Origin of the sequence: Desulfosporosinus sp. SYSU MS00001 (genome assembly GCF_049943955.1) — a bacterium.
Taxonomy (GTDB): domain Bacteria; phylum Bacillota; class Desulfitobacteriia; order Desulfitobacteriales; family Desulfitobacteriaceae; genus Desulfosporosinus.
In genome coordinates this window covers 57,672-173,014 of sequence record NZ_JBNFTW010000008.1, presented here as the reverse complement: position 1 = coordinate 173,014, position 115,343 = coordinate 57,672, and the positions used below count along the sequence as shown (strand labels likewise).

96 protein-coding genes, 1 pseudogene and 3 riboswitches (1 of these 100 only partly in view) are annotated in these 115,343 nt (G+C 42.7%); of the genes and pseudogenes, 64 read left to right on the top strand and 33 right to left on the bottom strand.

Features of this window, described 5'->3' with window-relative positions:
• Positions 1-371: 371 nt before the first annotated feature.
• Entirely contained in the window at positions 372-1,871 is a 1,500-nt protein-coding gene (locus ACPUYX_RS15245) for an Lsa family ABC-F type ribosomal protection protein (protein WP_426380485.1), read from the bottom strand.
• Between the two features lie 512 nt (positions 1,872-2,383).
• Here ACPUYX_RS15245 and ACPUYX_RS15240 point away from each other — a divergent pair.
• Positions 2,384-2,689 (top strand): hypothetical protein, encoded by a 306-nt coding sequence (locus tag ACPUYX_RS15240; protein ID WP_426380484.1) that lies wholly within the window; start codon positions 2,384-2,386, stop codon positions 2,687-2,689.
• Between the two features lie 862 nt (positions 2,690-3,551).
• On the opposite strand, the gene citF is transcribed toward ACPUYX_RS15240, so the two are convergent.
• From citF to ACPUYX_RS15220, 4 genes are all read right to left on the bottom strand, one after another.
• The gene (gene citF, locus ACPUYX_RS15235) at positions 3,552-5,093 is read right to left on the bottom strand and encodes a citrate lyase subunit alpha (protein ID WP_426380483.1); all 1,542 of its coding nucleotides are present in this window, start codon (positions 5,091-5,093) and stop codon (positions 3,552-3,554) included.
• 24 nt (positions 5,094-5,117) lie between these two features.
• Positions 5,118-5,822, bottom strand: coding sequence for an HpcH/HpaI aldolase/citrate lyase family protein (locus tag ACPUYX_RS15230; RefSeq protein WP_426380482.1), 705 nt, complete (start codon positions 5,820-5,822; stop codon positions 5,118-5,120).
• 43 nt (positions 5,823-5,865) lie between these two features.
• Positions 5,866-6,138: a citrate lyase acyl carrier protein gene (citD, locus tag ACPUYX_RS15225; RefSeq protein WP_426380481.1), complete on the bottom strand. Its 273-nt coding sequence runs from the start codon at positions 6,136-6,138 to the stop codon at positions 5,866-5,868.
• 293 nt (positions 6,139-6,431) lie between these two features.
• Positions 6,432-6,815: a nitrite reductase gene (locus ACPUYX_RS15220; protein WP_426380480.1), complete on the bottom strand. Its 384-nt coding sequence runs from the start codon at positions 6,813-6,815 to the stop codon at positions 6,432-6,434.
• Between the two features lie 254 nt (positions 6,816-7,069).
• Between ACPUYX_RS15220 and ACPUYX_RS15215 the strand changes: the two genes are divergently transcribed.
• Both ACPUYX_RS15215 and ACPUYX_RS15210 read left to right on the top strand, forming a co-directional pair.
• Positions 7,070-7,393 carry a response regulator gene (locus ACPUYX_RS15215; RefSeq protein ID WP_426380479.1) on the top strand — a complete coding sequence of 108 codons (324 nt, stop codon included), beginning with the start codon at positions 7,070-7,072 and terminating at the stop codon, positions 7,391-7,393.
• 43 nt (positions 7,394-7,436) lie between these two features.
• Entirely contained in the window at positions 7,437-7,739 is a 303-nt protein-coding gene (locus ACPUYX_RS15210) for an aspartyl-phosphate phosphatase Spo0E family protein (protein WP_426380478.1), read from the top strand.
• 5 nt (positions 7,740-7,744) lie between these two features.
• On the opposite strand, the gene ACPUYX_RS15205 is transcribed toward ACPUYX_RS15210, so the two are convergent.
• Positions 7,745-9,601, bottom strand: coding sequence for an ABC transporter ATP-binding protein (locus ACPUYX_RS15205; RefSeq protein ID WP_426380477.1), 1,857 nt, complete (start codon positions 9,599-9,601; stop codon positions 7,745-7,747).
• 249 nt (positions 9,602-9,850) lie between these two features.
• Between ACPUYX_RS15205 and ACPUYX_RS15200 the strand changes: the two genes are divergently transcribed.
• Entirely contained in the window at positions 9,851-10,522 is a 672-nt protein-coding gene (locus ACPUYX_RS15200; RefSeq protein WP_426380476.1) for a GNAT family N-acetyltransferase, read from the top strand.
• A 337-nt stretch (positions 10,523-10,859) separates the two neighbouring features.
• Positions 10,860-12,917 carry an LTA synthase family protein gene (locus tag ACPUYX_RS15195; protein WP_426380475.1) on the top strand — a complete coding sequence of 686 codons (2,058 nt, stop codon included), beginning with the start codon at positions 10,860-10,862 and terminating at the stop codon, positions 12,915-12,917.
• Positions 12,918-13,217: 300 nt separating this feature from the next.
• Here the strand turns inward: ACPUYX_RS15195 and ACPUYX_RS15190 are convergent, their stop codons facing one another.
• The gene (locus ACPUYX_RS15190; protein WP_426380474.1) at positions 13,218-13,823 is read right to left on the bottom strand and encodes an isoprenylcysteine carboxylmethyltransferase family protein; all 606 of its coding nucleotides are present in this window, start codon (positions 13,821-13,823) and stop codon (positions 13,218-13,220) included.
• A gap of 489 nt (positions 13,824-14,312) precedes the next feature.
• Between ACPUYX_RS15190 and ACPUYX_RS15185 the strand changes: the two genes are divergently transcribed.
• Positions 14,313-16,019, top strand: a complete 1,707-nt coding sequence (locus ACPUYX_RS15185; protein ID WP_426380473.1) for a methyl-accepting chemotaxis protein — start codon at positions 14,313-14,315, stop codon at positions 16,017-16,019.
• 19 nt (positions 16,020-16,038) lie between these two features.
• Here ACPUYX_RS15185 and ytaF read toward each other — a convergent pair whose 3' ends face one another.
• From ytaF to ACPUYX_RS15150, 7 genes are all read right to left on the bottom strand, one after another.
• The gene (gene ytaF, locus ACPUYX_RS15180; protein ID WP_426380472.1) at positions 16,039-16,671 is read right to left on the bottom strand and encodes a sporulation membrane protein YtaF; all 633 of its coding nucleotides are present in this window, start codon (positions 16,669-16,671) and stop codon (positions 16,039-16,041) included.
• Positions 16,672-16,861: 190 nt separating this feature from the next.
• A complete protein-coding gene (locus ACPUYX_RS15175; RefSeq protein WP_426380471.1) occupies positions 16,862-17,761 on the bottom strand; it encodes a formate/nitrite transporter family protein in 900 nt (299 codons plus the stop codon).
• 202 nt (positions 17,762-17,963) lie between these two features.
• The gene (locus ACPUYX_RS15170; protein ID WP_426380470.1) at positions 17,964-19,133 is read right to left on the bottom strand and encodes a cache domain-containing protein; all 1,170 of its coding nucleotides are present in this window, start codon (positions 19,131-19,133) and stop codon (positions 17,964-17,966) included.
• A 198-nt stretch (positions 19,134-19,331) separates the two neighbouring features.
• Positions 19,332-20,288, bottom strand: coding sequence for a substrate-binding domain-containing protein (locus ACPUYX_RS15165; protein ID WP_426380469.1), 957 nt, complete (start codon positions 20,286-20,288; stop codon positions 19,332-19,334).
• A 172-nt stretch (positions 20,289-20,460) separates the two neighbouring features.
• Complete coding sequence (locus ACPUYX_RS15160; protein WP_426380468.1) at positions 20,461-21,339, bottom strand: hypothetical protein; 879 nt, start codon at positions 21,337-21,339, stop codon at positions 20,461-20,463.
• Between the two features lie 91 nt (positions 21,340-21,430).
• On the bottom strand, positions 21,431-22,672 hold the full coding sequence (locus ACPUYX_RS15155; RefSeq protein ID WP_426380467.1) for a sensor histidine kinase: 1,242 nt from the start codon (positions 22,670-22,672) through the stop codon (positions 21,431-21,433).
• Positions 22,662-23,339: a response regulator transcription factor gene (locus tag ACPUYX_RS15150; protein WP_426380466.1), complete on the bottom strand. Its 678-nt coding sequence runs from the start codon at positions 23,337-23,339 to the stop codon at positions 22,662-22,664. The genes ACPUYX_RS15155 and ACPUYX_RS15150 overlap by 11 nt, the downstream gene beginning before the upstream one ends.
• Positions 23,340-23,486: 147 nt before the next feature.
• Here ACPUYX_RS15150 and ACPUYX_RS15145 point away from each other — a divergent pair, with 147 nt between their 5' ends.
• On the top strand, positions 23,487-24,035 hold the full coding sequence (locus ACPUYX_RS15145; protein ID WP_426380465.1) for a cache domain-containing protein: 549 nt from the start codon (positions 23,487-23,489) through the stop codon (positions 24,033-24,035).
• A 78-nt stretch (positions 24,036-24,113) separates the two neighbouring features.
• Here the strand turns inward: ACPUYX_RS15145 and ACPUYX_RS15140 are convergent, their stop codons facing one another.
• Positions 24,114-24,710, bottom strand: coding sequence for an alpha/beta fold hydrolase (locus tag ACPUYX_RS15140; RefSeq protein ID WP_426380464.1), 597 nt, complete (start codon positions 24,708-24,710; stop codon positions 24,114-24,116).
• A gap of 1,029 nt (positions 24,711-25,739) precedes the next feature.
• On the opposite strand from ACPUYX_RS15140, the gene ACPUYX_RS15135 reads away from it, so the two are divergent.
• The 7 genes from ACPUYX_RS15135 (at position 25,740) to ACPUYX_RS15105 (ending at position 36,376) form a co-directional block, all read left to right on the top strand.
• The gene (locus ACPUYX_RS15135; RefSeq protein WP_426380463.1) at positions 25,740-26,519 is read left to right on the top strand and encodes an enoyl-CoA hydratase/isomerase family protein; all 780 of its coding nucleotides are present in this window, start codon (positions 25,740-25,742) and stop codon (positions 26,517-26,519) included.
• A gap of 292 nt (positions 26,520-26,811) precedes the next feature.
• Positions 26,812-27,678 carry a 3-hydroxyacyl-CoA dehydrogenase family protein gene (locus ACPUYX_RS15130; protein WP_426380461.1) on the top strand — a complete coding sequence of 289 codons (867 nt, stop codon included), beginning with the start codon at positions 26,812-26,814 and terminating at the stop codon, positions 27,676-27,678.
• Between the two features lie 196 nt (positions 27,679-27,874).
• Positions 27,875-29,275, top strand: coding sequence for a sigma-54 interaction domain-containing protein (locus ACPUYX_RS15125; protein WP_426380460.1), 1,401 nt, complete (start codon positions 27,875-27,877; stop codon positions 29,273-29,275).
• A gap of 278 nt (positions 29,276-29,553) precedes the next feature.
• On the top strand, positions 29,554-31,368 hold the full coding sequence (locus ACPUYX_RS15120) for an acyl-CoA dehydrogenase (protein WP_426380459.1): 1,815 nt from the start codon (positions 29,554-29,556) through the stop codon (positions 31,366-31,368).
• 32 nt (positions 31,369-31,400) lie between these two features.
• Positions 31,401-33,782, top strand: a complete 2,382-nt coding sequence (locus ACPUYX_RS15115; RefSeq protein ID WP_426380458.1) for a 3-hydroxyacyl-CoA dehydrogenase/enoyl-CoA hydratase family protein — start codon at positions 31,401-31,403, stop codon at positions 33,780-33,782.
• An 11-nt stretch (positions 33,783-33,793) separates the two neighbouring features.
• Positions 33,794-34,951, top strand: coding sequence for a thiolase family protein (locus tag ACPUYX_RS15110; RefSeq protein ID WP_426380457.1), 1,158 nt, complete (start codon positions 33,794-33,796; stop codon positions 34,949-34,951).
• A gap of 81 nt (positions 34,952-35,032) precedes the next feature.
• Positions 35,033-36,376: an acetyl-CoA hydrolase/transferase family protein gene (locus ACPUYX_RS15105; protein ID WP_426380456.1), complete on the top strand. Its 1,344-nt coding sequence runs from the start codon at positions 35,033-35,035 to the stop codon at positions 36,374-36,376.
• A gap of 361 nt (positions 36,377-36,737) precedes the next feature.
• Here the strand turns inward: ACPUYX_RS15105 and ACPUYX_RS15100 are convergent, their stop codons facing one another.
• A complete protein-coding gene (locus ACPUYX_RS15100) occupies positions 36,738-37,079 on the bottom strand; it encodes a YggT family protein (RefSeq protein WP_426380455.1) in 342 nt (113 codons plus the stop codon).
• Positions 37,080-37,182: 103 nt separating this feature from the next.
• On the opposite strand from ACPUYX_RS15100, the gene cooS reads away from it, so the two are divergent.
• Complete coding sequence (gene cooS, locus ACPUYX_RS15095; protein WP_426380454.1) at positions 37,183-39,096, top strand: anaerobic carbon-monoxide dehydrogenase catalytic subunit; 1,914 nt, start codon at positions 37,183-37,185, stop codon at positions 39,094-39,096.
• Between the two features lie 185 nt (positions 39,097-39,281).
• Here the strand turns inward: cooS and ACPUYX_RS15090 are convergent, their stop codons facing one another.
• The 5 genes from ACPUYX_RS15090 to ACPUYX_RS15070 form a co-directional block, all read right to left on the bottom strand.
• A complete protein-coding gene (locus ACPUYX_RS15090; protein WP_426380453.1) occupies positions 39,282-40,760 on the bottom strand; it encodes an amino acid permease in 1,479 nt (492 codons plus the stop codon).
• Positions 40,761-40,940: 180 nt separating this feature from the next.
• A complete protein-coding gene (gene metA / locus ACPUYX_RS15085; RefSeq protein ID WP_426380452.1) occupies positions 40,941-41,864 on the bottom strand; it encodes a homoserine O-acetyltransferase MetA in 924 nt (307 codons plus the stop codon).
• A 60-nt stretch (positions 41,865-41,924) separates the two neighbouring features.
• Entirely contained in the window at positions 41,925-43,214 is a 1,290-nt protein-coding gene (locus ACPUYX_RS15080) for a homocysteine synthase (protein WP_426380451.1), read from the bottom strand.
• Positions 43,215-43,394: 180 nt separating this feature from the next.
• A riboswitch (SAM riboswitch) is annotated at positions 43,395-43,501 on the bottom strand.
• A 76-nt stretch (positions 43,502-43,577) separates the two neighbouring features.
• Positions 43,578-47,810, bottom strand: a complete 4,233-nt coding sequence (locus tag ACPUYX_RS15075; protein WP_426380450.1) for an acyl-CoA dehydratase activase-related protein — start codon at positions 47,808-47,810, stop codon at positions 43,578-43,580.
• A 47-nt stretch (positions 47,811-47,857) separates the two neighbouring features.
• Positions 47,858-48,226, bottom strand: coding sequence for an ArsR/SmtB family transcription factor (locus tag ACPUYX_RS15070; protein WP_242976044.1), 369 nt, complete (start codon positions 48,224-48,226; stop codon positions 47,858-47,860).
• A 425-nt stretch (positions 48,227-48,651) separates the two neighbouring features.
• Here ACPUYX_RS15070 and ACPUYX_RS15065 point away from each other — a divergent pair, with 425 nt between their 5' ends.
• Positions 48,652-52,059 (top strand): EAL domain-containing protein, encoded by a 3,408-nt coding sequence (locus ACPUYX_RS15065; RefSeq protein WP_426380449.1) that lies wholly within the window; start codon positions 48,652-48,654, stop codon positions 52,057-52,059.
• Between the two features lie 68 nt (positions 52,060-52,127).
• Here ACPUYX_RS15065 and ACPUYX_RS15060 read toward each other — a convergent pair whose 3' ends face one another.
• Positions 52,128-52,652, bottom strand: a complete 525-nt coding sequence (locus ACPUYX_RS15060) for a ferritin (RefSeq protein WP_426380448.1) — start codon at positions 52,650-52,652, stop codon at positions 52,128-52,130.
• 171 nt (positions 52,653-52,823) lie between these two features.
• On the opposite strand from ACPUYX_RS15060, the gene ACPUYX_RS15055 reads away from it, so the two are divergent.
• Positions 52,824-53,252 carry a universal stress protein gene (locus tag ACPUYX_RS15055; RefSeq protein ID WP_426380447.1) on the top strand — a complete coding sequence of 143 codons (429 nt, stop codon included), beginning with the start codon at positions 52,824-52,826 and terminating at the stop codon, positions 53,250-53,252.
• 78 nt (positions 53,253-53,330) lie between these two features.
• On the opposite strand, the gene ACPUYX_RS15050 is transcribed toward ACPUYX_RS15055, so the two are convergent.
• Positions 53,331-53,846, bottom strand: coding sequence for a hypothetical protein (locus ACPUYX_RS15050; protein ID WP_426380446.1), 516 nt, complete (start codon positions 53,844-53,846; stop codon positions 53,331-53,333).
• Between the two features lie 196 nt (positions 53,847-54,042).
• Positions 54,043-54,423 (bottom strand): RidA family protein, encoded by a 381-nt coding sequence (locus ACPUYX_RS15045; protein WP_426380445.1) that lies wholly within the window; start codon positions 54,421-54,423, stop codon positions 54,043-54,045.
• Between the two features lie 189 nt (positions 54,424-54,612).
• Between ACPUYX_RS15045 and amrA the strand changes: the two genes are divergently transcribed.
• Together amrA and amrS are read left to right on the top strand one after the other, a co-directional pair.
• Complete coding sequence (gene amrA / locus ACPUYX_RS15040) at positions 54,613-55,875, top strand: AmmeMemoRadiSam system protein A (protein ID WP_426380444.1); 1,263 nt, start codon at positions 54,613-54,615, stop codon at positions 55,873-55,875.
• On the top strand, positions 55,868-56,821 hold the full coding sequence (gene amrS / locus ACPUYX_RS15035; protein WP_426380443.1) for an AmmeMemoRadiSam system radical SAM enzyme: 954 nt from the start codon (positions 55,868-55,870) through the stop codon (positions 56,819-56,821). Before amrA ends, amrS begins: the two co-directional genes overlap by 8 nt.
• A gap of 8 nt (positions 56,822-56,829) precedes the next feature.
• Here amrS and ACPUYX_RS15030 read toward each other — a convergent pair whose 3' ends face one another.
• The gene (locus ACPUYX_RS15030; RefSeq protein WP_426380442.1) at positions 56,830-58,104 is read right to left on the bottom strand and encodes a sodium:proton antiporter; all 1,275 of its coding nucleotides are present in this window, start codon (positions 58,102-58,104) and stop codon (positions 56,830-56,832) included.
• 274 nt (positions 58,105-58,378) lie between these two features.
• A riboswitch (cyclic di-GMP riboswitch) is annotated at positions 58,379-58,485 on the bottom strand.
• Positions 58,486-58,650: 165 nt separating this feature from the next.
• Here ACPUYX_RS15030 and ACPUYX_RS15025 point away from each other — a divergent pair.
• The 5 genes from ACPUYX_RS15025 (at position 58,651) to ACPUYX_RS15005 (ending at position 64,245) form a co-directional block, all read left to right on the top strand.
• Positions 58,651-59,454 (top strand): manganese catalase family protein, encoded by an 804-nt coding sequence (locus tag ACPUYX_RS15025; RefSeq protein ID WP_426380440.1) that lies wholly within the window; start codon positions 58,651-58,653, stop codon positions 59,452-59,454.
• Between the two features lie 193 nt (positions 59,455-59,647).
• On the top strand, positions 59,648-60,106 hold the full coding sequence (locus tag ACPUYX_RS15020) for a MarR family transcriptional regulator (RefSeq protein WP_426380439.1): 459 nt from the start codon (positions 59,648-59,650) through the stop codon (positions 60,104-60,106).
• Between the two features lie 28 nt (positions 60,107-60,134).
• Positions 60,135-61,862 (top strand): ABC transporter ATP-binding protein, encoded by a 1,728-nt coding sequence (locus tag ACPUYX_RS15015; protein ID WP_426380438.1) that lies wholly within the window; start codon positions 60,135-60,137, stop codon positions 61,860-61,862.
• On the top strand, positions 61,859-63,727 hold the full coding sequence (locus tag ACPUYX_RS15010; protein ID WP_426380437.1) for an ABC transporter ATP-binding protein: 1,869 nt from the start codon (positions 61,859-61,861) through the stop codon (positions 63,725-63,727). Before ACPUYX_RS15015 ends, ACPUYX_RS15010 begins: the two co-directional genes overlap by 4 nt.
• A 98-nt stretch (positions 63,728-63,825) precedes the next feature.
• Entirely contained in the window at positions 63,826-64,245 is a 420-nt protein-coding gene (locus ACPUYX_RS15005) for a hypothetical protein (protein ID WP_426380516.1), read from the top strand.
• Between the two features lie 138 nt (positions 64,246-64,383).
• On the opposite strand, the pseudogene ACPUYX_RS15000 reads toward ACPUYX_RS15005, so the two are convergent.
• A pseudogene (locus ACPUYX_RS15000) lies at positions 64,384-64,737 on the bottom strand (TrmO family methyltransferase domain-containing protein); the annotation flags it as partial.
• Positions 64,738-65,090: 353 nt separating this feature from the next.
• On the opposite strand from ACPUYX_RS15000, the gene ACPUYX_RS14995 reads away from it, so the two are divergent.
• From ACPUYX_RS14995 to ACPUYX_RS14980, 4 genes are all read left to right on the top strand, one after another.
• Positions 65,091-65,306, top strand: coding sequence for a tautomerase family protein (locus tag ACPUYX_RS14995; RefSeq protein ID WP_088227996.1), 216 nt, complete (start codon positions 65,091-65,093; stop codon positions 65,304-65,306).
• Between the two features lie 153 nt (positions 65,307-65,459).
• The gene (locus ACPUYX_RS14990; protein ID WP_426380436.1) at positions 65,460-66,644 is read left to right on the top strand and encodes a DVU0298 family protein; all 1,185 of its coding nucleotides are present in this window, start codon (positions 65,460-65,462) and stop codon (positions 66,642-66,644) included.
• A gap of 21 nt (positions 66,645-66,665) precedes the next feature.
• Positions 66,666-67,061 (top strand): VOC family protein, encoded by a 396-nt coding sequence (locus ACPUYX_RS14985; protein WP_426380435.1) that lies wholly within the window; start codon positions 66,666-66,668, stop codon positions 67,059-67,061.
• The gene (locus tag ACPUYX_RS14980) at positions 67,061-67,987 is read left to right on the top strand and encodes a TIGR01212 family radical SAM protein (RefSeq protein ID WP_426380434.1); all 927 of its coding nucleotides are present in this window, start codon (positions 67,061-67,063) and stop codon (positions 67,985-67,987) included. The genes ACPUYX_RS14985 and ACPUYX_RS14980 overlap by 1 nt, the downstream gene beginning before the upstream one ends.
• 96 nt (positions 67,988-68,083) lie before the next feature.
• Here ACPUYX_RS14980 and ACPUYX_RS14975 read toward each other — a convergent pair whose 3' ends face one another.
• Positions 68,084-68,269: a hypothetical protein gene (locus tag ACPUYX_RS14975; RefSeq protein ID WP_426380433.1), complete on the bottom strand. Its 186-nt coding sequence runs from the start codon at positions 68,267-68,269 to the stop codon at positions 68,084-68,086.
• Positions 68,270-68,349: 80 nt separating this feature from the next.
• Positions 68,350-69,600 carry a glutamate 2,3-aminomutase gene (gene eam, locus ACPUYX_RS14970; protein ID WP_426380432.1) on the bottom strand — a complete coding sequence of 417 codons (1,251 nt, stop codon included), beginning with the start codon at positions 69,598-69,600 and terminating at the stop codon, positions 68,350-68,352.
• Positions 69,601-69,758: 158 nt separating this feature from the next.
• On the opposite strand from eam, the gene ACPUYX_RS14965 reads away from it, so the two are divergent.
• The 15 genes from ACPUYX_RS14965 (at position 69,759) to ACPUYX_RS14895 (ending at position 87,649) form a co-directional block, all read left to right on the top strand.
• The gene (locus ACPUYX_RS14965) at positions 69,759-70,361 is read left to right on the top strand and encodes a TrkA C-terminal domain-containing protein (protein WP_426380431.1); all 603 of its coding nucleotides are present in this window, start codon (positions 69,759-69,761) and stop codon (positions 70,359-70,361) included.
• Between the two features lie 14 nt (positions 70,362-70,375).
• Positions 70,376-70,732, top strand: coding sequence for a holo-ACP synthase (locus ACPUYX_RS14960; RefSeq protein WP_426380430.1), 357 nt, complete (start codon positions 70,376-70,378; stop codon positions 70,730-70,732).
• Positions 70,733-70,768: 36 nt separating this feature from the next.
• The gene (locus ACPUYX_RS14955; RefSeq protein ID WP_426380515.1) at positions 70,769-72,340 is read left to right on the top strand and encodes an NAD(P)H-hydrate dehydratase; all 1,572 of its coding nucleotides are present in this window, start codon (positions 70,769-70,771) and stop codon (positions 72,338-72,340) included.
• A gap of 21 nt (positions 72,341-72,361) precedes the next feature.
• Positions 72,362-73,483: an alanine racemase gene (alr, locus tag ACPUYX_RS14950; protein WP_426380514.1), complete on the top strand. Its 1,122-nt coding sequence runs from the start codon at positions 72,362-72,364 to the stop codon at positions 73,481-73,483.
• Between the two features lie 52 nt (positions 73,484-73,535).
• Positions 73,536-75,119, top strand: coding sequence for a ClC family H(+)/Cl(-) exchange transporter (locus tag ACPUYX_RS14945; protein WP_426380429.1), 1,584 nt, complete (start codon positions 73,536-73,538; stop codon positions 75,117-75,119).
• A gap of 372 nt (positions 75,120-75,491) precedes the next feature.
• Positions 75,492-80,054: a glutamate synthase large subunit gene (gene gltB, locus ACPUYX_RS14940; RefSeq protein ID WP_426380428.1), complete on the top strand. Its 4,563-nt coding sequence runs from the start codon at positions 75,492-75,494 to the stop codon at positions 80,052-80,054.
• A 29-nt stretch (positions 80,055-80,083) separates the two neighbouring features.
• The gene (locus ACPUYX_RS14935) at positions 80,084-81,565 is read left to right on the top strand and encodes a glutamate synthase subunit beta (protein WP_426380427.1); all 1,482 of its coding nucleotides are present in this window, start codon (positions 80,084-80,086) and stop codon (positions 81,563-81,565) included.
• Positions 81,566-82,002: 437 nt separating this feature from the next.
• The gene (locus tag ACPUYX_RS14930) at positions 82,003-82,260 is read left to right on the top strand and encodes a hypothetical protein (RefSeq protein WP_426380426.1); all 258 of its coding nucleotides are present in this window, start codon (positions 82,003-82,005) and stop codon (positions 82,258-82,260) included.
• 467 nt (positions 82,261-82,727) lie between these two features.
• Positions 82,728-84,134, top strand: coding sequence for a MurT ligase domain-containing protein (locus ACPUYX_RS14925; protein ID WP_426380425.1), 1,407 nt, complete (start codon positions 82,728-82,730; stop codon positions 84,132-84,134).
• Positions 84,131-84,913 carry a type 1 glutamine amidotransferase gene (locus tag ACPUYX_RS14920; protein ID WP_426380424.1) on the top strand — a complete coding sequence of 261 codons (783 nt, stop codon included), beginning with the start codon at positions 84,131-84,133 and terminating at the stop codon, positions 84,911-84,913. Before ACPUYX_RS14925 ends, ACPUYX_RS14920 begins: the two co-directional genes overlap by 4 nt.
• A 248-nt stretch (positions 84,914-85,161) precedes the next feature.
• Complete coding sequence (locus ACPUYX_RS14915) at positions 85,162-85,440, top strand: CopG family ribbon-helix-helix protein (protein WP_047810879.1); 279 nt, start codon at positions 85,162-85,164, stop codon at positions 85,438-85,440.
• On the top strand, positions 85,437-85,787 hold the full coding sequence (locus ACPUYX_RS14910; RefSeq protein ID WP_014825820.1) for a type II toxin-antitoxin system PemK/MazF family toxin: 351 nt from the start codon (positions 85,437-85,439) through the stop codon (positions 85,785-85,787). Before ACPUYX_RS14915 ends, ACPUYX_RS14910 begins: the two co-directional genes overlap by 4 nt.
• Positions 85,788-85,868: 81 nt before the next feature.
• The gene (locus tag ACPUYX_RS14905; RefSeq protein ID WP_426380423.1) at positions 85,869-86,585 is read left to right on the top strand and encodes a gamma-glutamyl-gamma-aminobutyrate hydrolase family protein; all 717 of its coding nucleotides are present in this window, start codon (positions 85,869-85,871) and stop codon (positions 86,583-86,585) included.
• A gap of 475 nt (positions 86,586-87,060) precedes the next feature.
• Positions 87,061-87,288 (top strand): SHOCT domain-containing protein, encoded by a 228-nt coding sequence (locus tag ACPUYX_RS14900; protein WP_426380422.1) that lies wholly within the window; start codon positions 87,061-87,063, stop codon positions 87,286-87,288.
• Positions 87,289-87,349: 61 nt separating this feature from the next.
• Entirely contained in the window at positions 87,350-87,649 is a 300-nt protein-coding gene (locus ACPUYX_RS14895; protein ID WP_426380421.1) for an SHOCT domain-containing protein, read from the top strand.
• 196 nt (positions 87,650-87,845) lie between these two features.
• On the opposite strand, the gene ACPUYX_RS14890 is transcribed toward ACPUYX_RS14895, so the two are convergent.
• Together ACPUYX_RS14890 and ACPUYX_RS14885 are read right to left on the bottom strand one after the other, a co-directional pair.
• Positions 87,846-88,574, bottom strand: coding sequence for a precorrin-6A/cobalt-precorrin-6A reductase (locus ACPUYX_RS14890; protein WP_426380420.1), 729 nt, complete (start codon positions 88,572-88,574; stop codon positions 87,846-87,848).
• A 42-nt stretch (positions 88,575-88,616) separates the two neighbouring features.
• Positions 88,617-89,639, bottom strand: coding sequence for a HoxN/HupN/NixA family nickel/cobalt transporter (locus tag ACPUYX_RS14885; RefSeq protein ID WP_426380419.1), 1,023 nt, complete (start codon positions 89,637-89,639; stop codon positions 88,617-88,619).
• 117 nt (positions 89,640-89,756) lie between these two features.
• A riboswitch (cobalamin riboswitch) is annotated at positions 89,757-89,947 on the bottom strand.
• A 99-nt stretch (positions 89,948-90,046) separates the two neighbouring features.
• Between ACPUYX_RS14885 and ACPUYX_RS14880 the strand changes: the two genes are divergently transcribed.
• The 4 genes from ACPUYX_RS14880 to ilvD all read left to right on the top strand — a co-directional run bounded on the left by ACPUYX_RS14880 (position 90,047) and on the right by ilvD (position 94,329).
• Positions 90,047-91,198: a metallophosphoesterase gene (locus ACPUYX_RS14880; protein ID WP_426380418.1), complete on the top strand. Its 1,152-nt coding sequence runs from the start codon at positions 90,047-90,049 to the stop codon at positions 91,196-91,198.
• A gap of 47 nt (positions 91,199-91,245) precedes the next feature.
• Positions 91,246-91,605 (top strand): YkgJ family cysteine cluster protein, encoded by a 360-nt coding sequence (locus ACPUYX_RS14875; protein WP_426380417.1) that lies wholly within the window; start codon positions 91,246-91,248, stop codon positions 91,603-91,605.
• A gap of 67 nt (positions 91,606-91,672) precedes the next feature.
• Positions 91,673-92,359, top strand: coding sequence for a FadR/GntR family transcriptional regulator (locus ACPUYX_RS14870; RefSeq protein WP_426380416.1), 687 nt, complete (start codon positions 91,673-91,675; stop codon positions 92,357-92,359).
• Between the two features lie 308 nt (positions 92,360-92,667).
• Complete coding sequence (gene ilvD, locus ACPUYX_RS14865; protein WP_426380415.1) at positions 92,668-94,329, top strand: dihydroxy-acid dehydratase; 1,662 nt, start codon at positions 92,668-92,670, stop codon at positions 94,327-94,329.
• A gap of 118 nt (positions 94,330-94,447) precedes the next feature.
• Here ilvD and ACPUYX_RS14860 read toward each other — a convergent pair whose 3' ends face one another.
• From ACPUYX_RS14860 to ACPUYX_RS14850, 3 genes are read right to left on the bottom strand one after another with little or no spacing between them, the layout of a single operon-like run.
• Positions 94,448-95,203: an ABC transporter ATP-binding protein gene (locus ACPUYX_RS14860; protein WP_426380414.1), complete on the bottom strand. Its 756-nt coding sequence runs from the start codon at positions 95,201-95,203 to the stop codon at positions 94,448-94,450.
• Positions 95,188-95,982, bottom strand: a complete 795-nt coding sequence (locus ACPUYX_RS14855; protein ID WP_426380413.1) for an ABC transporter permease — start codon at positions 95,980-95,982, stop codon at positions 95,188-95,190. The genes ACPUYX_RS14860 and ACPUYX_RS14855 overlap by 16 nt, the downstream gene beginning before the upstream one ends.
• A 40-nt stretch (positions 95,983-96,022) precedes the next feature.
• Positions 96,023-97,048: an ABC transporter substrate-binding protein gene (locus ACPUYX_RS14850; protein ID WP_426380412.1), complete on the bottom strand. Its 1,026-nt coding sequence runs from the start codon at positions 97,046-97,048 to the stop codon at positions 96,023-96,025.
• Between the two features lie 472 nt (positions 97,049-97,520).
• On the opposite strand from ACPUYX_RS14850, the gene ACPUYX_RS14845 reads away from it, so the two are divergent.
• The 17 genes from ACPUYX_RS14845 to fdhF form a co-directional block, all read left to right on the top strand.
• On the top strand, positions 97,521-98,141 hold the full coding sequence (locus ACPUYX_RS14845) for a TetR family transcriptional regulator (RefSeq protein ID WP_426380411.1): 621 nt from the start codon (positions 97,521-97,523) through the stop codon (positions 98,139-98,141).
• Between the two features lie 239 nt (positions 98,142-98,380).
• Positions 98,381-99,397: an HlyD family secretion protein gene (locus ACPUYX_RS14840; RefSeq protein WP_426380410.1), complete on the top strand. Its 1,017-nt coding sequence runs from the start codon at positions 98,381-98,383 to the stop codon at positions 99,395-99,397.
• 13 nt (positions 99,398-99,410) lie between these two features.
• Positions 99,411-100,184 carry an ABC transporter ATP-binding protein gene (locus ACPUYX_RS14835; protein ID WP_426380409.1) on the top strand — a complete coding sequence of 258 codons (774 nt, stop codon included), beginning with the start codon at positions 99,411-99,413 and terminating at the stop codon, positions 100,182-100,184.
• Entirely contained in the window at positions 100,184-101,323 is a 1,140-nt protein-coding gene (locus ACPUYX_RS14830) for an ABC transporter permease (protein ID WP_426380408.1), read from the top strand. The genes ACPUYX_RS14835 and ACPUYX_RS14830 overlap by 1 nt, the downstream gene beginning before the upstream one ends.
• 227 nt (positions 101,324-101,550) lie before the next feature.
• Complete coding sequence (locus ACPUYX_RS14825) at positions 101,551-102,246, top strand: peptidylprolyl isomerase (protein ID WP_426380407.1); 696 nt, start codon at positions 101,551-101,553, stop codon at positions 102,244-102,246.
• A 201-nt stretch (positions 102,247-102,447) separates the two neighbouring features.
• Complete coding sequence (locus ACPUYX_RS14820) at positions 102,448-103,623, top strand: aminotransferase class I/II-fold pyridoxal phosphate-dependent enzyme (protein WP_426380406.1); 1,176 nt, start codon at positions 102,448-102,450, stop codon at positions 103,621-103,623.
• A gap of 125 nt (positions 103,624-103,748) precedes the next feature.
• Positions 103,749-105,923 carry a Tex family protein gene (locus ACPUYX_RS14815; protein WP_426380405.1) on the top strand — a complete coding sequence of 725 codons (2,175 nt, stop codon included), beginning with the start codon at positions 103,749-103,751 and terminating at the stop codon, positions 105,921-105,923.
• 81 nt (positions 105,924-106,004) lie between these two features.
• The gene (locus ACPUYX_RS14810) at positions 106,005-106,946 is read left to right on the top strand and encodes a DMT family transporter (protein ID WP_426380404.1); all 942 of its coding nucleotides are present in this window, start codon (positions 106,005-106,007) and stop codon (positions 106,944-106,946) included.
• The gene (locus ACPUYX_RS14805; RefSeq protein ID WP_426380403.1) at positions 106,894-108,078 is read left to right on the top strand and encodes an amidohydrolase; all 1,185 of its coding nucleotides are present in this window, start codon (positions 106,894-106,896) and stop codon (positions 108,076-108,078) included. Before ACPUYX_RS14810 ends, ACPUYX_RS14805 begins: the two co-directional genes overlap by 53 nt.
• On the top strand, positions 108,068-108,568 hold the full coding sequence (gene tsaE / locus ACPUYX_RS14800) for a tRNA (adenosine(37)-N6)-threonylcarbamoyltransferase complex ATPase subunit type 1 TsaE (RefSeq protein WP_426380402.1): 501 nt from the start codon (positions 108,068-108,070) through the stop codon (positions 108,566-108,568). The genes ACPUYX_RS14805 and tsaE overlap by 11 nt, the downstream gene beginning before the upstream one ends.
• Entirely contained in the window at positions 108,568-109,293 is a 726-nt protein-coding gene (gene tsaB / locus ACPUYX_RS14795; protein WP_426380401.1) for a tRNA (adenosine(37)-N6)-threonylcarbamoyltransferase complex dimerization subunit type 1 TsaB, read from the top strand. The genes tsaE and tsaB overlap by 1 nt, the downstream gene beginning before the upstream one ends.
• Positions 109,286-109,750: a ribosomal protein S18-alanine N-acetyltransferase gene (gene rimI, locus ACPUYX_RS14790; protein ID WP_426380400.1), complete on the top strand. Its 465-nt coding sequence runs from the start codon at positions 109,286-109,288 to the stop codon at positions 109,748-109,750. The genes tsaB and rimI overlap by 8 nt, the downstream gene beginning before the upstream one ends.
• Entirely contained in the window at positions 109,747-110,781 is a 1,035-nt protein-coding gene (gene tsaD / locus ACPUYX_RS14785; RefSeq protein ID WP_426380399.1) for a tRNA (adenosine(37)-N6)-threonylcarbamoyltransferase complex transferase subunit TsaD, read from the top strand. The genes rimI and tsaD overlap by 4 nt, the downstream gene beginning before the upstream one ends.
• Before the next feature lie 628 nt (positions 110,782-111,409).
• Positions 111,410-112,006, top strand: coding sequence for a 5-formyltetrahydrofolate cyclo-ligase (locus ACPUYX_RS14780; RefSeq protein WP_426380398.1), 597 nt, complete (start codon positions 111,410-111,412; stop codon positions 112,004-112,006).
• A gap of 11 nt (positions 112,007-112,017) precedes the next feature.
• On the top strand, positions 112,018-112,500 hold the full coding sequence (gene nuoE, locus ACPUYX_RS14775; protein WP_426380397.1) for an NADH-quinone oxidoreductase subunit NuoE: 483 nt from the start codon (positions 112,018-112,020) through the stop codon (positions 112,498-112,500).
• An 11-nt stretch (positions 112,501-112,511) separates the two neighbouring features.
• Positions 112,512-114,302: an NADH-quinone oxidoreductase subunit NuoF gene (nuoF, locus tag ACPUYX_RS14770; RefSeq protein ID WP_426380396.1), complete on the top strand. Its 1,791-nt coding sequence runs from the start codon at positions 112,512-112,514 to the stop codon at positions 114,300-114,302.
• Positions 114,303-114,359: 57 nt separating this feature from the next.
• Positions 114,360-115,343 carry the start of a formate dehydrogenase subunit alpha gene (gene fdhF / locus ACPUYX_RS14765; protein ID WP_426380395.1) on the top strand. It continues 1,695 nt past the right edge of the window, so the window shows 984 of its 2,679 coding nt (coding positions 1-984); it begins with the start codon at positions 114,360-114,362; its stop codon lies off the right edge, out of view.

The window sequence follows — 115,343 nt, the reverse complement described above, 5'->3', positions numbered from 1 at the left end:
GCTTTCTTTATCTAATCGTAAGACTCACACTTCTACAAGTGGTTCCCATACCTTGCTTCGGTGGGGGTTAGAGTCAACCCTTCAACGCGATAGCATTTGTTATGGGCTAGGCGCTTTCGGCGAAAGTGTCCGCGGGACACCTTCGTCACACAAGCCCCGATGATCAGCTTTAGCTGAACGAGTTCACTGTTTACAGTTCCAAGGATAGTCCGGTTGAAGGTCTTATAGGTCCTGATCCTGCGCTATGGAGTGGAGTATAGGAAGCAGAATAAATGGCGGGATTCCGCTTGATAAGCGTCTTAGGCTGTAAGCTGTGCCAGCGGCGGCAGCTCTGGCATAGGTAGCCTGAAATAGATTTTGAGTAACAAATCTTAGAGGGATTTACAAGTATCCGAACATTTTACAAACTTTGTCGCAAGGTTCTCGCTGAATGACCTATCATGTTCAACAAATAAAATAGTCGGTTGGTATTCAAGCAATAACTCTTCGATTTGTATACGGGATATTACATCAATATAGTTGAGTGGTTCATCCCAAATATAGAGATGAGCTTTTTCGCATAAACTGTGGGCAATCAGAACCTTTTTTTTCTGGCCGCCGCTAAATGTTTCGATATTCTTTTCAAATTGAACTCTGGCGAAACCAAGCTTTCTTAAAATTGTTTTAAAAAGACTCTCATCAATTCCGTTGTCTTGAGCATAGTCTTTTAAATTACCTTGAAGATGTGAGGTGTTTTGCGAAACATAGGATATTACAAGTTGGCTTCCTTTTCGGAAATTACCCGTATAGTTTATAGACTCACCGCAAATTAGCTTTAAAAGGCTTGATTTTCCTGAGCCGTTTTTACCAATAAGGGCAATCCGATCCCCCTGCTCAATGGTAAAGCTTATAGCTTCGCAAACCGCCTTTTCATCGTAATAAATGGAAACATTTTCGAGTTCAGCGAATCGTTCATTAGGATAAGCCAGGGGTGAAATCTTCAGGCTATCGGAGTTTTCAAGATTTTTGAGAAGCATAGACTTTTCATCAATGGCCGATTGTTGTCTTTTTTCCATTGACTTAGAGCGTTTCATCATTTTGGCTGCCTTGTGGCCAATGTACCCTTTATCGGGCTTGCTTCCTGAATTTCTGGTTCCTTTTTTAGTTTTTTCCACTTCATCGGACCAGTTGTTCGTTCGTTTGGCAGAATCGGTCAAGCGATCAATGTCTTTTTTTAGCTTCTCGTTTTCGGCAAGCTCAAAGCGATCTTGCCTTTGTTTATTTTCCCACCAAGAGGAAAAATTACCTTTTTGGATTTCTAAATTAGTCTTATTAATTGATAAGATATGGTCGATGCAGTTATCTAGAAAAGCCCTATCATGTGAGACAAGAATAAACCCCCGTTTGGTCTTGAGATAGTCGCTAACCAATTTTCTGGCTGTCATATCAAGATGATTAGTGGGTTCATCAATTAATAGAAAACTATTTTCCTTAAGAAACAACGTTGCGAGCAGCACTTTTGTTTGTTCTCCGTTTGACAATGTATCAAAAGGACGATACAAAACTTTCTCAGAAACGTCGAGCAGGGAGAGTTCGCGTATTAACTCCCAATGAATATAATCTGGGAAAATCTCGTTAATAACATCGAGGGTTTTATTTTCCTTAGCCTCAACGTTGAACGGAAAATATTCAAAGCTGACATTGGCAGAAATATGACCGCTGTATTTATAGTTGCCAAGCAATAAATGGAGAAAGGTTGTCTTCCCTCTGCCGTTTCTGCCCGTAAAGCCCAGTTTCCAATCTGTGTCAATCTGAAAGCTGACATTCTCAAAGACATTATCATAACTGCCATCGTAGGCAAAGGTCAGATTTGTAACATTTATTAGCGACATAAGTTTATCCTCCTGTGAAAAATTAAGAGCTGCAAGAAAGTTAATTCTTGCAGCTCGCAAATACACAACAAAACCAAACCAATATAGGTGTGGCAGGGATGTATTATTTGAGTGAATAGATAGTAACTTTCTTGCATATGCACAACAAAACAAGCGGTATTAGGATAACCATACTTATTTGATCATGCTTAATATTTAGCAAGAAAAATTACGCATCTTTTCAACTCCAATCTTCTGTTATTGCTTTAATACTACTATTTATTTCTTGTAAAAGCAATAAGGCTTTATTAAATTCAGTCTGCTAGAATATACCATTTGATTTATATCGATAGCTGGATATACAAATAGCGACAATATAAGACACGAGAGTAGAGAAATTCATTCATTTTAGGTACCTATTGTGGCTAAAATTTTAACCGATACCTGCTAGACTATTTTTAGATCTAAATTTAAATGATAGTTCTGAGAGGTGTTTAGATGTTATGTTACGATATCTAGAGAACTACAATAGCATGGAGCTTGAAAAGAGACTTATTGATCAATATAGCAATGAATATATCTATACATATAAAAACCCTTTAGAGAAAATACAATTACGCTTTAATTACAAGGAATCGGTTTTTAAAATTATCCATTTTATTGTTTATCCCAGAGGCAGAGGGTTAGGAAGTTCATTTATCTGTTTTTTTCTTGAAGGTTTTCCGCCTAAAATTGATATAATTTTAAAGCCCAAAAATTTGCGGGCCAAAAAGTTTTGGTTAGATTGCGGTTTTAGTCTTATCAATGAAGACGTTATGATTTATAGAAGTCATTCCTAAGTAACATTAGGGAAAAAGAAGGAGAGTAGGAAAAAATAATTTTCTTACCTATAATATTGCTTTCAGTTGTGTTTAATCCTTTTATTAGCATCGCATGAATAATGGATTAACCGAATAGATAAATTCTCTGGGAGATCAGTAAAATGATGAGGCGTGATTAGATAGCAAAATACATTCGCTATTAAAAATTCTAATCAGCGAAATAGTGATTACCTATAGACTTATAAGCTTGAGAATGTTATTATTAGCACAAGAAAAAATAAGGAGGAAGTGAATCGTAAACTCAAGGCTAAGAAAAAATAAGACAAGAGTTTATTAGTGCCTAACGATTTGTGATTGTAATCACTATCCCAAGGACGTTCTAATAGATTAACTACTAATCAAACAGCGTATGATAGTCATTCTGTGAACAAGTTTTTAGATCAAACAAAACTGTTTAAGGGGAGGCGTTATTATGTTAGCATGGATTTCAATGATTATGCTGTGTATATTTCTTGGCTCATGTGCGGTTGTAACCGTTACCTCGTGTTATCAGATTTTTAAACTGGTTCGAAGATTGCCGGGAAAAAGAGATTATGCAATTAAACCACAACATTTAAAAACTAGTCATGGATGACAAAACATGGGTCTAATCGGGCTGTCACTTGAAGAAGGTGATGGCCATTTTGTTTTAAAATAAGATATTTATCCTGGATTTGTGCTTACATGCATTGGTGGAGGCAATTGGTTTAGGGGTGAAGTTAAGAACCCCATGTCGCTAAAACATGGGGTTCTCAGTAATCGGGTACGTTTATCTAAAACTGGAATGATTTTCAGTAGATCTAAAATACAAACGTTTGCCCAAGATAAATCTGATTTTGATTTAGAGTGGTTTTCGAACGACGTCAATGACCGTTCCATCCCGATATTCAACAACAGCCACGACTTGATCGGTAAATTCAATGGGTTCTGGCTTGCCGGTTAAACGTTCGGCGATATTTTTCAATTCTTCAATCGGGACGATTGGCAGGTCAGTATCTTTAAGTTTGTCAATAAGATCTTGCCGGGCAGGGTTAACTGCTATCCCTCGTTCTGTCACAAGAACATCAATTGTCTCTCCAGGAGTGGTGACCGTTGTAACCTGGTCTTTTACAACCGGAAGACGGCCTTTTGTTAGGTTAGTGACGACGATAGCCAGTTTTGAGCCGGCGGCAGTATCATTATGTCCGCCGGAAGCCCCAATAATGATTCCGTCAGAACCGGTGACAACATTAACATTAAAGTCGGTATCAATTTCGGTGGCACCTAAAATCATGACATCAAGATTATTTACGACGGCACCTCTATTATGGGGATTTCCGTAAAGTGAACCGCTCATTTTTTGGTGCTTAGGATTGTCACGCATTGAAGCAATAGCTTTTAAATCAAAGCACTGAACATCAAAAAGGGAGCGGAATAACCCATCGTTAAGCATATCAACCATATAACCAGTGATACCTCCGGCCGCAAAGCTGCCAACGACATTCTTTTCTTTCATAAACCTTCGAACTTCAGCCGCAACAGCTAAGGAAGTCCCGCCTGCTCCTGTTTGGAAAGACATGCCTTCTTTAATATATCCTGTTGCTTCAATAACCTGGGCCGCAAGTTTAGCAATACGCAAACCCACAGGATCTTTGGTTACAGTCAGAGTTCCGGAAACAATTCCATTCGGATCGCCGATTGAATCAACTTTAACAACATAATCAACGTAATCTTGGCTGATTTCAATAGGGCAAGCCGGATAGGGAACAAGATTATCCGTAACGGCAACAACGTGATCAGCATATTGGGCATCCGAAACGGCATATGCCAATGTTCCGCAAGCCGCTTTTCCATGAACTCCGTTCATGTTGCCGTAAAAGTCTGCTGTTGGAGCAGCGATAAAAGCAACGTCAATATGCAAGTCGCCGCTCTCGATAGCCCGAGGGCGTCCGCCATGACTCATGAGAACTGCAGGTTTTTTTAATAATCCTTTAGAGATAGCTGTGGCAACGGGACCTGGTGCAATATAGTTTACCGAAATTCCGGTAATAACTCCGCTCTTAATATAATCAACAAGTGGTTCGTGGATCTTGAAAATACCGGTTGCGGCAACGGTAATATCTTTAACTCCGCGCTTGGCTATAGCTTCCATAACCAGATTAATGACATAGTCTCCATTGCGGAGATGATGATGGAAGGAAACAGTCATACCATCACGAATGCCGACTTTATCGAGCACTTCATCAATAGTCTCTACGAGTTTGTTATCACCTGGTTTAACAGAACGCAGTTTTACTGATGTTTTAGTGCGTTCTCCGTAATTAGCCAGAGCTCCGCCAAAGGGTTTCACTTGGCCGTAGCCCTCAATACTTTCTGGAATTTCACGTCCGACACTATTTTTCATGCGATACCCCTCGTTTCCATTTGATTAAACAAAGATTTTATGAATTGTATCAATTTGCCGGCCATCAATGGCAGCTTTACCGGTAAAGCCGAGATTGCGGGCTTTAAAACAATCCTTCTCCAAGCCCTCATAATCGTTGCTGTCAGTAAAGGAAGTATCAAAACTATTCATGCCGGCAACTCGGCAAGCCATGGCAAACTTACTCCGGGCATAGAGAATCTCGTCGCCTTCTTTACTGCGAATGATTCCAAGTTCTTGAGCAAGACCTTCGGCATTGAAAAAGGCACCTTTGATGCGGGGGGAAGTGTTGAGAAGCGAAGACATTTGTTCTAAAGCCTTAACGGTTTCAACCACTGGGATCAACCCGATACTTCCTTCTTTAAGTCCCGCCTTCTTTTCGGATTCCTTTAAAAGGATTTCAATGTCTTGGAGCTGTTCAACGCTTCCTTGTGGAATAGCAAAAGCAATGGGTTGAACCGGGGTAATGACCTCAATGTCTTTAGCTCCGAAACCTGATTGGAGGGAATTAATTCTTACGACAACCTGGGTATTTTCATAATCCATAAAACCAATGGCTTCTTTAACGAGTAAGCGGGCGCTGTCCTTATCTTCAAGCGGCACACCATCAGCCAGATCAAGGACAAGTAAATCCGGGTTGAATACCGGAGCGTTTTGAAGCCCCTTAGGGCTATTTCCTGGAATAATAAGCATACTCCTGTTTTGGCTCATTCTTGATACTCCTTTTCATATTATCTTAGTCATCTATAAAAGGCTAAAGAGAAGCCCTTTGAAGCGCTGCTTGAACCCTAGCCCTGAATGTATAATCCAATGCGCCTTTGTCCTGAGCTTTAATAAGTACATCTTCGGCGCCGCTTTGTTGTGCAGTCTCAAGAATTACTTTCTCGATTTGCTTGCCAAATTGTTTCTGAATAACACGTTTTGTTTCGAGCTCAACTTTAATCCCACCTTCGGGATTGGGTTCAACGGTAACAAGTACATCGCTGGATTCCAAAACTCCAGCCTGCGCGGTCTTATTAATTTTCATCGCTTAATCCTCCTCGTACATAATCTTGAGTAATTAATCATGACAAAATACTTCTAATTTAACAATAACCATCAACTCCTAACATACCCAAATGTAATAACATTATCAAGCGGAAAGAAGAGTTTGGCATTTGCAGCTATTAAGAAGAGACATGTTATCTAATGTTATAAGTTTTATTATATGAAACTGAGTTTCATATAATAAAGACAAATACCTCATTAATTAGAAAAATTTTTTAATTATATGCCAATTATTAATTGAAAAATCAAGTATAAGAATAGGTTTTATGCATTCTAGTTAGATTCCTTCTGCAATTCGTTAAGGCGCTGACTAAAATATGCTTTGATTTGTTCGACATATTCGGGTTTTAAAGCGAATTTGCTAAAGTAACAAGTAAAATCCCTATCTAAACCGTATGTTCCTGACTCAGACCATTCAGCCTCGAGGGTACAGATCGATTTAATCTGATCGTATAAATAAGAAGAATTAGAAAATTCCTCAAACAACCTTTGTAACTCTGCATCGATTTGCGGATGTGGAAAAAACAAATTAAAAGGTTTTTTAAAGTTGCCATATTTATAAGAACCTTCTTCTTCCCAAACAAAGGGCTTATCACAAGATTCTAAGATGGCTTGGCAAGTTTCGATCATCTTGTTTTTATCATCGTTTAAAGACATAATATGAACTCCCCTAAAAAGTATATCTTATTAAATATTATACAACGAGATAATCTAAAAATGAACTTTACGGTTTATTGTGAAAATTTAAAATATAATATTAATCTTAAAATTATAAATGCTATCAGCATGAGGTAAGTGCTTTTGGCATTAAAATCAATGACCTTGTGTACTATCGTCTAGTTTATAAATTGTTACAATAGACAATAAGGAATTAAATGTTGTTCACAAGAAGAACATGAGGTGTTAAGTAATTGAAGAGAGCATTAATTGTTGACGACTCAGCATTAAAGAGACGTTCTATTAAAAACCTCTTAGAAACCAGCGGCTTTGAAGTTGTAGGTGAAGCTGATAATGGGTTGACAGCTATACAGCTTTATAATGAACTTAAGCCTGATATGGTTACCATGGATATTACCATGCCCAAATTAGATGGGCTTAAGGCTATTAAAATGATTAAAGAAATAGATAACGGTGCCAGAATTATCATTATTACTTCTGTGGGGAATGAACACCAGGTCAAAGATGCCATTTCACTAGGTGCTGTTGGGTTTATTATGGAAAACTTTCCTGAATAATAGATAGGGGAAAAACATTAGAAATTTTGGGGGAGGACTAATTATGACAGAAAGAATTGAACTCCTTAGGTCCAAACTCCATTCAGCTTGGGGAAAATGTTCTTCAGATGAGGTATTAACTATTAGTCAAGAACTTGATGTGGAAATTGTAAAGTATATGAGTCGACAGTTGAATCCTCGAAAGGGATTGCTAAAGGGTAAGTTTAAGGTTGATGACAGCGATCATGAATTATCCGATCGTATGGCTCCACTTCAAGTGGGAGTAGTTTCCATACCTTGCTTAGGTGGGGATAGAGTCCATCCGAGTTCACTTGAGGCAAGGGATTTGACTTTTTCAAGCTGTTGAAAAGTTTAGGGAAGGGAAAATTGGGTCTCATAGAGTTTTTTGTACAAAGGGTTTTTTTCGACAAGTTCCTGATGGGTTCCTGAAGCGATTATCTCACCTCTATCTAAAACAATTATTTTGTCAGCTGCAAGAATCGTCGAGAGACGGTGGGCAATGACGATTGCGGTTCTTCCTTTTAAGAGAAAGGCCAAAGCGTCCTGTATTTTCCGTTCAACAACTGTGTCTAAGGCGCTCGTTGCTTCATCTAAAAGAACGATACGAGGGCTTTGAAGCAATACTCTTGCAATAGCTAAACGCTGTCGTTCTCCCCCGGAGAGACGATATCCTCGTTCTCCGACGACAGTATGATAACCTTGAGGTAAATCCACAATGGTATCATGAATTTGAGCCGCTTGGCAAGCTGTTTCCATATCCTCTTGGCTGGCCTTTTCGTTGGCGAGAAGGAGGTTATTGTAGACCGTATCGTGGAAAAAGAAAGGGTCTTGGGGTACTAACCCCATCTGAGCTCTTAAAGATTCCAGGGATAGGCTTTGACATTCTATGCCATCCAGAAACAGACAACCTGATAGTGGATCGCTAAACCGAGGTATCAAATTTAAGAGTGTGGTTTTTCCTGCTCCGCTTGGACCAACGAGGGCAACGGTTTGCCCGGGCTCTACCGTTAAATTGATGTTACAGAGAGCCAGTTTTGCCTCCCCGTCCTTAGTTTCGTGCTGATAAGAGAAGAAAACATCGTTTAGTTCAAGACGTCCCTTGACGCTGTTAGGCGGAATAGTTCTTGGACCGTCTTGAATTTCTGGTTTAATATCCAAAATCGAATAAATTCTCCGGAATAAAGCAATCGATGAGAGAACATTAACGTGGATTTGGGCTAACTGACTCAACGGTCCATACAATTTAGATAATAACGTTGTGAAGGCGACAATGACTCCAAGATTCATTTCGTGATGTATTACCAACCATCCTCCATAACCCCATAACACGGCAGGACCTATTGAAGAAAACATACCTAACCACATGAACAGCCAGCGGCCAATGAGTCCCTGGCGTATTTGCAAATCTCGCAATTTTCCATTGGCGAGACAAAATTTCGCTTCTTCTCTAGGTTCACGGTTAAATATCCTGATCAGAAGTGCTCCGCTTACTCCGAGGGCTTCACTGAGTTGTACTGTCAATGCGGATAACCACTGCTGAATTTCTGCTTGAATTTTCTGCCTTACTCTGCCGACCTTTTGCGTTGGAATTACGAAGCCAGGTACAACAATTATAGCCAATACAGACATCCGCCAATCCATTTTAAACATTAACAACAAGGTTACTGCGATGGTAAGGAGATTACTGATAAATCCTACTAGGGTTGAAGTAATGACATTTTGAATTGCTGTAACATCATTGATGATCCGAGACACAAGATCTCCGGACTGACGGGATGCAAAGAAATTTACCGTTTGCCGCTGAAGGTTGCGAAATAAATCTAATCGATAATCTGCCATAACGTTTTGGGCAATTTGATTGCTAAGCCAGTTTTGCCAAACTCCAAGTAAACCTGTGACAACTGCCGCCGCAATAAGCGCTACGGTTAAAATAATAACGGTAGGCAGTTGCCCTTTTTGAATACCATCATCTATGATTTTTTGAGTTAACCAAGCAGGCAGAACACTACCTATAGAGGTAATAAAGATGATGATTGTCACGAGGATGGCTTTAGGCCAATAAGGAATAAATGCTTTTAGAACTCGTTTGATGATAGACCAATCGAGATGTTCGTTTTGCGCCAGTTCTCTTAACTGCCAACGTTTTCCTCCTGAGCCCGTACCACCTGAACCAGCGCCAAACCCCAGACCGCGAAAATCTACACTCATAGGAAACAACACCTCTCTTAACGTTTAGTAATTTATTATTTACAAATTGAGGCAATATTGGAAGTTTGTTTGAGAATCTTAAAGGGATCTTCATATAACCCCCATAGTGACTTGACAATATCTTAAAACTTATCAATTATGCTTAAATTATATCCTTTGATTTTTCCAATCTTGGGTAAGTTTATCTATATTTGAGAAGAATCATAAAACGAATCATCAGAAATTCTCAAAAGAGAGGTATTTGCTTACGTGCCAAATAATAGCCTTAATTATCACAATTGTAAATGTAATATAGACGTTATGCATCTGCAAAGTCAGGATATACCTTTGGTCGCTCGATTATATAAACGTTCCTTTCAAAATCACTTTCTGGGGCATATGGGACATAAATTTTTAACGCTTTTTATTTCGGAATTCGTTAATTCCGATGCGAATTCTGGATATGTAGCAAAGTATAGGAATGAGGTGATCGGCTTCGTTTTAGCTACGACCTCCGATAACCCTTTTCGTGAATTTTATCGAGACAATTTTATGACACTAGTTTACCTTACTATTTCCAGATTCTTTAAGGATTCTTTTATTCGAAGTCATATCACAAAGAGACTTGGACACGTACATGTGGCGCTGAAGGCGCTGTTTTCCTTTTCAGTGAGGGTTCGTGATTCCAGAGAGAAACAGGAAATTTGCTTATCTCGACAACCAAGGTTATTGGCCCTGGCAGTCGATAGAAGCTATCGAGGATTAGGCGTTGCCAATGAATTAACCGCCGAGTTTTGTAGAGAGATGAAAGAACTGGGGTTTAAAAAAGTAGGATTATCGGCATTGCCTTGGAATCAAAGAGCTATAAGTTTTTACATAAAAGATGGGTGGGAAAAGGAAGAAGCCTCTGAGACGTCAATTTCCTTTTCTCGCTTGCTTTAGATTAATTAAGACATGATAATTGGCTATTATGTTTGAAACTCATGAGATTTAAGCCATATACATAGCTTGCTTAACGGGTTTGTTTGTTTAATACTTAGATAATGAAACATATTTGCATACTTATTTTAAATACAAAGGCACACTATGTAGTGAGCCTTTGAGGTTTTTTTAAGGCCTGATATATTCAATAATATTGGCATATTGTTTTCCTTTTTGGCAGATAATTAAATACTGGCAGCGTATATTTCACAAATTCTTCAAATATTTGTCACTTATTTTTGAGATATATTTGCTATAATGTTTGATGTTTACTTTTATTAACGGAGGAACGATTTTTGTGTTTAGCCAGGTTTTAAAAATAATAACCAAAAACAAGGTCTTGTTCATTCTTACTGTTCCTTTATTCGTCTTGATAGCCTTAGAGAGTTTTTCCAATGGAAGCATAATGAAGGCCATAACTTGGATTAAGAGTTATCCTTCTGAATTTTTCTTAAGTTATTTACTGATGTTTGGTATTATTAACATATTCTATATTTTACCTAAACGAGCATATTTGGTAACAGCGACGATATTTCTGGCTTTATTTTCTGCTTTGGGCTTTATCAGTCAACAAAAATTAAAAATCAAAGGAGACCCTCTGCTCCCTTCAGATTTTCTTTTGGCCAAAGAAGCGATGGGTATTTCTGATCATTTTCGTAATGTTTTTGTTGTTCTTGGAGTCTTACTTATTGTTACAGTTGCTTTGATACGGTTCATACTTAAACATACTGCTAAAGAAAGAAAACAACGCTATCGGTCTATCGTATTTCTTTGTTCTTTTTTCGTCGTATTCATTTTCTATTCATTCTTTAACTCCATCCAAAATGTTTTTGCCTTACAATTAATTACGTATAGCCAGTCTCTTAATTATGAACAAAACGGAACTATGCTTGGCTTTCTTATGGATACAGAATACTTAAAGGTCACTAAACCCGATAACTATCAAGAGAACGTAATCAATACTATTATTCAAAATAATACATCCTCTTATCCCGTGAATGCTAATTTTAAACCTAATATTATTTTTGTTATGAGTGAAGCTTTTTGGGATCCGACTTTAATGAAAAACGTTTCTTTTAGTCAGGATCCTATTCCCTTTTTCCACTCACTGCAAAAATCTCAAACAAGCGGGACGATGCTTTCTGCTGTTTACGGAGGTGGTACGGCTAATACCGAGTTTGAAGCCATGACAGGCTTTTCAACGCAGTTTTTGCCTAATGGTTCTATCGCCTATGATCAATACGTTAATCGCCCTATTGAGGCTTTACCTACAATCCTCAACCGGCAGGGTTACGCCACTTCTGCCATCCATACTTATGATGATTGGTTCTATAGCAGGGATAAAGTTTATCAACTTGAGGGCTTTAATAAATTTATTACTAAGGAATTTTTAAACAACCCCGAGTACAAAGGTCCCTACATTCGTGATACGGTACTTACGCAACAAATTCTGAATGAGGTAAAAGAAACGGATAAACCTGACTTTATCTATGCGGTTTCCATGGAAGATCACGGCCCTTATGATACTACTGAGGACCCCGGAAATACCATAAAAGCCAGTGGTACTAATCTAGGCCCGCAGTCTCAAGCGATTCTGGATAACTATGCCAATAAAATTTCCGATGTTGATCAGTCTTTGAAACAGCTTATTGATGGCTTAAAACAAATAAATCAACCGACAATGGTCATATTTTATGGTGACCATCTGCCAATGCTTGGTGATAATTATAGTGTATACAAAGAGGCAGGCTTTATCAAAGACGGCAATTCTTATCAAGATTATTTAAACCTTCACAGCGTTCCTTTTGTAACTTGGAATAACTTTTCGACAACCGTAAATCACAACCTTAAATTGTCATCAAATTTCATGGGAGCCTATGCTCTTCAGCTTGCTCAAAAGTCTGGCAGCCCTATGACAGATCTGCTCTCTAATTTGATGCAAAAAGGAGCTGATGTGATTATTAATAAAGATTATTGGAATGCGGCCAATTTATCCGAAGATACCTTTAAGGATTATGAATTGCTGCAATATGATTTATTATTTGGCAAAGAGTATGGCTATGACCTTAAACCGGATCATAAGCCGCCGCTGAACACCGGCTATATTCAGGGTGATGCTCAACCGGTGATTACAAACGTTATAACATCTGAAAGCTCATTGATGATTGAAGGAAATAACTTTGTGGAAAATGATCAAGTATATTTAAACGGCAAAGCAGTCAAAACCACCTATTTCGGCCCTGATTCCTTAACGATTGACCTGCCCAAAAGCATGGCAAAGACAACGTTTCAGGTTAAACTATCTGATAGCAGGAATAAGGTTATCTCCAAATCTAATGTTTTAAAAATTGACTAATATGACTGCTGCTTCATAACTTACTCGAAAAGAAAGCGGCAGAGAAAAAGATGTGCCAGAGGCTGTTGCATAACCGAATATTTATACGTTTTTGTAAATAAAACCATGCATATAAGTGGATGATTTAAACCACTATTTATGCATGGTTTTATCCGGTTTTAAGACCTTCACATCTATAAGTGGGGGTGGGCCCTTCATTAACTTCAGGTGGGGTAGAGTCCCCATCTGAAGCCCCGATGTTCAGCTTTAGCTGAACGAGTTCACTTTATGAGGGAAGCTTAAGCACTTTGCAACGGCACCTTAATTAAATTTTGGCAGAAGGCGTCCAGTTTTTAACATATACTCCCGATAGTCTGCGCCAAATTTTTCAATGAGCATAGCTTCCTCTTTGTCTAAGCGCAAGAGGAGCAGAAGAAGGGCTGCCATATGAGGCACCAAGATCAAAGTGCTTGCTGAGAAGAGTGAAATGCTGATCATAAAGGCGATGAGAATCGTATACATAGGATGCCTTATTATGCTATAGGGACCTCTCGTAATAAGTTTGTGACCCTCTTTTAGATCGAGATCCGGCGAATATTGGCGCCCCAAAGCACGATGCGACCAATAAAGCAAAGGAAGTGTGGCTAAGGATAAGGCTAGCCCTGTAAGCCTTAACCAAAGAGGGAAGGACAAGGTAAATACTTGCAGCCAGGAGGGGCTTATGACATAAATTACGATACTTAGCAGCATGACTAAAGAAAGAATTGAACGCAAGGACATGCTTATCTTACCCTCACGTTGGATGGCAAGATTTAGGTCTTTTAAATGATCTTTCGGTTCTTCAGTATTTTGAAACTTGATTCCAAAATGCGAGCGGACAAGAAAAAAGGCTAAATAAACAATTAAGAAAATAAATCTCCAGAACATATTTGGCAAGAGACCTCCTTTGATAGGCAAAACTGGTTTAGCTGTATTGTTTTTGTAAAAGATTACTCTGAATATTTTATGAACTAAGAAGTGATTGAGTTACTTTTGGGTAAGGGCTCCCGAAAAGAAATAAAGAGAATTTTCAGGATCTTGAGACTTAAAATTATTTCTCCTGTCCTCGATTTTATTAATTACGACGATATTTCTTTTTAAGTGAATACCATTTTTTTTTATAATTTATATAGATAACATTTGAAATGATTACTTAAATTAGGAGATCAACGTCTTTAGTTTGTGAAAAATTGAATAAACAGGTAACTTGGGCCGTCTTTTTTAAAAATTCTTATGTATTAAATGAATTGCTTCAAAATAGAAAGAACGAATAGTTCGCTTTCCTGACTTACCTAATACGTGGAAAAATATGTAGTATAATGACAATAAAATTCGATATTTGAAAGAGAGATGAAAAAGGTGGGTTTTATCAACAATTTGTCTTGGAAGATCAAGCTGACAAGCGGTTTTTTAATACTTGCTTGTCTAGTAGGGCTAGTTGGTTTTATTGGGGTGAAAAACTTAACAACGATTAATTCCAATGGAAGCAAGATCTATTCTCATGAACTTAAAGCTATGGAGAAACTTGACACCTTGCGAGCTAAATTTTTAGAAAATCGTTCGTTAGCCATACTTTTTTATTACACTGCCAACGATAAAACTAAGCAACAGACGATTAAACAATCTATCACCGAAAATTCCGCAGTCAATACACAGACTGAACAAGACTATGAGAAAATGTATAGCGCTAATCTCTCAAATGCCGAAACTCAATATTTTAATGATTTCAAACAGAATCAGGTCGATTATCGGGATAAACGAACTAAAATGATGCAACTGGTTGAGGAAGGGAAACTTCAGGATGCCAGTATATTAATGGATCAATTTTTTCAAGCCAATGATAAAAGTGTAGGAATTTTAGATAAGTTAATTGTTTCTCATGAACATGATGCTGATCAGAGGCAGGCAGCCAATCAAGTCAATTATGAACGGACTCTTGTTATTATGTTTATTCTTATTGGGATCAGCATTGTCTTTGCTCTAACCTTGGGGCTGTTTTTATCGAGAAATCTCACCAAAAGGCTAGGTAATATTGTTCGGTTTGCTGAGGCTCTGGGAAATGATGACTTAACACAGCAGCTTACTATTTACGGGCATGATGAAATAGGTCAACTAGGTCTCTCTATCAATAAGGCGACGAGAAGTATGGAAGAACTGGTTACGTCTATCAGCGACAGCTGTCAGACCATGAATGCACAGTCGCAGGAATTATCAGCGACGACTGAGGAATTGTATGCAACTATGCAGACGATCCAGCATTCTACCCAACAAATTGCTCAGGGCTCTGAGGAACTGAGCGCTAGTACGGAGGAAGTTGGAGCTTCGTCAGTGGAGATCGAAGAGTTCAGCAAACAGCTTGCCCAAAAAGCCGACGAAGGGCAGCATAATGCCTTAGAGATCAGCGATCGTGCAAGTGATGTCAAGAATAAAGGGGTTAAGGCGGTAGAAGAAGCAGATTCTTTGTACAGCGATAAGGCAGTAAATGTCAAAAAGGCGTTGGAAGAAGCAAAAGTTGTAGAAGAAATTAAAGTAATGGCTGAAACCATCGGCAGTATCTCCGAACAAACCAACTTGTTATCACTTAATGCCAGCATTGAAGCAGCACGAGCAGGGGATGCGGGCAGAGGGTTCTCAGTGGTTGCCGATGAAGTCCGTAAGTTAGCGGAACAATCACAGTCGGCTGTCGGAAATATATATAATGTAATTAGTGTTGTACAAAGAGCTTTCGATAATCTCATTACAAATACTCAGGAATTGCTCGGGTTTATCGAAAATAGAGTTAAACCAGATTACGAAGCTTATGCCCAGACAGGAATACTGTATGAAGAAGATGCTCGTTTTATTAGTCAAATGTCCCAAGAAATAGCGTCAAGGACTCAGTCTATTAGTTCAGTCACAGCTCAAATCAGTCAGGCTATCCAAAACGTTACGGCAACAGCTGAAGAGTCGGCTACAAGCTCTGAAGAGATTTCCAAGAGTATCCTTCAGACAACTTTGGCGATTGAACAAATCAGCCAATCGGCACAGGCTCAGGTCGTTCTGTCTGGTACGTTAAGTGAATTGATCGGAAGGTTTAAGGTATAATGTACATGTATTTAAAGTGCTAATTTAATAGTTCATAGATCCCGATCAGTATCAGCATTGCTCCCGCAAGGAATTGGGAGTAACCTTCGAGACGGTCTGAGGCCGTTTTCCATCCGGCCCAATAGCCAGAACTAATTGTCAGCAAACTGAACAGGCAGACTGAAATCGCTAACGGCAGAGGAGAAAGCCCAGTTAAGCCGGCCCCAATTCCGGTTGCTATACAATTAAAGGAGAGCGTTAATCCAAGGGCTAGGGCTTCCCTGGATGAGATAAAGCCATTAGCATCAATGTCTGCCATGGAAGGGTTTCTTGTAATTTTGACAATGGTGCTGAGTGGTTTAATGGAAATAGAATAAGTCTTCATGACAGGCACAGCAGCCGGTAAGGCCTGTTCTACGGTTGGCTTATGGATTGTAACCCAAATTCCGATTAGGATGATTAAGATAGCCCCCAGCATATTTGCGACAGCAATAAAGTGACTCAAAAAGTGGCCGGTGAAGACAGCAATAAAAGTTATGACTCCTGATAATAGGGCAATAAAAAAGTTGGAGAGGAATGGAATTCGGATTTTTTGAACTCCGTAGCTTATACCTACTCCAAAATTATCAAGGTTTGCCGCGAGACCTACAAATAAGGCAGATAATATGTGCATCGGACTTTCCCCCTTCTCCTGAATCCATGGATAGAATATTCAAGGGGAAAAGCTGTGGTGTTAAATAGCTTTGAATCATAAGAGGAAATGATTTGCAATAGGGTTGTCCCAAGTATTAATAAGCCGAGATTTCTGAAAAATCTCGGCTTATTCGATATAGTTTGATCATATTATGATAGTTTGGTAATAACTATTTCCCTGGGTTCATTTCTAATTCATGACTTGTTAGGGACGACAGGGAAGCTTTTTCAGTTGCGGTTTTTCTGTAGACAAGCCAATAAATCCCGGCTACAAATACACAGCCTCCGACAATGTTGCCCAGAGTCACCGGAACTAAGTTATTAATAACGAAGGTTCCCCAGTTTAATCCCGCGAGGGCCTGTGGGCTTAGATGAGAGGCCGCCGCCCAGCTGGGGTTTGACTTTGCTAAGATCCCGGCAGGGATGTAGTACATATTAGCCACACTATGCTCAAAGCCGGAAGTCACAAACAGCCATATTGGAAAGAAGATGGCAAATATTTTTCCCAGCATATCTTTAGCTCCATAAGCCATCCAGACTGCTAAACAAACCAGCCAGTTGCACATTAGTCCCAGATAAAAGGCAGACGAAAAGGAGAGGCCGACTTTATAAGAAGCTATTTTGATCGTAATTCCTCCCAGGAGACCGGCGCTGCTGCTAAATAATCCGGATTGAACCATAAGGTAAGCAATAAATATGGAACCAATGAAATTGCCGAAATAGACAAAAAACCAGTTTTTAAGCATTTCAGTAATTTTAATTTTGCCGTCAAAAACACCAGCTGAGATTAGAGTATTACCGGTGAATAGTTCTCCTCCGGCTAGGATAACGAGCATAAGTCCAGTTCCGAAGAGAGCGCCGGCTAAAGCTTTGCCGAGGCCATAGGTCTCTGGTTTGGCAAATAGATTAAACGCTGCCATGTTTGAGCCTTCTGCAGCAAAGGCTATAAATACTCCTGCTAAAATGCCTAAGAGGATCTGCTTCGGTATAGGCAGTGCAACTTTTTTCATTCCTGTCTGGATTGTGGATTCGGTGATTTCCGCCGGTGTTAAAAATCCCTTTGTCTCCATAATTAGCCACTCCTTTACTTAATCTCCAATTAACTTCTCAGCTACTCAGGGGGAGTAGAGCGCTGATCCGTTATTTTTAGTTTAGAGGTAATTATCTGAATTGTCTTGTTTGTGAAAATTTAAAAAGTATTTTTTGTAATATTGAAAGTAAGGAAAATATTCTATTTTAATTATGTAAATAAAGAAAAGCCCATATCGGGCTTTATAGTGAGATAAATAGTTTAACTGGACGACCGACTCGGCCATATTTCTGTTCGGATTTTACGACACCTTGTTGTTCTAGATATTCAAGATAACGTCGGACGGTAACTCTTGTCAACTTGACCTTTTCAGCCACTTCTTCGGCAGAAAGAGGCCGGTGAGTAGTTTGAATGAATTGTACGATATGCTCAAGGGTCGCCTGATTTAATCCTTTGGGTAACTCTTCTTCGCTGGGAGAATCAGACGCCGGAGGGGAGTTTGCCGTTGAGGACGGATCTGAGGTTTCAGTGAAGATTGAAGTGGGATCATAGAATTCATCATCTGTTTCCAAGGAAATTTCGGGGGGATTACTCTTAGACACAAAATTATTTTCGAAGGTATCTGTCGTCCGATTCAATTCGTCCGTTAATGATTGGATTTTTTCAACCATTTGATTAAAGGCGTCTTCTAATTCTTCGATTTCCTTTGCTCCAGAGACTTTGATTTTTTCGGTTAAATGTCCTGTTGCCACATCCCTAGTTCCCAGTGTAATATCGTGCAAAGGATTAATAACAAACTTTTGCAGGAAGAACCAGGCTATAAGAGATACCAAGAATGTTAATGCCAATCCTAAGACCGCGAGAGTGATCAGTGATCCGGTAATGGTTTTTTGATCGTAGGCGTGGGAAATTCCTACGTAGAACATTCCTATAATACTACCGTTTTCAGCTCGCAGGGGCATGTATCCGGTTTCGTACCATTGGCCTATGACGTTGGCCTTGCCGATAAATGTTTGGCCATCCTGCAACACGGTTTGGGCTACGCTGGACGAGACTTTGGTTCCGATGGCTCGCTCGTCGTTCGAACCACGAACTGTCGTTGCTACTCTTGTGTCACCCAAAAAAATTGTAACAGTATCTCCAGTGAGGGAAGATAAATGATCAACTAATTGATTATTTAGGTTAATTTTAACAGGCCCTTTATAAAGCTCGCCATTTTGAACAGCCCAAGTACCGGGGTAGGATTTATCAATTATTTCCTCACAAGTTGCTAAATCTGTTTGGGCCTTTATAAAAGCAGCCGCTTCAGCCTTATCTTTCATATACCAGCCGAGTACAACGATAAAGCATGCTGCCAATAAAACGAGGGAACCCAGCAGCAAGATTAGAATTTGTTGTTTTAGCGAACGCAAATAATCACCTCTTTGCTGATAACTAATAATTAAGAATAAATTCGCGATTAATATTGAAATACCTTTTTAGCCGGATCAAGAATTGAACATGATCATGATCATGTTCATTCAGGTATTTGGACAGAAAAAGTATGACTTAAAAAATTGAACTATCGTGATGCCACGATAGTTTCTAGGAGAGCCTGGGACAAGGCATGTTTAAACTTCAGCAATAATTTGGCCCATCAGAGACAAATCATATCCTCCAATCCCTGAAACTTCGTTTTGAAACGCCGGCGATTTTAGGATGCTCATTAATGCTTGAAAATGAGCACGTTCCAGATCTTCCTGGCGGATTACAAGATCATAGCGTTCTTTCTTTAAGGGGATAAAATCGAGCCCATTAACCTGCATGGCAACCTTCTCAATTCCTAAACCAACATCTGCTTCAGATCGGGCGATTTTACTGGCAATGGCCAGGTGAGTCATTTCCTCATCACCATACCCAAGAATATCTTGACGGCGAATTTTCAGAAGTCTTAATTGCTCATCCAATAATACTCTTGCTCCTGATCCTACTTCACGATTGACAAAACGAACTCCGGGTTTTGTAAGGTCACTCCAGGTTAGGATATTTTTCGGATTCCCTTTGGCAACATAAAAGCCCTCAACCCGAAAAAGTAAGTTAATTATGTAAGTCGGATGGCCTGGCAGAATCCTGCGCACATAAGGAAGATTATAATCATCGCTGTCACTGTCCCATAAATGGACGGCTACAGCATTGGCTAACCCGCGGTAAAGGGACATTAAGCCATCAATACTTCCCACATAACGGCGAAGAAAGCGCACGTGGGGGAATTGTTTTTCTAAATAACGGGTTAAAATATCTAAGACGATATCTTGACCACAGATAACCAAGGCTTCTGCTGAGGATTCCTGTTGATTCGCTTCGGTAAGCTGCGCAGGGGAATTAGAGGGCAATGTATTCGCGGAAGGGCTGGACATCCCTTTCAGTTTTTGTTTATAACTTTCAATGTCTGCACCTTCTACTCGAACTTTACGTCCAATATGGTAAGCCTTTAGCTCACCTCGTTTTATGATTTCATAAACGGTAAATTTAGAAATCTTAAGGATTTTCGCAACTTCCTCCGGAGTGTAAGAAACATCATTTGGCATTATAAACTGCACCTATCTCTCCTTAAAATGTTCACTGTTAAGTATTAACTAAAATTTAATTAAGCATAAAGTACTATCCATATAGTAAATTTATTATAGCATATCGTAAATTCAAAAAAATCACCCTATCAAGTGTATAGGATGATAAAAGTATAGGTTTAGGGGAGTTGTACTATATTTCAATCTTAATGAGGGCTTTTAATAATTTTACAGTTAGAGAAAAAAACGAATGATGACGGTGCAGCTCTTTATGATGATGATCATGATTTTGAGGGTTGGAAGTTTGCTGGGTAATATTATTGACTGGGAATGTTAGTTCCAGTTGCAGCAAAATGATCATCTTTTCTTGTACGGTTTTAAAAAGGCCTTCTTCAAAAGGCCCGCCAGGCATTGGTACGCGATCAAGGGTATTATCCATTTCATGGATCTGACTGAAAATGAGGTCATGACTGGGCGCTTTATTAAGGAATTCCCGGCTAATCAGATTGTATTCTGAAAGATCGCCCGATTTTAATGCATACTCATATTCTGCTTGTCTGCTGAAAAGGGTAGGTGCAATGGCGCGGATACCGTTAAGGTCGACGACGCAGGAATAGGGCAAGTCTATGACAAAATCCTTGATTGAGCCTTCGACTGTTGTTGCAGTTTGGCGAATAGGTTCGGAATATTGAACATCTTTACGGACAAACCCGCCTAGGAATAGTTTTGGAGTATCCTGAGGAATACCACATACTGGCGGTGGAGAATTGAAAAAGCGGCATTGGGTTAACTTTAAATGCTTTTTGATGGTCTTAATTTCTAGTGCTTTTGTTGGTAATGTGAAAATTGATTCTGTTGGAATAGATACTGTGATTAAAACCGACTGTGGTCCTGTCTTTTTCATTTCTAAGGGAAGGCATATTGGCATGGTTGCAGTACTGGGGATAAAAGGGTTGGGGGAAATCGGAGGGACGGTTGGCGGGCAGATGGGAGTTTTAGGCATTTCCTGGACCCAAGCAGGTATAAATGGAGTAGTTTGAACCCATTGATGAGGACAATGATAATCGATCAAATTTTCTCTCCTCCCCTCACGAAACCAATTTACGAAAATAGAACATGTCTTAATCTAGATTACGTTGGGGATTTAGTTTTGGTGCCAAGCTTTAAGTTTCAAGTTTTAAAGATTGGTGGGGAAGATTGATTACAAAAGTGGTTCCTTTCCCGGGGGCGCTTGTTACCTTAATTCGGCCATGGTGGCATTTTATGATCCAGTCGGCAATGGCCAGGCCTAATCCGGTACCTTCTCTTTGCTGAGAGCGGGCAGGATCCACGCGATAAAAACGTTCAAAAATTTGAGTCAAATGTTCCTGCGCAATTCCTTCTCCAGTATCGGATACAGTAATTTCTGCATGGGTACCCCAATTTTGCAGACTAAGAGTAATCTGTCCTCCGGGGCCAGTGTATTTAAGGGCATTATCCAAAAGGATAACAATCAGTTGCTTAATTCTGTTTTCATCGCCATAATAGTCTGCGGCAGTATTCAGTGAAGCTTCTAAATAAATGTTATTCGTTTCAGCCAGTGGTTTAAAGGATTGGAACACTTCATTCAGGGCCGTACTGAGGGAGAATAATTCCAGGTTTAAGGTTTGCTGCTGGGAATCCGCTCGTGCAAGGAAGAGCAGATCGTCAACGAGTTTAGACATGCGCCGTATTTCAATCAAGCTGTAGTCTAACCATTTTGCCTGACTGGCCACGGTTTCCTCAGGATTTCCTTTGACAATATCCAAGTTAACTTGAACGACGCTTAGAGGGGTTCTCAGCTCGTGTGAGGCATCTGCAACAAATTCCTGCTGACGCTGCCAGGAACTTTTTATGGGAGCCATCGCCCGATCAGCCATAAATCGGCTGCCGTAGTACGCCAGCCCCAGGCAAACGATTCCGCCTCCAGAAAGAGTCAGCAGCAGTTCTTGAAGAATATCTTTATCTCGTTCAAGATCAACAAAGGTAATCACATAGCCTGGACCTTGTTTGAGGGGCATTTTCAAATAGGTGTATGTTTCATCATTGACTTCTGCTTCGCCTCGGGAATTGGGCTTGTGAAACGCCTTATCGACTAAGGGGGTTAATTGTTCGAGCGTCATGGGGATGTCAGAAGAACTTTCAGTGATTTTTCCGGAATCATCGGTTTTAATATAAAAATATTTAGCGAGGTGCTTATCATGCTCCCGCGGATTGACGATGGTTCCTGAACCTGCTTCGCCGGCAATAATCTGCATTAATTGTTGGGATTGGTTAATAACTTGAACCCGCATGACAAAAAACGTGCCAATGGTAAAGATCAGCAAGAGAAAAGCCATGACACCAACATTAATGAGTGTTAATTTTAGCCTCAATTCACGAAACATCGGACCCCTCCTTTAAACAGTAGCCGATTCCTCGTACTGTATCGATTCTTAAGTTCGGTGAATTTAACTTTTTGCGCAGGTAATGGACGTAAATTTCCACGTTATTGGCTTCAACATCCGAATCAAGACCCCACACACGGTCGAGTATCTGCTCTTTTGTAATAACTTGTCCGGGGTTACGCATAAAAAGCTCTAAAAGCAAGGATTCTTTCAACGTTAGCTTGATCGTTTGGTTATCTTTCATTAATTCACAATGAAGTGGGCGAAAGGAAAAACCGCCCAAAACCAGTGTTTCACCCTGAATTTGGCCTGGTCTTCTCCCTAAGGCTCTGATTCGCGCCAAAAGTTCGTCTGTTGAAAAAGGCTTGATAAGGTAATCATCAGCACCTGCGTCCAGTCCCTCAATTCTGGCTTGAATAGAATCTTTAGCTGTCAATAGCAGGACAGGAGTATTGATACCTTGGTGACGCAGATGTTTTAAGACGGCAACCCCTTCTTTGCGGGGCAGCATTCGGTCAAGGATAATTAAATCGTAAACTCCCGTTTCAGCCATAGTTTGCCCAGTTTCCCCGTCATAGGCGGTGTCTACTCCATACTTATTCTTTTTAAGAATGTAGGTCAAGGCTTCTGAGAGCCTTGGTTCGTCTTCAACTAATAGTAATCGCAATATTTTTCACCACCATGTTTTAGTTTAAAGGAATTACCTTTAAATTTCCTTAGTTTTTCTGGGTTAGCCCGCATATTATACAACTCGTTTTGGATAAAGTATAGGATAGGTTCTGGATTTAACGTCGTATAATTTAAGGAGGAAACTATGCAACTAAAGAAATGGCTGATCACCGCTGCGATTGTGTCTGTAATGCTCTCTCTAACGGGCTGTGGCAAGAATCAGAAACTCTCAACCTCAACCCCTCTGCCGACAAGTGCACAACCTACGGAAGTCCATCCGGCGGAAGCCTCTGATACAGCCGGCGATATCGGAAGTCAACAAGCTGTAGAATCTAAAATCAATGGTTGGTTGACTAAAAACTACCCTGGCGATTGGAAGGTTGTCGGAACTACTTTAAGTAAGGGAAATTACATTGAAAACGGTCACTATAAAATAGTGGACGGTATAGAAACTCTATTTCCAGGAACCATGGGCGTCTCAATTTTTGTTGGGGAAGAGAGAATTTCCTCCAGCGTTAAAAAAGGTACGGAACGGGTCTTGAAAGGTTTTCCAACACCTGAAAAAGTTGGGGAAGTTCTTAAAAGCGGTAAGGCAACAAGTTCCTTAAGCAGTGATTATCTCAAAGTCTATATTCCTTTCCAAACCGGAGGTAAAACGTTAGCCGTGTTGACGGTATCTGTCCCACATCAATAGGAGTTTTGTATAAATTGTATACAATTTTAAAACCTCTCTGCTCTTTTTGCAGCGGAGAGGTTTTAATGGTTATGGATCTTAACGCAGGAAGGTTAAAAGTTTTTGGGAGAATGTTGCCATATCATCGAAATAACAAGTATGGCCGAGATGATCAAAGGTTAATAATTGACTGTTAGTTATCTTGTCTTTTAGAAGTAAGGCGAAGTCATATGGCGCAATTTGATCTTCTTTTCCCCAAACAATGAGGGTCTTGGCTGCTATTTCATTTAATTGGTTTTCATATTGGTCCACGTTAATACTGTCAACTAAAGTTAATGATAAAAGCAGGTCTGGGTACTTAATAGCAACTTTTAAAGCAATTTCACCGCTGAAGGAGGGCCCAATCAGGTGAAAGGCCGGCAGGGTAAGCTGCTTTGAAAACGCAAAAAGAAAATCCTCAAAGCTCATTTCCGCCGGAAGCCCTTCTGACATTCCATAACCCGGAAGATCCAAGGCGAGGACCTTACAATTTTCTTTTTCGAGCCGAGCAAGAAGACCAGATTCTTTCCAGTCCTTGGCGGAAAAACGCTTGCCATGGAGCAAGATAACCCAACTGCCGGGATTTTCAGCACCGCAAATTAGATAATGAAGCATGCTGCCTTGGAAATTGACAAACTTGTCGACAGGAATAGTCATGAGAATAACCTCTTTTCTAATTATAATGACCAAATTTGGGATTAAAAACATTTCTCCAATTTAACAAATTCTCCTTTAAGAAAATAAAAAGAGTCTTATAGTAATACTCTTAATATTTATTTTTTAGATACTAATCATACTTCAAACCGCCGGTCAGGCGGGTATTTTTTTGCCTTAGATTAAGCTAAAGGTTTAAGTCCTCGCAAAAATGCAATGAGAATCATAGAATACAGTATAAATTCAGCTCCTTATAAGTCAGGATTTCTTTATTAGGTAATAAAAATAAAACCTGAAAAGAGGGATCCCAATGATCTGGGAATTGACTTTTATGTTAATAGCTGCTGCCATTGTATTATTTATTGATTATATGACAAGAAACGATTAATAGATTCAAGCGTACCTTTTGACTCAAAATTATAAGACAGACTAAGTTCAGGCTATTAGCCTAACCTTATCGCGCGCGAGTTTAAAAATTACGTTTGTTTGGAATGCTTAGTTAGAACACATGTCTATTTGGAATGGAAGTGTTTTAGTATCAATTATATACAAGTTCTAAACCTCTCTATGCTCACATGCCGGTCTAGAGAGGTTTTTGATTTATATAGTCATGCTTAGATTTGAGCAGTATATCATGATGTGATAATAGCCATTTCAACTAAATAGGTCAGGCAGGAATAGTTTACTTTTGAAACTTAAATTGAGTATTTAAGCCGCATTTCGTTTTATTTTCATACATATTGTAAGAGATTACTTAACCTAATGTCTCAAAACCAAAAATCAATGACTCGCCGCTAAGTACTCCTATTGGTAAAGGCGGCTCGGCAGTAATGTCACTGGACATTATTGTATCTGAAGCCCCGAGGTACATCTTTAGCTGAACGAGTTCCCTAGGTCAAAAAAGGTTCTTTTAACGTTTAATTGTAAACTGGCATGGTTTTTGTAATGGAAATGACTGAACAGATTTTTTGCTGGTAAAGAGGGGAGGACAACTGACCGACTTAATCTAAAACAATTTAGGAGGTAGTGGAATTGACGTTCGAAACAATACTTGTGGAAATCGAAGAAGGAATTGCAACCATCATCTTAAATCGTCCGGACGTGCTGAATGCTTTAAACAGTCAGGTTTTTAATGAGTTGGCCGAGGCAGCTGAAAATTTGTCTATTGATGATTCAGTTCGAGCAGTCATCATTACCGGCGGTGATAAAGTATTTGCAGCAGGGGCCGATATTAAGGAGATGGCCTTATTAGGCGCTGTTGGTGTTGCAACAGGTCTCAGGCCATCGAAGATAGCCTTTGAGCGGCTTGAGAACATGCCTAAGCCAGTCATCGCAGCCATTAATGGTTACGCCCTTGGCGGTGGATGTGAATTGACCTTGGCAGCTGATGTTCGTATTGCCGGCGATAATGCTCAATTTGGTCTGCCGGAGATTAAATTGGGGATTTTACCTGGCGGCGGAGGGACTCAGCGTCTCCCGCGCTTAATCGGAGCCGGTAAGGCGAAGGAATTAATCTTCAGCGGAGATCTAATTAATGCTGAGGAGGCTTTAAGGGTTGGCCTTGTGAATAAAGTGGTTCCTCCAGATCAAGTATTGGCATGGGCCCGAAAAATGGCTGAAAAATTTGTTTCCAGAGGAGCCGTGGCCTTAAGTCTGGCGAAAACATGCATTAATGAAGGACAGCGTATGGACCTGGAGATAGGCTTAGAGTATGAACATAAATGTTTTAGTTTATTGTTTGCTACTGAAGACCAAAAAGAAGGAATGAAAGCCTTTGTGGAAAAACGAAAACCAAATTTCCATGGGAAATAATTTACCTATTCTAAGAATCAATCCCGACCCACACTTCTATAAGCGGGGGTGGGTCCTGCGTTAACTTCAGGTGGGGTAGAGTCCCTATCTGAAGCCCCGATGTTCAGCTTTAGCTGAACGAGTTCACCCAAGCGTAAGACTCCCATTTCTACAAGTGGGAGAGGTTCCTATACCTTGCTTCGAGGGTTCACATCATTTTAGACGATGATTCATTCGTATCAAATTGTAACTGACGCATTTCATAATGAAAGTTATGGCAGCTGTTCATATTATTGATAGGGAGATGATCCGATTGAAGTTAGAAGACATTAAAACAATCTGTGTCGTCGGAGCCGGCAACATGGGGCATCAGATTGCCTTGTGCTGCGCTTTAGCCGGTTATAACGTTGCCTGCACGGATATAAGTCAAGATATGTTGGACAAAGCGGAGGCCTTCGCCAAATCTTATTTGCCAGAACGAGTGAGTAAAGGGAAATTAACGCAGGAGCAGGCAGATTGTGCTTTAGCGAAGCTGAAATTTACTGTGAGTTTAGAAGAAGCTGCCGGAAAGGCTGACTTTGTTATTGAGGCAGCTGTGGAAAAAATGGATATCAAGCGAAAACTCTTTGCTGATTTGGATCGAATTGCTCCGCCGCAGGCGATACTTGCCACTAATAGTTCCTATATTGTCAGTTCGAAGATTGCCGATGCCACGGAGCGGCCCGGTAAAGTATGCAACATGCATTTCTTCAACCCTGCCTTAGTTATGAAACTGGTGGAAGTTGTTCAAGGACCTCATACCTCTGCCGAAACTGCGCAAATCACTATGGACTTAAGTGCTAAACTGGGCAAGATCGGTGTTTGGCTTAAGAAAGAAATTTATGGGTTTCTGGTTAATCGGATATTATCGGCTTTAGCTCAAGAGGCGATATTCATTGCCGACATGGGAATTGCCACACCCCAAGAGATTGACCTTGCAGTGATGAATGCCTTGGGTCATCCCCTGGGACCTTTCCGTTTAATGGATCTAACCGGAATTGATTTGAGCTATTATATCAGTATGGAGCGTTTTCAAGCAACCGGTGACCCGGCCGATCGTCCTTCACCCATTATTGTAGAAAAGTATATTAAGAACGAATGGGGACGCAAAACGGGTAAAGGGTTTTACGAGTATTCCTGAAGAAGTAAGCGCTGGCCCTCTTGCATTCAGCTAGGTCTTAAAGAACTAATGATAATGGTATAGGGAGCTTATCCAAAAGCTCCCTTTTCGTGTGCAAGGCCCAAAATGTTTTGACTATTTGAAATTATCACTTTACTATGTTCCTTTTCATTCTATATAATAGTGCTAAAAGATGGATAACAAGTGGGGGATAAACATGAGTACGGGAATCCACGCTGTTAAAAGCAGTAATTTTCCGCAATGGAATCGAGAACTTTTATTCCGAATTATGGATAACATTCATGATGTAGTACTTGTTATTGACACGGATACGACCATAGTCTACGCTAACGAAGCTTACGCAAGGATACTAGGGGTACCTGTAGAAAAAGTGTTAGGACGCAGGTTGGATCAGATCGAACCTAAGGCTGAAGCGATAACGTTAATGCGCAGCGGAAAGTCCTGTCATATGGGGAGGGACTATTTGGACTCGCTCGGAATTGATGTTATAGGAAGTTCCTTCCTTTTAAACGATGGCCATAGAATCATGGGCTGTGTTTCAATCTTTAAAAACATTTCTGAAGTTATAGAATTGAGCCGTGAGTTGGAGCAGACAAGAGGCGTAGCCGATTATTTAAAAGAGCAGTTACAACAATGGGAGCAACTTCCTCTTTCCTTTAAAGAATATGTAGGACAAAACAGCACGTTAAAAGAAACCTTAGTCTTAGCGGCCAAGGTTGCCAAAACAGATAGTACCGTACTAATTCGAGGAGAAAGTGGTGTCGGTAAAGAGGTTTTAGCCAAGGCAGTACATAACAGCAGCCGAAGAAAAGATAAGCCGTTAATTAAAGTAAACTGTGCTGCGATACCGGACAATTTAATTGAGAGTGAACTTTTTGGATATGAAGACGGCGCTTTTACAGGCGCTAAAAAGGGAGGAAAGCTCGGTAAGTTCGAGCTGGCTCACGGCGGTACCATATTTTTGGACGAAATCGGTGATATGAGTATTACCATGCAGGCAAAATTATTGCGTGTCCTGCAAGAAAAAGAGATCGAGCGAGTGGGCGGCACTAAAACGATTAAAGTTGATATCCGGGTGATTGCAGCGACAAATCGGGACTTGGAAAGCATGATTCAAGAAGGTACTTTCCGGCGGGATTTGTATTACCGTTTAAATATTGTTCCTCTTAACCTTGTTCCGCTAAGAGAACGAAAAGATGACATCCTAGCTTTAGCTAAAACCTTTCTGAATCGTTTTGCTCGTGAATTAGGTCATGAACTATCGCTTTCTTCTCAAGTGCTGAGATTTTTTCAAGAATATGACTGGCCGGGCAATATTCGAGAAATACAAAATGTACTCGAACACGCAAGTATTGTTTGCAGTGGTACAACTATAGAAATGTATCATTTGCCGAAACAAATTCTCCACCTTAATGATGACCAGTTAAGCGCCAGGAATAAGTCTCAAACAGTAAAGGAAATTGTGGCGGCCTTGGAAAAAGAACTAATTCTTTCGGCCTTAGCAGACAATAATAATAATCGAACAAAAGCAATGAAAGAATTAGGATTTTCTCGGCGAGTATTTTACGATAAATTACATCGTTATGGGATTAACTGAGCGGGATGACTATTAAACAATGTATTGTACGTTTTACGCACTATAGTTTTGGAAAGGAACTATTTTTTGTTTCAAATTCATACAGGTTTTGTTGAGTCTTCTAAGATTATACGCTCTTTAGAAGGCCTTTTTATTTGGCATGGTTATTGCTTATAAGACTATTAAGAATATTTAATTTTCTTGGAAAAGGAAGTGTAAAGCCAAGCCTTGATCAAAAAAGATGATCAATATCAGAAGTCATTGTATAGTACTACTATTTTATGGAAAGGGTGAGTTTTTTGGCGAGTAATTTTATTTACAGCAATAAGGATCATAAATTTATTATCAAAGAGTGGCTGGACGGAAAAAAGATTCTAGGCTTAAAGCGCTATCGGGATTATCTCTCCATTGAGGATGTCGATGGAATCCTCGATCAATCCCTGAAAGTGTGTAAAGACGTGGTAGCTCCCACAAATGATGATGGCGATACGATTGGGGCAAGATTTAACGATGGAAAAGTGACTGTTCCGCCATCGTTTCACAAGGCCTTCAGATTCCTCCATGACAACGGATGGGGCGCCAGCAACAATGATGTGGATGGTGAGGGAGCCCTTCCGGAAATCCTTAATCAATCTGTTCGTGAATATATTATCGGGGCTAATCCGTCCATGTCCCCCTATATTGGCTTAAGCGGCGGTATTGCGGCTGTGATCAAGGCCTTCGGGTCTAAGGAACAAATCGCCCTTTATACCCCAAAAATGTTTGAAGGTGTCTGGGAAGGTACAATGTGCTTAACTGAACCCGGAGGGGGTTCTGATGTGGGGGATATGACCTCTAAAGCTTATCCCACTGACGAACCTCTAGTTTATAAAATTAAGGGCACTAAATGTTTTATTACCGGAGGAGACCATGATCTAACGGAAAACATAATTCATCTGGTACTGGCCCGTGTTGATGGAGCTGCTCCCGGTACCAAAGGCTTGTCCCTATTTATCGTTCCTAAAATTTGGGTCAAGGAAGACGGGAGTTTAGGTGACCCCAATGACGTCGCTACTGTGGGGATCGAACATAAAATGGGCCTTAAAGGTTCGGCAACAGCAGTACTCAGTTTTGGCGAAGAGGGCCATTGCCGAGGCATTCTGTTGGGTATTGTTCCTGATGAAAAAGGGGTTGGCCAAGGTATGGCGCAAATGTTCATGATGATCAATGGATCTCGGATGGATACCGGGCATAGTGCTCTGGCTGTGGCGACAGTAGCCTATAACAATGCCGTTAATTATGCCAGAGAGCGCATTCAGGGGCGTCCCATTACCAATCCCAAAGGCGATCGTGTACCCATTATTCAACACGAAGATATTCGGCGTATGTTATTAACTCAGAAGGCGACCTTGGAAGCTATGCGGGCCATGATCTTTAAGGGCTATTATTATCTGGATTTAATTCAACATGGGGATGATCCTGAGGATATCCGTAAAGCTAAACGTTCGATTGAAGTTATTACGCCTTTGGTTAAGGCATACTGCTCAGATCAAGGGTGGCTGATGATTACCGAAGCTATTCAAGTCTTAGGCGGCTATGGCTATACCGAAGAATACCCTATTGCGCGTCAAGCCAGGGATGTAAAGATTTATTCGATTTGGGAAGGTACTAATTTTATCCAATCCATGGATCTTGTAGGCCGTAAGTGGAGACTGGACAATGGCAGTATTTTTAAAGAGTGGATGATGGAATTGGCGGCATTTGTACAGACCAACCAAAATCATAATACTTTTGCCCACGAATTTGCAGTTTTAGGAAAAGCGTTAATGGCTTATCAAGATCTTGTGGGTACCATGCTGGGTTATTTTAAGGAAGATATCAGGCTGGTTCCACTCTATAGCACGAGAATTTTGCGCATTACGGCTGAACTATATGGAGGATGTTTGTTAATGCAGCAAGCATTAGTAGCTCAAGAAAAGCTTGCTCAAGGAACTGGTGATCAGGCCTTCTATAAGGGGAAAATTCAGTCGGCGAAGTTTTACGTTCTTAATATTGTGCCAGACGTGGCGGCGACAGTACGAATTATTAAGGAAGCTGATACTTCGGCTATGGATATCCCAGAAGCAGCCTTTTAAGGTTAGCTAACAGAAACGAGAGGAGGATATAAATGCAGATTTATAAAGTTGCAGTAATCGGGTCAGGCGTGATGGGAAGCACTATCGCCGCCCATTTAGCCAATGCCGGGATACCAAGTCTGTTGTTGGATATTGTCCCGTCAACGCTTTCGGCCAAGGAAGAAGCGGCCGGATTAACCCTTGAGGACAAAAAGGTCAGAAATAGTATTGCAGAACAAAATAAAGCTAAGCTGCTGAAGATGAATCCTGCCCCGCTCCTGATTCCGGAGTTTGCAGAACGAATTGAGGCAGGTAACATAAGCGATGATTTAGGACGCTTAAGTGAGGTTGATTGGGTTATCGAGGTTGTCGTTGAACGGCTCGATGTTAAGAAGGATCTCTTTAAAAAGATAGCTGCTGTTGTTCGTCCGGGGACGATCGTCACATCAAATACCTCAGGAATTTCACTTAAAGCTATGGTGGAAGGACTTCCGGAAAGCTTTACACGATATTTCTGCGGCACCCATTTCTTTAACCCACCGCGGTATATGAAACTTTTAGAGATTATTCCCGGGCCCAATACCGAACCCCCTGTGATTGCTTATCTGAAAGAGTTTGGCGAGCGTGTTTTGGGTAAAGGTGTGGTTATGTGTAAAGACACACCTAATTTCATAGCTAATCGCATTGGAGCCATCGGCTCACCTGTATTGCTGAAAGAGATGCTTCGTTTAGGACTAACTGTTGAAGAAGTGGATGCTTTAACAGGCCCCGCTATGGGAAGACCAAAGAGCGCTTCCTTCCGTTTGATCGATCTCGTCGGTCTGGATGTCTTTATTCATTCCAACAATAATGTTGCCAATGGTGTTCCCGAGGAGAAGAATGACTTCGTTTTACCCGAGTTTATCTTTACGATGCAGAAAAACGGCTGGTTAGGCGATAAAACGAAGCAAGGCTTTTATAAAAAATCCAGAGGCCCTCAAGGTAAAGAAGTTTTAGATATCAAAACCATGACCTATGGCCCGCCCAAAAAAGTGTCGTTTCCTTGTCTGGATAAAGCAAAAGCGGCAAGAAACCTGTCCGAGAAGCTGCGAACATTAGTCAGCGGGGATGATGTCGGTTCCGAGTTTGCTTGGAATGTTTTAAAACCAACGCTTCTCTATGCCGCTAATTTAGTTAAAGACATTGCCGAGGATATCACCGGTATCGACGAAGGCATGCGCTGGGGCTATAACTGGGAAATGGGTCCATTTGAACTTTGGGATGCTCTCGGTGTTAAAGTTACGGCGGACCGTATTGTTGCTGAAGGCGGCAAATTGCCTGTAATTGTGGAAGAATTGCTCTCGAAGGGATATGAGAGCTTCTATGGCAAAACGGAAGCCGGAGAGACCACCTATTATGACAACGGCGTCTATCGTCAAAAAGCGGTCAGCAGTTATTCCTTTTTCCTGAAGGACGCTTACAAGACAGGCAAAGTTATTATGGGCAATGCCGGTGCAAGCTTAATAGATTTGAACGATGGGGTTGCTTGTTTGGAATTTCATTCCCCGAACAATTCGATCACTACAGATGTTGTAGAGATGATCTATAAGTCACTAGAAGAGGTTGAGAAAAATTACGCAGGGATGGTTATTGGCAACCAGGGTAAGAATTTCTGCGTGGGCGCTAATCTCGTGGATATTCTTCGCGAAGCAGAGAAAGGCAACTGGTCGGATCTGGACCAGGGCATTCGTCAATTACAGAATGCGACAATGGCGTTGAAATTTGCGAAAAAGCCTGTCGTAGCAGCTCCCTTCGGTATGACGCTTGGCGGCGGAGCGGAGATATGTCTGCACTCTCATGCTATCCAGGCTTCTTCTGAAACCTATATAGGGCTTGTCGAAGTTGGAGTCGGTTTGATTCCTGCCGGAGGCGGAACCAAAGAAATGGCTGTTCGGGCGATGGAAGGAGTTTTGCCGGGAGTTCAGGTTATTCCGGACTATTTCTTTGGCAAACGTTTTGAAGTGATAGCCATGGCTCAGGTCTCTACCAGTGCCGAAAAGGCTCGTCAACTCGGTTTTTTGCGTGACCACGATCGTTACAGCATGAACCCGGAACATATCCTTATGGATGCTAAAGCACGGGTCATTGACCTAGCACTCAACTTCAGATCTAATTTGCCGACGAAGGTGAGAATTGCGGGGTCCGGTGTACGCGGCACTCTGGAACTGGCAATGTATGGAATGCTTGAAGGGCGTTATATCTCCGAATATGACCGGCATCTAGGCAACAAATTGGCTTATGCTATCACTGGAGGAGATCGCCCGGCAGGTATGCTCGTTGATGAGCAATATCTTTTAGATCTGGAACGTGAAGCCTTTTTAAGTTTGCTTGGGGAAGCGAAGACTTTAGAACGCATCCGCCATATGCTCACTAAAGGCAAGCCATTACGGAATTAGGGGGGAAAATAATGCAAGAAGCGTACATCATACAAGCGAAACGCACTGCGGTTGGAAAATCGGCCAGGGGTGCCTTAGCACAGGTTCGACCGGATGATTTAGGAGCTTATGTAATACAAGATGTTCTTCAGACTGTTCCTGGCCTTAATAGGGAGGATATCGATGATCTTGTCCTGGGCTGCTCTTTCCCAGAAGGTGAGCAGGGGATGAATATGGCCAGAATTATGATCCGGCGTGCAGGTCTTCCCATTGAGGTTCCGGGCGTGACCATCAATCGTTTTTGTTCATCAGGGTTACAGGCGATTTCCATGGCGGCAGACAGGATTCGTTTGGGTGAAGCGGATGTGATGCTTGCAGGCGGAGCAGAGAGTATGTCTTTGGTTCCCATGGGCGGAAGTAAACCGGCTCCAAATCCTTATATGCTTGCTAATGCCCCGGAAGTATATCTCTCAATGGGGATGACTGCAGAAAATGTAGCCCAAAAGTATGAAGTCACCCGGGACCAGCAGGATGCTTTCGCGGCACAAAGCCATCAAAAAGCTTGGGCTGCTCAAAGCAGCGGACGTTTTGATGATGAGATTGTTCCGATTCCTCTGCCGACTTGGGGAAAACCAGGTGAGAAATGGTTTGCGAAAGATGAGGGTATTCGTCCGGAAACCACTATAGAAACTTTGGCTAAGCTGCGGCCCGCTTTTAAGAACGGGGGGTCAGTCACAGCGGGGAACTCTTCCCAGACGAGTGACGGCGCAGCAATGACTCTGTTGATGTCCGAACAGAAAGTGAAAGCTCTTGGTTTAAAACCTTTAGCCGTTTGGCGCGGGTTTGCGGTTGCCGGGGTAGAACCTGAACTGATGGGAATCGGTCCGATCAAGGCTATCCCTAAGGTACTCAAGCAAGTCGGCTTAAAACTGGAGGATATCGATCTCTTTGAGTTAAATGAGGCCTTTGCTTCTCAATCGCTGGCGGTCATTAAAACGCTGGACATTGATCCGGGAAAAGTAAATCCTAATGGCGGTGCCATAGCTTTAGGGCATCCTCTGGGCTGCACCGGGGCAAAGTTAACTGCGACCTTACTTCATGAGATGATTAAACGGAAGAAAAAGTATGGAATGGTCACAATGTGCATCGGCGGCGGTATGGGCGCGGCAGGGATCTACGAATTACTGTAAAGCAAATTCCTCTTTTACAGCGCCTGCCTCCTAGTTCTGGCGGGCGCTGCCAGTGAAATTCAATGAATGAGGAGGAAGAAGATGTCCGCAGCAGTTAAAGAATATCAAAGTAAGCTCGTTTCCCCAGAAAAAGCGGTAAGTGTTGTTAAGAGCGGTGATTGGATCGGTTACTCCTATGCAGCTAATACACTGCCTGTTCTTGATCGGGCTTTAGCTGCACGCGCCCCTGAACTTCATGATATTCAGCTATTAGGCGGAGTTACGATGCGTCCCCATGCATTTGTGAAAGCTGATCCCAAAGGGGAGCATTTTAATTGGAATTGTACACATTTTAGCGCTATCGACCGGAAGTATTATGACATGGGGAGAGCCTATTATATTCCGCTCAAGTATTCTGAAGTTCCGCGCTATGTTCTTGAGAATGTGCGCATGGACATCGCCATGATTCAAGTCAGCCCTATGGATAAACACGGATTTTTTAACTTAGGACCGACAATTTCCCATTACTGGGCAAATGCGCGCAAAGCCAAAATTATTATTTTGGAAGTTAACGAAGACATGCCAATCGCTCATGGAGGGTATGGCCATTATCTTCATATTTCCGATGTGGATTTTATTGTTGAAGGCGGTCATACCGGCATGCCTCAGGTTCCCTCCGATGATCCCGGTGAAATTGACCATCAAATAGCAAAATACGTTCTGGAGAATATTAGAGATGGTGATTGTCTGCAGCTGGGAATCGGTACCATGCCTAATGCCTTAGGGCAGCTGATTGCTAAGTCTGATTTGAAGGATTTAGGAGTCCATACAGAAATGTTGGTTGATAGTTTTGTGGATTTGGTAGAAGCCGGCCGAATTTCCGGACGGAAAAAACAAGTTGATCCCGGTCGGATCGTTTATACCTTTGCAGCCGGAACGCAAAAACTTTACGATTTTATTGACGATAATCCCCAGGCCGCAGGTTATCCGGTGGACTATGTCAATGAGCGGGATATTGCCAGCCGCAACGATAATTTGGTTTCGATTAATAATGCTTTGGAAATTGATCTTTCTGGTCAAGTATGTTCGGAAACTATCGGTCCGCGCATGATCAGCGGAGCCGGCGGCCAATTAGACTTTGTTGATGCGGCTTATCATTCGAAAGGCGGAAGAAGTTTTATATGCATGGCCTCAACTTACACCGATGGCAAAGGGAAAATGCATTCTCGGATTAATTCTCTTTTAACCACAGGAGCTGTGGTAACAGATACACGTCCTGTGGTTCAATATATTGTCACAGAGTATGGCATTGTTAACCTCAAAGGGCAAACGACCTGGCAACGGGCTGAACGTTTGATCAGCCTTGCTCATCCAGATTTCCGTGAAGATTTAATCCGTGAAGCGCAAGCATTAAATATCTGGAGAAGAAGCAATAAAAAGATTTAAGACAGGAATATCAGCAGAATAGGAATAGAAGTCTTGATTACTCACTTTTAATTGAATTATCAGTACTAGTTGTAAGATTTATAAATAAAACCATGCATATAAGTGGATGATTATACCACTTTTTATGTATGGTTTTATCTAGTTTTTAAGACCCCTACTTCTATAAGTGGGGGTGGGTCCTTCGTTGACTTCAGGTGGGGTAGAGTCCTCCTTCGCCGCTAAGTATCCTATTGAGAAAGGCGGCTCGGCAATAATGTCCACTGGACATTATTGTATCTGAAGCCCCGATGTTCAGCTTTAGCTGAACGAGTTCACTCACGTTATGAGGGGCGCTTACGCATTTTGCGATCTCGACAGGGTCTTAATGGTTTTCGACGTTATGAGAATTACGGCTTATATCAATAAGTTTGAGGACTCCCCAAGCCAGAACTGCATAGACAATCATAGCAATAATAGTTGACGATTCCAGCACCGACTGAGTTTCCAGACCCTTTGTGACAGCCGAAGGAAAAATTCCGGAAAAAGGTGCTAAGAACACTTGAGTTACTGCATAGATGAGAGAAACAAAAGGGCTAAGGGGATTAGCACCGAGAAGTTTAAAGATAAGGCGAAAGGTGAATAAGACTTCGAGAACCCCTAAAACATAATAGACGATTTGCTTGGCTTTAAGATGTTCCGGTCCGGTTTTTTGGGCAGCGTCCATTTTTATGCCTCCTTATGTTACTACAAGTTTATCTTCTAGCATGTACATATTTAGGTATTTTGATGAGCAAACTTTGTATAACAATTAAAAAGGAGGATAGATAATGACTGAGACAATCTTAGAGAGATCTGAAGGACGGGTAAGTTATCACGATTCCGTTGAGGAGATGCTGCCCCGAATTCGAGAAGACGGGATGTCCAACGTTTTTGACCGTTGGGCTAAACAGGAGAAAATCCGCTGTAATTTCTGCCTGCAGGGGCTTAGCTGTCAGCAGTGTTCCAATGGACCTTGCCGGATCAGTGAAAAGAGCGGTCAGGACAAAGGCGTATGCGGAATCGGTCCGGATGCCATGGCTATGAGAAAATTACTGCTGCAAAATATCATGGGTGCAGGGACCTACAGTCACCATGCTTATGAGGCCTTTCGCACTCTTCGGGCCACCGGGGAAGGTAAAACCCCTTTTAAAATAACTGACGCCAATAAGCTAAAGTGGATGTGTCAGACTCTTGGCATTAATGTCAATCAAGACGTTAATCAGCTGGCTATTCAATTGGCTGACCTGCTTAACCATCAGATGAATATTGGCACGGAAGAACCAAACCTTATGGTTGAAGCCTTTGCACCGAAGAAAAGGAAACAGGTTTGGAGAGATCTACATATCTATCCGGCGGGAACCGTTCATGAGGAACAGAACTGCGTGGCGAGTTGTCTAACGAATGTTGACGGAGATTATGCGTCACTGGCGCTAAAAGCTTTGAGACTTGGGTTATCTACTATCTATAATTCCCAGATTGGGCTGGAAATGGTTCAAGATATTCTCTTTGGCACGCCCCAGCCTCATGAGGTCAATGTTGATCTGGGAATAATGGACCCTGAGTATGTCAATATCGTTTTTAATGGTCATCAGCCCTGGGCGGGAGCAGCAACCATCCAAAAGGCCAAGCTGCCGGAGATTCAAGCCAAGGCCAAAGCGGCCGGAGCAAAAGGCCTGAGAGTTGTGGGTTCTATCGAAACAGGCCAGGAGTTGCTCCAAAGGTTCCCGGTTGATGACGTTTTTGTAGGCTTAATGGGGAATTGGCTGGCAATAGAGCCTCTTCTGGCGACGGGTACTGTTGATGTCATGGCTATGGAAGAAAACTGCTCTCCACCGGCTATTGACATGTATGCGGAAAAATATCAGGTTACCCTTGTCAGTGTCAGCACGATTATCGGGGTACCGGGGCTTGAGCATAAAATTCCGTATCATCCCAATGAAGTCGAGAGTATGGCAGACCAATTGATTAATTTGGGGATTGAAAACTTTAAAAAACGTCATGGGAAGATTATCGCCAAGGTTCCCAAGATCACCCAAAAGGCTATCGCAGGATTTTCGACGGAAGCCGTTTTGGGAGCTTTAGGCAATAAGCTTGATCCGCTTGTCGATGTGATAGCTGCCGGGAAGATCAAAGGGGTTGTTGCTTTAGCCAACTGTTCAACGCTGCGCAATGGTCCCCAGGATTGGAATACGGTGAACCTAACTAAAGAATTGATAAAACGGGATATTTTGGTTGTTGCAGGTGGCTGCGGCAATCATGCCCTGGAAGTAGCGGGGCTTTGCAATCTTGATGCAGTGAAGATGGCCGGTAAAGGGTTAGGAGAAGTATGCGGTTCCTTAAAGATACCGCCTGTTTTAAGCTTCGGAACCTGTACCGATACAGGCAGAATTTCCATGTTGGTAACGGCCTTGGCGGATCATCTTGACGTAGATGTGCCGCAATTACCAATTGCTGTAACCGCCCCTGAGTGGATGGAACAAAAGGCTACCATTGACGGGGTTTTTGCCGTAGCTTATGGCACATATACTCACCTGTCCCCGACTCCTTTTGTGACTGGGGCCCCTCAACTAGTGAAGCTCTTGACTCAAGATGTGGAAGGGTTAACGGGAGGAAAGATCGCTCTTGGTGATGATCCTGTGGAAGTTGCCAATAACATTGAAGCCCATATTATAAGCAAGCGAAAAGGGTTAGGCTTGAGTTAGTTCCCCAACAATTAAAATGATATTCAAAGTGCTTGCGGAATGAAGGGGTCGAAAACTTAACCATAAAAGCCCAAAATGTTTGTAAATAGTTAAGGCGTTCTCACGTCACTATCATAGTGTATAGTGAAGTGAAAACGCCTTTCTTTCATGTAAGGCAAGCAAAAGTGGGAATGCAATGAAGACCATTAGGATCTATTCTTAGGTCTTAATCCTTCGGATATTCGTTTTTCTGTTTCCTGAGCCAAATGTTTTAGGGTATGTAGACTATTCTCTGAAGTTGGGGTATGGTGCTCTGCCATATTTTTTGGCCCTTCAGATTTTGCTCCGAGCTTGTGGCGGACTAAAAAATAAACGCCTGCTGTAACAGCGATCAGGCCAAGCCCTAAAAAGAAGGAAGCCCTTTGGTCAGGAATTGCAAAAGCTGAGAAGAAAACACCTACAAAAATTGCTGTTACAATAAAATTGCTTGTTGGGTAACCGAGGACATGGGTTTTATGGCCATGCCGTTTTTCGAGCAGTTTTGGACGTAAGCGCCAATGGGCAAGACTAATGGTTAAGACATTAACGAGTGAGAGCAGGCCGCTGGCCCCAGTTACCAGCAAGTAGATTTTGTTAGGAATAATATAGGAGAGGAAGGCTATGGCAACAAGAAAGGTGTTTGTGAACAGCAGAGCACGTCTTGGAACTGCCTTTGGTGTGACCTTGTTAAAAAAATTCGGCGCTTCTTTTTGCTGGGCCAGAGCATTTAACATCCGCGATGTTCCATACATGCTGGCACTCATTGCCGATAAAGTGGCGGTTAAAATGACGAAGTTCATAAGAGATTGGACGATAGGAATTTTGTAAGGCAGCAAAGCGCTGACATAGGGGCTCGTACTGGCATTATAGGTTGTCCAGGGGTGGAGCAAAAGCAGGAACAGGACAGAAATAACATAGAAGGAAGTTACTATCCCTGAGGTAGAGAGAACTACCTTGGGGACCGTTTTTTCAGGGTCGGAAGATTCTGAGATAGCTAACCCCACCACTGAAGTTCCCGAATAGGCATAAAATACAAGTAAAAGAGAACCTGCGAAGCCAGACAAACCTTGGGCAAAAAAGGGAGTGTTGCTGATGTTATGCCAACCCGGAGCAGTACCGAAAAGAGGGAAAAAGGCAAGGCCAATCCCCAAGAGAATAAAGCCGATAAGGGCAATGACTTTAATGATGGCCAGGCCTGATTCTAATTTACCAAACCCGCGCGGATCAGCAAGATTGACCACCGTCAGAACAACTGAATAAATGAGCATGAAGGCCCAAAGGGGAATTCCGGGTAACCAAAGAGCACTAAAGATGGCCGCGGCAGTAGCCTCACTAGACATGACCAAGATTCCGGAGATCCAGTAGAGCCAGCCGATAACAAACCCAACTCCTGGTCCAAAGGCCTTGGCAGCATAAGTTTGAAATGAACCTTTTTCCGGGTCAAGCAAAGAAAGCTCGGCTAAAAAGGATAAGTTAAAATACATTAAAATTCCCATGAGGGCATAAGCAAGGATAATGGATGGACCGGAGAGTTTGATCGTCAAGCCGACTCCCAGAAACATTCCTGCGCCGATAATACTCCCGATAGCTAACATGGTTAAGGAAAATGCCGACATTTTGGAAGATTTGTTCTGTACCGAAGTCAAATTTGTTGCTTCCTTTCCTATATATTGTTCGTGATTTGACCTTTTCAGTATATGCATGCGGATTTGTTCCTATCCAGAGGCAGTTTCAGCAGTGTTAGACCATCGCATTTTATGAAAAAGCACACCCCAACTGCTGGATATCCAATAGTTGGGGTGTGCTTTAAGATCGGCTGTTCCTTCTTAACGACCACCAAGATCATAGGGCGTTTCTTGGTAGACGTAATAATTCAACCAGTTCTGGAATAGTAAATTTGTATGTGAGCGCCATTTGTGAACAGGGAGTTTTGTGGGATCATCGTCAGGAAAGTAGTTCTTGGGAAGTGCTATCGGCAGACCTTTGACAAAATCACGGTCATATTCTTCTTTAAGGGTTAAGGTATCATACTCAGAATGACCGGTGACAAAGACTTGACGTCTATCTTTGGAAACAACAATATAAACGCCTGCTGCGCTGGACTTAGATAAAATCTCCAGTTCGGAATGTTCAGCAAGGTCACTGCATTTGGTTTCTGTATGACGGGAGTGAGGAACATAGAATTCGTCATCAAATCCCCGCAGGAGCTGCATACCGTTCAAGCTGTTCCTCTTGACATCGTGTTTAAAGATACCGAACATTTTCTCCGGCAAAGGGTATTTCGGGATACCATAATGGTGATACAATCCGGCCTGCGCTCCCCAGCAGATATGAAACGTGGAAGTGACGTGAGTCGTTGTCCAATCCATAATTTCCTGCAGGTCCTTCCAGTAGGTAACGTCTTCGAACTCCAAGTGTTCTACCGGTGCCCCTGTTATAATCATGCCGTCATAGTTATGGCTTTTTATATCAGTGAAACTTTTATAAAAAGAATCCAGGTGTTCTTGAGAGGTGTTTTTAGAATGATGGCTCTCAATTCGCAGGAGGATAATTTCAACTTGCAAGGGAGAATTCCCGAGCAGTCTTAAGAGTTGAGTTTCTGTGGTTTCTTTGCGGGGCATAAGATTGAGGATCACAATTTTTAAGGGGCGAATATCTTGGTGAAAAGCACGCTCGTTCCCCATAACGAAAATATTTTCTCGATTAAGTATTTCCATAGCCGGTAAATGTTCCGGTATTTTAATGGGCATCGACTAAACCTCCGTTTCAACAGTGAAGACAATGATTTTGCAGTGTAATGCTTGTTCGAATTAATTCTGACTGGCCTTAAGAGCCTGGTCCAAATCAGAGAGGAGGTCATCAATCGTTTCCAGACCAATGGAGAGGCGGATCATATCCGGGGAGATTCCAGCGGCGCGTTGGGATGCCTCATCAAGTTGTTGATGAGTCGTACTTGCAGGGTGGATGACAAGGGATTTAGCATCTCCGACGTTAGCTAAATGGGAGAATAGCTGCAGATGATTGATGAAGGTTTCACCTTCCTGAAGTCCGCCTTTAACTCCGAAGGTGAAGATCGAACCCGCACCTTTGGGTAAATACTTTTGAGCAAGAGTATAATAAGGGCTGTTTGTCAGGCTGGGATAATTCACCCAAGAGACAAATTGATGGTTGTGCAAAAATTCCGCCACTCTTTGGGCGTTTTCAATATGTCTTTCCATACGAAGGGGAAGAGTTTCTAAGCCTTGCAAAAACAAGAAGGAGTTGAAAGGGGATAAGGCCGCTCCGGTGTCACGCAAGAGAGACACCCGGGCCTTGGTAATATAGGCGGCTTTGCCGCAGGCTTCCGTATAAACAATTCCATGGTAGCTGGGGTCAGGTTCGCTTAATCCAGGAAATTTACCGTTACTCCAGTTAAAGTTGCCGGAATCAACTAGGATTCCACCGATGGAAGTCCCGTGCCCGCCGATAAACTTAGTAGCCGAATGAACAACAATATCTGCACCGTGTTCAATAGGCCGGCATAAATAAGGAGAGGCAAAGGTATTGTCGACAATGAGAGGAAGATTCTTTTCATGAGCGATACGGGCTAATTCAGACAAATCGGCAACATTAATTTGGGGATTGCCAATCGTTTCAGTATATAAAGCCCTGGTTCGGTCTGTAATTTTAGAGCGGAATTCTTCCGGATTATCACCGTTGACGAAATGAGTTTTAATCCCTAATTTAGCCAAAGTATAGGCAAACAAAGTGTAAGTTCCGCCGTAAAGCGAGCCTGAAGCGACAATCTCATCTCCGGCTTGAGCAATGGTTAGGATAGCATACATAATGGCTGCTTGCCCGGAGGCTGTGGCCAGGGCACCAACGCCTCCTTCGAGGAGGGCAAGGCGCTGCTCGAAAACATCCTGAGTGGGATTCATGATTCGGGAATAGATGTTGCCGGGTTCTTTAAGGGAAAAGAGGTTGGCAGCGTGTTCTGTGTCATTGAAAACAAAGGAGGAGGTTTGGTAGATTGGAACGGCACGCGAATTGGTAGCAGAGTCGGGGTTTTGTCCTCCATGTAAAGAAAGTGTTTCAAATCCAAATTGGTGTTTTTCAGTCATTGTAATTTCTCTCCTTTTCTTAGCAGACAGTTACTTTTAGTGAACTGACTGTCAGTAAAATGTAATTGTTAAGATTTTGTTTACCGCGGGTTTAAATCCGGTTATTAGGAGAGGTTAGGTCAGCTGATAATAAAAAAACGATCGCTTCAGAGAAGCAATCGTTAGGTATTTAACACGCTGCTCTCATCTCTCAGAACCTAAGGTTCTGCTGGAATTGGCACCTCATAGCTTAGACTATCGGTTGCCGGGCATCATAGGGCCAGTCCCTCCGCCACTCTTGATAAGAGAATCAATATTAACTTGGTTTCAAGATAATATAGCTAATATAAAACAAACTATGGTCCCTGTCAAGTCAAAAATAATTTAAATATTTTCCATGGCCACGGACAGCATGAGCTTAATCCGATTAAGTTGATTGACCTCGCTGGCTCCGGGATCGTAGTCGATGGGTGCAATGTTGGCCGCCGGATAAGAGCGGCGGAGTTCACGAACCATACCTTTGCCTGTAATATGGTTTGGTAAGCAGGCAAAGGGCTGCAAACACACGATATTATTGACTCCGCTGCGAATCAGTTCAACCATTTCTCCGGTTAGAAACCAGCCTTCTCCCGATTGATTGGCAAGGGAAAGATGGTTTGAAGCATACTTGGCAATTTCTTCGATAGGTTTGGGAGCCGTAAATCGTTTACTGGCATTGAGGGCTTTTTTCATTTCTCGTCGATAGGCTTCAATCCGACCGATAGAGAAGTTGCCGGATACCATTCCCCAAAAGCTACCAGACAGCTGTTTATATTTAATACGATTATCAAAAGCTCCGTATAGAAGAAAGTCCGCAAGGTCAGGTACAACTGCCTCAGCGCCTTCAGACTCAAGCAGTTCGACAATGTTGTTATTAGCGGTGGGGTGAAATTTGACAAGAATTTCACCAACGACGCCAACTTTAGGTTTGACCCAATCTTCATGAATAGGGAGAGCGTCAAAGTCCTTGACAATTTGCCGAATGTTCTTCTCGTATTCTTTGGTATTACCTGTCTTTAATGATTCTTGACAACGCTTCACCCATGAATCGTATAAGCGATTGGCTGAGCTTGGTTCTTGTTCGTAAGGGCGCACTCGATAAAGAACTCGCATCAGGAGATCTCCATAGATCAATCCCTGCATTACTCTTTTAAAAATCGGAAGTGTAATTTTAAAGCCTGGGTTTTGCTCTAAGCTTGATGAATTTCCCGTATTTAAAGCAACAACGGGTACATGTCCCATATGGGCGTCTGCCAAGGCCTTGCGGATAAAGGCAATATAGTTGGTCGCCCGGCATCCTCCGCCGGTTTGGGAAATTATTACCGAGGTGTTGTCTAAATCATACTTGCCGGAATTTAAGGCCTTCATGATTTGTCCAACGACAATAATAGCCGGATAGCAAGCGTCATTATGCACGTATTTTAAGCCTTCATCAATGGCGGCTTTATCTACAGAAGGTAAAATTTCTATAGTATAGCCTGCCACTTCAAAGCCGGTTTGAAAAAACTGAAAGTGAATGGGAGACATTTGGGGGACTAAGAGAGTATGAGCTTTTTTCATTTCCTTAGTAAAAATAACGCGCGGATGTCTTATGATTAACTTTTCTGGGGTTACCTGACGTTTGTCACGTTCCTTGATAGCAGCGATTAAAGAACGCACACGAATTCGGGCAGCCCCTAAATTATTAATTTCGTCAATTTTGATGACGGTATAAATCTTGCCGTAAGCTTCGAGAATTTCTTTAACTTGGTCCGTAGTGACTGCATCTAAACCGCAGCCGAAAGAGTTTAACTGGATCAGCTCCAGAGAGCTCTGTTGGGCAACATAGCTAGCCGCGGCGTAAAGCCTTGTATGGTATACCCACTGGTCGACAATCCGCAAAGGTCGTTCAACCTGATTAAGATGACTGATGCAGTCCTCGGATAAGACCGCAAACCCGTAGGATTGAATCATCTCCGGAATTCCGTGATTAATTTCAGGATCAAGATGATAGGGCCTTCCCCCTAAAACGATCCCCTTTATTTGATGGTCTTTAATATATTGAAGGGCTTCTTCTCCCTTTTGGCGGGAGTCCTTTTTATAACTCTCTAATTCCGCATAGGCTTTTCCCATCGCTTTAAGGATTTCCTGGCTTGGAATTCCTTCCGGCGCTAACTCTTCAATTAAACGCTTACCCATTCTGCGTGGATTATCAATAGGCAAAAACGGATGATAAAACGTTATCGCTGAGCTTCTTAGGATGTCCATGTTGGCATTAATGGTTTCCGGATAAGAAGTAACGATAGGACAATTATAATGATTATTTGATGAAGGGTCTTCTTGACGGTTGTAGGGTATACAAGGATAAAAAATTTTAGTTATCCCTTTTTTCACTAAATCGGCAAGATGACCATGGGCAAGTTTTGCCGGATAACAGGCCGATTCGGAAGGTATTGTATCCATACCTTGTTCGTAGAGCGGTTTCGAAGATCGACCGGAAAGAATAACTCGATACTTTAATTCAGTAAAAAAGGTAAACCAGAAGGGGTAATCTTCATAAATATTTAAGACTCTGGGAATGCCAATGGTGCCTCGAACAGCCTTCTCAGGCACTAAGGGGACATAGTTAAATACTCGCTTGTATTTATAAGTGAAGAGGTTCGGAATTTCGGATTTTGTAATAGTTTTGCCTTCACCACGTTCACAGCGATTCCCGGAGAAAAATTCATTGCCGTTGGAAAAACGTCGAATTGTAACTAAGCAGTTATTTCCACACAGGCCGCATCGTTTCATGGAGGTCTCTGAAGAGAGTTCTTGAAGTTCGTCGAGGGGCAGGAGAGTTGTCTGATAGCTGGTCTCGAAGCGATCTTTGGCAATCAGCGCAGCGCCGAAAGCACCCATTATCCCGGCAATATCAGGCCGTACGACCTCACGATTTACGAGTTGTTCAAGGGCTCTCAGGACCGTATCATTATAGAATGTTCCCCCTTGGACAACGATCTTTTGTCCAAGTTCATCAGCGTTTCGCAAGCGGATGACCTTGAAAAGGGCATTTTTTATTACAGAAATCGAGATACCGGCCGAAATATCGCTAACCTCGGCGCCTTCCTTCTGAACTTGCTTAACCTTGGAGTTCATGAAGACAGTACACCGTGTGCCAAGGTCGACCGGATGCTTGGATTCTTGGCCGATCTGAGCAAATTCTTGGACACTCATATTCAGAGATTGGGCAAAGGTCTCCACAAACGAGCCGCATCCCGATGAACAAGCTTCATTTAAAGTGATGGATTCAATAACTCCATTACGGATAACCAGGCTTTTCATATCTTGTCCACCGATATCCAAAACGAAATCAACGCCGGGAAGGAAAAAATTCGCAGCTGCATAATGGGCTACTGTTTCAATTTCTCCGATGTCGACTTTTAGAGCTGCTTTAATGAGATGTTCCCCATAGCCGGTAACAGCCGAATTAAGAATTTTAATATTCGGATTCAGTTTTTGATAAAGGTTTTTTAAAGCATTAGCGGTTGATTCGAGAGGGTTTCCTTGATTACTGTCATAGAAGGAATAAAGCAAGCCTCCCTGTTCATCAATCAAAGCTAGTTTAGTAGTTGTTGAGCCGGCATCGATACCCAGGTAAGCATTTCCTTGATAAGTCTCTAAATCTACTCGTTTGACTTTATTCTCTGCGTGTCTTTTCTTGAAAGCCTCATACTCTTCAGCATCTTTGAAGAGGGGATTTAACTCCGCATTTTCGTCATTGTTTATTTTATAGATCATCGGCGCTCGTTCATATAAACACTCTTGAGTAAAAGGCTGTTGATTTCGTGATGAAAGGGCAGCACCGATGGCCACGAAGTATTGAGAGTCATCGGGAAAAATAATACTTTGGTCATCTAAATGCAATGTTTCAATAAAACGCTTTCTAAGTTCCGAAAGGAAAAATAAAGGACCGCCTAAAAAAGCCACGTTACCCGTAATCGGACGTCCTTGAGCCAAACCGCTAATGGTTTGATTAACAACAGCTTGGAAAACAGAAACGGCAATATCCTCTTTAGCAGCCCCCTCATTAAGCAAGGGTTGAATATCAGTTTTAGCAAATACTCCACAGCGTGAAGCAATAGGATAAATAGTTTTGTAGTTTTTAGCTAACTCATTTAAACCCAGAGCATCTGTTTGCAGCAATGAGGCCATCTGATCGATAAAAGCTCCGGTTCCTCCGGCACAGGTTCCGTTCATTCGTTGTTCAAGAGAATCACCAAAATAAGTGACCTTAGCATCTTCACCACCTAGTTCTATGGCAGCATCAGTCTTGGGAATAACCAGTTTTATGGCGTTGGAGCATGCCATGACTTCCTGGATAAAGGGAACATCTAATGTTTGAGAAATGTTATATCCTCCCGAACCGGTAACCATTAAGGTTAGGGCATGTCCTTGGAGAATTGCTTTGGCATCCTCAAGCATCATAACAACGGTATTGCGAATATTGGAAAAATGCCTTAAATAGTTTTTGTAGACTATCGTTCGATTGTTATCAAGCACGACAAGTTTTACTGTTGTAGAACCTACGTCTAATCCGATATTTAAAACTCTACTCATTTTCATCCTCCACTTGACGTATTATGCCAAATTATTTCCAAAGGTGGTTATCTTGGGAGGTGGTTACAATGGTTGAGCGCTTCTTCTAAGATGATTTTAACGTGCTCATCATGGATACAATAGCGCACGAGTTTGCCCTCTTTATGAGATCGAGCAAGTCCCAAGTTTTTAAGCAAGCGTAAATGGTGAGAGGCTCCTGAGACCGTTAAATCTGTAATCTGGGCAAGATCGCAAACGCAAAGATTTGGCTCTTGGAGTAAGGCATAAATAATTTTTACCCGCGTTTCATCGGCAAGGGCCTTAAAAATAGGTGTTACGCCTTCCATTTGCGCAAGCGAGTGAGACAATTCCTTTGACCGGTGAGGGGGAATGTGACAATCCAGACTGCAGAAGTTTTGGTGGGTTATACGGTTCAATAGGTATTCCCCCTTATTTAGTTTACTTCATAAACATTATAATGATTGCTTGAATGTTTGTAAATATTTTTTGTTGATTGATATTGTAAAGCAAACAATTTTTAGAAGTATATGGATATCTCCTTATTAGCTTTATTATGCAGATTTCAAGATTATAGGACTCCCTCATACTACTTTTTATGTAAGCTAGGGCAGTCTTGATACAGACTGTTCACAAATCGTCAGAAGATTTGTTGGGGATGGAATTGATGAATTAATGGTTAGTGTCAATATAAAAGAAAAATTGGCAGAGATCTTTGAAAAATTTAAACTATTGAAAGGTGTAGGTCAATTTATGTCGAATAATGTATATAATTCAGCTACGACTGTCGGATAAAATCGGAAACCCATAAACCTCAAAAGGCCTTTCGTTGTGGAGGTATCATATGAATACGTTTATAGAAAGTGAGCTTCAATATCAGGACATGACGTCTGCTCTAGCCGAAAAAGTGTCGTTATTTGAGACTATCTTTGCTGCCGTTAGAGAGGGAGTTTTACTTCAAGACGAAAGTGGGATTATTCTCAATGCAAACCCAGCCGCCGAAGAATTATTGGCTGCAAGCTTAAGTGAATTAAAATCTGATGACTATATAATAAATCCCACAGAATGGGCTTATGAAGATGGACAGCTTCTAATATGGCGGGAACATGCTCGTAAGACTGTCCTTCAGTCTTCGGAGCAAATAGGGGAGATCAGGATTCTCCATCGGTTTAATCCATATCCATGCTGGCTGAGTATTCGCAGTCTTGTTCTGCCCGGAGATTATAAGTCCTCGGCCCGGGTTTTAACGACTCTCAGCAACATTACCCAGATTCAATACACGGAGTGCAGGGAAAGAATCCTTTATGAAATTACAAAGCGTTTATTGGAAGAACGTTCGTTAAATGATATTTTACAATACCCTTGCAATGAATTAGTGAATACTTTAGGGTATCCGTTAGCAATTATTGGCCTGAAAGGAAGAAAAAGTTCTCTAACTTTAGTGGCACAAGCAGATCTGGGGGGCCTTTCTTCTAAAATACAAATGTTATGGAATAATAACCATAAAGATTCTTACGGATTTGACGAAGCGATACGAACCCGTAAGCCTCAAATCCATGATGTTTGGCAGAATTCGCGTTATTACCCCTGGTGGCCAATATACTCGAAGCTTTCCATTCGGTCGGAAGCTATCTTCCCTTTAATAACAAAAGGGAAAACCTTAGGCGTTTTGATTTTGTATGCCCCAAGTGAGGAATTTTTCAATCCTTCTAAGGTTAACCTTGTCCAATCTCTTGCCGATCAACTGGCATTAGTGCTCTGGACTTCGGAAAATCAGGGCCAACTTCAACTCCAAAATAAGGCTCTTGTTGCAGCGGCAAGTTCTATTATTATCACTAATCGAGCGGGAGAAATACTTTGGGCTAATCCCGCTTTTACCAGATTATCCGGGTACTCCCTCAATGACACTCTGGGAAAAACTATGACGTTAATTTCTTCAGGATACCAGGATAAGGCGTTCTATCAGAATTTATGGCGAACCATTCTGGAAGGAAGAACCTGGCATGGAGAGTTAATTAATCGTCGAGCCGATGGAACTTGTTATAACGAGGAAATGACCATTACGCCTGTCATCGATGACGACGGGCGAATAACTCATTTTATCGTGGTAAAGCAAGATATCAGTGATCGCTTATCGATTCAGAATGCTCTGCTGCGTCAAGAAGAACAGTACCGCGATATGTTTGAAACAATGAGCAGTGCAGTAATAGTTTTTAAGCCTGTTAACCAGGGAGAAGATTTTATTTGCACAGCTCTCAACCGGGCGGCGGAAAAAATAGAAAATATCTCCAGACAACAAGGGATTGGCGCATGCCTTGACGAAGTCCTTCCGATGGCCAAAAAATTAGGTGTCTGGGATCTTGTTCTTCAAGTGTATCGTACCGGAGAGAAGAGGCATTTTCCAGCTGTTTATTACAAAAACCAACGATGTTCTGGGTGGAGTGAAGGGGTTATTTATAGACTAGCGACAGGTGACATTGTCTTGCTCTATGATGATGTGACCCAGCGTATACTTAATGAAAAGGCACTTTGGCAGGAAAAGGAGCGCGCCCAAGTAACTTTGGCTTCCATCGGAGATGGTGTGATTACCACAGATGTGGGGGGGAAAATCACCTACCTCAATCCCGTCGCAGAAACGATGACTGGCTGGGCCTATAAGGATGCTGTTAGTTTATGCATTGAGCAGGTATTTGATATTTATCATGGAAGTACGGAACTTCCCTTAGTCCAGCCTCTATATCAGTGCTTGCGGGAACGCAAAGCGGTCACGTTGTCAAATCCCGCAATTTTAAAACATCGACTTGGTCACCAGACCTTTCATATTAAAATTTCAGTAACTCCCATGCGTGATCGGGAGGAAACAATGATTGGAGCGGTCTTAGTCTTTCACGATGTCACTGAGAAAAGGGCCCTGCTTTATCGCTTATCTTATCAGACAAATCATGATGCTTTAACGGATCTGCCCAATCGTTTATTGTTTAAAGATCGCTTGGACTTGGCTATATTACAGGCCTGCCGTCGACAAGAACAAGTTGCCGTCTTTTTTCTGGATATGGACGACTTTAAACTTGTTAACGACACCTTCGGGCATGCGCAAGGTGATGCTTTGCTTTGTCAGATCGCCGAGCGTCTTAAAAATGCCTTGCGGCCTGATGATACAGTTGCCAGACAAGGCGGGGACGAATTTATCATTTTATTGTCTGAGCTCTCTTCAGAACAACAAGCTGCTCAAATTGCTCGGAAATTGCTGAAGGTTCTAAATGCTCCATTTCAGATTGGCGATCAAGAGACTTATATTACAGCGAGTTTAGGTATTGCTCTTTATCCTGTCGATGGTGAAGATCCGGAAGTATTGATCCAACATGCCGATATGGCAATGTATCAAGTTAAAGCTGAAGGCCGCAATCACTATCATTTTTATACGGAAGCTCTTAACCAACGTTTGTCGGAACGATTAAAACTGCAAAATGAAATGCGTCGTGCTTTGCAAAAAGGGGAATTCATTCTGGAATATCAGCCTCAATTTAATCTAAAGGATGGGCAGATTTGTGGGTTTGAAGCGTTGGTACGTTGGCAGCATCCTCATAGAGGTCTCCTGCCTCCAAGCAAATTTATTGCAATCGCCGAAGAAAGCGGTCTTATCTTGCCGTTAGGAGAATGGGTTTTACAGTCTGCCTGTATACAAAATAAATATTGGCAGGATTTAGGCTATCCTCCGGTGAGCATGGCGGTTAATCTTTCTGCGCGTCAATTTCGTCAGAAGGACCTTGTTGAGAAAATTTCCCGGATTATTGAGACTACTGGCTTGGAGGCCCAATGGCTGGAATTAGAGATTACTGAAACTTTAAGTATGGAAAACGTGGACTTAAGCTCGGAAATTCTTCGAAAAATGAAAGCAATGGGCATTCGGCTTTCCATCGACGATTTTGGAACAGGATTTTCATCCTTGAGTTATCTAAGCCGTTTTTCTCTGGATGCTTTGAAAATTGACCGCTCGTTTATTTCTTCTTTGATGGAACATCTGGATAGGCAAGCCATAGTTCTGACAATTATACAATTAGCTAAGAATTTAGGACTCAAGGTCATCGCCGAAGGAGTAGAACGTCTTGATCAGTTAGATTTTCTTCATAGGAAAGACTGTGACGAGGTTCAGGGATATTTGCTGGCTAAACCTGTTTCGGCGGAAGAGGCTGAACGATTCTTTAACCTTGATATAACGGAATTAACTCAGTTCCCAGACAGTGCCGATTAGCATAGATCCGGTTCTTTTTCATGAAATTATTTTTTAAGGACTAGAGTGAAACTAAGACGGGCCGTACGTTATAAAAGTGTTATTCCGGGGATAACCGCAGGGGTATACACTCTTTGCGAGAGCTCGTTGTCAATCATAAAAAGCCCGGCCCCGTCTTCTTTGATAAGTTTCAATTTCTTTAAAACACGCCCCATGTTTTCCTCTTCTTCGGTTTGCTCTGTAATATACCATTGAAGAAAGATTTCAGTGGTATGATCTTTATTTTCTCGGGCAATGTCCATTAGGGAATAGATTGATTGGGTCACAAACTGTTCATGGCTTAAAGCGACCTCAAATACTTCTTGGGGACTGGAAAAATCGGTTTGAGGTTTTGCAATTTCAATTAGTGTGATCTTCCCGCCAATCTTATTGAGATAATTGAAGAAGCCTAAAGCATGATCACGTTCTTCTTGAACTTGAACACGAAAGTAAGTAGCAAAACCGTCGAGATTCTGGGATGAAAAATATGCTTGCATGGCAAGATATAAGTAACCAGAAAAAAGTTCTTTATTAAGTTGGCCATTTATGGCCTGAATCATGGTTTCCTTTTGCATGATAATAATCGTCCTTTCTGTTATTAGATGATTTCCTTTTTTAGAATTCTTCTACATATAAGTAAAAAATCCTGCAATTAAATTCAGAAGTGTTATAATTCTTCTTAAAGAAGAATGAATTAATGGAGACGTTAAGAATTCTAGATCTTGTGAGGGGGGAGCTATGCTATTATGTTTAATAAAATATTAGTGCCCACGGATGCATCTGAGTATTCTCGGCGTGCCTTTAAAATGGCTTTAGATCTTGCTAGAACCTTCCACTCTGAAATTGAGCTGCTTTTCATAACCTATGTTCCTGAAGCCTATTGGGGATACAGTATCGCAGCCAATTTAATTATTCCTCCGGAACAACTTGAAGAGGGAGGAGAGTTAGTTTTAGATACTACTCTCGAAGGAATGGATGTTGATGGCGTAAAAATTACCAGGAAAAAAATTGAGGGGCATCCTGCTGCTCGGATAGCTTCTGAAACAGAACGTGAAGAAATCGATTTGGTTGTTATGGGCAGTCATGGCTATGGCCCTCTAGCGGGTTCAATGCTGGGAAGTGTCAGTCAAGGTGTCTTACAGCGAGTTAAGTGTCCGGTTCTTATTGTTAAATAGACGGATACCATAACGCAATTCATCCCCTCCCTAATCGTTGCGGCGATTTGAGGAAGGGGATGGAAATTGCTGACGTGATTAAAAAGGAAATCCGAGGCGGCGAATGACTGCAAATCCGGCCTTTTTGGCGAGAGGTATAACTAGTCTGCGTACAAAGGGAGAACCTAGACGCTGAGCGAGTGGTATGCCAACATTTTTGGCCAAAGGAGGTCCGAAGTTTCGGAGAAGAGGTAATCCGATCTGACGAGCCAGAGGCGGGCCATATTGTTTTATAAGAGAAGGACCATATTGTTTCAGGAGAATTCCTGCTTGTTGCTGCCAAAGATCTGGTGTTTTGGAGATGGAAGATGAAGTCTGTTCTTCGACTAGGTGAGAGTTTTGCTGTAACGATGGGAAAGGTTTGACATTCTCTTGTTTTGCGGACATTTCAGGTTTAATGAGAGATGGGGCAGCGGGGTTGGGAGCAGTTCCCTGGAAGGGAATTTGTCCCGGTCGTTGTTGTTTGCTTGAAGTAAAGTTTTGTGTCTGATTAGGTGAGGGGAATGTCATTTGTTGTGTCGGGGAAAATCCCCTTTGCCCGATAAATGAAGCCATGGGCAAAACCCCCTTTAAAATCTGCGGATGTTTTTTCACAATACATGATATGAATTATATGGAAAAATAGTTAATATTTAGGGCCTAACTGAGAAAATGTTTTTTAATGATAGTAAAGAGCAAGGAGTCCGGGCTTTTTGTCCGGCTCACTTGCTCTTCTTTGATGTGATATGTTTGATATACAGATTTAAATAGGTTATTCGGCCAGAGCAATCGCTTCAATTTCCAAGATTGCGTCCTTGGGCAGTCGGGCAACTTGCACAGCGGATCGTGCAGGAGGGTTCTCCGGGAAATAGGCAGCATATACAGCGTTCATAGCGGCAAAGTCGTTCATATCTCTGAGGAAAACAACGGTCTTTACAACCTTACCTAGTGAAGAACCTGAGGATTCCAAGATAGCCTTAACATTATCTAAAGATTGTTTGGTTGCCCCTTCAATATCCGCTACTAATTCCCCTGTTTGAGGATTGAGAGGGAGCTGACCGGAAGTGAAAATAAGATTGCCGGCTTTGATTCCTTGGGAATAAGGGCCAATAGCCGCAGGTGCATTTGGTGTATTAAGAGTTTGTTTGCTCATAACATTACCTCCTTTAAAATAAATACTTGGCAAAGGAAAACACTAACTTTAAGTATACTTGATTTTTTGGGAATTAACCAACCAAGAAATTGGCACCAACTGATGGCACAAATGTTATCGATTATTTGGATTGTCTTTCTGAACCGGGGTAAAATAGGCAGATAGAACACAGTCGAAAGGAGTGCGGATATGGGTCTGGTTTATTCGATTTTTGTTCCTCATCCACCTATTGTCGTTCCAGAGATCGGAGGCGGAGAAGAACATAAGTGTCAATCAACTCTCGACGCTTATCGAGAGATATCACGTCGGGTGGTCAGTACAGATATCGGGACCGTAATTTTGGTATCGCCTCATGCGCCTCTAACAAAGGAAGGAATAACATTGCATACTGAGGAACGTATACAAGGTAATTTTGCTCAGTTTGGAGTAAGGTCGCTGAATTTCTCGTGGTCCAATGATCAAGACTTGGCAACAGAATTCCAACAACATCTTAAAGGCGTTATCCCTATTAACGAACCACTTGATCATGGAGCCTTGGTACCGCTTTACTTTCTGCAAGAAGCAGGATGGAAAGGAAAGGTTGTTCTTGTGGGAATGCCTTTAGAACACCCCGAAGAGTATGGACAGCAAATTGGCCAAATTCTTGAAAAAGTTCAGGGAAGGTTTGCTCTTATAGCCAGCGGGGATCTCTCTCATCGCTTAAAAGAGGATGGCCCTTATGGCTTTGATTCTGCTGGGCCGGAGTTTGATCAGGCGATATTCAGAGGGTTGCAGCGTGACGTTAAAAAACTAAGCGATTTACCCCCAGGTCTTGTAGAAAGAGCTGGAGAGTGTGGTTATCGAAGTTTGCGGTTGGCGCTGGCGGCGAAAGAAGGAGCTCCGGAGGTGCTTTCCTACGAAGGACCCTTTGGTGTGGGCTATTTAGTAGCTGATTTGTATCATTCATCGCCTTTGCCTCATTGGGCAAGGCGCTGCCTGAGAGCCCATTTGAAGCAGGAGGAACTAAAACCGACAGATTTTCCGAGGGAAGCTGAATTTGCTCTGCGCAGAGGATGTTTCGTAACCCTGAAACAACATGGTGAATTGCGTGGGTGTATTGGAACTACTCAACCTTGGCAAAAAAATTTAGCCTTAGAAATTCAGCATAATGCGGTGGCGGCGGGAACAGAAGACCCGCGTTTTTGGCCGGTGGAGATTGAAGAATTGGAGACTTTATCCTTCACCGTTGACGTTTTAGGTGAGTTGGAGAAGATTTCAGGGCCGGAAGTATTAGATCCTTGGCGGTATGGCGTTGTTGTGCAAAAAGGCGGGAGAAGCGGGCTTCTGCTTCCTCATTTGGAGGGTGTTGATACTGTTTCAGATCAAATAGCTATTGCGAAACAAAAAGCCGGGATTTCGGCAGAGGAAGATGTAGATCTTTGGCGCTTCGAGGTCGTGAGACATTATGAGTAATTCAGATCAAGAACCTCTTACTGCAGGTTGTCTTCTCTGCCCCCAGCATTGTCAGCTAAGGGAGGGACAGAAAGGTCGGTGCCATACGCGAGAAAATCAGGGAGGAGAGATTATTTCCCTTACTTATGGCGAAGTGGCCGCCTGGAATCTTGACCCGATTGAGAAAAAGCCTTTATATCATTTTTATCCTGGTTCTTGGATTTTTTCTGTGGGAGGTTTTGGCTGCAATTTAAGTTGTTCATTTTGTCAAAACCATGAAATATCCCAGAAACGCGAAACGGGACGAGGAGTGACTCCCGGGGAACTTGCTCTACAGGCCCGTAATTCCTTGGGATTGTGTTTTACGTATTCTGAACCGAGCATGTGGTTTGAAATGATTCGAGATACCGCACCTCTCGTACGTGCACAAGGCGGAAAAGTGGTTCTTGTCAGCAATGGTACAATGTCCGGACGCTTTATCGAGGAACTGATTCCTTGGCTTGATGCGGTCAACATCGATATTAAAGGTTTTTCCGAATCCTTTTATCAACATTATTGCGGGGGAAAATTAAGCTGGGTCTTAGAAAACGTTGAACGTTTAGCTGGGCGTGTCCATTTGGAAATCACGACCTTAGTGATTCCCGGAGCTAATGATGATTCTGAGGAGATTACCAGATTGTCAAAATGGCTGTACAACCTAAATACTCCTCTTGCCTGGCATCTCAGCCGTTATCACCCGGCCTACCGGCTATCGACTCCATCAACAGAACCAACAACATTAGAACAATTATTTAAGATTGCCAAGGAACGACTCCCCTATGTCTATCTTGGAAATGTCAGTGGAGGCAGTACAACCTTTTGCCCTAAATGCGGGGAAGTTGTAATCCAGCGCGAGCCGATGGTTGTCAGCCGCCTGCGTAACGGATGTTGTCCGAAATGCAATTTTAAACTGTTTGGCGAATTTTAACTTTAATATTAATAATAGCGGAGTATAAGGTATCCGGCTGAAATAAAGATTGTGATCAGCATCGTGGGGAAACCAACTTTTAAGAATTGGATATAACGAATTTTGAGGCCATTCTTTTCGGCAATTCCAGCCACGATTAGGTTAGCTGAAGCTCCTTCTAAGGTGCCGTTTCCTCCGAGGCAAGCACCCAAGGCTAAAGCCCACCACAGGGGTTGGGTCTGAGCCGGCGTGAGATGACTAAGCAGGGCTAATTTTTGGATTAAAGGGATCATGGTTGCTACGTAGGGGATATTATCAAGAAATGAAGAGAGGATTGCGGATATAAAGAGGATTAAAAGGGCGGTTAAGAGAGGTTGCCCCCCTGTCAAACTAATACTCCACTGTGCCAGACGATCAAGGACCCCGGTTTCGACAAGCCCTCCGACAAGTACAAATAATCCGGCAAAGAAAAAGAGCGTCGGCCATTCCACAGCCAAGAAGATATCTTCAGGCTCTTCACGGGTCCAGAGCATTAGGAGCATAGCTCCGCTTAAGGCAATGGTTGCGGTCTCTAAATGCAGAAGGGAATGAAAAGAAAAGGCTGAAATAACAAGGGCTAAAACGACTAAACATTTTTTGAGGAGGGCAAAATCTTTAATCTCATCCCACTCATTTTGCAGCATTAATTTGCTTTTTAAGGATTCTTCGGTGATTAACTTTTGGCGATAAACAAAGTAAAAAAGGGACAAAGTCACTGCAATAATAATGAGTATCACTGGTGCAAGATTGAGGATAAAATCCATAAAACTGAGGTCCGTTTGCCCGGCTATCATAATGTTTGGCGGATCTCCGATCAGAGTGGCGGTACCGCCGATATTACTCATAAGAATTTGACAAAAGAGAAAGGGAATCGGATCAACCTCTAACTCATCAGCAATTGATAAGGTTACGGGTACTATTAACAAGACTGTTGTGACGTTATCTAAAAAAGCCGATAATATACCGGTGAGGAGTGACAAGGAAATCAGGAGCAGGATCGGATTTCCTTTTACTTTTTTGCTGACCCAGATAGCTAAAAAGGAAAATACACCTGACCTGCGGGTAAGATCTACGATGAGCATCATACCAATTAGCAATCCCAGAGTATTCCAATCAACGTGTTCTACTGCCTTTTCTTGATTGACAATCCCCAAGATAATCATTAGTGCAGCTCCGGAAACGGCGATAACGGATCGCGGAAATTTCTCCATAATAATAAATAAATAGCTGAGTAAAAAAATACCTGTAGCAATCCAAATAAGCATCTACACACCTCCAATAATTATTTGAAATAGTTGCTTGCGAGTGAACTCATTCGGCAAAAACTGAACATCGAAACTTCAATGACGAAAGTGTCCTCTGGACACTTTTGCCGAAAGCGCATAGCTCATAACAAATGCGATCGCTGAAGAATATACTCTTCTCCCACCGAAAATAGTAAGGGGTACTGTTCACGTATAAAAAGGGGGGAGTTTTTCGCTTAGATAGATATAAAAGGGGAGAGCAGTCCCACGTACTGCTCTCCCCAGAGAAGTTCTATCTTGTAGTCTGGCCATCATAGCTTAATACTGACTAAGCAGCAGCTTCAAGCTTTAGATCCATGACTTTAGCGCCCTTCACTTTCATGAAGTTTACCCCAACCGAAATGGAATTTTTCACTTTTAACGCAAAATTTTAATCATTAATAATATATCAAGGATTGGAAGTTGCCGTCAAGATAAAAACTTTTTAGGATAAAACAGCTAGGACAAACAAATACTAATTCAGATAACTTAGATGAGTCATATCGTAAAAGTAAGGAGGTTATTTGGGTGTTTAAACATGTCAAGGATATGGAATACACAGTTCATGTTGATCGACCTGACCCCCGGTTCGCAGTGCTGTTATTGGAACAGTTTGGGGGCGGCAATGGCGAACTTAAAGCTGCTATGCAGTATTTTTCTCAAAGCTTAGGTTGTAATGATCCGAAAATTAGGGATTTGCTGCAGGACATTGCTGCCGAAGAATTAAGTCATTTGGAGATGGTGGGGGAAGCCCTGGGAATGCTCATTGGACAAGTTGACAATATTCCCAAAGACTTTGCGGCGAATCATATGGCTTTACTCGGGGGAGGCCCTCTGCTCGTGAATTCTGCCGGTGTTCCATGGACTTCAACCTATGTCAACTCCATGGGAGACCTGTATACAGATCTTTCATCAAATGCCGGGGCAGAACTGAGGGCAAAATTGATTTATGAGCGTCTTCTGCAGCAAACGGATGACGCCGGCGTTAAAGACATGATCCGATTCCTTTTAAGTCGGGAAGAGTCTCATAACTTCTCATTTATGAAAGCAATCGAAACGCTGCAGGGATCAGGAGTAAACAAAGACTTCAGAGATTCGGATTTCTCGAAAAAATATATGAATATGTCCACCGGCCAAGGGGATAGTCGCGGTCCATGGAATCAAGGAAACGAGTTTTCTTATGAAGAAAATCCTAACGAGAAATATGGTGGGCCGGCTCAGTACGGAAAAGATCCTCAGCCAAACGGACAACGAGAAGTGGCACCCGGTTATATGGATCAGACCCGTAACAATCCTCAGTATGCCCAACCACAACCACCGAAACAACATTAATTATAAAACAAAAACAAAGGACGCTTCTGTCCTTTGTTTTTTAAATATATAGACAGTGCTTTGGATATTCTAAAATGATATTTATGTTTGAAATTGGTTGACAATAACTTGCAAACCGATTAATATAATTCGTGTACGAAATATACGCCACCGAAATATACGTTAACGAAATAAGTGAACAAAGGAAGTACGGATGATGGAAAATCCTAATCAAAGTTATCAAATCGCCAAGCTGTTTCAAGAAATTATGATTCTTTTTAGACACAATAAGGGGAATGTCTTTGAAGAGAGCGGCATTACTATGCCTCAAATGATGGTTATGGGAATATTGGGTAAGGAAAAGACCCTTAAGATTACTGAATTAAGTGGAAAACTCAGCTTATCCAACAGTACCGTGTCAGGGATTATTGACCGTTTGGAAAACATGGGTCTTGTTGAAAGAAAGCGAAGTGAGGAAGATAGAAGGGTCGTGTATGTCAGTGTTTCACCAAAATTTGCAGAGATACATCAACGCTTACATCAACAAATCGTCAAAAAAATCTCCGGTGCTTTAAGTACAGCAACATCGGAGGACCAAGAGAAAATTATCGAGGGGTTAGAACTTTTAAAGAAACTGCTTTATGATTATCAGCAATGTCCAATGGATAATTGATAGATTGTTAAGAGGTAGGGGGACGTTCATGATTAAATTGTATAAATCGTTAAGACATTTTTTACCCTATATTTGTGGCGTAATTTTGTTCCTTTTTGTACAAGTGCTTTCAGATTTATATCTACCAACGTTGATGGCGGACATAGTCGATCATGGGATTGTAAATAAAGACATCGGTTATATATTTCAAGTCGGTGGACACATGCTTTTAATTGCAGCCGGAGGGACTTTATGTGCTGTTGCCGCCAATTTTCTTTCTGCGAAAACTGCTGTAGGGTTTGGCAGGCTCTTGAGAAATAGAATCTTTACGAAAGTACAGAGCTTTTCTTTACAGGAATTTGACAAGCTTGGTACAGCGACATTAATTACCCGGACGACGAATGATGTGACTCAAGTTCAGCAAGTCTCCGTTCTAATTTTAAGTATGATGATTTCTGCACCACTTACCTGCCTGGGCGGGATTTTCATGGCTATCCATGAGGATCCAGGTTTAACGTGGGTTCTCTTAGTTTCGGTTCCGGTGCTTTTTGCCATTATCGGAATTGTCCTGACCAGAGGCATACCTCTCTTTAAGCTGATGCAAATAAAACTCGACAAGCTCAATCTTGTTCTGCGAGAAAATTTAACGGGCATACGTGTTATCAGAGCTTTTAATCGTATCGAAAAAGAAAAAGAAAGATTTGATGATGCCAATCTGGACCTTATGAACAATGCCGTAAAGGTTAATAAGATCATGGCTGTACTAATGCCTATGATGATGTTAATTATGAATTTCACTACGATTGCTATCATTTGGTTCGGGGGAATGCGTATTAATAATGGTGAGATGCAAGTTGGTTCTCTGATGGCCTTTATTCAATATTCGACACAAATCCTATTTTCTTTCTTGATGATGACGATGCTCTTTGTAACGGTTCCGCGTGCTCAAGCCTCTGCGGCGAGGATCAACGAAGTTTTGGAAATTGAGGTGGAAGTTAAAGATCCAATCAAGACAAAGGCAGTACCTTTGAAGAAAGGATTTGTTGAGTTTCAGGACGTTTCTTTTCGATATCCCGGAGCGGAACAGCCGGCCTTAAAGGAGATTAATTTTAGTGCCGGTCCTGGGGAGATTACGGCAATCATTGGAGGAACGGGCTCTGGGAAATCAACCTTAGTAAATTTAATTATGCGTTTTTACGATGTTGGGAGCGGACGGATTTTGGTGGATGGAGTGGATGTCCGAGAAATGAGCCAAGAAGGTTTAAGAGCTAAGATTGGGTTTGTTCCCCAGAAATCCGTGCTTTTTTCCGGAACCATTGCCGATAATATCCTATATGGCAAAGAGTATGCTTCCCTGGAAGAGGTGGAACATGCTGCTCAAGTTGCTCAGGCTGCGGATTTCGTTGCAGGGATGGAAGAGGGGTTTGATCATATCATTGCTCAAGGCGGCACCAATGTTTCAGGCGGACAGAAGCAACGTCTGTCTATTGCCCGCGCTTTAATTAAAAGGCCCGAGATTTATATCTTTGACGACAGTTTCTCTGCCTTAGACTTCAAGACTGATGCCAAATTGAGAGCAGCTTTGAAACAGGAAGTCTCAGAGTCTACAGTATTCATTATTGCTCAGCGAGTTGCAACCGTCATGGATGCGGATAGGATTCTTGTCCTTGATGATGGCCAAATTGCCGGCATAGGAACCCATCAAGAATTGTTAACGACTTGTGAGGTCTATCATGAAATTGTAGCTTCACAGCTTTCAGAGGGAGAATTAGCATGAGCAGACAACGAGAGATGACAAGACCAACGGGTCCAATGGGCGGCAGACCAGGTGGACCTGGCGGATCTATTGGAAGACCTATTGAAAAAGCCAGGAATTTCAAAGGAACATTGCATAGACTTTTGGGTTATTTAAAGCCCCAGAGACTAAAACTCAGTTTTGTGGTTGTGTTTGCCATTTTAAGTACTGTATTTAGTATTGTGGGACCGAAGATTATGGGCCAGGCCACGACGATAATGTTTGATGGAATTATGAATGGTGGGAAGATTAATTTTGATGCTATTTGGAGGATTGTCCTGACTCTGATAGTTCTCTATCTTCTTAGCTCTTTGTTCAGCTATGCTCAACAATATATTATGGCTGGGGTGGCACAAAAAATTGTTTACAATTTGCGTAAGGACGTCGACGAAAAACTTACGCTGCTGCCGCTCAGGTTCTTTGATGCCAGGACTCATGGCGAAATATTAAGCCGTGTGACGAATGACGTTGATAATATTGCCAACACCTTGCAGCAAAGTCTTACTCAACTTATTACTTCTGTTGTGACAATTATTGGGGTCATCGTTATGATGTTGACGATCAGTCCTTTGCTCACCCTAATTGTTCTCTTGACTCTGCCTCTCTATATTTTAGTCACTTCGATGATTGCCAAACACTCACAAAGGTTTTTTGCTGCTCAACAAAAGTCATTAGGAGAACTGAACGGCCATGTGGAGGAAATGTTCACCGGTCATATTATCATCAAAGCCTTTGGTCATGAGCGTAAGTCTATTGAAACCTTTAAGGAAATTAATGATAGACTTTATGATGCGGGGTGGAAAGCTCAATTTATCTCTGGAATCATCATGCCCCTTATGCGATTTGTCAGTAACTTAGGATATGTCATTGTCAGTGTAGTTGGGGGAATTTTCGTTACCCATGGCCGAATTAATATTGGAGACGTTCAAGCCTTTATTCAATACTCCCGTCAGTTTACCATGCCAATTGTGCAGACTGCGAACATTGCCAATATTATTCAATCAACCGTTGCCTCCGCGGAGCGTGTTTTTGAATTATTAGATGAAGTTGAAGAAATTCCTGATTCTGAGGATGCTAAAGTAATACCATTTCCTCAAGGAAATGTGAGTTTTGAGAATGTCGATTTTAGCTATAAGGAACAAGAACCGTTGATCACTAAAATGAATATTGATGTCCGGGAAGGAAATACCATAGCAATTGTCGGACCGACCGGTGCAGGTAAGACTACTTTAGTGAATTTACTCATGCGCTTTTACGATGTGGATGGTGGCAAGATTACTGTTGACGGTGTGGATATTCGGGATATTAAACGTGGGGAACTTCGCAATATCTTTGGTATGGTGCTGCAGGATACATGGTTATTTAATGGAACTATTTTGGAGAACATTGCCTATGGACGTGAGGGGGCAAGCGAGGAAGAAGTTATTATGGCGGCAAAAGCAGCCCATGCTGATCATTTTATAAAAACTCTGCCTGATGGGTATATGACCATCTTGAATGAAGAAGCCTCAAATATTTCTCAAGGGCAAAAGCAACTACTTACAATTGCCCGAGCGATTTTGGCAAACCCGGCTATCTTGATTTTAGACGAAGCTACGAGCAGTGTTGACTCAAGAACCGAGGTCTATATCCAAAAGGCTATGACAGAACTGATGAAGGGAAGAACGAGTTTTGTTATTGCCCATCGGTTATCGACGATTCGCGATGCTGATGTGATTCTTGTTATGAATCATGGGAGAATTATTGAAATGGGTAATCATGGAGAGCTTTTGGAACAGAAAGGCTTTTACGCAGATTTGTATAATAGCCAGTTCAGCGGAGCGGACTTGGATCATGAGGTGGTTTAAAATTCAAGAAGGAAATTAGTAAGAAAGTACTGCTGCAAAACGGCTTCCGGAAAATAATAGTCAGAAAAACAAGCCCAAGAGGACGCTTTTAACGCCTTTTGGGCTATTATCTTACCTTGATTTTAAAATACTTGAGCAAATTGTCATTACAAATTCGTTTTGGGACTATCCCCATTGTGCACTCTTCTTTAGTCGTTATGTTCACTACGGAAGCGATAGTGGCTATGATTATGATCATGATGATGATGGTTATGGTCATGGTTATGGTCATGGTTATGGTCATGGTCATGGTCGTGGTTGTGGTTGTGGTCATGGTCGTGGTTGTGGTTGTGGTCATGGTCGTGGTTGTGGTTGTGGTCATGGTCGTGGTCGTGGTCGTGGTTGTGGTTGTGGTCATGGTCGTGGTCGTGGTTGTGGTCATAGTTATGGTCATGGTCGTGGTTGTGGTCATGGTCGTGGTCATGGTTATGGCTATGGACATGTCCATGGCTGTGTTCATGATCATGCCCATCCTCTGAATCGTGGTGGTGTGGGCGGCCAAGGGCATGGGCAATCGTATGGTCTTTATCCGGAAGGGAATCGAACCAGCCGTTATTGGCATCTTCAACATTGTCTCTAAATTGAATGTAAGGTTTAATGTCAAGTAAGGGAGTTCCGTTAAAGGCGTCAATTCCCGAAATAATGATCTCGTTGCCCTGGATTTCTTTAATCTTGACAATGCTTAAACCAATGGGGTTAGGCCTGTTGGGGGATCGGCTGGCAAAGAGGCCAATTTCAAGTTCCGGTGCCCAAGGAGAATGGGTTAATAATTCTAGCGGAGAGTTTACTTGATCGAGATGATAAAGGACATAGACATAGTTAAAACTATCTAAGGATTTTAGGGCCCCGGCATACTCCGGATTTAAAGTGATCCAGAAATCACCAGGCGCGTCAGGGAGAGATTGATGGGGGGCATTAAAGGAGAAATAAGGGGTATGAATGGTTCCAATGGGTTGATAATTAATGTCCATAACGATCTCCTCTCAATTTTAACTATTCTTTATTATTCCTAAGACCATTGGATTTTAGGATTTTAAAAAAGACCAAAGAGGATCCTATCGATCGACCTCCGTGGCCTTTCTTTATATCTAATTCCTATATTTAATATCTGAAGATGATTAGTTGTATGTACGTTCTATCTCAAATAAACATTGACAATGTACGAGTTTACTTAACTTATAACTTAATAATGCTATTCGACATGGGCGAAGAATTTCCTTCTTCTGGATCTTACTGAAACAAAAATTTATAAATGTCTACATGTTTTGACCTTTTATCGGGAATTTTATGAGAGGTAGAAAGATTTTAGCAGAGGTGATTTGATATGCCAATGATCAATTTTGACGGCCCGATTTTAACCATGGATCAGAAGAGGAGTTTAATACATGGTATGAGTCAAGCGGCTTCTCAAGCCTTGGGAATTCCAATGGCAGCCTTTACGGTGACTCTCGACGAACATGAATACAGCAACATGGGTGTAGGAGGAGAAGTCCTCACGGAGTCGGGTTATTGGGACAAATACAAAGAAATTAAAGACTAAATCAATGTAAAATGAAAGCGGCTGTTGGAGGCCGCTTCTTTCCTTGATAGGGTTAGTTTTATTCTGAATTCACTTATGGTAAGATGATTTTTAATAACATTAAACGCAAAGTGAGTCAGGGACGGGAAATCTAATCGTGAAAGAAGGTGTCCAATGCCTACTAAGAGAGATGTAGAACACACATTGGAAAACCGGGATTGGGAGAAACTTATTAGCCTGGCGAAAGAGAATAGGAATATCCTTCGGCAGCTTATGGCAAGAATTTATGTTAAAGACGGGCTCATATTTTGGCGGGCAGTTGAAGCCTTAGGAGTGGTAACTCATGCACTTGAGCAGGATGAGAAAAAGGTTGCTGTGGAGATTCTGCGACGGTATTTTTGGATGCTCAATGATGAGTCAGGAGGAACAGCCTGGAATTCTTCGGAAGCCATTGGCAGTATTATTGCTCATTGTCCGGTAACCTGCGGAAAGTTTAATTGGATGTTGTCGGGGCTATTGGAAGATGACAGTTTAAGAGATGGTGTTTTGTGGGGCTTAGGGCAAATGGCTCAGAATGCTCCGCACTTGGTAGAACCCCTGGATGAACGGATAAAACCTTTTTTGCAGTCTGAAGAGCCTTTGACACGGGGATTAGCTGCCTTTATTTATATGTTAATGAAGCCTTTCCAGGAACTTATCCCCCTTTACCGCGAATCAGGGCCGAAATGGAAAGTTTCAGAAGAAATGGATTTAGGGCTAAAAAAGGACCAAGGTTTGTTAGAATTTTATCAAAACGGAGAGGTTAGAACGTACCACATTTCTGATCTTTGGCGAGCCTCGGTGATTTCATTTTGGACGAAAAAGGTTACAATTAGGGATCTTGAGACTGAATTGACCATCGCCTCTTCTGCGGAAGGAGTCTGCTGGCTGAGTCTCGGTTCGTCTGAGACTGAAGAAAAAGAGCTTCAAAGTTGGGTTTCGCGCTGGTTTCCGGGATCGTTTCTGATTCGGAGGCGTGAGCCAAACAGCAGGGCAATTCAAGAGTTGAAGGAGTATTTTGAGGGGACTCGCCGTCAATTCTCCATCCCTATTCATTCCAAAGGAACTCCTTTCCAGCAGAAAGTGTGGGAAGAACTTCAGCGTATACCTTATGGCGAGACAAGAAGTTACGGTGAACTAGCCGTAAGCGTTGGAAATCCGCAAGGGCAAAGAGCCGTCGGAATGGCTAATCATTGTAACCCAATTGGAATTATCGTTCCTTGTCATCGGGTCATCGGCAAAAATGGATCTTTAACAGGATATGCCGGAGGCTTGGATATTAAGCAAAGACTTTTAGAACTAGAAGGTGTAAGGCGCTAGTGAAGGTAGGAGGGTTGCTTGTTGGAAAACGCCATTTTGTTTACCGGGGCAGCACACATTGGGATAAAAGCCTTGGATATAGAGAAGGCCCTTCAATTTTATAGAGAAGTGCTGGGCTTCAAATTAATACAGCGAATTAAGCCCGGAGCGGCTGAATTGGTTTTCTTGGAATTAGGCAATACTGTTATTGAGCTAGTTGAAGTAGTTGATAACCGAAGGTTTGAAGATGGAGTTGTCAATCATTTAGCACTTCGGGTAGAAGATATTTTCCAAGGGATTAAACACTTACAAGAACATCATGTTGAGTTGCCCTCGAAGGAACCGATGTCCTTGGGTGAAGGACGGTATAATTTCTTTTTCCGTGGTCCCAGCGGAGAAAAACTTGAACTTTATCAAGAACGAAGAATGGAATTATAATGCCTGAAAAAAGATATGTAACATTTAATAAACATTTGCGTGAAAGATTTGGTGAAAAAGTTTTTAAAGTTTCCTTAGATGCCGGTTTCACCTGCCCTAATCGGGATGGGACTCTGGGACGAAAAGGCTGTATCTATTGCAGTGAACGGGGGTCTGGTGACTTTGCAGGCCGGCAGGAGTTATCAATTCACGCTCAGTTCTCCGAAGTAAAGGAACGAATGAAAAAAAAATGGCCGAAGGCTAAGTACTTGGCGTACTTCCAGGCATTTACGAATACCTATGCCCCTATTGAACGGTTGCGGGAGTTGTATGAAGGTTCCCTCGAGGAGGAAGGGGTTGTGGGGCTATCCATCTCAACAAGACCGGACTGCCTTTCTGATGAGGTAATTAATTACTTGGATGAATTAAATCAGCGAACTTATTTATGGGTCGAATTGGGATTGCAATCTATCCATGATCGTACATTGGAGTTCATTGGGCGGGGGCATGATTATGAGCAATTCCTCCGTGGTCTTGAACGATTGCATTCGAGAGGGATTCGAGTATGTGCCCACATTATTCTGGGCCTGCCGGGAGAATCAAAAGAAGAAATGATGGAAACGGCCATGGCGGTTGCTGACCTGCCTCTGCAAGGGCTGAAGATTCATCTGCTTCATGTTTTAAAGGGAACACCTTTAGCCGCTTTTTATGAGACTCATCCTTTCGACTTGATGTCGAAAGAAGATTACGTTTCACTGGTTGTTAATATTTTAGAAATTTTGCCTCCACAGATGATAATTCATCGTTTAACCGGAGATGGGCCTCCTGATGATTTAATCGGGCCGCTTTGGAGCCGCAAAAAATGGGAGGTGCTCAACGCTATTGATGCAAAGCTCATGGAGCGGGATACCTGGCAAGGAAAGAAGGCAAACGAAGGCAATCCCTGAATAATAGAGTACAGAAACGATTGCAAAAAAAGAGGCAACCCGTCAGGGTTACCTTACAGAAGAAAGAGAAGGAGAAAGAGAAGATTTCAAGGACAACTAAGGTTTTAACGTTGTCCTCAGAAATTTTACAGGAGGAATTTTATACTGAGAAGTTTCTCGTGATTTGATGGTTTGTTTTAGAGATGGTTTATAGCTGGGAGCCAGGTCCAAGTAACGCTGCACATCTGAATTGGTTTTAAGAATTCTCTGCAAAATTTCTTCATTGTTAAGGCGTTCATTCATGGTACATACGCTCCTCTCGCAAAATTCTATTAAATTAATAAAGGGAAAAATCAAAAGTTCCATTAACACTAAGATTATCTTTAAGGGGTATCGTAATGGATGAGTTTGCCTTCCCAAGTTTTCAAAACGGCATGGTTTTCTTTAAGAGATACTAAATATTGGGGCAGGACAGGGGTTTTGCCTCCGCCCTTAGGAGCATTTATGATATAGGTTGGCACTGCGAGACCTGAAGTATACCCTCTTAAGTGCCTCATAACTGCGAGCCCATCTTGAATTCTTGGTACAAAATGACGTGTTCCCTTGACATTTTTGGCATGAAAGATATAGTAAGGCCGGATTCGTATTTTAAGAAGTTCCTGATTAAGCTTCTTCATAATTTCCGGCTGATGATTAATCCCTTTGAGTAATACAGCCTGATTTCCCAAAACCACACCGGCAGCTATAAGTTTGTCTGCTGCCTTTTTAGCTTCTGCGGTGACTTCCTGGGGATGATTGAACTGAGTATTGATGTAGATCGGCGGATATTTTGCTAAGATTGAACATAAATCATCATTAATGCGCATGGGAAGGGTTACGGGGACTCGAGTACCGAGGCGTTTGATCTCAACATGGGGAATCGAATGAAGTTCACCGAGTAGCCAGTTAAGAGTTTGATTACTCAAAAGCAGAGCATCTCCTCCTGTGATTAAAACGTCCCTTATTTCAGGGTTGGCCCGAATATATCCCAAAGCAGCCTTCAGGTCTGCGATTTTAGCATGGGAATCGGTTTCTCCGATGTTGCGGCGGCGTTGACAGTGGCGGCAATACATGGCACACATGTTTGTGACATTAATAATTAAACGATCGGGGTATCTCCGAGTAATGCACGGGGCGGGATTGGTAAGAGCTTCTCCCATAGGGTCTTCCTCTCCGAAATCATCACTGAGTTCTGCAAAAGAAGGCAGACCCTGTAAGCGAATGGGGTCTTGAGCATCGGTAATATCCATGAGGCTAAGATAATAAGGGGATATGGCCCAACGGAAACTTCTTCCTATATGTTTGATTTCTGCACATTGTTCAATAGACAACTGAGGGAATAGGGCGCTTAGAATATCTGTATTTTGGATACGATGTTTTATTTGCCAGTGCCAATTCTCCCAGTCTTGATCTGATGCCTTAAAATAATTTAAGATGTGATTACGACGTTGTTGAATCAGCTCAGCACTTGAAAAACCTGTAGGGATCGAGTGGCATTTTTCAAGATAAGGGGCAATCTTCTGTTTAAGCTCAGTTGCTCGCCGTAACGAAAATTGACGATTCGTATTCGGCGAATTATTCAGTTGTACGGCCATCAAGAATCCCTCCCTGCAGTGTAGGTAGACGAGGTCGAAGCGCGCTTGACTACTAACAACCTAATATTATCATTAAAGTTGTTAGTAGTCAAGAGCATGATGCCTCCTGAAGTTGGCTATGTTATAATAGATTATATAATTTAAGGGGTGGAAAGAAGTTGGAACAAGCTCGTTATCAAGAGATAGCCATGGACATTGCTCATGCTATCATGATGGGAGAGTATCACGAAGGAGAAAAAATCCATGGCCGCTCAACGTTAGCGGGCCGTTATAACGTTTCTCCGGAAACAGTCCGCAGAGCAATTGCTATTCTGCAAAATGTGGGTGTTGTTGTTGTTAACCAAGGGGTAGGAATTACCGTTACCTCGAAAGCAATGGCAGAGAAATTCGTAAGATCGTTTAATCAAAAAGGAGAAATCCAGATCTTTCTCGAAGATCTCAAGAAACTGATGGATCAGAGGCGGGAAAATGATCTGAAAATAGAAAGCCATCTCAATAAGCTGCAAGGATATGTAGACCGCATTATGTCGCGCTGGTTAGACGTAGGCGAGATTGAGGTGGGCAAAAATTCCCCAGCTGTCGGGAAAACGTTACGTGAATTAAGGATTCGGGAACGCACAGGGACAACGATAATTGCTGTCGTGCGAGATGGGTTGGAACAGTTTTCCCCCGAGGCGAGCTTTGTCCTGCGCGCCGAGGATGTTTTACTGGCAGCAGGATCAGCAGAAGGACAAATGAGATTACAAGAGTTAATTATGTGATATGGGGTAGAGTCATGTATCCTGGTGTAGATATTATCGAAATTGAACGAGTGGCGAAGGCTTTGGAACGTCAACCCGGATTAACAGAAAGACTTTTTACGAGACAAGAACGAGAAAGTCTAGTAGGCAAGGGGATACAAAGCTATGCGGCACGTTTTGCTGCTAAGGAGGCTATCCTAAAAACATTGGGAACAGGTCTAAGAGGCCTATCATGGCATGATGTCCAAATCATGACAGAACCAAGCGGCGAGCCTCTTGTCCTTCTTAGTTACAAAGCAATGACTCTGCTTAAGGAAAGAGGGGGCTCGCAAATTAGGGTGAGTTTGTCCCATAACCGAACCCAAGCTATAGCCTTTGCGATCTTGAGTTAGGGTAAAGGGACACAAAGGAAAAGCGAGGTGAAAGAAGTGCGCGTGGTCAACACTGAACAAATGCGGCAGATTGAACAACGGGCTATTCAACAATATGGCATACCAAGTATGCTCTTAATGGAGAATGCAGCTTGGGCTGTTGTTGAGGAAATCCGTCGTTGTCTTGTTCAGAATGAAGGAGATTTGTCTGGCTTAAAAGCGGTGATTTTAGTAGGTAAGGGAAATAACGGTGGAGATGGCTTGGCCGTTGCCCGTCATTTAGTGCTGCAAGGGATGGATGTTACGGTCTTATTATTTTCCGGGCCAGAGCAACTCAAAGGAGATGCTGCTCTTAATTTGCGCCTTTTCCAAGGTACGACGGGTAAACTCTTTATTATCGAAGGAGAAAAGCAGCGGCTTGTGGCACGTTTTGCTTTGGCCCAAGCTGATGTTATTGTCGATGCTCTTTATGGCATAGGCCTGCGCGGAGCTTTACCGAGTTTGATCGAAGAGTATGTTAATGAGGTAAACAATGTTTCAGCCTGTGTAGTGTCTGTCGATATTCCCAGTGGAGTTGAAGCCAATACGGGCAAGGTTTATCGGACAGCTATCCGCGCCCAAATAACAGTAACGTTTGGGCTGCCGAAGTGGGGACTTTTTTTAGGAGAAGGCCCTAATTATTGCGGACGAGTTGCCGTTGATCCGATTTCTATTCCGGAAGCGTTTCTGGAGGATGAGAGTATCTCTACATATGTTTTAACCGATGATACAATAAGAGAGATGCTTCCCATTCGCCACTTTAAAGGACACAAAGGAACTCATGGTAAAGGTGTACTTGTTGCAGGGTCCAAGGGAATGAGCGGTGCAGCTGTTCTGGCCGGGCGGGGTGCTTTGCGCAGCGGCATAGGCTTACTGCAAATCGTTACTCCTCAAGCAATCGCGGAAGATGTAGATGCTAGTATCACAGAGGCGACTGTTTGGCCTGCCCAGGGAGGGGATAGTCTTAACGAAGAATCTTGGGAGGCCATAGCAAGGCAGGCAGAAAAGGCTCAGGCCTTGGCTATCGGCCCGGGGCTTGCCCAAAATCCTGGATTTGTGCTTGTTCTTGAGGAAATTTTAAGAACTATAACTTGTCCAGTTGTCTTGGATGCCGATGCCTTGAATATATTGGCAGGGGAGCTTAGCCTGATTGAAGTCAGAAACGGACGAGGACCGCTGATACTTACCCCACATCCCGGCGAAATGGCAAGGCTATGTCAATGCACAGTTGCCGATGTTGAGAGCAACCGGTTAGATTTAGCGTTGACAAAAGCTGCTGAGTGGGAAGCCGTTGTGGTACTAAAGGGTTCAGTGACTATTGTTGCTTCACCGGATGGGCGGGCCTTTTTTAACCCAACCGGAAATCCCGGGCTTGGGACAGGGGGTACCGGTGATGTTCTTACTGGAAGTATTCTGGCCTGGTTGGCCCAAGGCGTATCACCTCTGGAGGCCGCTTGCTTAGGTGTTTATTTACATGGAAAAGCAGCGGATGATCTGGCCGAAGAGTATGGATGGTCTGGCTTTTTGGCCTCTGAAGTTGCAGACCAGTTACCTAAAGTTCGGCGCTCTCTAGAATTGAAGCTGGGCTAAAAGGGATAGAGGAGGAGATCAATAGTGCGACATGTATGGGCTGAAGTGAATTTACAGGCTTTAAAAGAAAATTATTACAAACTTCAGACGTATACACAAAGTGAAATGATGCCCATAATTAAAGCAGATGCATATGGGCATGGTGCAATCCCGGTGGTGAAGACCCTGATGAGTTGTGGAGCCAAGCGTTTTGGTGTGGCAATTCTGCAGGAGGCCTTAGAAATAAAAGCGGCATTTCCTGAGCTCGATGTCATGGTCATTGGGGCACCGGAAAGCGATCAGTGGGAGACGTTTGTTAAAGAGGATATAATACCGGCAATTTTCCATTTGTCTCAGGCACGTGCTCTTTCTGAAGCAGCTGTAAAATTTAATCGCAGGGCAAGATTACACTTAAAAATCGATACGGGAATGGGCCGAATCGGATTTCGTGATACTGATTTTTCTGAAATTATGAAGGTTGCTGCTTTACCTAATTTATTTATTGAAGGGATTTTTACTCACTTCGCAACGTCCGATCAAAAAGATCTGACCTTCGCGAGAGAGCAGCTCAAACGATTCCAGCTTCTCTATGATAAACTTAAAGAAGCGGGATTGAAAATTCCCATTAGGCATACTGCTAACACTGCAGCCATTCTGCAATTCCCGGAAGCTCATTTTGAGCTTGTTCGTCCCGGTATAGGTATGTACGGTCTGGTTCCGTCTTCTCAAGTGGGAGGTAATGTGGGCTTAGAACCGGTAATGTCTTGGAAAGCCCAAGTATCTCATGTAAAAAAAATTAAAACCGGGGAAACCGTAAGCTATGGCCGCACCTTCCAGGCAGCCTATCCAACAACAGTTGCGACCATTCCCTTGGGATATGCGGATGGGCTGAGAAGGTCGCTTTCGAATTATGGGGAAATGCTGATTCATGGGCGGCGTTCAACAATTATCGGCAGGGTTTGCATGGACCAAACAATGCTTGAAGTTACCAAGATTCAGGGCGTAAAAGTTGGCGATGTGGTTACGATTTTGGGGAAAGACGGTTATGAACAAATAACGGCCACGGAGATGGCAGAATGGCTGGGAACGATAAGTTATGAAGTCGTTTGTGGGATTTCCAAGCGAGTTCCGAGGATTTATCTTGATCCCATAGGGAATGATTAGTAAGGGTTTTCACGTAAGATTTTTCACGTAAGATAATGAGAGGGAATTGTATATGACTAGTAGTAATAAACATAGTACTCATAATAGCTTATTACATTGGAGTAGTTTCAGGTTGAAATTAGTCTATGAAGGATTGGGTATTGGAATCATTACCGGGTTTATCATAGTGCTATACCGATTTCTTCTTGAACGGGCAGGAATTTTATTAACTCAAATTTATGATGCGATCGTTGCCAAACCAGTGCTCCTTCCTGTTTGGGTGGGAGTTCTGATTTTGATTGGCTATATTGTTGGTTTGTTAGTCAAGAATGAACCTATGATAAGCGGGAGTGGTATCCCTCAAGTTGAAGGGGTTTTGTTAAGAAAGCTCTCCATGACCTGGTGGAAAGTGATCATTGGGAAATTCATAGGTGGAGTTTTAGCGATCGGAGCCGGACTTTCAATGGGTCGAGAAGGTCCATCCGTTCAATTAGGGGCGGCCGTCGGACAAGGTTTCAGCAAAGTACTGAAGCGAATTAATATAGAAGAGAAATATCTAATCACCAGCGGAGCGAGCGCAGGACTTGCGGCTGCCTTCAGTGCGCCTTTGGCAGGCGTTATGTTTGCTTTGGAAGAGGTTCACAAAAACTTTTCTCCCTTAATATTGCTGCCGGCTTTATCTGCGGCCTTATCTGCTGATTTTGTCACGAGTGAATTTTTTGGTTTAAAACCGGTTCTGAATTTTACCAACTTGCACGATTTTCCTTTGCATTATTATTTATTTATAATTATTTTGGGAATTATTATTGGTGTTTTAGGTGTTGCCTTCAATGTAACTCTGCTTAAGACCCAGGATCTCTATGCCGGGCAATGCTGGCTGCCTAAGACATTTTGGGTCATTATTCCTTTGCTGGTATCCATAGTCTTAGGCTTTTTCCTGCCGCAGGTTTTGGGCGGAGGCCACGAGTTGATTACTGCCCTTGTTGCGCAGGGTAATTTTACGCTGAAACTTTTAGTGGTTCTGATAGTCGCTAAGTTTTTCTTCACAATGATTTGTTACGGATCGGGTGCACCGGGCGGGATTTTCCTTCCGCTTCTTGCGATTGGGGCAATTATAGGAAATATCTACGGACTTGCTGTTGTCGGCCTCTTTCATCTTAATAGCACGTATGTCAATAATTTTATCATTCTTGCTATGGCGGGGTATTTTACTGCTATCGTTAGAGCCCCTATCACAGGGACAATTTTAATTACTGAAATGACAGGATCGTTTACTCATTTGCTATCCCTATCGGTGGTATGTATAACAGCTTATATCGTAGCCGACTTTTTGGGTTCTAAACCCATTTATGAATCCTTACTTGAAAAGTTCCTGCAGAAAGAAGGGCATCACAAAATAATTGGCAATGGAAAAACCAAATCAATCTTAGAATTTGCCGTCTGTATGGGATCTATGCTGGACGGCAAACAAATTAAAGAGATTAAATGGCCGGCTCATTGTTTGCTTGTATCCGTTAAACGCGGAGAAGAGGAGATTATACCCAAAGGGGACACCGTGATTTACCCAGGTGATTATTTAGTTGTTCTGACAAATGATGACAAAGTCTCTAAAATTAATGATGCCTTAAATCCACTGGTCGGAAGTTGTGAATTGTAATTTAATCAGTGAATGAAAGTTAAAGAAAGTTAAAAAAAGTTAAAGAAAATGCAGAAGGCTTACCCCGAAAGTGAGCCTTTTGCCTTTTTCGGAGCAAGCTCCTAAACGAAGGTGTGTTCTGGGACAAATAGGTATAAAAGGAATTATAATGGCATAATTCCACATAGAAAAACAAAGTTTCAATAAAAATACATAATACATAAAAAATTATGGGTTATTCTAATGACTTGAATATGCTAAAATATAAATTACACTTAGGTAAGGATTGTTATATAGTACTAACAATTTTTCTTAAAACTGTAATGATTCTATTGAACATTTTATGTTAAAATTATTAATTAATTAAATTGAAGTCCATAAAGGGTGGGTATTATGCAAAACTATCATTTACCAAATAAGCAGGGCCTTTATGATCCCGCTTTAGAACATGATGCATGCGGTATGGGATTCGTTGTTAATATCAAAGGGGAGAAGTCTCATACCATCGTTGAAGAGGCTTTAAAAGTTCTGGAAAACTTAAGCCACAGAGGGGCAAGCGGTGCCGATGAAAATACCGGCGACGGCGCAGGGATCTTAATCCAGATTCCTCATGATTTCTTCAAAAGAGAATGTGAGGTTCTGGGCTTTGATTTGCCGGCAAAAGGCAGCTATGGCGTAGGTATGATTTTTGCTCATAAATACGAAGACTTTCGAAAAACTCAGATGGAAACCTTTGAAAAGATTGTTTTAGAAGAAGGTCAAAGAATTTTAGGCTGGAGAGAAGTTCCCATCGATATGACGACTATCGGTGAAGGAGCAAAGGCTGTTATGCCTAGATTTATTCAGGTTTTCATAGCTAAGGATTCAGCAATCACGGATCAAATGGATTTTGAACGGAAACTTTACGTTATTAGAAAACGGGCAGAAAAAGTTATCGTTCCGATGTGTGAGGATAAGGGCGGAACGTTTTATATCGCCAGTCTTTCCTCGAAGACCATCGTCTATAAAGGCATGCTTACGGCAGAACAACTTAGAAATTTTTATCTTGATCTTTCGGATCTGGATTTTGCCTCGGCTTTGGCTATGGTCCATTCGCGGTTTAGCACCAATACGTTTCCAAGCTGGGAGAGGGCCCATCCCAATCGGTATCTCGTTCACAACGGAGAAATCAATACCATTCGGGGCAATGTTAACTGGATGAAGGCGAGACAGAAATGTATCGATTCTCCACTATTTGACGATCTTTCTAAAGTATTTCCTATTATTGATGAATCTGGCAGTGACTCGGCGATGTTTGACAATAGTCTTGAATTTCTCCATCTCACCGGAAGATCGCTTCCGCATTCGGTGATGATGATGATTCCCGAACCATGGGAAAAGAATGATTTAATGTCAGAGAAGAAAAAGGATTTTTACAGGTTTAATGACTTTCTCATGGAACCCTGGGATGGTCCGGCTGCAATGGCGTTTACGGATGGTGTCATAGTTGGCGGTGTTCTGGATAGAAACGGTCTTCGGCCTTCGCGTTATTACGTAACAAATGATGATAAGGTAGTCCTGGCTTCTGAAGTGGGAGTCATAGACATTAAACCAGAAAATGTAAAATATAAAGGCCGCCTGGAACCGGGAAAGATGCTGCTTATTGATACAGAAGCGAAACGAATTATCTCGGATGAAGAAATTAAAAGCGGTGTGGCGTCTTTACATTCATATAAAGAATGGAATGAACGTCATATCGTTCGGCTCAGTGATTTGCCCGTTGTAAAGACAGAGGAAGAAAAGGTATCGGAGAACCTGATTAAACTCCAGAAAGCTTTTGGCTATACCTTTGAGGATCTTACCAAAACTATGGAGCCTATGGCGATCCAAGGTGTTGACCCCGTGGGGGCAATGGGCATGGATTCTCCTCTGGCAGTGTTATCTGAGAAACCGCAAATGTTATATTTTTATTTCAAACAACTGTTTGCTCAGGTTACTAATCCTCCAATTGACGGTATCCGTGAAGAGATTATTACTTCCGCCAGTATTCTGCTTGGGGATACAGGAAACCTATTGGATCCGGACCAAAGAAACTCTGCCAGCCTGGCCTTGGAACATCCCATCTTAACCAATGAACAGTTAAATACAATTAAGGCTCTTAATAATGACAAGTTAAAAGCAGTAACCATTTCAATATTATATAATGTTTCCGAGGGCTCAAAAGCTATGGATAAGGCTTTGGATAAAGTCTTCCGGAAAGCTGATCAAGCAATCAGTGAAGGAGCTAATATTATTATTCTCTCTGACCGAGGGGTTAGTAAAGAATTTGCTGCTATTCCTGCTCTTTTAGCGTCCTCCGGACTTCACCATCATATGATTCGCAAAGAAATAAGGACCAATATCGGTATTGTCCTTGAATCAGGTGAACCCAGGGAAGTTCATCATTTCTGTACTTTAATTGGCTATGGTGTTACGGCCATTAACCCCTATCTCGCCTACGAGACTCTTGAGGATCTTGCTGAGAGAGGTTTATTGGATGGACTGAGTTATGAAGAAGCTAAAAAGAACTATATCAAGGCTTCTGTCAAGGGTATTCTCAAAGTCCTCACCAAGATGGGCATTTCTACGATGCGAAGTTATCACGGCGCTCAGATTTTTGAGGCAGTGGGTCTGAGAAAGGATCTTATCGAAAAGTATTTCACATCCACTCCTTCAAGAATTGAAGGAATTGGTTTGGAAGAAATTGCTTTAGAAAATCAGATGCGGCATGAAAGTGCTTATCTTGAAAACTCCCCTTACACGGATACTCTTGAAGTTGGCGGGTACTTTCAGTGTAAGGATGATGGAGAAATCCATCTTTACAACCCGGAAACAATCTATACGCTTCAGAAAGCATGCCGGGAAGGGAACTACCCTCTTTATAAGGATTTCTCGAAAAAGATTACTGAAGAGGGAATTTATACCTTAAGAAATCTCCTTGACTTTAAAGTGAATTCTGGAGATACAATTCCTGTTGAAGAAGTAGAATCTGTTGATTCCATTGTCAAAAGGTTTAAGACCGGGGCGATGTCCTACGGTTCTATCAGTAAAGAAGCACACGAATGTTTAGCCATTGCCATGAATAGGCTGGGCGGGAAAAGCAACACCGGTGAGGGCGGAGAGGATCTCGAACGGTTTACGATGTTGCCTAATGGCGACTCCAAGAACAGTGCTATCAAACAGGTTGCCTCAGGACGTTTCGGTGTGACCAGCAACTATCTTGCTAATGCTAAAGAAATTCAAATAAAAATGGCTCAGGGAGCTAAACCCGGTGAAGGCGGCCAACTTCCGGGACGCAAGGTTTATCCGGAGATAGCCAAAGTCAGACATTCTACGCCGGGTGTTGATCTTATTTCACCGCCCCCCCATCATGATATTTATTCTATCGAAGATTTGGCTGAGCTGATCCATGATTTGAAGAATGCCAACAAAGAGGCACGAATTAGTGTCAAGCTAGTTTCGGAAGTTGGCGTTGGAACTATTGCTGCCGGGGTGGCAAAAGGAAAAGCAGACGTCATTCTGATCAGCGGTTATGATGGAGGGACGGGAGCCTCCCCAAGAACCAGTATCAAAAATGCAGGTCTTCCCTGGGAACTGGGATTGGCTGAGACTCATCAAACCTTAGTACTCAATAAGCTGAGAGACAGGGTAGTTGTTGAAACTGACGGCAAGCTGCTTACTGGCAGGGATGTTGTGATCGCGGCTATGCTTGGGGCCGAAGAATATGGATTTTCGACGACACCTCTTATCGCTATCGGATGTGTCATGATGAGAGTGTGCAATCTTAACACCTGTCCCGTCGGAATCGCAACTCAGGATAAAACATTAAGGAAAAACTTTAACGGTAAGCCAGAATACGTTGAAAACTTTATGCGTTTTGTTGCTCAAGAAATGCGTGAAATTATGGCGAAACTAGGCTTTAGGACTGTTGACGAAATGGTCGGACGCACGGACAGACTAAAGACCAAAGAGATTATAAAAAATTGGAAAGCCGCTAATCTTGATTTGTCTCAAATTCTTTATCAACCCTATGCCGGGGCTGATGTTGGTCGGTTTAATACGCAAAAGCAGAATCATATGCTGGAGAAATCGCTGGATATTAAAAAGCTCCTCAGAATGTGCAAACCTGCGTTGGAAAACCAGAAGCCGATTCGGGCTAAATTAAAGATCAATAATGTTGACAGGGTTGTTGGAACCATTGTTGGAAGTGAAATCTCCAAGAGATATGGTGAAAACGGGCTGCCGGAAGATACAATCAAATTAACCTTTGTGGGTTCGGCCGGTCAAAGCTTTGGAGCCTTTATTCCTAAGGGTATGTCCTTAGAGTTGGAAGGGGATGCCAACGACTATTTAGGCAAAGGTCTTTCCGGCGGTAAAATTATCGTTTACCCCCCCAAAGCGTCAAACTTTCAGCCTGAAGAAAACATCCTGATCGGCAATGTGGCCTTATATGGAGCTACTTCGGGAGAAGCCTATATCAATGGGATCGCCGGGGAAAGATTCTGTGTAAGAAACAGCGGGGTTAAAGCAGTTGTTGAGGGAGTAGGCGATCATGGCTGTGAATATATGACAGGCGGTAAAGCCGTTATCCTAGGTAAAACAGGAAGGAACTTTGCGGCAGGGATGTCCGGCGGGGTAGCCTATATTCTGGACTTTGACGAAATATACTGTAATAAATCGATGGTGTTACTGGAAACGATCGAATCTGAGGAAGAAATGAATGAAATCAAGAGAATGATTGAAAAACATGTTGAGTACACCGGCAGCCCCTTAGGCAAGAAGATTCTTCTGGATTGGACAGGTTATGCTCAGAGATTCACCAAAGTAATACCTAAAGATTACAAACGTATGCTTCAAAACATTGATAAGGCTCACAAGGCGGGCTTAAACGGTGAAGAAGCCTTGATGGCAGCGTTCGAAGAGCATTTTAAAAATTAAAGGACTATATGATTAAGGTGGGACTTACAATGGGAAAAGCGACTGGGTTTTTAGAGTATGAAAGAATAAATCCAAAAAAACGTTCTCCTGAAGACAGAATTAAAGACTGGGAGGAAATGCGGCTTCATCAGGACTCTGAGGTTATTAAAACTCAGGGAGCGAGATGTATGAATTGCGGAGTCCCTTTCTGTCAGGGCGGAGTTCTGCTCAACGGAATGGCTTCAGGGTGCCCTTTGCATAATCTTATTCCTGAGTGGAATGAGCTGGTTTATAAAGGTCAATGGGAAGAGGCCTATAAAAGACTGACGCGCACCAGCCCTTTCCCGGAATTCACTTCAAGAGTCTGCCCGGCACCTTGTGAAGGCGCTTGCACAGAAGGCTATATCCTGGAACCTGTGACCGTTAATAGTATTGAGTATGAAATTATTGAAAGGGCTTTCGCAGAAGGATGGGTTCGCCCTAAAAACGCTAAAAAGACAGGAAAGAAGATTGCCATTGTCGGCTCTGGGCCGTCAGGAATGTCGGCAGCCTATTATTTAAATGCTGTTGGACATGATGTAACCGTCTATGAAAGGAACGACAGGGCCGGCGGACTGATGATGTATGGCATTCCCAACATGAAGCTTGATAAACGGGTCGTGGAACGGCGTCTTGAGTTGATGAAGGCTTCGGGAATTCAATTTGTGTTGAATACTGAGATAGGCAAAGATATCCCTGCTCAGGAACTCGTGAACCAATATGATGCGGTTGTACTCTGTGCTGGGGCTACCAAAGCAAGGGGACTTAATGTTGAGGGCAATGATTTAAGGGGAGTTTACTATGCGGTAGATTTCCTGAAAGCAAATACCAAGAGTCTTCTTGATTCCAAGCTCCAAGACGGCAGCTATATAAACGCTAAAGACAAGGATGTTATTATCATTGGCGGAGGGGATACAGGGACCGACTGTGTGGCCACCTCCCTGCGACACGGCTGCAAGAGCGTTCAGCAATTCGAAATTATGCCTGAACCTCCTGAAAAACGCAGAGAAGCATCAAATCCATGGCCGGAATGGCCGCTTAAGCTTAAAGTTGATTACGGTCAGGAAGAGGCCATAAATCTCTATGGAAAGGACCCTAGAAATTATCTCATTTCGACTAAAAAAATTGTTGGGAATGAGAATGGAGAAGTCAAAGAGGTTCATACTGTAGAGATCACCTGGGTTAAGAATGATTCTGGAAGAATGGTGCCTCAGGAAGTGCCAGGCAGTGAGAAAGTGTGGAAAGCTGACATCGTACTTCTGGCTATGGGCTTTTTGGGTCCGGAAGATACCATTCCCGCCGAACTAAAACTGGAGAGGGATTCCAGGAGTAATGTGAAAGCGGATTACGAGGTTTTTGAGACGAATGTAGAGAAGGTCTTTACCGCAGGTGATATGAGAAGAGGTCAGAGTCTCATTGTTTGGGCAATCCAGGAAGGTAAGCTTGCTGCTCGAGAAGTTGATAAATATCTCATGGGCAAAAGCGTCATATAGAAAATTTTTATGCACTTACCAACAAACATCCGTATGGCCGCGGACTATTAATTGTTCAATAACATTTTCCCCCAGACTGAAAATTAGTTTGGGGTTTTTTATTTTTTATTATTGATTCATAAATTCATAAATTCATAAATCATCACCTTGAATAATAGAAATAGAAGATTAGGGTTTACAAGGTTCTTATCTTACTTATGAGTCTTTGAGGGGAAAGAGGAGGTAACGGTGAATGAATTATGTTCTTGTGGGAAATTCGGCGGCGGCTATCGGAACTGTTGAAGGGGCTCGCAGCGCCGATACAAAATTGATTTAGTTAAGAATTATCCCAAAGCCATTTAAGGGAGGGAGAATTGTTGGGTATACAGCCTTAAATAAGGTTTTTACCGGTATAAAACTCTTAGCTGACACATATGTTCTGGCAAGGGGGGAGTGTCATGGCCTCTTTGGATCTGACAACTTGGATGAGTTATGTTTTTTTCATGCTTTGCCTGATACTTGGTTGGGGTGCTGCTGGAGTCCTGGATTATGACGGAATCTTACGCCGTTCGACGTCCCGGTTCAGGAGAATCCTCTTAAGATTTGGCGTGACTTTGGTGCTTGCTGAAGGATTTCGCTTGTTTCTCAGTTTCGTTTTGGGCCCATTGTTAGATATGTTAGTAAATCAGAGTATTAATGGTTTTAAAGCGTTTTAAGTTGCTAAAAGATATTTAAAGTTCAAAGGAAATACAAAATACGCAATAATATATTGATACATAACACATAATCACAAAACACATAGAACTATAAACACATAGAACTATAAACACATAGAACTATAAATACATAAAGCCTAAAAGCTGGCTGCATAGTAATCGTAGTTATATTATAATTATATTGTTTGTTGAGCAACGAGGGAATTGTAACAAACTCATTTTTGTTTGTTGCAATTCCCTTTTTACACTATCGGACCTCTATCGTTAAGCGGCATCACTGATCTATGGAAAATTCATTTTCCTGAGCAGAGAGTATGACTTTAGGCTGTATACGTTCTTTATTGCGAAGCCCTTATGTTTAGCTTCTTCTGAATGAGTTCACTGAAAATGTTTGCCGGGATATCATTTTGGTTGATAATACAAATAAGCGTGCTAAAATGAATAGGACAACAATTAAAGGAGTAACTATGAAACGGACATGGCGTTTTTGGGTTGCCTTGTGGGTAGGTAAACTCATCACAATAGGTTTGCAAATCAGCGGAAAAAAGGGAACAACATTACCAGGGAAAATCGCCCAGCAGATTGCCCCGGAGATTATGAAACATTTATCCGCCTCCTATACGGAAGGAATCGTGATTGTCACCGGTACTAACGGTAAAACAACTACGGCTAATCTATTAGCAAGTATTTTGCGCGAGGCGGGAAAATCTTTTGCCTTTAATCAAGCCGGAGCAAACCTTGTTACAGGTATTACCGGCGCTTTGCTGCAGAACACTCAATGGAATGGTTCCTCAAGAACCAAGCTTGCTTTGTTAGAGGTTGATGAGGCCACTGTGCCTAAGTTTTGTGAACAAGTAACTCCCAGTTTGGCAATTGTGACAAATTTCTTTCGTGATCAGCTCGATCGATATGGTGAATTAGATACTACTGTGCATTTGGTAAAGGAATCATTATCTCCAGAAACCCTACTCATTCTTAATGCCGATGATCCACTAGTGGCTCAATTTGGATCGGGTTCTGCGCGAACCTGCTTTTATGGTGTTGAATCAACACCTGATAGTTGTCTTGAGAGTCATGAAACCAGGGAAGCTAAGTTTTGTCCTGCGTGTGGTATTGAACTTAAATATTCCCTCTTTCATTATGGGCAGTTGGGTATCTATCACTGCCAAGGGTGCGGATTTCATCGCCCCGAGCCACATGTTTTAGCGCAGAATGTCTTAGCCGAGGACGATCTGCTAAACTTTCAGGTGGATGCCGTTGCCTTTTCTACCTCCTTGCAAGGTTATTATAATCTCTATAATGCTTTAGCCGCGCTAACTGCAGCGCGCCAGCTTGGAATAGAGGATGGTCTGATTGCTAAAGGATTACGAGAGTTTATTCCTCAAGCCGGGCGTATGGAACGCTTCGTCCTCACTGGAGGAGAGGTTACCTTAACTCTTGTTAAGAATCCAACAGGGTTTAACCAAGTTATCCAAACGATTCTTAGTGCGGACAAGCCATTAAGGATTATGATAGGAATTAATGATTTAGCAGCTGATGGTCGGGATATCTCTTGGCTTTGGGATGTTGACTTTGAACGATTAGGAACGCGGGAGGAACGGATACAACATATAATTTGCAGCGGACTTCGCGCAGAGGATATGGCCCTGCGGCTTAAATATGCGGGAATTCCTGAAGAGAAACTTGTAATTGAACATTCCTTACCTGCGGCTGTCAATTCCCTGCAGCAAGGCCGTCAGGGAGATGAGGCAGTTTTCATATTGCCTACATACACCTTGCTTTTTACTCTGCGTGAATTATTGGCCGAACAACAGCAGAAAGCAGGCTTGACAGTAATTGAGGACAGAACCCGGAAGGAGGGGGCTAGAACATGAAGCTAACGATTTGTCATCTTTATCCGGATTTGCTCGATCTTTATGGAGACCGAGGTAATATTTTAGCCTTAGCTGCACGCTGTCGTTGGCGAGGGATTGAACCCGAAATCCAAAAAGTTTCCTTAGGAGAAAGCCTTGATTTTACGGGGATGGATATTCTTTTTCTCGGAGGGGGCTCAGACCGGGAACAAGGTATACTTGTGCAGGATTTAATGCGCAGAGAAAATGACCTTCGCCAAGCAATTGAACATGGCCTGGTAGTTTTAGGTATTTGCGGCGGATATCAAATGCTGGGGAACTATTATCAAATGGCCAGTGGAGAGAAAATTCCCGGATTAGGAATACTTGATCTTTGGACAATTGCCGGTACTAAACGTTTAATCGGAAATGTTGTTGCTGAATTACCCCCAACCACTTTGGAAATTGACCCAGAGGACAATTTTGTCCGGAATAATTCTGAGCTTAAATTGAGGACATTAGTCGGTTTTGAAAACCACTCAGGCAAAACGTATCTTGGCAAAGGGGTTAGCCCATTGGGAAAAGTTTCGGTGGGCCACGGCAACAATGACCAGGATGGGACGGAAGGGGTTCGATACCGTAATGTTTTCGGTACCTATCTGCACGGCCCTCTCTTGCCGAAGAATCCACATCTTACGGATCTTTTACTGCAGCTTGCCCTGATTAGACGAGGTTTTGACAGTTGCTTGACAGAACTTGATGATTATTTGGAAACCCTTGCCCATAAAACAATGGTTAATAAACTTTTGAAGCAAGCATAGATTTCGGCAGATCATCGATTTTGAACAAAAATGAGTATATCAAGCTTGCTATACTGGTATACTATCTATAGATTCAATGATTTATTAGCAAAAATTGCTTAATGTCATGGTTTACCATAATTTACATGCCAAAATGATGCTATTTTCGCGGTGATTTAGCTTAATTACTCATCAAGTTCGTTGACACTTTTTTGTATTATTGTCTATAATAGAGTATAGCTTTGGCTAAAAGACTTGGGGGTGCTAATGTGGCAGAGAGTAAGCGGATTATGATCAGTTTGCCGGAGAGTTTGCTCGCAGAAGTGGACGGAATCGTCACAGTGGAGAAACGTAATCGCAGTGAATTTATCCGAGAAGCACTCAACAGCATTCTTCATGAACGTCGAAAAAAAGGAATTCAGGAACAAATGCGCAAAGGTTATATCGAAATGGCGCAGTTGAATCTGTCGATAGCAAGAGAACTGTTCTCAACGGAACAAGAAGTGTTAGAGTACTATGAAGAATCGATGGTGGAGTGTCGGAGATGATCATAAAGCGCGGGGAAATTTATTACGCAGAACTTAACCCCGTTGTCGGCTCTGAACAGGGAGGAACTCGTCCGGTCCTCGTGATTCAAAACGACATAGGGAATCAATTCAGCCCGACCACAATAATTGCCGCGATCACATCACAAATAGCAAAGGCAAAGTTACCTACACATGTTGAAGTAAGAGCTCGGCGCAGTGGTTTAGAGCGAGACTCCGTCATTCTTACCGAACAAATTCGAACCATCGATAAAAGTCGCCTGAAGGAGAAAGTGACAGTTCTCGATGAAGAAGTGATGCTTAGGGTGGATCAAGCTATTGAGATTAGTCTAGGGTTGGCTGATATATAGAACATTTTTTTTGAACACGAGGCAGCGTAGCGGCGATGAACCGACGCTGTTTTTGTATTCTTAGAGGGGAGATTAAGAATAATGGGAAGACAACGACCTGTGATAGGGATTACTGCTGCACATTATTCTGAAGAATTAAAGATGTTTCCGCGGGCCTTTTATGTTGAAAGCATTCGAAACGCTGGAGGAACTCCGATTATTCTGCCGCCGGTTCAGAATGGCGAAGAAAGCCGAGAGGTCTTAGATTTTATTGATGGCTTGTTATTAACAGGTGGGGGAGACATTTCTCCTACTTATTTAAAAGAAGATCCTCAGCGAGGAATTGGAGCTTGCTTTCCAGAGAGGGATTTTAGCGAGCTGCTGTTGACGGAAGCGGCTTTGCAGCTGGATTTGCCTCTTTTAGGAATTTGCCGAGGAATTCAGGTTTTAGCAGTTGCGGCCAGGGGGAGAATCTATCAGGATATTCCAAGTCAATATCCGGAAGCAATCCAACATAAACAAACTGCGCCCCGTCAATACACATGGCATAGTATTGAAATAAAGCAAACGTCTTTGCTTTTTACGCTGTTGAAAGAAACGGACATCGATGTCAATAGTCTCCATCACCAAGCCGTCTGTGAAATTCCTCCAGGCTTTCAGGTTAATGCCCAGGCGGTAGATGGTATCATCGAGGGAATTGAAAAGACAGCCGCCAAATTTTGCTTGGGAGTTCAATGGCATCCAGAAAGTATGCCTGAAACTGAGAAACATAGTCGTGCTCTATTTCGCGGATTTATTGAAGCATGTATTGCCAAATAGGGATTTGTTAAAAAGAGATAAGGTAATGAGATATTTTTCGAAAATGAGAGAGGGAAGCATTGCTTCCCTCTCTCATTTTCGAAAAATACCTGGCAAACAAGCTATTAGCTTGCCGTCCATAGCAGGCACTTTTCCCATTTTCGGATGCGTTTTACAACGCAAACTCAATGTCAGCTCTTGCATAGTTTAAAGCAGATTAGTTACATTGTCAAACGAATTTTTATTCATAAGAAATTCACAAGTTTTTCACGAGAATATCGTATTAAACGTTTAAACTTAAGTCATAGAAACCGCTAAATATTCCTAAGTCTTAAAAGGAAAAAGGCTACAAATTTGAGGAGGGCTGAAAACAAGTAAAACAAATTAAAGGCTTAGTTGTTAAAGAAGGGAAATTGGGCAAGATAAAATCGAGACTAAAATGCATAGGATTCAGTTTAAGTATAGCTTAGGCCTAAATTATAAAGGGGGATTAACGATGTTTGGCTTAATAATTTTGTTGATTATTGCTTATTTTATCTATAAAGAATCATATTCCGGAGGGCTGTTTGGGGGGCATCATACCGCCCATACCCGTAATCCTCTGGATATCTTGGATGAACGCTACGCACGCGGTGAGATTAATCGAGAGGAGTATTTTGAACGTAAAGCGGGGCTAAGCGGGCGCAAACAAACAGTTTCTCTTGAAAAAGCCAATCAGGAATAAGATTTTGAGTTCATATTGGAAATAATTATTTTAATGTATTGAATTTGAAGGGGGAATTTACATGATGAGTGGTTGGGGACGCATGATGGGCGGTTGGGGTAATGGTGGTTATGGTTACGGAGGCTATGGTGGTTATGGCGGCTATGGGATGGGAATGATGGGCTTTTTCATGCCCTTGATATTTGGAGTCGTTATTATTTTGCTGGCTGTCTATCTCTTCCGCCGCAGTAGGTCAAGAGTTCAGTCACAAGGATTTAGCACCCATAATAGCGCTCTGGATATACTGCGTGAACGTTATGCACGAGGAGAGATTGATTCCACTGAATTCCAAAGCAGAAAACAAGATCTGGAAAGCCGTTAGTAGCGGGTTAGTATTACCATTATCATGGCACTAAACAAGAAACCGTTTAACAAAAAGAAGACTCATATAACAAATCGGCCTGCTGATGGACAATCATTGGCAGACCGATTTGTTATTCTGTCAGAAATGATAACTTTTGAGAAACAGAGCTTTCTTTACAGATTCAAAAGTTGTGATTAATATGTTTGCTGAGCTCTTAGCTGGGAAGTTTTTGATCCAGCCAATTAAGAAGCTCTTGAGGGCTGTTTACGGTTAAACCATTATTGGTTTTGGCTTTTCTGACCAGAACAATATCTAAACCAAGCTCTAAAGCTGCTGAGATCTTTGTGTCTGTTCCTCCGGCAAGACCGCTGTCTCGTGTAAGAACAATATCCGCGCCGTAAAACTTAAAAAGGGCTTTATTAATTTCTTTGGAAAATGGACCTTGCATAGCTACAATATCCCGGGGATGCAAACCAGCTTCCCGACATTTTTGCACTAAATGTCCTTCGGGTAAAATTCTCGCCACGAGACGCACTGATTGGGCAAAAGAACTAGTGGTAATTGTTTGAAGCTGGTGGCTGCCTGTCGTAATAAAGACGGTAATTGTATGGCCTTTTTGCTTGCGCAAGGTATTAATACGTTGTTCAAGCAGGGCCAGTGCTTCTTCCCAATCATAGACAGGAAAAATTAAGGGGCTGGAGGGAACTTTAGTTTCTGGTCGCTCTAAGCGGATAAAAGGAATGTTCAGTTCCTCGCACCAGCGTCGCAAAGAACTGAATTTAGTACTCATAGAAGGGTGACTGGCATCAACAACTAATGCAGGATGAGACGGTAAGGGAGTTTCTTCAGACCAGTATTGTCTCTGAATAACATCAATGTTTCTAGCCGTTAACTGCGTATTCAATTCACGTGCTGCTGGAGATTCCCCCAAAAGAACAATCATGTTTGTTAACCTCCGTTAGTGAGCAATAGCTTGAAGGGGCAATTAGTTCAGGCAATTTTCCAAATCCATGACCTTCCATACGATATAAGAAACTGCCCAAGTAATAACGAAAAGGCTGACAAGTATGTAGCCGATAGAACCAAAGTTGAGACTTTGGACCCAGACCCAAAAATTGCTATGGTAACCCAGCTTGGTTGACAGTATTTGCGCGAGTTCAATAATCCCAATAACTAGGGCGGCAATAACCGATAAACCTGTAACCGAAAGATTATAATAAATTTTACGCAGAGGGGTAGAAAATGCCCAATGATATGCTGTCGTCATAAAAACCCCGTCTGCTGTATCCATCAAACTCATGCCTGCTGCAAATATAACAGGCAAAGAAAGAATTGCTGTCATGGGCATGCCTTTAGTACCGAGTGTAGCAGAAATGGCGAGTAATGCAACTTCCGAAGCTGTATCAAAACTAAGCCCGAAGAGAAAGCCTAAAGGATAAACATGCCAACTTTTATTTATAAATCGATAGAGAGGTTTAAAAAAACGGGTTACGAATCCTCGATTCAATAAGAGTTCATCAAGGTTTTCTTCATCAAATTCGCCTTGACGCATTTTCTTAAAAAAGCCAAAGATATCAAACCAAATGTAAAGGTTAAACAACCCTATAAGCAAAAGAAATCCTCCGGCAACTGCGGTCCCTATTATGCTGGCGAAATTTTGTATTTGAGGGATGTTTTGTTGTGCCCAATGCATAGAAACAGCAGTAATAATGGACATGATACAGACAACGGTTGAATGACCAATCGAGAAGAAAAAACCGACTCCCATAGGGTCTTTTTCTTGTTGGATCATTTTGCGCACTGTATTGTCAATAGCTGCAATATGATCCGCATCAAAGGCATGACGCAGGCCTAAGGTATAAGCGAGAAAAGCAAATCCCAGTAACTGAGGAAATTGTTTTAAATTTAACAACAGCATGATTATGCCCAGAAAATGTATACCGGTGACAGAAACACCATAAGGAAGCCAGCGATGACGATTCCAAATACCTTTGGCGGAGTTATTCATAGGCCCTCTCTCCTAACCCGTGAAGTAATTATGATCTCAGACAAAACCAAAAGCCCTTCTGCTAAGAGAAGGGCTTAAAGATAATACAAATATATACCCCCTAACATTCCCGTAGGCAGTTTGGCTTAAGAATAAGCAGGTCTCCTGGCTCAAGATCATTATCAACTCACGTCTTCCCAGGTTTGTCCCAGTGACATTGTGTGAATTGATTCCCTTTTACAGTGGCGGGCACCGCGTCAGCTTTTAACTGACTTTCCTTTTCAATCCTTTTCCCTCAGGAAGGGATCACTTGTTCTTAACTATTTAGTTTATTCTAATAATAACATGAATGAAGTGATTTTGTACAGTAAGTTCATTAAATGTAAACCATGTGTTATAGTTATAAAATCGGGGGTGGAAGTGTTCAAATGTTTAATCCATTTTTCATCTTAATAGGAATTGTTTTTTTTCTTGTCTATGGAGGGATTAATTATTATATCGGCCTGCGTGGCTGGCAGGCTTTATTTAGTTATATTCCCTTTATTCCTTTTAAAGCCTATTGGTTTGTCTTTGCGCTGATTTCATTGTCCTATTTAATTGCCCGCTTTCTGCAAAAATTTCTGCCTCAGGGGCTTTACGAAGGCTTAAATCTAATTGGGGCCTATTGGATGGCCTTTATGTTTTACTTTTTATTAATCATTGCTGCCATAGATCTCTTGCGTTTAGTAAACCATATTTTTCATCTTATTCCTCTGAAGGAAAGCCTAAATCCTGCTTTTGGATTGGCAATCTTCGTTCTTGTGCTGGGAATTGTAGGCTTCGGAGCCTGGAATGCGCGAAACCCGCGGATAAATCATTATGATATTACAATAGCCAAACAGGCGGGATCTCTAAAACAATTGCATGTTGTGATGGTATCGGACATTCATCTCGGAACGATTATCCATAATAGTTATCTGACCAAGATGGTTGGAATGATCAATCAATTGCATCCTGACCTGGTATTGTTTGCTGGAGACGTATTTGACGAGAATGTTGAAGCGGTTAATAAGCAGGAAATGACGGAGGCCTTCGAAAAACTAAAAGCCCAGTACGGGGCCTTTGCGGTGTTGGGCAATCATGAGTATATTGGAGGAAATGCTGAAGAAGCTGCCAAATATTTGGATGCAGCCGGTGTAAGAGTATTGAAGGACAGCAGTCAGGAAATTGATGGAAGTTTCTATTTAGTTGGAAGGGATGATCGATCCGGATCTCGCTATAATGGGGTTCAGAGAAAATCTCTGCAAACCTTGCTCCAGGGAGTTAATCATTCTCTGCCTATTATTGTTATGGATCATCAACCATTACAATTGGAGGAACCAGTTCAGCAAGGGGTTGATCTACAGCTGTCAGGTCATACTCATGCAGGACAGTTGTTTCCGATTCGCTTAATTACCCGTCGAATTTTTGAAGACGATTGGGGCTACCTTAAAAAAGGAAACTTTCAACTCATCGTTTCCTCAGGATATGGAACCTGGGGTCCGCCGATTAGGTTGGGAAATACACCCGAAATTGTAGATATCACGATTAAGTTTAAGTAGTCCGGTCGTTAAAAATAATAGCGCATATAGTTAGGTGGTGTTGCTATATGGAAAGTTTGCCCTGTAAAGAGTGTAGGGGATTATGCTGTGGTCCTGTTCCCATCACAATACAAGATCTTAGGTCCATAAAAACAGCTCTTAAGTTAATGCCTGAGGTAAGACGATCTGAGCTAAAAAAGCAAAAGCGTTATTTTGGAACTTGCATTTTCTATGATCTGGATAAGGATATTTGCGGTATTCATAAAGCGAGGCCTTCCATATGCCGTGCCTTTGGACATTATAAGAATTTAATTTGTTTTAGAAAGCCGGAAGCTTCTAAAGATTTAAACTGGGTTGTTACTGAAGATCCTATCGGTATTTTGTCGGTGGATTTTACCTGGAAGGACTTTGATTTACTGCTGAATTAGGCAGCGGCTATCTTTTGAACGAAGTTTCTCGGCAAGATGACCGATTTCTCTGAAAAGGAGGCAGACGATGGCTAGGGATGGCAGAAGCTTAGCGGAGGATGTCGCGGAAGACATTCTGGCAATGATTACTATCGACAAAAAATTTTCAATAGGGGATAAGCTTCCCAATGAGAATGAGCTTGCGGGTAAATTACAAGTGAGTCGTACGACACTGCGAGAAGCTATTCGCATCTTAATCGCTCATAATGTCTTGGAAATCCAGCGTGGTAAGGGAACTTATGTCAAAGATAACCTGGATTTAAATAAGGCTTATGGATTAAAGGAGCTTTCCGCATTTAAACCAGATATCCAAGATCTCTACGAAATGCGGCTTATTTTTGAACCGCAATCGGCTTATTATGCTGCAAAACGTGCGACTGATAAAGAACTTGAGCGAATTTTGTATTATGGCAAGTTAGAAGAAGAACTGATCATAAAAAAAGAAGATCGAACTGAAGTTGAACAGGCCTTTCATCAGGCCATTGCTAAAGCGACCCATAATGAGTTTATGAATCAACTGATGCCGGTTCTTTACCAAGCTATCAACAAAGGGGTCCCTTTGTCGGATACCAATGAAGAAATGGTTCGCAATACGCTAAATGATCATCGCATGATTATGGAATTTTTAGCAGCTCGTGATGCTGAGGGAGCCAAAACTGCTATGAAGCTGCATATTATTCATGCCATGAGAGGTTTTGGATTTGTTGAAGATTAAACTTATTTTCGAATTTGTACTTTGAGATTTATCCAATCGTAAGACTCCCACTTCAAGTGGGAGTTGTTCTCATACCTTGCTTTGTTGGGGGTAGAGACCATTCTTCAGCGCGATAGCATTAGGCGATTTCAGAGTAAGTGTCCACAAGAAACTTTCGTCACCGCAACTCTGATGTTTAACTCTAGTTGAACGAGTTTACTTAAGGTTAGACAAAAAGAATTTTTGAGTAGTATTATTTCATCAATAGACATTAGACATCACGCAAGATATAATGATGTTAAACAACCTAAAAGAGAGAGGTGTTCAAAATGAATAGTGATGCAGTAACAACGACTGTGCCTCATCGGGCCTTGTTTCATGCCCTAGGTTTGACTAATGAGGAAATGGAAAGGCCGCTAATTGGTATTGTCAGTTCGAAGAATGATATCGTTCCGGGGCATATGAATCTGGACAAGATTGTAGATGCTGTAAAGCTGGGTGTCGCTATGGCCGGAGGTACTCCTCTGGTTTTCCCGGCAATTGCTGTCTGCGATGGGCTTGCCATGGGACACCAAGGAATGAAGTACTCCCTTGTCACTCGAGAATTAATCGCTGATTCTACTGAAGCGATGACCCTGGCTCATGCCTTTGATGCTTTGGTTATGGTTCCAAACTGTGATAAGAACGTTCCCGGGTTATTAATGGCTGCAGCTCGGTTGAATATACCGACTATCTTTGTCAGCGGCGGGCCAATGTTGGCAGGAATTGTTGATGGGCAGAAAACAAGTTTTTCAAGCGTTTCGGAAGCCGTTAGTGAATTTCAAGCAGGGAAAATTTCCAAGGAAAAATTACTGGAATATGAAAATAAAGCTTGCCCGACTTGTGGCTCTTGTTCCGGAATGTATACCGCTAACAGCATGAACTGTTTAACAGAAGTATTGGGGATGGGACTTCGTGGCAATGGGACGATCCCGGCGGTTTATTCTGAGAGGATTCAGCTTGCAAAATATGCCGGGATGCAGATTATGGAGCTCCTAAAAAGGAATATTCGGCCGAGAGACATTATGACCGAAGATGCTTTTAGAAATGCCCTGACCCTCGATATGGCTCTGGGCTGCAGTACGAATAGTATGCTGCATCTTCCGGCCATTGCCCATGAATGCGGCATTAAATTAAACGTAGATATCGCTAATGAAATTAGTGACCGAACTCCGAATCTCTGCCATCTTGCACCTGCCGGGCATACCTACATTGAAGAACTTCATGAGGCGGGCGGCATTTATGCGGTAATGAATGAAGTTAACAAACTCGGCTTGCTCAAAACGGATTTGATCACCTGTACAGGTAAGACTGTTGGCGAGAATATTGATGGCTGCATAAACAAGAATACAGAGGTCATCAGGCCCGCTGAAAATCCCTATAGCAAGACAGGAGGGATTGCTGTCTTAAAAGGTAACCTGGCTCCGGATTCTTGTGTTGTCAAACGTTCCGCAGTGGCTCCTGATATGTTGAAACATGAAGGGCCGGCTAAAGTGTTTGATTGCGAAGAGGACGCAATGCTCGCCATTACAACGGGTAAGATTGTTGCCGGCGATGTGGTTGTCATTCGTTACGAGGGACCGAAGGGTGGCCCGGGAATGCGGGAAATGTTAAATCCCACCTCTGCTATTATGGGAAGTGGACTTGGCGAAAGTGTTGCTTTGATTACGGATGGACGTTTCAGTGGTGCAACGCGAGGGGCAGCTATCGGTCACGTATCTCCTGAAGCGGCAGTTGGAGGGAATATCGCTTTAATCGAGGACGGAGACATTATCCAAATTGACATTATGGCCAATAAAATTAACGTCAACCTGAGTGAGGATGAACTGGCAAAGCGCAGAGCGAAATGGGTGCCGAGACAACCCAAAATCACGACCGGATTCCTGGCTCGTTATGCCGGAATGGTTACTTCCGGCAACAGAGGCGCGGTTTTAGAACTTCCTAAGCAATAAGCACAAATAAAGGCAAAGCAACCAGCAGATCGCCTTAAGCGACTTGTTGGTTGCTTTTTAATACCCTTTTACAACGTTAATTAGACAGGGGTCAGGCATATTTTGTCAAGCTTTTTTGTTAGTCAGCAGAATCAGCAATAAACAGAGATAATATGCGTTCTTTTATGGCTCTGAGTTCTAGGTTTTCCAGAGAGCGTGGATAAGGAAAAGGCAAAGAAATGACGTCCCCGACTCTGCCTGGATTTGAATGCATGATTATGATTTTCTGGCCGAGAGTTAACGCTTCATCCACATCATGGGTAACGTGGATACAAGTCTTCTGAGTTCTTTGCCACAAATGAAGGAAGTCTGTCTGGAGTTTAGTGCGAGTCAGGGCATCGAGGGCTGAGAAGGGTTCGTCTAAGAGTAAGATCGCGGGATCTACTGCCAGGGCGCGGGCAATAGCGGCCCTTTGAGCCATACCGCCCGATAATTGGCTGGGCCAAGCTTTGGCAAACCCCTTAAGTCCAACCATTTCCATGAGGTCAGCAACAGTTTTATATTCTGATTCCCTAGACATACGCCCTCTTATGCCGAAGGCAATATTCGCCTCTAAGGTCAGCCAAGGAAATAGGCGGGGTTCTTGGAACACCATTCCTCGTTCCCTTCCCGTATCCTTAAGATCCTGGCCATTAAGAATGATCTCTCCTGAAGTTTGTTTTTCCAGCCCAGCGATGATCCTGAGAAGGGTTGTTTTTCCACAGCCGCTTTTGCCAATAATGCAAATCAGTTCACCGGAGGTAACTTCAAAGCTAAGGTCCCTTAAGGCCCGGATTCGTTTGGAACCTATTGTATAATCCTTGCTGATTTCTTTGAGTTTTAGAAAGGCTGCCATTTGGGTACCTCTCGTCTCTCTTGCGTATCCCGCCAGGGTAAGAGCGTCTTTTCCAGACGTAAAAATACAAAATCCAAAAATAGGCCGGTGACCCCAATCATCAAGACTCCCGCAAGCATTAGATCGGGTTGAGCTAATTCTCGTCCTTCCTGAATGAGGTAACCAATTCCCTTGGAGGCCCCAAGAAGTTCTGCAGCAACCAATGAACGCCAGCAAAAGCTCAGACCAAGTCTCATTCCTACAAAGACAGAAGGAGCAGCAGAGGGGAGATAGACTCTGACAATAATTTGCCAGGGTGAGAGACCGAAGGTTGAAGCTACCTCTTTCAGTTTAGAGTCTGTGTTGGAAATACCGTGCATAGTGTTCAAAAATATGGGAAAGAAACCGGAATAGGTGATGATGGAGATTTTAGATGTTTCATCAATCCCTAACCAAAGAATGAACATGGGTATCCAGGCGATAGCAGGAATCTGCTGCAAGAAGTTTAAGAAGGGAGATAAGTAATCTTGGGCTCTAGGTATCAGACCTAACAAGAAGCCTAAGGGAAGGGCAAGACAAAACGCCAGACCAAAACCGCAGCCAACGCGGTAGAGACTAGCGCTTAAATGGTTTAACAACGTCCCATTATGGGCAAGGGCAAAAAGCTGGTCCATAATTCCGGAGGGAGGGGGAAGAAGGTAACTATTGAGCCAGCCCATCTGACTGAATAATTCCCAAACAAGAACAAGGACAAAGGGGAGCAGCAAGGCCCTAATTGTTTTTTTTAAGACGTCAGTCATAGCAAATCGGTCTCCTCTGGATGAAGGGAATGAAGATTCATCACTTGGCGGGCAGGAAGTTTGGATCTACTAAATCATTAACAAGTTTATTGAGATCAACATTCTGTTTAATCATTCCTTGGCTCTGCAAAAATTCTGCGGATTTTAACAAATCGCTTTTTACTTGATCAAGACTCATGGCGAAGGAAAATTCAGGGTATAGAGCCTTCACAGCCGGGAGGCCCATTTTGTTTTCACTGGCGGCAAGTGCCAAGGCATCGCTAAGATGGGATTGGGTCCAATCAAGCGAGGATTGATGGATGGCTAAATAGCGTTTAACAATATCTGGATAGGATGCTGCAAAATCACTGCGTACGGCAATAACGGATAAGCCTGGGATTAAGCCTTCGGCAGAGATTAATTTCTTTGCCTTGCCGGCCGCAACAGCCTTGGTGAGCAGGGGTTCCGGAAGTATGGTGGCATCGACCTGACCTGAGGCTAATGCAGCCGCTCCCGCAGTAGAATCCATGTCGACAATTTCCAGATCTTCAGCAGTTAAGTTTGCCTGCGCCAGGGCTCTAATTAACATCTCATGCAGCATGGTTCCTTTTTGCAGAGCAATTTTTTTCCCTTTGAGGTCTTGAATTGTCTTAATGTTTTCCTGAGGGTTGACAACAAGACTGATTCCTTTGGGAAAGCGGGAATAGGCGGAAATAATTTTAAGGTCATTCCCGTGAGCTTTTGCTAAAATTACCGAGACATAGTTGAGACTATTGGCGAAATCAAGAGACTTGGAGGCCAGGGCTTCCAGTTGATTGCTCGGGTCGGAAAGATCGTGCCACTGAAACTTAATGCCGTCTTTAGAAAACTCTTGTTCAAAAAGCTGTTTATTCTTGGCGACAATAGATGGAACGTTAATAGGCCGACTGACATACGAGGCATTGATTACTTGGGGCTTTTTCGCGGTGGTACTGCTTGTCGTTTGTTTCGCAGCGGAACAGCCGCTGAGAATTGTTGCGCTTACAAGAAAGAGAAAGCTTAAGAGAATTATAACTATGGATTTAGACCGAACCGTAGTAATCACCATCCTACTTCGTTGTTTTATGCCTTTGTTCTTAAAGGCACTAGTTCAATAATAGCATTAATTCATCGATAATCCAGATAAAATTTGGATAAATATCTATATTTAGGGGTATTTTAGTCTTATCGTCCTTGGCTCAGAGACACTCCGCCAATCCATACTGCGGGGGTAGCATGATGAGCTGCAGTTTGGCGATAGGCTCGTCTGCGTTAACTTCAGGTGGGGTAGAGTCCTCCTTCGACGCTAAGTATTCCTTTTGGGAAAGGCGGCTCGGCAATAATGTCCACTGGACATTATTGTATCTGAAGCCCCGATGTTCAGCTTTAGCTGAACGAGTTCACTTACTATTAAAATTTTGAGATTGACAAAGTCAAAACTTATGATACGATATAATAAAAAATAAGTGAGTAATCACTCATTAATAAAAACCTTAACAAACTTTTTTAAATTTCAACAAAAGGAGTAATAAGCAGCAGATATGAGCAAAAATCAAAGAGTTCGCAGCAAAAAAACTGTAGAAGAAAGGCGGCAGGATATTTTAGAAGCGGCCCTCAAAGTGTTTTCGGAAAATGGCTATAAAGGGGCTACCACTGCCGAAATTGCCCGCCAAGCAGGGGTAGCTGAAGGAACTATCTTCCGGCATTTTGCCACGAAGAAGGAATTGTTGACGGCAGTTTTAGAGCCGAAAATTGTTGAAGGTTTAATCGTTTTAGACCAAGAGAAACGAGAGAGCAGTCCGGAAGAATTTTTCCGCTGTTTTCTTAAGAATCGGTTGGAGTTGATGCAGGAAAATGCCGGGCTGTTTCGTTTGATGTTTGCCGAAGCCCAGTATCATTCCGAAGTACGGGAAGCACTGTTTCATGGAATTCTGGGTCCGGGGATAGGTCTAATTAAGCCCTGGTTTGACAAAGGAATTGCCCAAGGGGTGTTTAAGCCGCTGCCTCTTATACCAACGATGCGAAGTTTTATGGGGATGGCTATGTTTTATGGGGTCTTTGGCTTTTTGTTTCCTAATTTATCTCCAGAAAGAACCATCGACGAGGCAGCCGATCATATTGCTGAGCTTTTTTTGCATGGGTTAGTGCGGTCAGACAGTTAATCGTTTATCCAATCGTAAGACCCCCACTTCTTGTAGGTGGGAGCGTCTCCCATACTTTGCTTCGGTGGGGGTAAAGTCCATTCTTCAGTGCGATAGCATTTGTTCTGGGCTAGGCGCTTTCGGCGAAAGTGTCCACAGAGCACTTTCGTCGTCGAAGCCCCGATGTTCGGCTTTAGCTGAACGAGTTCACTAAAACGTTTCAGAAAGAGAAGAGTTAACTAGAGTCAGGAGGAGAAGCTATGAAGAAAAAGTTGCTGGCAGTCATCGTAATCGTAGGTCTAATAGCTGTTTCAGTCTGGGGGAATTCTTATCTTAATCATCCTCAGGATCAAGATGTTTTTTCGGGAACTATTGAGGGGACGGAAATTCCGGTCCAGCCGGAGCTGGGAGGCAAGATTGTTGAGCTGAAGGTACAAGAAGGGCAAATGGTTAAAAAGGGAGATGTCATTGCCAAGCTCGATGACAGTCAGGCTAAGATTTCTCTAGAGACCGCTAAGAGTCAACAGACCCAGGCTCAGGCGAAACTCGATGACCTGCTGGGAGGGACTAGAGCAGAAGAACTGCGGCGATTGGAATCTGTGCTGGCGCAAGCCAAGGATAATGCTGCGGCTTTGGCTCCGAGTCTTCAATTGGAAGAAAATAACCTGGCGAATGATCAAAAACTTTATCAAAACGGGGCTATAAGCAAACAGGACCTGGATACTCAACAAAACAAATACGATACCCTCAAGGCTCAGTATGAAGCTGCTCAAGCCAATGTTAATGCAGCTCAGGCAAGCTTAGATCAAGCTCAGGCAGGTTATACTCAACCGACCATTCAGGCCCAAAAAGCAGCTGTCGATATGGCAGCTCAATCTATTGAAACGGCAGAATTGAATCTAAGCAAACTTACGATAACAAGTCCGGCAAATGGGCAAGTACTCTATAAACAAGTTGAGCCTGGGCAAGTGGTCAATACGGGCTCGACGCTGATTACCTTACTGGATTCTGATGATTTGTGGATTAAAATCTATGTCCCGGAAGCAAAGCTTAACAAGGTTAAAGTAGGCGGCACGGCCAGTATTTCGGTAGATTCCTATCCAAATAAAGTCTTTAAAGGACAAATTCAATACATCAGTACCCAAGCTGAGTTTACACCTAAAAACGTTCAGACAAAGGAAGAACGGACAACAACGGTCTATGCAGTTAAAATCAGCATTACCCAAGGGAAAGGCCAACTAAAGGCAGGTATGCCTGCTGACGTGACCCTGGATTAGAGGAGTGAGAGACATGAATTTAGCAATTGATTGCCAAGGTTTGATTAAACGATTTGGTGCATACACGGCTGTTCAGGGTGTCACTTTTCAAATCCCTCGGGGTGCCATCATGGGTTTTGTAGGACCCAATGGGGCGGGTAAGACGACCACTATTCGCATGTTGTGTGGAGTTCTGGTACCCTCCGACGGGAAGGCTACGGTCTTGGGGTTTGATGTCAAGAGCCAGCCTGAGGATATTAAGCAGCGCATCGGCTATATGTCCCAGAAATTTAGTCTGTATGATGATTTAACTGTTGCTGAAAACCTCGATTTTTATGCCGGAGTGTACAATTTACGCGGAAAGGCGGCCGCGGCTCAGAAAGATCGGGTGATCGAGCGAATTGGTCTGGGTGAACGAACTTCTCAATTAGTTTCCTCTCTCTCCGGAGGCTGGAAGCAGCGAGTAGCTCTGGCCTGTGCGTTGCTGCATAATCCCCAATTGTTAGTTTTGGATGAGCCAACCGCCGGTGTAGATCCTGTATCACGTCGAATTTTTTGGGATATTATCCATCAGCTGGCTAAAGAGGGCATGACAATTTTGGTCAGTACCCATTATATGGATGAGGCGGCTTCCTGTGATTATTTGGGCTTTGTATTTTATGGACGATTGATTGCCTTTGGTTCCCCTGAGGAGATGAAACAACGAGAAGGAAAAGAGACCTTGGATGACCTCTTTATCTATTATGTGGAACATGAGGCATCGGAGGATCCTCGCAATACAAAGACTGGAAGCGGAGGGGCAGGCTGATGCTGCGATTTTCGTGGACCCGCTTTTTAGCGGTTTTAAAAAAGGAATTTATTCATATTCGGCGGGATCGCGCCAGTTTAATTATGGCCATCGCCATGCCTCTCGGAATGCTGCTCTTGTTTGGTTATGCTGTAAATACTGACGTTGAACACCTTCCGACAGTGGTTTGGGATCAATCCCAAACTCAGGAAAGCAGGGATTTTGTGTCTTCTGTGCGCAATACTCAATATATGGATCCCGATGATTATGTTTCCGGATATAAGCAGATTGAGAATTATTTAGACAGCGGTAAAGCAAGGGCTGCCGTGATTATTCCTCCGGATTTTGGCAAACAATTGCAAGGACAGCAGGCAACGGTTCAGGTTCTCGTCGATGGTTCTGATCCTACGATCGCCCGAGCAGTCACCTCGGCCGTACAAATGTTGGGCTTGGATAAATCTCTGGAGTTACAAAGTCAGCGTTTAGCCGCCATGGGGAATTCCGGAGGGACGACGTTACCCCTTGATATTGAGACGCGAGTCTGGTATAACCCGGATATGAAGTCAAGGAATTTTAATATACCAGCTTTGATTGGTCTGATCCTGCAAAATGTGATCGCAATGTTAACCTCTTTCTCTATTGTTCGTGAGAAAGAACGTGGTACTATGGAACAATTGATCGTAACGCCGATACGTTCTCTGGAACTTCTTCTGGGTAAACTCTTGCCCTTCGTCCTGATCGGGTTCGTTTCCCTTTCCTTAATTTTGACAACAGGAATTTTTTGGTTCGGAGTTATGCCTATGGGAAGCATTCCTTTACTGGTCCTATTGTCGACAATTTTCCTATTTACCATTTTAGCTATTGGCCTCCTTATTTCCAGCATTGCCAAGACACAGCTTCAAGCTATGCAAATGACCTTCATTTTAATCTTGCCGTCCATTCTTCTGTCCGGGTTTGTTTTTCCGAGGGAGACAATGCCTAAATTGCTGCAATTAATGGGCGGATTACTTCCTTTAACGTATTTTCTAGAGATTGTCAGAGGGATTTTTCTCAAAGGAGTAGGACTCCAGTTTCTTTGGCAAGATACTTTGGCCTTATGTTTATTCGCCGTGATTTTGCTGGCAGTGGCTTCGAAAAAGTTCAAAAAGAATTTAGACTAAGAGTATTTCAGGGGACCGTTGCCTAAGAACTAACTAGTTGCAAGCAACGATTTACTTTCTTGCTCATTATAAACAGTAAATTACTAGTGCTTATGATGTAGACATTTAAGCCTGATTTGGTATTTTATCAAGGGTATGCTAGGATTATGTGAGAGTTGCCTCATTGAGCCCGGGTTGCTTAATGGGTGGGCAAAGATATCTAATAATATTTTGGAGGACGATTTCGCATGAAAAAGGTTCAAAAGCTAAGCATGTTGCTATGTTTACTCACGGTGATTTTTGTAATCCTTGGATGCGGGACACAGACGAACAACTCTGCGTCGCAAGGATCGACAAATAACAGTCAAACTGCCCCCAATTCAACGTCTTCTTCCGCCCCTGCGCCAACAACAAATAATAAAAGCAACCCTGTCGTGACCATAACAATGGCTGACGGGGGAGTGATTAAAGCTGAACTCTATCCGACCATTGCGCCTAACACGGTGAAAAACTTTATTTCCCTGGTAAAAAAAGGTTTTTATAATGGCCTAACCTTTCATAGAGTTATCCCAGGGTTTATGATTCAAGGAGGAGATCCGAGCGGTAATGGAAGCGGCGGTCCGGGGTATAGTATTAAAGGAGAGTTTACCAATAATGGCTTTAAAAACGACTTGAAACATACACAGGGGGTTCTGTCCATGGCCAGGACTGATGATCCTAATTCAGCCGGTTCGCAATTCTTTATCATGGTCGCAGCGGCACCAAGTTTAGACGGTAATTACGCCGCTTTTGGAAAGGTGACGAGCGGGATGGATGAAGTCGATAAAATTGTCAATACTCAGAGGGATCAAGCGGATAAACCCTTACAAAATCAAGTGATGAAAAGTGTTACAGTGGATACCTTCGGTGTAAACTACGGTGATCCCGAAGTTATTAAGAAGTAAAACCTGACTATACTTTTAAGCCCCCGCTGTCTGTCAGCAGGGGCTTTTTAGACAAATTAGTTACAAATTTGGTCAAATAATGACAAATAAACATGATACAATGTTTAGAGGCCAAATTTATTTCCGCTTAATAGTTTTGCAGCGGCCTTAGGGTGATTTATTAAAAAACGATGGTTATCTAAAAGAGAATGGAGTGATAGTATGCCTGCAAAACGTTTGGCTGGGCTTGGTGCTTCAGTTTTTACGGAAATGGATAATTTAAAGAAGACGTTAGAGCAAGAGGGTAAATCATTAATCAATTTGAGTATAGGAAGCCCTGATCGAGCTCCGGCTGAGGAACTTCGCCAGATTCTCAGTCAGGCAGTTCTTGAGGAAACTCAATATGGTTATACGTTAACCCGTGGGACTGGAGAATTTCGCCAGGCTTGTGCCCGATGGTATCAAGAACGGTTTGAGGTTTCTTTAGATCCAGACTCTGAAGTATTGCCCTTAATGGGTTCCCAGGATGGACTGGCTCATATTTTTTTAGCCTATATTAACCCTGGTGATTTAGCGTTGATACCCGATCCCGGTTATCCTATTTATACAGCCGGCCTGTTGCTGGCAGGCGGAGAGAAGGTTCCTCTGCCGCTGGAGGAGAAGAATGGCTACTTGCCGGATCTCCAGGCAATTGATCCCGATTTGGCGCGAAGAGCTAAACTTATGTTTTTAAATTACCCTAATAATCCAACGGCCGCGGTGGCCCCTCTTTCCTTCTTCGAAGATGTTGTGGAGTTTGCTAAAACCTATGATCTTCTTATTTGTCATGATGCCGCTTATTCTGAATTAGCCTTTGAAGGCTATCGACCGGTGAGCTTTTTACAAGCGCGCGGTGCTATAGATGTGGGTATAGAATTTCATTCTGTTTCTAAAACTTATAATCTTGCGGGAGTCCGTTTGGGCTTTGCAGTGGGAAAGGCAGAAGTTATTGGTAACCTTTCACAACTTAAATCCAATATTGATTATGGAGTATTTGGGCCAATCTTAAGAATGGGGGCAGCCGCACTCAGTTTACCTCAAAGTTCCATAGACGAAAATCGGCGGGCTTATCAGAGACGAAGAGATATTTTGGTAGAAGGCTGCGCTCGTGCGGGTTGGAAGATGCCGCTGCCTCAGGGTTCCATGTTTATTTGGGCTCCGGTTCCGACCAGGCAGGATTCGGTATCCTTTGCCAGGGAGTTAGCCCGAGAAGCGGGGGTCATCGTGGTTCCGGGAGTGGCCTTCGGAGAGTATGGCGAAGGGTATGTGCGTATAGCTATGGTACAAGACGACAGAGTTCTGGAAGAGGCGGTTCAGCGTATTCAAAACTATTTGCGGCATAGGCTGATAGAGGCTTAAACTTCATCGTTTACTTAACGTGTCAATGAAGTTTCAGCCTTTGCTTTCCATTATATGGAACATGTTATATAATAAAAACCATTAACATCATTGATGATGAGCATAGTTAGGGAGGAAATAGGATTTTGAATTTTAGTCAAGTTATTGCTAAAGAACTTGGATTAAAGCAGACACAAGTGCAAGAAGCAGTCAACTTATTGGATAGCGGAAATACGATTCCCTTTATAGCCCGTTACCGTAAAGAGGTTACCGGGGAACTAGATGAAAATGTATTGCGCGATATTGTTGAACGGTTAGATTATTTACGACGCTTGGAACAGCGGAAAGCTGAGGTCCTGCGGCTTATTGATGAACAAGGAAAACTTAGCGATGAACTGTCGGCTCAAATTACTGCCGCGACAGTACTTCAGGACGTCGAAGATCTCTATCGGCCCTATAAGCAGAAACGTCGGACACGGGCTACTGTGGCTAAAGAGAAGGGTTTGGAACCTTTAGCTTCATGGCTGCTCCTCCAATATCCCGGAGTTCGCGTTGACCCTCAGGGAGAGGCCGCGAAGTATCTGAATGCTGAATTAGATGTCACGATGGTCGAAGATGCTTTGAATGGTGCCATGGATATTATCGCCGAGCTTATAGCTGATGATGCTGCTTTGCGTAAACAGATACGTGAAGAGACTTGGCGAATCGCTGATGTGGTTGCTGCAGCGTCGGCTAAAAAGGGTAAGGAACGCTCTGCCTACGAAATGTACTATGAATACCGTGAACCAGTTCGTAAGATTCCTCCCCATCGGATTTTGGCCCTTAATCGGGGCGAGATTGAAGAGTTTTTAACCGTCAAAATTGAATCTCCCTTGGAAACGATCCAACGGCTTATTGATATTCGTTATGTAAAAACCGGCCCTTGCGCCGAATATGTTCAAAGGGCGGCCGCAGATTCTTATAAACGCTTAATAGAACCTTCTATTGAAAGAGAGATACGGACAGAGCTTTCCTCTCATGCTGAGGAGCAAGCGATAAAAGTGTTTGCCGCCAACCTTCGGCAGCTTCTGCTTCAGCCTCCCGTCCGGGGTAGAATAGTTTTAGGTCTTGACCCAGGATTCCGGACCGGATGTAAGTGGGCCGTTGTTGATGAGACGGGAAAACTTATGAAGGTGGGAGTAATTTACCCCCATACCGGGAAAAGGCAGCGTGAAGAATCAAAAGTTGCTTTAAAAAAGGCAATTACAGAATTCGCAGTCGATATCATTGCTATAGGCAATGGCACAGCCTCGAGGGAAACGGAAGAAGTTGTAGCGGAAATGATTCAGGAAGAGGGAATAACTGCCGAATTTATTTTAGTCAGCGAGGCAGGAGCTTCTGTCTATTCCGCTTCGAAATTGGCCGGCGAGGAATTTCCTGATTTTGATCTTTCTCTGCGGAGCGCGGTCTCCATTGCCCGACGGCTTCAAGATCCTTTAGCTGAGCTGGTTAAGATTGAACCGAAAGCCGTCGGTGTGGGTCAATATCAGCATGATGTTCAGCCCAAGCGGTTGGAGGAATCTCTCCATGGAGTTGTGGAAACCTGTGTGAATGCCGTTGGTGTTGATCTAAATACTGCTTCGGCTTCCCTGCTTCAATACGTGGCCGGGCTGAAACCGGCAGTAGCGAAAAATATTATTGCCTGGCGTGACGAGAACGGAAAATTCAAGTCACGAGACCAACTGAAAAAAATCCCCCGCCTTGGTGCCCAAACATTTATCCAATGCGCTGGGTTTATTCGTCTGCCCGATGGGGACAATCCACTGGAAAATACACCGGTTCATCCAGAATCCTACCAACTGGCGGAGAATATTTTAAAAAAGGTTGGTCATACCCCTCAGGATTTAAAGGATCATCTTAGAGAAGTCCGTCAGAAACTCGCCGAACAAACAGCTGAGGAATTGGCTGAAGAATTTGGCGCCGGGGTACCGACAGTTCGCGATATTTTAGATGCTCTGCAAAGACCGGGACGAGATCCACGGGAAGATTTGCCCCGACCGCTGCTGCGGCGGGATGTCACTCACTTAGAGGACCTCAAGGAAGGCATGATCTTAGAAGGAACCGTTCGCAATGTGGTCGATTTTGGCGCTTTTGTGGATATAGGAGTTAAACACGACGGACTTGTTCATATTTCTCAGTTAAGTGATAACTATATTAAACATCCGATGGAGGTTGTAGCTGTAGGAGATATTGTTAAAGTTCGTGTTCTGGGGATTGATAAGGAGAGGGAACGGGTGAGCCTTTCCATGAAGGACCTTTTGCCTAATGCGTCCCTAGCCTAATATATCGGGCTTTATCACGCCAAAGTACCCTACGGTAAGGTGGCGGTGGGTTAACTTTGATAGAAATGAGGGCTGTCTTCAGTGCAGAAGGTTCAAATGCAGCGTTGGCAGGGAGTAGGTGCTGTCCTAACAGCGGGAACTGGATATGCCTGTATGTCTATTCTCTTGAAAGGGGCCTACCAGCTTGGACTTGGACCAATCCAAGTCATTGCTTTACAATCTTGGGTGGCATCTATTCTTCTCTTTAGTTATACAGTTATTTTCAAACGGGAGATTTTCAAAATTTCAGGACGGATGTTGGGCTGGCTGCTGCTCCAAGGTGTCGTGGGAACAATGGGAACAAGCTTGTTGTATGCTTACGCGCTTATGTTCCTGCCCGTTTCCGTAGCTATACTTCTTCTTTATCTATATCCGGCCTTAGTTCTTGGGGCGAGTGTTTTTTTATGGCATAAGCAAATCGGTCAAAAGGAATTGGCAGCTCTCTTCTTGGCCTTGGGCGGGACAACGTTGGCCAGCGGAATAGTCTCAGGTGTCAGTGGAGTGGCTTGGGTTGGTATTCTCTTGGGCTTGACGGCGGCAATAGGTTACGCGGTTTTCAATCTTGTGGGAGAAGTTGTGCTGGCTGAGGTGTCGCCCTTGGCGGCCATGTGTTTTAGCCAATGGGTATGTGCTGTTTCGTTGCTCATTGTCACGAAGGGAGAAATTATGAGCATTCCTTGGCAGGATGTACACATTTGGGAAGTAGGCCTTTTGCTGGCTACTATTGCCTCAATCATTCCTTTTTATATGACGTTGTTGGGCATTGAACGTCTTGGCTCTGATCAGGCCGCTATTTTGAGTACCTTTGAATTGCCAATGACGTTTGTGTTAGCCGCAATTTTTTTAAAGGAATTTCCCACCATGACCCAGTGGATTGGAGGGGGATTTGTTTTAGCGGGAATTTTATTATTAAATTGGAGGAACAAAAAGAATGAGGAAACTTCTAATAAAAAACGGCCGGATTTATACGATGGCAGGGTGTGATTTCGTGGGAGATCTCTTAATCGAGGAATCGAAAATCGCGGCTCTCGGAGAAACATTGGAAGTTCCCGGGGATGCTGAGGTGATCGATGCTTCCGGATGTCTCGTTTTGCCCGGTATGATTGATGCTCACTGTCATGTAGGTATTGGGGAAGAGATCTACCGCTGGGAGGGAGAAGACTTTAATGAAATGACTGATCCGGTGACACCGGATATGCGGGCCATTGATGGTATTAATCCTGAGGACGAAGGTTTTCGCGACGCCCGCTTAGGCGGGATCACAGCTGTCTTTACCGGCCCCGGCAGCGGTAATGTTATTGGCGGAACGGGAGTAGTCATGAAGACAGCCGGTAAAATTGTCGATAAAATGGTTGTAAGAGATCCTGCAGGTTTAAAAATCGCTTTTGGCGAGAACCCTAAAATGGTTTATGGTGAACAAAAGAAAATGCCCATGACCCGGATGGGCACGGCAGCACTCCTGCGTCAAGCTTTAGTTGATGCTCAAGTATATAAGGGTAAGCTTGAGGATGGGAAAAACGATCCGGATAAACTTCCGGAGAGGGATTTGGGCCTGGAGGTGCTTATGAAGGTTATTCAGCGGGAAATTCCCTTACGCGCTCATGCCCATCGGGCGGATGATATTATGACGGCAATTCGTATTGCCCGGGAATTTGACGTTGATTTAGTTATTGAACATTGTACGGAAGGTCACAAAATTGCTGAAGAGTTGGCTGAGTTGGGATATCCTGCGGTGGTTGGTCCCCTTTTGACAAACCGCTCGAAAGTTGAATTAAAGGATAAATCGTTCCAAACTCCGGGAATCTTAACTAAAGCAGGAGTTAAAGTAGCTATTATGACCGATCACTCAGTTACTCCCATAGAACAGCTTCCTTTGTGTGCTGCTCTGGCTCACAAAGCAGGAATGGATAAGGAAGATGCTCTTCGTGCCATCACCATTAATGCGGCGGAAATTCTCGGTGTTGCTGATCGTATCGGTTCTTTAGAGGTTGGTAAAGACGCTGATATTGTTGTTTGGGATGAACATCCCTTTCAATTGGGTGCGCGTCCTCACTATGTCATTATCGACGGGAAGATGGTCTGTCCGGAAGCGAGGAAAGCTGGTAATGGATTATAAAGTAACGAGTGTGACAGCTGAACAAACAAAAAACTGGGGAAGATATTTAGCAGCGTACTTGCTGCCCGGCGACGTCCTTGCCTTAATTGGGGATTTGGGCGCCGGAAAAACTGCCTTTGCTCAAGGAATCGGCGAAGGGTTAGGGGTCACGAGACCGATGGCCAGTCCGACGTATACCTTAATTCATGAATACGAAGGCCAATGTCAAGGAACTCAGATTCACTTAGTTCATATGGATTTGTACCGTTTGCAGCATCCTCACGAAGCTGAAGTGATCGGTGTTGAGGAATCGTTTTCAGGGGATTCTATTTGTTTAATTGAATGGCCGGAAATTGCTGAGGATTATTTGCCGGAAAATCGCCTGGACGTTAATATCTTTGGGAGCGGGGAACAGCCTAGGGAAATTGTCTTTCATGTCAATGAAGGGAATTGGGAACAACGGATTACAGCCATGATTCACTCTAAGGAAGGAAAGCTTGGGGGATCCTAATGAAATACTTAACCATAGATACAACAACAAAAGTGAGTGCCATTGCCCTAGCCGAAGATGGAAAGGTCGTTGCTGAGGGTTTCTTACATACCTCAAAGACACATTCAGAACGGATTATTCCAATGCTGGACCAGCTTTTTACTGCTGCTGCTTGGTCACTGTCTCAACTGGAGTTAATAGGTGTTGTGAGAGGACCGGGTTCATTTACCGGGATAAGGATTGGCATCGCTACAGCCCAAGGGTTGGCACAGGTCTTGAATTTGCCGTTGGTAGGGATACTCTCCCTTGATGCTCTCGCTTGGGCCGGCTGGGGGAGAGACGAAGATATAGTACCCATATTAGATGCGCGAAAGAATGAGTGGTATACAGCCCGCTATCACTGGACAGCGGAAAGTGCTTCTGCAGAGTGCCTAGTGGCTCCACAAGCCCTTTCAATCAGCGAATGGTTGGAACAGTTAAAGGAACTTAAGCAGCGGATTTGTTTTGTCGGCGATGCTGCCGGTAAAGCCAAACAAGAAATTGAAGCTGTTCTTGGGGACAGAGCTATTGTCCTGCCGGATTATTTAAGCTTACCAAGGGGGGCTTATGCGGCCCAAGAGGTATGGAGACGCTGGCAAGAGATTGGTGCAGGCGAAAAGGTAGAGCCCTTTTATATACGTTTTTCGGAGGCCGAGGTCAATTGGGCCAAAAAAGAGCGGGCACGCAAAGGAGAGAACCATGAATAAAGGATTGGTGCGTCCAATGCGTATGGAAGATCTTGAAGCTATCATGGAAATCGAGCATGCTTCCTTTTCAACTCCCTGGTCGTTACAAGCCTTTGCGGCAGAACTTAAAGACAACGAATATGCCCAGTATCGTTGCCTGGAGTTGGATGGCCGAGTGATCGGGTATATGGGACTATGGTTTATTCTTGATGAAGGACATATCACGAATATTGCTATTTCTCCTGACTATCGGGGTCAACGCAGGGGAGAATTTTTGATGCGTTCTGTGATGAACGAGATGGTTAATTTAGGCATGGATCGGATGACTCTCGAAGTACGCGTCTCTAATTATCCGGCCCAGGATCTATACAGGCGCATGGGTTTCAGCACAGCAGGAGTCCGCAAAGGCTATTACGCAGACACGGGGGAGGATGCCTTGATTATGTGGGCGGAATTGGGGAGGAGTGATGAACGATGACGGGGAGTCAGGAGAAGCAGATTACTATTTTAGGCATTGAAACGAGCTGTGATGAGACCTCTGCCGCTGTTTTAGTTGATGGGGTTAACTTACGCAGCCATATTATTTCTTCCCAAATTGTGACTCATCAGAAATATGGGGGTGTGGTACCGGAAATAGCTTCCCGCGAGCATAGCCTTCATATCCGTCCGGTAGTGGAACAGGCATTAGCCGAGGCCAGCGTTGAGTTTAAAGATCTTTCAGCGATTGCGGTAACTTATGGACCGGGACTCGTGGGTTCTCTGCTGGTGGGCGTTTCCGGTGCCAAAGCTATGGCTTATGCCGCCGGAATTCCTCTGTTGGGGATAAACCACTTGGAAGGGCATATTTATGCCAATTTCCTGGAACATCAAGATCTGGAATTTCCTCTTTTGGCCCTTTTGGTTTCCGGAGGACATACGCATCTTATTGTATTTAAAGATCATGGAAGATACGAAGTTTTGGGATATACTCGGGATGACGCGGCTGGTGAGGCTCTAGACAAAGTGGCCAGAGCTTTGGGGTTAGGTTATCCTGGAGGACCTCAGATTCAAAAAGCTGCTCAAGACGGTAATGAGCAAGCGTTTAGATTTCCGCGCGCCATGTTAGAGCCTGGAAGTTTGGATTTTAGTTTCAGCGGAATGAAGTCAGCTGTTTTGAATGCTTTGAATTCTGCCCGTATGCGGGGTGAAACCTTAAATGTTCCCGATTTAGCGGCTTCTTTTCAGCAAGCAGTTGTTGACGTTCTAGTTCACAAAGCACTGCTTGCTCTTCAGCAGACTGGGGTTAAAACGCTTCTCTTAGCAGGTGGAGTTGCAGCAAATCGTTTATTAAGGGAAACTCTTGAGTATGAGCTATCTCGGCAAAAAGTACGTTTAGTTTATCCCTCACCGGTGTTTTGCACAGATAATGGGGCAATGATTGCTGCGGCGGGATATTATCATTTCCTCGCAGGAGACGCTGCACCATGGACATTGAATGCAGTTCCAGGATTAAATTTAAAGTCGTTATAGTGATTATTGTGGTTTAAATGAAAATGAATTCGACGAAACAAAGCGAGGACGTTAGATTTCCTCGCTTTGTTTCGTATTCTTTTGAAAGAAAAATCTCTTTTGCGGAAAGGTACTGTGGATAAGGTAAAACTGTGGATAATGTGTATAAGTCTGTAGATAAGTATAGACAGCGGGTTGAGGGCTTTAAGATAAAGGTGGACATTTGGGATAAAGTTACCCACAGACCCTGTGGATAATGTTGATAACTTTCCGGAAAGGCAGTTAAACTGGGGATTAGGCTGTGGATAAAAATGTGTGTTAAAAAACGTTAAGGCTTTTCCTAAACATGTCCGTATAGATTGAAAAAATGTGAACAACTTCGAAATAATGCAAACTCAATAAAACATTTATAGTTAAACTTTAATTCTAGAATTAATTAGCGCAATTGTCTGATTAATGTAGAAAACCATCGTATTATGCTGTATATCATCAAATATTTATGAATTCTATAGCCCAATATTTTGGTATCAGTATAATTTAAAAATTCTAACTATACATAATAAAAATTAAAATTTGGAAGAAGGAGTTTGCCGCTATTGATCGAATATTTCTAATAAACATGTGATTTTACCGAAAGGCAGTGCATGAGATGAGTATGGAGACATCATTGCAAAAGGGTATAATACGCAAATCCTGTTTAGCCCAGCGCGGAAGTATGGGGGAGAAAGAAAGAGCTGACAAGAGCCGTTTAATTCAGGAGAAGGTTTTGGCCTTATCAGACTATAGACAAGCTCAGACTGTTATGCTGTTTCTTAACTTTCGCGATGAGGCAGAGACGACGGGTTTAGCTGAGGCTGCTCTTGCCATGAAAAAGCGACTTATCTTGCCTCGTTGTGCGCCTCAAGGGATACTTCTGCCAATTGAAGTACGCAATCTTAGCGAGGATGTTGAACCGGGACTTTGGGGAATTCGTGAACCTAAATTGAAGCTTGGTGAAACAGAGCCTTCAGAGATTGATTTAATCCTTGTGCCCGGTGCAGGCTTTGATCTGCAGGGGAACCGTTTGGGATACGGAGGAGGCTATTATGATCGGTTTTTTATGCGGATTAAGCCGACTGTACCCCGAATTGCTATAGGTTTTGAATGTCAAGTCATTGATCAAGTCCCTGTGGATGATCATGATGTTAAAATGACCATGTTAATAACTGAAAAGAATGTTTACCATTTTGAATCTAGAAAACAATAGGGGGTATTTATTTGTGCACTGCGTGTGAGGATCTCGTCGATCCTAAAGAGATCAAATTGGATGAAATTATTGCCAAGTATCGAAGCGAAAAGGGGCCTTTGATTCCGATTTTACAAGAAGCTCAAGAGGTCTATGGATACTTGCCTGCTCACGTTCTTAAACACATTAGCAAAGCGACCCGTATACCGTTATCTAGGATTTATGGTGTGGTAACATTTTATGCCCAGTTCCGCTTAACTCCCGTAGGACGCAACCTGATTAATGTTTGTATGGGAACGGCCTGTCATGTTCGCGGGGGAGCCAAAGTATTAGAAACTTTGGAAAAGGAATTAAAAATTAAAGACGGCGCGACAACGGAAGACGGACGTTTTACGTTGGAAATCGTAGCCTGTATTGGAGCCTGTGGACTTGCCCCGGTAATATCCATCAATAATGAGGTTCATGGACGATTGCTGCCGGAGAAGATAGCAGGGATATTGGCCAAATACGAGTAGGGGGTTAAGGGATGGCTGAGAATCAAAAGATTCTAGTGTGTGCAGGAACAGGTTGTGCTTCTTCAGGGGCACTTCCAATCATTGATATTTTAAAAGAAGAAATAAAGCGTCAAGGGCTGGAAGAGACCGTAACTATTGTCGGTACAGGATGCCAAGGTTTCTGTGAAAAAGGACCAACTATTGTAATCGAACCTCAACATGTCCTATATACTCGTGTCCAAGGAGAAGATATTGCAGAAATCGTTGCTTCGGATGTTATGAAAGGTGAAAGGGTTGAACGGTTATTATTATTAGACACAGAAACTCAAAAACCCGTGACCAAAATGTCCGACATCCGGTTTTTCGCGAAACAACATCGAATTGTTCTGAAAAACTGCGGGGTTATTGACCCCCAGCGTATTCAAGATTATACGGTTCGCGACGGTTATAAAGCTCTTGAAAAAGTGCTTAAAGAGATGAAACCGAACGACGTCATTGAAGAAGTCAAAAAATCCGGATTGCGTGGACGAGGTGGCGCAGGATTCCCGACAGGTTTAAAATGGAGTTTCTGTCAACAAACGCCGAGTGACAAAAAATATATAATTTGTAATGCCGATGAAGGAGATCCGGGGGCCTTCATGGATCGCAGTGTTCTTGAAGGTGATCCGCATTCCGTTATTGAAGGAATGCTCATCGGAGCTTATGCCATGGGTGTTGATGAAGGATATGTTTATTGCCGTGCGGAATACCCTTTAGCTATTAAACACCTCAGCATAGCTATTAAACAGGCTGAAGAAGCGGGCTTTTTGGGAGACAATATTTTTAATTCCGGCTTCAATTTCCGCTTAAAAGTATTTGCCGGTGCAGGGGCCTTTGTCTGTGGTGAAGAGACAGCGCTGATGGCTTCCATCGAGGGCAAGCGCGGAATGCCGCGTGTTCGACCGCCCTTTCCGGCTGTAAGCGGTTTATGGGGGAAACCGACGAATATTAATAACGTTGAAACCTGGTCTAATATTCCGCATATCATCCGTCATGGAGCTGAGTGGTATGCTCAATTTGGAACGGAAAAGAGCAAAGGGACGAAAATTTTTGCCCTGACCGGAAAAGTAAATAATACGGGTCTGGTTGAAGTTCCAATGGGAACAACATTACGGGAGATTATCTTTGATATTGGGGGTGGAATCCAGAACGGCAAAGCCTTCAAGGCTGTGCAGATTGGAGGCCCCTCAGGCGGATGCTTGCCTGAGAGCATGCTCGATCTATCCGTAGATTATGAAACCTTGACCAATGCCGGAGCAATGGTCGGTTCGGGCGGACTTGTTATTATGGATGAGACGACGTGTATGGTAGACATTGCCCGTTTCTTCGTAAACTTTTCCCAGAAAGAATCTTGTGGAAAATGCACCCCCTGCCGTGAAGGCAATAAGCGGATGTACGACATTCTGGACAAAATTACGAAAGGCGAAGGGAAAATCGAAGATCTCGACACCTTAGAGAATCTAGCCTTAACGATTAAAGAAACATCCCTCTGCGGCTTAGGCCAGAATGCCCCAAATCCTGTCCTGGCAACCCTTAAATATTTCAGACATGAGTTTGAGGCCCATATTTTAGAGCACAAATGCCCCGCACATGTCTGCTCAGCGTTATTGAGCTATTCAATTGATGCCGAGAAGTGTAAAAAATGCGGACTTTGTTCTAAAAACTGTCCGGCTAACTGCATCAAAGGTGATAAGAATACTCCATATGTTATTAACCAGGATGAATGTATTAAGTGTGGTACTTGTATGGATAAATGTAAGTTCGGAGCAGTCAGCCGTTCGTAGTCCGGGTTTGCGTTTTCAATATCGCTATGATAGATATACTGAGAGGAGTGAAACACTTTGGAGTGGTTTACAATAACTATTGACGGCAGTGAAGTAAGCGTTCCCAAAGGAACGACTGTGCTTGAAGCCTGCCGCATGAACAATATTCCGATTCCTACGTTGTGTCATGATCCGGAGCTTACCCCTTCTGGTGCTTGTCGTTTATGTGTGGTTCAAATTGAAGGTATGAGAAATCTCCCTCCCTCTTGTGTTACCCAAGTGGCACAAGGCATGAAAATTGAGACGCAAAATCCAAAGGTTCGCGCGGCACGTAAAACGATTTTAGAATTATTAGTTGCCAACCATCCTTTAGATTGCATGACCTGTGAAAAGATGGGGAATTGTTCTTTAGCAGAATATGCTTACGAATATGGAGTAAAAGGTGATGTTTTCGCAGGGGAAAAACGCGACCTTCCTGTGGATAATGCAAATCCTTTCATCATTAGAGATCCTAATAAATGTATCTTGTGCGGGAAATGTATCAAGGCTTGTACAGAAATCCAAGGAAAAAGCAGGTTAGACTTTTCCTTCCGCGGATTTAACACTCAGGTAGGTCCTGCCTATAATATACCCCTCAACGAATCGGATTGTGATTTTTGTGGTTCTTGTGTTTCAGTATGCCCTGTGGGTGCACTGACAGAAAAACAAATGGTTGGGAAAGGACGTCCTTGGGAAGTCACTAAAGTTCAAACGACTTGTCCGTTTTGTGGTGTGGGATGTAACTTTGACCTGAATGTTAAAGATGGTAAGGTCATTGGTGTGACATCGAATCCGCAAGCTCCTGTAAATGGCAAGGCTCTTTGTGTAAAAGGCCGTTTTGGGATGGATATGATTTATAGCTCCAGACGCGTAACGACCCCGCTTATCCGCAAGGATGGCGTCTTAGTTCCGGCGGAATGGGATGAGGCTTTAGATTTAGTTGCTTCTAAATTTCGCGAAATTAAGGATGCTTATGGGCCTAATGCTCTTGCAGCTTTAAGTTCAGCACATTGTACGAATGAA

What these genes read in the sequence shown, in the direction of transcription:
- citD (WP_426380481.1), bottom strand. Translation starts at nt 6,138, where the DNA reads ATGAAAATTAATAAGACCGCGCAGGCTGGAGTTTTGGAATCCAGCGAT.
- ACPUYX_RS15140 (WP_426380464.1), bottom strand. Translation starts at nt 24,710, where the DNA reads ATGACTATTCCTGTCGACAAGTTTGTCAATTTCCAAGGCAGCATGCTT.
- ACPUYX_RS15165 (WP_426380469.1), bottom strand. Translation starts at nt 20,288, where the DNA reads ATGCCAAATGATGTTTCTTACACTCCGGAGGAAGTTGCGAAAATCCTT.
- ACPUYX_RS14860 (WP_426380414.1), bottom strand. Translation starts at nt 95,203, where the DNA reads ATGGCAGCCTTTCTAAAACTCAAAGAAATCAGCAAGGATTATACAATA.
- ACPUYX_RS15030 (WP_426380442.1), bottom strand. Translation starts at nt 58,104, where the DNA reads ATGCTTATTTGGATTGCTACAGGTATTTTTTTACTCAGCTATTTATTT.
- ACPUYX_RS14895 (WP_426380421.1), top strand. Translation starts at nt 87,350, where the DNA reads ATGATGAGTGGTTGGGGACGCATGATGGGCGGTTGGGGTAATGGTGGT.
- ACPUYX_RS14905 (WP_426380423.1), top strand. Translation starts at nt 85,869, where the DNA reads ATGGGAAGACAACGACCTGTGATAGGGATTACTGCTGCACATTATTCT.
- ACPUYX_RS15125 (WP_426380460.1), top strand. Translation starts at nt 27,875, where the DNA reads ATGAGTACGGGAATCCACGCTGTTAAAAGCAGTAATTTTCCGCAATGG.
- amrS (WP_426380443.1), top strand. Translation starts at nt 55,868, where the DNA reads ATGAGTAATTCAGATCAAGAACCTCTTACTGCAGGTTGTCTTCTCTGC.
- gltB (WP_426380428.1), top strand. Translation starts at nt 75,492, where the DNA reads ATGCAAAACTATCATTTACCAAATAAGCAGGGCCTTTATGATCCCGCT.
- ACPUYX_RS15230 (WP_426380482.1), bottom strand. Translation starts at nt 5,822, where the DNA reads ATGAGCCAAAACAGGAGTATGCTTATTATTCCAGGAAATAGCCCTAAG.
- tsaD (WP_426380399.1), top strand. Translation starts at nt 109,747, where the DNA reads ATGACGGGGAGTCAGGAGAAGCAGATTACTATTTTAGGCATTGAAACG.
- ACPUYX_RS14870 (WP_426380416.1), top strand. Translation starts at nt 91,673, where the DNA reads ATGGCTAGGGATGGCAGAAGCTTAGCGGAGGATGTCGCGGAAGACATT.
- ACPUYX_RS14900 (WP_426380422.1), top strand. Translation starts at nt 87,061, where the DNA reads ATGTTTGGCTTAATAATTTTGTTGATTATTGCTTATTTTATCTATAAA.
- ACPUYX_RS14850 (WP_426380412.1), bottom strand. Translation starts at nt 97,048, where the DNA reads ATGGTGATTACTACGGTTCGGTCTAAATCCATAGTTATAATTCTCTTA.
- ACPUYX_RS14830 (WP_426380408.1), top strand. Translation starts at nt 100,184, where the DNA reads ATGCTGCGATTTTCGTGGACCCGCTTTTTAGCGGTTTTAAAAAAGGAA.
- ACPUYX_RS14960 (WP_426380430.1), top strand. Translation starts at nt 70,376, where the DNA reads ATGTATCCTGGTGTAGATATTATCGAAATTGAACGAGTGGCGAAGGCT.
- ACPUYX_RS15060 (WP_426380448.1), bottom strand. Translation starts at nt 52,652, where the DNA reads ATGCAAAAGGAAACCATGATTCAGGCCATAAATGGCCAACTTAATAAA.
- tsaB (WP_426380401.1), top strand. Translation starts at nt 108,568, where the DNA reads ATGAAATACTTAACCATAGATACAACAACAAAAGTGAGTGCCATTGCC.
- ACPUYX_RS14930 (WP_426380426.1), top strand. Translation starts at nt 82,003, where the DNA reads ATGGCCTCTTTGGATCTGACAACTTGGATGAGTTATGTTTTTTTCATG.
- ACPUYX_RS15155 (WP_426380467.1), bottom strand. Translation starts at nt 22,672, where the DNA reads ATGTTTCGTGAATTGAGGCTAAAATTAACACTCATTAATGTTGGTGTC.
- ACPUYX_RS15045 (WP_426380445.1), bottom strand. Translation starts at nt 54,423, where the DNA reads ATGAGCAAACAAACTCTTAATACACCAAATGCACCTGCGGCTATTGGC.
- ACPUYX_RS15100 (WP_426380455.1), bottom strand. Translation starts at nt 37,079, where the DNA reads ATGGACGCTGCCCAAAAAACCGGACCGGAACATCTTAAAGCCAAGCAA.
- ACPUYX_RS15205 (WP_426380477.1), bottom strand. Translation starts at nt 9,601, where the DNA reads ATGAGTGTAGATTTTCGCGGTCTGGGGTTTGGCGCTGGTTCAGGTGGT.
- nuoF (WP_426380396.1), top strand. Translation starts at nt 112,512, where the DNA reads ATGGCTGAGAATCAAAAGATTCTAGTGTGTGCAGGAACAGGTTGTGCT.
- ACPUYX_RS14910 (WP_014825820.1), top strand. Translation starts at nt 85,437, where the DNA reads ATGATCATAAAGCGCGGGGAAATTTATTACGCAGAACTTAACCCCGTT.
- ACPUYX_RS14920 (WP_426380424.1), top strand. Translation starts at nt 84,131, where the DNA reads ATGAAGCTAACGATTTGTCATCTTTATCCGGATTTGCTCGATCTTTAT.
- ACPUYX_RS14780 (WP_426380398.1), top strand. Translation starts at nt 111,410, where the DNA reads ATGAGTATGGAGACATCATTGCAAAAGGGTATAATACGCAAATCCTGT.
- ACPUYX_RS14980 (WP_426380434.1), top strand. Translation starts at nt 67,061, where the DNA reads ATGCCTGAAAAAAGATATGTAACATTTAATAAACATTTGCGTGAAAGA.
- ACPUYX_RS14840 (WP_426380410.1), top strand. Translation starts at nt 98,381, where the DNA reads ATGAAGAAAAAGTTGCTGGCAGTCATCGTAATCGTAGGTCTAATAGCT.
- ACPUYX_RS15240 (WP_426380484.1), top strand. Translation starts at nt 2,384, where the DNA reads ATGGAGCTTGAAAAGAGACTTATTGATCAATATAGCAATGAATATATC.
- ACPUYX_RS14885 (WP_426380419.1), bottom strand. Translation starts at nt 89,639, where the DNA reads ATGAATAACTCCGCCAAAGGTATTTGGAATCGTCATCGCTGGCTTCCT.
- tsaE (WP_426380402.1), top strand. Translation starts at nt 108,068, where the DNA reads ATGGATTATAAAGTAACGAGTGTGACAGCTGAACAAACAAAAAACTGG.
- ACPUYX_RS14820 (WP_426380406.1), top strand. Translation starts at nt 102,448, where the DNA reads ATGCCTGCAAAACGTTTGGCTGGGCTTGGTGCTTCAGTTTTTACGGAA.
- ACPUYX_RS14875 (WP_426380417.1), top strand. Translation starts at nt 91,246, where the DNA reads ATGGAAAGTTTGCCCTGTAAAGAGTGTAGGGGATTATGCTGTGGTCCT.
- rimI (WP_426380400.1), top strand. Translation starts at nt 109,286, where the DNA reads ATGAATAAAGGATTGGTGCGTCCAATGCGTATGGAAGATCTTGAAGCT.
- ACPUYX_RS14855 (WP_426380413.1), bottom strand. Translation starts at nt 95,982, where the DNA reads ATGACTGACGTCTTAAAAAAAACAATTAGGGCCTTGCTGCTCCCCTTT.
- ytaF (WP_426380472.1), bottom strand. Translation starts at nt 16,671, where the DNA reads ATGCACATATTATCTGCCTTATTTGTAGGTCTCGCGGCAAACCTTGAT.
- ilvD (WP_426380415.1), top strand. Translation starts at nt 92,668, where the DNA reads ATGAATAGTGATGCAGTAACAACGACTGTGCCTCATCGGGCCTTGTTT.
- ACPUYX_RS15075 (WP_426380450.1), bottom strand. Translation starts at nt 47,810, where the DNA reads ATGAGTAGAGTTTTAAATATCGGATTAGACGTAGGTTCTACAACAGTA.
- ACPUYX_RS15105 (WP_426380456.1), top strand. Translation starts at nt 35,033, where the DNA reads ATGTCCGCAGCAGTTAAAGAATATCAAAGTAAGCTCGTTTCCCCAGAA.
- ACPUYX_RS14825 (WP_426380407.1), top strand. Translation starts at nt 101,551, where the DNA reads ATGAAAAAGGTTCAAAAGCTAAGCATGTTGCTATGTTTACTCACGGTG.
- ACPUYX_RS14975 (WP_426380433.1), bottom strand. Translation starts at nt 68,269, where the DNA reads ATGAATGAACGCCTTAACAATGAAGAAATTTTGCAGAGAATTCTTAAA.
- ACPUYX_RS14925 (WP_426380425.1), top strand. Translation starts at nt 82,728, where the DNA reads ATGAAACGGACATGGCGTTTTTGGGTTGCCTTGTGGGTAGGTAAACTC.
- ACPUYX_RS14945 (WP_426380429.1), top strand. Translation starts at nt 73,536, where the DNA reads ATGACTAGTAGTAATAAACATAGTACTCATAATAGCTTATTACATTGG.
- ACPUYX_RS15220 (WP_426380480.1), bottom strand. Translation starts at nt 6,815, where the DNA reads ATGTCTTTAAACGATGATAAAAACAAGATGATCGAAACTTGCCAAGCC.
- ACPUYX_RS15145 (WP_426380465.1), top strand. Translation starts at nt 23,487, where the DNA reads ATGCAACTAAAGAAATGGCTGATCACCGCTGCGATTGTGTCTGTAATG.
- eam (WP_426380432.1), bottom strand. Translation starts at nt 69,600, where the DNA reads ATGGCCGTACAACTGAATAATTCGCCGAATACGAATCGTCAATTTTCG.
- ACPUYX_RS15050 (WP_426380446.1), bottom strand. Translation starts at nt 53,846, where the DNA reads ATGGCTTCATTTATCGGGCAAAGGGGATTTTCCCCGACACAACAAATG.
- ACPUYX_RS15015 (WP_426380438.1), top strand. Translation starts at nt 60,135, where the DNA reads ATGATTAAATTGTATAAATCGTTAAGACATTTTTTACCCTATATTTGT.
- ACPUYX_RS15065 (WP_426380449.1), top strand. Translation starts at nt 48,652, where the DNA reads ATGAATACGTTTATAGAAAGTGAGCTTCAATATCAGGACATGACGTCT.
- ACPUYX_RS14990 (WP_426380436.1), top strand. Translation starts at nt 65,460, where the DNA reads ATGCCTACTAAGAGAGATGTAGAACACACATTGGAAAACCGGGATTGG.
- ACPUYX_RS14995 (WP_088227996.1), top strand. Translation starts at nt 65,091, where the DNA reads ATGCCAATGATCAATTTTGACGGCCCGATTTTAACCATGGATCAGAAG.
- cooS (WP_426380454.1), top strand. Translation starts at nt 37,183, where the DNA reads ATGACTGAGACAATCTTAGAGAGATCTGAAGGACGGGTAAGTTATCAC.
- ACPUYX_RS15115 (WP_426380458.1), top strand. Translation starts at nt 31,401, where the DNA reads ATGCAGATTTATAAAGTTGCAGTAATCGGGTCAGGCGTGATGGGAAGC.
- citF (WP_426380483.1), bottom strand. Translation starts at nt 5,093, where the DNA reads ATGAAAAATAGTGTCGGACGTGAAATTCCAGAAAGTATTGAGGGCTAC.
- ACPUYX_RS14835 (WP_426380409.1), top strand. Translation starts at nt 99,411, where the DNA reads ATGAATTTAGCAATTGATTGCCAAGGTTTGATTAAACGATTTGGTGCA.
- ACPUYX_RS15110 (WP_426380457.1), top strand. Translation starts at nt 33,794, where the DNA reads ATGCAAGAAGCGTACATCATACAAGCGAAACGCACTGCGGTTGGAAAA.
- ACPUYX_RS15190 (WP_426380474.1), bottom strand. Translation starts at nt 13,823, where the DNA reads ATGTTCTGGAGATTTATTTTCTTAATTGTTTATTTAGCCTTTTTTCTT.
- amrA (WP_426380444.1), top strand. Translation starts at nt 54,613, where the DNA reads ATGGGTCTGGTTTATTCGATTTTTGTTCCTCATCCACCTATTGTCGTT.
- ACPUYX_RS14880 (WP_426380418.1), top strand. Translation starts at nt 90,047, where the DNA reads ATGTTTAATCCATTTTTCATCTTAATAGGAATTGTTTTTTTTCTTGTC.
- metA (WP_426380452.1), bottom strand. Translation starts at nt 41,864, where the DNA reads ATGCCCATTAAAATACCGGAACATTTACCGGCTATGGAAATACTTAAT.
- ACPUYX_RS14805 (WP_426380403.1), top strand. Translation starts at nt 106,894, where the DNA reads ATGAGGAAACTTCTAATAAAAAACGGCCGGATTTATACGATGGCAGGG.
- ACPUYX_RS15020 (WP_426380439.1), top strand. Translation starts at nt 59,648, where the DNA reads ATGATGGAAAATCCTAATCAAAGTTATCAAATCGCCAAGCTGTTTCAA.
- ACPUYX_RS14890 (WP_426380420.1), bottom strand. Translation starts at nt 88,574, where the DNA reads ATGATTGTTCTTTTGGGGGAATCTCCAGCAGCACGTGAATTGAATACG.
- ACPUYX_RS14935 (WP_426380427.1), top strand. Translation starts at nt 80,084, where the DNA reads ATGGGAAAAGCGACTGGGTTTTTAGAGTATGAAAGAATAAATCCAAAA.
- ACPUYX_RS15055 (WP_426380447.1), top strand. Translation starts at nt 52,824, where the DNA reads ATGTTTAATAAAATATTAGTGCCCACGGATGCATCTGAGTATTCTCGG.
- ACPUYX_RS15080 (WP_426380451.1), bottom strand. Translation starts at nt 43,214, where the DNA reads ATGACTGAAAAACACCAATTTGGATTTGAAACACTTTCTTTACATGGA.
- ACPUYX_RS14845 (WP_426380411.1), top strand. Translation starts at nt 97,521, where the DNA reads ATGAGCAAAAATCAAAGAGTTCGCAGCAAAAAAACTGTAGAAGAAAGG.
- ACPUYX_RS15010 (WP_426380437.1), top strand. Translation starts at nt 61,859, where the DNA reads ATGAGCAGACAACGAGAGATGACAAGACCAACGGGTCCAATGGGCGGC.
- ACPUYX_RS15245 (WP_426380485.1), bottom strand. Translation starts at nt 1,871, where the DNA reads ATGTCGCTAATAAATGTTACAAATCTGACCTTTGCCTACGATGGCAGT.
- ACPUYX_RS15210 (WP_426380478.1), top strand. Translation starts at nt 7,437, where the DNA reads ATGACAGAAAGAATTGAACTCCTTAGGTCCAAACTCCATTCAGCTTGG.
- ACPUYX_RS15175 (WP_426380471.1), bottom strand. Translation starts at nt 17,761, where the DNA reads ATGGAGACAAAGGGATTTTTAACACCGGCGGAAATCACCGAATCCACA.